The sequence below is a fragment of the Parabacteroides distasonis genome, assembly GCF_004793765.1.
Lineage (GTDB): Bacteria > Bacteroidota > Bacteroidia > Bacteroidales > Tannerellaceae > Parabacteroides > Parabacteroides distasonis_A.
Genome location: NZ_SRYM01000007.1, coordinates 1 through 115,343, shown reverse-complemented (window position 1 = coordinate 115,343; position 115,343 = coordinate 1). Strand labels below are relative to the sequence as shown.

Below are 115,343 nucleotides of genomic sequence, written 5' to 3'. Positions count from 1 at the left end.
CTGCACGGCCATGCTGTTCGACCCGGCCGATCCGCATCGTGCGCAACGAGAGCGGGAGGCCCGCGATCAGGCTAAAAAAGACTAAATGAACACGATAAAAAAACAACATAAAATAAAGAAACAATGAAGAAGAAAGTAGTAGTAGCGTTCAGTGGAGGTTTGGATACCTCATTCACGGTCATGTATCTGGCGAAGGAAAAAGGATACGAGGTATACGCCGCTTGCGCTAACACCGGTGGTTTCAGCGAGGAACAATTGAAACAAAACGAGGAGAACGCCTATAAGCTAGGCGCCACGAAATACGTGACAATCGACGTTACGAAAGAGTATTATGAGAAGAGCTTGAAGTACATGATTTTCGGAAACGTGCTGCGTAATGGTACGTATCCGATCTCCGTAAGTTCCGAGCGTATCTTCCAAGCCTTGGCGATCGCTCGCTACGCGAACGAGATTGGCGCCGACGCTATCGCCCATGGTTCTACCGGAGCGGGTAACGATCAGATCCGTTTCGATATGACTTTCTTGGTATTGGCTCCGAACGTGGAGATTATCACGTTGACCCGCGATATGGCCTTAAGCCGTGATTTTGAGATCAACTACTTGAAGGAACACGGTTTCGAGGCCGATTTCACGAAGTTGAAATACTCCTATAACGTAGGTCTCTGGGGAACCTCTATCTGCGGTGGCGAGATTCTTGACTCCGCACAAGGATTGCCCGAGAGCGCTTATCTGAAACAAGTGGAGAAGACCGGCAGCGAGCAATTGCGCATCGAGTTCAAGAACGGTGAGGTTCATGCCGTGAACGGTGAGGTGTTCGAGGATAAGATCGCCGCTATCCAGAAGATCGAGGAGATCGGGGCCGCTTACGGTATCGGCCGCGATATGCACGTGGGCGATACGATTATCGGTATCAAGGGACGTGTCGGTTTCGAGGCTGCCGCTCCAATGTTGATTATCGGGGCACACCGCTTCCTAGAGAAATATACGTTGAGCAAATGGCAACAATATTGGAAGGATCAGGTAGCGAACTGGTACGGCATGTTCTTACACGAGAGCCAATATCTGGAACCGGTGATGCGCGATATCGAGGCGATGTTGCAAGAGTCTCAGCGCAACGTGAACGGTACGGCTATTCTGGAGCTTCGTCCGTTGTCCTTCTCTACCGTTGGCGTAGAATCTGAGGACGACTTGGTAAAGACGAAATTCGGTGAGTACGGAGAGATGCAGAAAGGCTGGACCGCCGAAGACGCCAAAGGCTTCATCAAGGTTCTTTCCACTCCGTTGCGTGTTTATTATACGAACCATAAAGACGAAGAGATATGATTAAATGCGGAATTATAGGCGGAGCGGGTTACACGGCGGGTGAATTGATCCGCCTGCTCCTAAACCACCCTGATGCCGAGCTTACATTTATAAACAGTAGCAGTAACGCCGGTAACAAGATCACGGACGTGCATGGCGGTCTTTATGGCGAGACGGATTTGGTGTTCACCAGCGAGTTACCGCTGGATAGCATCGACCTTCTGTTCTTCTGTACCGCTCATGGCGATACGAAGAAGTTCATGGAGAGCCACACGGTTCCCGAGAATGTGAAGATTATCGACCTGAGCATGGACTACCGGATCGAAGGCCCGGAGCACGATTTCGTGTACGGCCTGCCGGAATTAAACCGCCGCCGGATTTGCAACGCCCGGCATATAGCGAACCCCGGTTGTTTCGCTACTTGCATCCAATTGGGCGTATTGCCGTTGGCGAAGCACTTGATGCTGAATTCCGACTTGCATGTCAATGCCATCACGGGTTCTACGGGAGCGGGCGTGAAGCCTTCTTCCACCTCTCACTTTAGCTGGCGCAACGACAACATATCGATCTATAAGCCTTTTACGCATCAGCACTTGGCCGAGATCAATCAGAGCTTGAGCCAGTTGCAGAAGAGCTATTCAAGCCGGATCAACTTCATCCCCGTACGCGGTAATTTCTCCCGTGGTATATTCGCCACGACATACATCGATTGCAAGATCGACTTGGTAGAGATCCGACGTATTTATGAGGAATATTATGATGATCACAGCTTCACGTTTATCACTGATAAGAACCCGGATTTGAAACAAGTGGTAAATACGAATAAATGCTTGATCCACTTACAGAAAATAGATGATAAGCTCCTTATCATCTCTATGATCGATAACTTATTGAAGGGCGCTAGCGGCCAAGCGGTACACAACATGAACTTATTGTTCGGGTTGGAGGAGACGGTTGGCTTACACTTAAAACCCTCTGCGTTTTAAAAAATACGACAAAGATGAATTTATTCGACGTATATCCATTATTTAATATAGAGATCGTACAAGGTAAAGGATGCCATGTATGGGATAGCGAGGGAAACGAGTACCTCGACTTATATGGCGGCCATGCCGTAATCTCGGTGGGTCACAGCCACCCTACTTACGTAAAGGCGATTACCAAGCAGGTAAATAAATTAGGCTTTTATTCGAACTCGGTTATCAATAGCTTGCAACAAAAATTAGCGGATAAGCTAGGAAAGGCTTCCGGCTACGAGGATTATTCGTTGTTCTTGATCAACTCCGGAGCGGAGGCGAACGAGAATGCGTTAAAGCTCGCCTCTTTCCATAATGGAAAGAAGCGGGTGATCGCATTCAAGCACGCCTTTCATGGCCGTACCTCCGCCGCCGTACGTGTGACGGATAACCCGAAGATCATCGCTCCGGTAAATGAGGATCTAGCGGTTACTTATCTTCCATTGAACGACGCTTCCGCCGTAGAGGAAGAGTTGAAGAAGGGGGATGTATCTTCCGTGATCATCGAAGGTATCCAAGGTGTAGGTGGCATCCAATTGCCAACGGATGATTTTATGCGTGAGTTACGCGACTTGTGTACGACTTATGATGCCTGTCTGATCTTGGATGAGATCCAATCCGGATATGGAAGAAGCGGTAAATTCTTCGCGCACCAATATACCGGTATCAAGCCGGACTTGATCTCGGTAGCGAAAGGCATCGCTAATGGCTTCCCGATGGGTGGATTATTGATCAGCCCGAAATTCAAGCCGGTTTATGGTATGCTCGGCACTACTTTCGGAGGTAACCATTTGGCTTGTGCGGCCGCTATCGCCGTTCTCGATATTATGGAAGACGAGCGTTTGACTGATAACGCCGCGAAAGTGGGTGCCTATTTATTGGAAGAGCTTCATAAACTTCCGGGTATCAAAGAAATTCGAGGCCGTGGCTTAATGATCGGTATCGAGTTCGAGGAATCTATCAAGGAAATGCGTAGCAAACTTCTCTTTGAGGAGAAAGTGTTCACGGGCGTAGCCGGAACCAATACGATCCGTCTGCTTCCTCCGCTTTGCTTGACGATGGATGAAGCCAAGGAATTTATCCGTCGCTTCAAGAAAGTCCTAAACGCTTAATTGTTCTTTATTTCATAAAAAGGGAGGATGTCTGAATCAGTGTTCTCCTTTTTTCATTCCTCCCCCAACGGCAAGGATGCTTCCATTCCGCACGGATCAATAAGAGCATAAAGCAAAGGTCGTCACTAAACGATGTACGGTGACGACCTTTACACAGTTCAGCGACGACCTTTACAAAACATAAGTCAACGTAAGCCAAGCTACCCGGGCATCACGATTGCGTTTCTGCGTCATTTCTAAGTTCGGGGCATCAATAATCGTTATTTCTTCCAAACTATCGAATAGATTGTTGATACTTAAGTTCGCACATAATTTACGATTGAGGAAATACTGAGAAAGACCGGCATTTACGCTATAACGGCCTTTGATCTTACCTTGAGGCGTAAGTTGGTCGGAAACGTAGAAGCCGTCTACCTGAAAATCCGTAGTCGGCGTAATACTTACGTTTACATTCCCCTTTACATCCCAACAAACCAAAGACTTCTTCTCGTCATAGCCTATCGTGCGCCCATCAATCTCGTCCCGATAGATATCTCCAGAGAAACCGACCGTCAAGATACGTACCGGCTTCCAGCTACCGGACAAGTCGGCTCCGACTGCTTGGCTATGTCCGATATTCTCTTTCTTCCAAACCGTCTCGTCATTTACTTGGCTAGCGGTTTCCATGATACGATTCGTACGATTCCGGTAATAAATAGCCGGAGTCAAACGGAGACGGGTAGCGTAGAACTGATATCCCAGTTCTACGTTATGGATAAACTCATCCTTCAAGTCCGGATTACCTTGAATGATGTGCGTAGCGTCACTACTATTGAGGGCAGAACATAGATAAGCTCCTGTCGGGCGAATCACACGCTGTTGATAACTCAGAATCAACTTATTATTTTTATTCACCTCATAAGTAAAGCGGACACGAGGATATAAATGAAAACGAGAATTCTCAATCTCCCCCCATTGATAAGCAGAACCACCCCAAGCCGGACTCGGATCATTCATTCGGGTATGGCTGAACTCCGCCTGTACCCCCAAATCAACATTCAGGTTTCCCCAGCTCTTTATTACCGTAGCATAAATCAAATTTAAGTACCGGTTGAAATCATAATTATAAGACTTCAATTCATTCAACACAAAACTCCCGTCTTTCTTGTCCGAAGCTGTTGTTATATAATCCTCTTTCCGGGCACGCCCGATGTAACCAACACTAAAGTCCCAACCTTCGATCTCCTGTTCATATCCAAATCCCCAGAAATAATTATGTTTCGTATGGTCGATAGATTGGTTATCCTCCGAGACTATATTTCCGTTTTGAGGATTCTCATTCTTGAAATCATTATCCTCATCATACGAGAAATTATTATAGTTGAATACGGTATAAAAACCTTGATTCTCTGCGATCTCATGGTTCCAATACGCTTCGGCGGCATAAGCTTCCTGACACTGATCGTTATACCGGTTACGGATCACATACTTCATTTGCTCCCCTTTTGGGTTGAATACCCGGTTGTTAATGCGTCCATACCGGCTATAATCCATCAAATGATACAGGCCATGCACGGTGATCCGGTCTTTTGCGGAAAGATCATAATCAACTTTCATATCCGCCACATGCACGTCCGGACGAGCCGTGGCGTTATTATTCATCTCCGTCCGGTTTTTAGCTGTCGCAGTTGATTTGCTGAAAGATCGTTCCCGGTATTCCCTTCTATAATTGTATTTCGCATTGATATGGAATTTTCCAGGATGCAAATTCAATACCGCTCCCGCATTATATCGCTCATTCCATCCCGCCCCAAACGTAACATATAGAGGGGAATCTCCCGTTCCATACATACGAGGCACCAGATTGAGTATGCCCGCATCACCATCCGGCACCGCATTAATCGGAGGAAATGCCCCTAATGAGATCTGGTTAAAGAACAGGGCGGGAAGTTGGATCAGCACGTCACCGCTATATTCTTCCAGCAAACCGTAAGGAACTCCATCGACAAGCATCCCGACATTACCGGAGCCCCTGTATGTAACGGCTCCTTCCATATCGGTTATGACAGAAGGCAATTGGCGAAAAGCATCTGCCGCCGTATTGGTAACGCTACTCAAGTTATTATCTACCCGCAAGATTTTCATCCCGCCCCTCTCGCTCAACCCAGCGAAACGGGTACCCTGAATCTCTATGTTCCGGATCGTAAGCGTCGTATCGGCAGGAGTCTGCGAGAATACCGGCATAGCCAATAGAGCGGCCAATGGAAGAAGTAAAATTTGTCTCATATCATTATCTATGGTTTATAAACAAAAAAAGTCTGTATGTTCAACGCATACAGACTGTCCTCAAAACTCGTTTACTGATTATTATTCAGCAGGAGCAGCTTCTACGGCAACAGAGTCAGTAACCTCAACAGCTACAGAATCAGTAGCGGCAGCATCCTCTTCTACTACAGGAGCTTTCTCAACTACAGTAGCCTCTTCTGTTTCAGCAACAGATTCGGTAGATTCAGCAGATTTGTTGCCACAAGATGCGAATGATACAACTGCGATAACAGCAGCAAATGCAACTAACTTTTTCATTTTGTTCTTAATTTAAACGGTCTATAATATCTTGTTGTAAAACGATGCAAATGTATGTATTAATCATATATGTTGTACAACATAAGATAGTTTTTTTTGAATTATTTTTCACTGCTTTTACAATATACTGAATATTAGTTGCTTTTGCTTTCTATTTCGATTTGAATAAGGACAAATATCCTTCAAAAAAGGATCTATATCATTTTTTCCTCTACAAGGTCAGATACGGATCCCTTATAAGGGGAAACTATTTCAAAAAAAGTGAAGACGTGCTACAAGATTATTCTCAGACTAACTTTATCAATAAATAATATCAACATAAATATCACCCGCACCTGTCCTGATTGAGTGCTTCTAAACTCCACTCGACAACCACGACCATCTCCACTAGGCGTAACCGTATTCGTTCCTGTCCCCACAGCAGACCAACGATATTCATAACCGGCCGCAGAGGGACCACTCAACGTATAATAAGCACTTCCAATTCCTCCTACACCTAATGAAACACTAGAATTTCCACCAATAAAAAAATACTCAATTTGAGCAATAGGCAAACTTGCATTCAAACCTGAAGCCCTACCAGCCTCAACACCAACCATTGCGAATGCTGTAAACAACACTAATTATAAAGTATCTTCAGCAACGTATTATCCAGTAGCGAAAACAATGGTAACGTGCGTTGCCTGGAGAATCCAGATCTCCCCGTAATCGGCTTCGTGGAGGTAGCCACCATCACCCGAAAATCAACCTATCTATACAACCGAGATCACGATTATTACGAGCCACGGTCGCAAGAGTGCCCCAAATACCCCTACATCTACCACCAAGACTTGCCTTGGCTGGATTATCTAAGCGAGATCAAGCTCGTATCGTACCCGGATTGCGTTGATTGCCGCAAGCTCTACAACGCAACCAAGACAAAACCGAGCTGGTGGCCCACGGATCATCTATAGGCATCGGATTCTCTTCACCGATTCCTCCTCTCGCTAGCACTCAATAATTGCTATACAAATAACGCTTAATACTTTTCTTCGGTGTTTTCTCGAATTCTGTCGGATACAATTGCACCTCAGAGATCGTCTCGTAAGGAGCCAGGAGCTTATTTAGCTCGATCCGGTTTTGCTCCATGATGACCGGGAGATCGGAGTGCGAGATCCCCGTGCTGTCCACCGTGTCGTAATCGGGATAGACCAAAGCGACCAGCTTGCCGTTCTTCTCCACCACCAGGCTCTCCATAATGAAAGGCAGGTTGTTCAGCTTGGACTCGATCTCCTCCGGATAGATGTTCTGCCCGCTGGGACCCAAGATCATCGTCTTGCTACGTCCACGTATAAAAATACGGTTGTCATGATCGATCGTACCCAAATCACCCGTTTTTAGCCAGCCATCTTTCGTAAAGACATTTTGGGTTGCCTCCTCATTCTTATAATAGCCTTTCATTACGTTCTCGCCCGATACCTGGATCTCGCCTACCTTATTATAAGGATCTTCCGAATCGATACGGACTTTCATGATCCCTTTCAAGATCTGTCCGCAAGAGCCAGGCACATACTCATCATTATGGTCATAACTGATCAACGGACCACATTCCGTCATGCCATAACCGATCGTGAACGGGAATTTGATCTTATACAAGAAATCCGTTACTTCTTGATTCATGGCGGCCCCCCCCACGATCACCTCGCGGAAACGCCCACCCAAGGCATCTACCAAATGTTTACGGATCTGGGCGTAGATGCGCGAGTCCAACAAGGGGATATTCAAGGCCAACTTCAAGGTTCGCTTACTCAACTGAGGAAGAATCATCTTCTTATAGATCTTCTCCAAGATCAGCGGAACCATCAAGATCAAGTTCGGCTTCACCTCCTCGAATGCCTTTAATAAGATTTTAGGAGACGGCACCTTACCTAACAAATAGACATGCACCCCGAATGCCATGGGTACTAATAAATTGAAAGCGCAACTATAGGCATGGGCCAAAGGCAGGAAACATAATTCCCTGTCACCTCTAAACAAAAGATCCAAGGTCCGGGCATACGTCACGTTACCGGCCAAATTATTCCCCGTTAACATAACCCCTTTGCTGAAGCCGGTCGTACCCGATGTATAGTTGATTTCTACCACCTTGTCATTATCCAGCTCCGCATATTTGATATCCTCTTTGGTAAAGCCATCCGGATATTTCTCGGTCATCTTCTCATCCAGCGATTTCATCAGTTTCTGGATATTCTCGCCATCCCGCTGATGTAAACAACGATAATCAGAAAGAGAAAATACACCGCGAACCTCCTCGATCTTATCCTCTTCCAAGGAATCCCAAATCCGGTCGCTAACGAACAAAAAGACCGATTCAGAATGGTTGATTATATGATGGACGTCATTCGGATTGAAGTCTTGAAGAATTGGTACGATAATCGCCCCATAAGTAACAGCCGCCATATAAGCGATACACCAACGGGAACTGTCTTTACCGATCAACGCAATCTTGTCTCCTCGGCGGACTTGGCATTCATGAAATAAAAGATGAATACGTGCGATCTCCGTTGCTACATCACCAAAAGTGAAGGTCTTACCTTTTCCGTAATCCGTTAATGCCGGCAAGGCCCAGTTTTCCTTGAAACTCTCCTCGTAAATCTTAATGAAATTCTCTTTGATCATAGCACTCTTTTGTGAAATTCGTGTAAAAGTAAAAACAAATCCTTACTTTTACCATGATATAACCTATAAATTTAAAATAAGAATGAAAAGAATCACTCTCGCATGGACATTGATCCTCTGTAATTTTATTACATTTATCGCCTATTCATCCTCAGATGCTGGAGAAAGAAGCGTAAGCATTATCCCCGCTCCGCCCCAAATGACAGTAGGCGAAGGCACATTCACGGTTCATCCTTTAGCTTGGCTACATAAATCACCAACTTTTAGCGTATACAACTTTCCGTTTTTGATAAAATGTATGCCGTATTGTCAAAATTCAAAGTGGACAGATAATATTCTTAAATGTTTGATTGGCTATTTAGAAAAAATGGCTAATCGGAAGTCGCATTTTGTGGATTTTCAACAGTGCAACCGACCGAGACATTCTCATATCCGTTATTCCAGTCATTAGGGATGCAGACTGAAAATCATTCAATCCGCTTTGTCAGAAATATAAATGATTCCACATTCCCATATTTAAGCTCTCTTTACATATTTGCTTACAAACATTGCGATCCAACCCAAAACAAGGTAGATTGCGGCATATATCAGGAACCAGACCTCCTTTATATCAAAAAACAACCATGTTCCAGCCAAAAACATGACTGTAGCAATCAACGGAAGATTCCACATCTGCCTGATGTTTCTTCCACAAATAGTTCCCAATACGATTAAATAAGCTGGATTGAGAACTAGAAATAATATCATACACAAGGCCATGCCGATGCACTCCGATACGAAATGAGCAATCGCGAATGGTAAAATGAACATTCCTGCAACTGTGATACATAACCAATAAATATATTCGTTATCACAACGGTTATTTCCTTTTGCTGAATTTCTCTTTTGCATATTCATAAGATTCAAGTATATATGGCTTCAATGATTCAAAAGTCGTTTCGGATGGGCTCAAAGCGCAAATCCAACCCATCCACGCATAGACCGGATGCGGCATCCGGTTTTCCATAGAAATCATCTTCCGGGCATGATGGAACAACCTCATTTATCATGATTGCCCGTATCGTATTCGGATTAATCTCTACATTGTTGAAACGCATATCGGTCTTTCTTTCTAAGAGTTGCTGTAGCAGTTCCTCGATATTCATAATACTATCCTTTATAGTTACGTTTTACTTCGTCAATCGACTTGCCGCTTATTCCAAATATAGAATCAGGTCGGCAAAGAAATCACTGTTATCAATTTGAAAATGCTTCTGTCGGGCAACAAAAGCAAAACCATTGCCCATTTCCACGGACTGTTTCATATACCAATAACTTACACCCAATGGAAGCGAACTGTTAAGCATAATCATATGGCTTGCCCAATTGGTTCTTGCAACAGGTGATGCTATTTATAATATTTTCAGATTACAAATATAGTTCAATAGCGATAATCTATGAAGCTAATTGATACAAACATGAAGGAGAAACAGCTAATACATTTATTAGGTCGTAAGCCTACAATTCTAACTGGCTAGGTTCTCCGATTAAGAGAGTTGCAGTCTGATTCAGCCTATAGTCATTAAAAACTAGTGTCAAAGTTGGTTCACTGCAACTCTTCTTTTCAAATATACACTTATATTTTTATTGGGATATTTAATACTGCAAATGTAAATGCGGCAAAACTAAAATGATCTCTCCGAAAAGTTACAGATTGTAACCACAGGACCTAAAAGAGTCGTATCAAGCTCTGTTTTGAGTAATGAGTATGGCTCTTCTTTTTGTTCAAGTTTCAAATCAAAAGCCCATCTAGGCTCAATTTGAGTTTTGACACAACCTCGCTATTTAAAAAACAGAGTGAATGGCTATTACTTTTATATCTGGGGATTTAAAAGTTTATTCCTAATAACAAGCAAACTATTTATAACGGTTTTTCTATTCCGCACTATTGCAGCTTTGCGTAAATGCCTGTATCTTCGCGTACTATAAAAAATAGATATGAGAAAGCGATCTGAGTATAAAGGAGGGGATAATCGACGTAAACCCTCTAAAGAACGACGGGTAATGGTGGGTGAAAGTAACACTTTGCTACCTTTCCTGTTCGAGTTATTAAAAGAACAAAGCCGCTCGTCCGTGAAAGGATTATTGAGCAGGGGACAGATCTCGGTAAACGGGAAAGTCACCCGGCAGTTCGATGCCCCGCTGAACCCTAACGATACGGTCGGGATCAACTATGGAAGAGGGAAGGTGGAATTCAACAATCCGTTACTTAGAATTGTTTGGGAAGATGATGACCTCATCGTGATCAACAAGCGGGAAGGTTTGCTATCCGTATCTACCGATCGTATCAAGGAGCGTACGGCCTACCGTATCCTGAGCGATTACTTGAAAGAATGCGACCCTCGCAACAAGATATTCGTTTTGCACCGTCTGGACCGAGACACATCGGGTATCATGATGTTCGCCAAGAACCAGAAGGTAAAAGAGCAACTACAGTCCAATTGGAGCGAGGCCGTCACGCAACGGACCTACGTGGCCGTGATAGAGGGACGACCGGAGAAAGACACGGATTTGATCGTATCCAACCTCGTGGAGAACAAGCATATGCAAGTGTACGTGACGCAAGATGGTGACGGGAAGGAAGCGATCACACGCTACCGACTCCTGCAAACGAACAATCGCTATTCGCTCGTGGAACTCGATCTGGAGACGGGACGCAAGAACCAAATCCGTGCGCAGATGCAATCCATCGGCCATCCGATAGCCGGAGACTCTAAATACGGGGCGGAGACAAATCCCGCCGGACGCTTGATGCTCCATGCCCGCAGGCTCTGTTTCATCCACCCGGTAACAGGCGAGGAGATGCGCTTCGAGACACGGATCCCGGAGAAATTCACATCGACAGCAAAGTAATCTATCAATAAAGGACAAAAAATGAAGAAGCTCATCAGTTCGATCATGCTGGCGCTAATAGCGCTGGTAGCGCAGGCACAAATACTTACGCCTGTCAAGTGGAAAATTAAACTAGACGACAAGGGCGGCGCACCCGAGAAAGAGATCGTCTTTACCGCCACGGCGGAGAAAGGTTGGCACCTGTATGACATGAACCTGCCGGAAGGAGGTCCTGTTTCTACATCTTTCACATTCGAGACATTGAATGGAGCTGAACTGATAGGCCAGCCGGTTCCTTCAGTAAAGCCAACCACGGTTTACGACGAGCAATTCGCCATGAATCTTCGTTGGTATCCGGGTACGGTATCGTTCACCCAAAAACTAAAGGTTACCGATCCCGCAAAATTCAAGGCGGAGGGCGAGGTGGAATTTATGGCTTGTAATGACGAGACTTGCCTTCCCCCGGATCAAATACCTTTCTCTTTCGATAAGAAAAGTATCCATGTAGATCCAGCTCTGGCAGCTAATAGCTCGACTACAGAGGTGGATAAAGATGACGTCACGACCGTACAGCCGGATACGCAGGTCGTAGCGGAAGATGCTAGCGAATTGAACACTCCGGACCCCGCCGCTAAAGAGACACCGGCTACGACATCTCCTAAAGCATCCGACAGCTTAACCGACAGCCCGAATCTTTGGTCTCCGGTTATCGACCAATTGAAATCGTTCGGCGACGCTACGGTATCGGCGGCGGATACGTCTTGGTTATTCATCTTCTTTGCGGGTTTCTTGGGAGGTTTGATCGCCTTATTGACTCCTTGCGTTTGGCCGATGATCCCTATGACGGTTAGCTTCTTCCTGAAACGTACGAAAGATCGTAAGAAAGCGATTCGCGACGCTATCACCTATGGATTATCTATTATCGTAATCTATTTGGTTATGGGCTTGTTGATTACCGGCATCTTCGGAGCGAGTGCATTGAATGATTTATCAACGAACGCGATCTTTAATATCCTGTTCTTCTTGCTGTTGGTAGTATTCGCAGTCTCCTTCTTCGGAGCCTTCGAGCTGGTATTACCTGCGTCATGGACTAGCAAATTGGATAGCAAGGCCGATTCAACGACCGGTATATTAAGTATTTTCTTTATGTCGTTTACGTTGGTATTGGTATCTTTCTCTTGTACGGGGCCGATTATCGGAACCTTGTTGGTACAGGCTGCTTCTATGGGTACGGCGGTAGGACCGGCTATCGGTATGTTTGGTTTCGCTTTGGCGTTATCCATCCCGTTCAGTGTCTTCGCCATCTTCCCGAATATGCTGCAAAGTATGCCGAAATCCGGCGGATGGTTGAATTCAGTGAAGGTCGTATTGGGCTTCTTGGAGTTGGCATTGGCTTTGAAGTTCCTTTCCGTAGCGGACTTAGCGTATGGCTGGCGTTTACTAGACCGTGAGGCTTTTATCGTGCTTTGGATCGTGATCTTCAGCTTATTGGGTGTTTATTTATTAGGAAAGATCAAGTTTAGCCATGATAGCGAAGTAAAATATGTATCTGTTCCTCGTCTGTTCATGGCGATTATCTCTTTCGCTTTCGCCATTTACATGGTTCCGGGACTTTGGGGCGCTCCGTTAAAGGCAATCAGCGCATTCGCTCCTCCGTTGTATACACAAGATTTCAATCTATACAAAAACGAGGTACACGCTGCGTTCGACGATTATGAATCCGGTATGGCTTATGCCAAGAAGGTAAATAAACCCGTCATGATCGACTTCTCCGGTTTCGGTTGCGTAAACTGCCGTAAGATGGAGGCTTCCGTTTGGACGGATCCTAAGGTGAAACAAATGCTAGAAAATGGTTACGTGTTAATCACTCTCATGGTAGACGATAAAACGAAACTCCCGCAACCCATCGAGATCCAAGAGAACGGAAAGACTCGTAAGCTGAAAACGATCGGTGATAAATGGAGTTATTTGCAACGAAGCAAGTTCGGTTCTAATGCCCAGCCATTCTACATCTTATTGAATGACGAGGGACAGCCGCTCGGACCTTCATACGCATTCAATGAGGATGTTTCCAAATACATCCAGTTCCTTCAAAACGGATTGAAAGAATTCAAGAAAGAACAACAATAAAACAAACAGAGGGCCGGGTTCTACCCTGCCCTCATTCTTTTTACAATCATTATAGAATAAGTAAATAATATGGCAACTAGAGAAGAGAAGCTGGAAGCCTTCGGGCAATTACTCGACATTCTGGATGAATTACGGGTAAAATGCCCTTGGGATCGTAAACAGACAAACGAGAGCCTCCGTACGAATACGATCGAGGAAACCTATGAATTATGCGAGGCCCTGATGCGTGAGGATAACACAAACATAAAAAAGGAATTAGGAGACCTGTTATTGCACATCGTCTTTTACTCCAAGATCGGCGAGGAAAAAGAAGCTTTCGATATCAAGGATGTCTGCGACAGCCTTTGCCAGAAACTGATTTACCGCCATCCACACGTATTCGGAGATACCTCCGCCGATACCGCCCAAAAGGTAGAGCAAAGCTGGGAGCAGCTTAAATTGAAAGAAAAGGGGGGTAACAAAACCGTGCTGGAAGGTGTTCCCGCTTCCCTCCCATCCGTAGTAAAAGCGCATCGTATCCAAGATAAGGCCCGTAACGTAGGTTTCGACTGGGAACAACGGGATCAAGTATGGGATAAGGTACAGGAGGAATTGAATGAGTTGAAAACCGAGATAGACAGGATGGACGCAGATAAGATGGAAGCTGAGTTCGGAGATCTCTTCTTTAGCTTGATCAACGCTGCCCGCCTATACAAAATAAATCCGGACAATGCATTGGAACGCACGAACCAGAAGTTTACCCGCCGTTTTAATTATCTGGAGGAACATACGATCCAAGAAGGTCGTTCCTTGAAAGATATGACATTGGAGGAAATGGACCAACTATGGAATGAGGCCAAGGCCAAAGGCTTATAAAGCAAGGATAAGGGCAAAACAAAAGGGGAACCGACATCACGTCGCCACCCCTCCCTTAACTTAAACGCCAAAACTAAATCTAAACAAAAAACACAAATAATGATAATATTTTACTTTTTCTGTTTTTCTTCCTTTTTATTGTCCCGACCACTCTTCATAAAATTCCGGACAAACTTATATTCCGCATTTCGGTATTTATAGACCTTTTCGGGAGAAAGTATCTTCTTGAATCTCTCAAAATACTCTTTTTCCAACTGTGCCTCTTTTATCTCAACATCCAGACATTCGTCTATCACTTTGTTATAATCAGCATCTGTCGGATTCTCCTTATGTCGAATTTCTTTTGATAACTTACGACATTCACGACCTACCTCAAATTTTTTCTGTCGCAACTCATTGCATAAAGGAATAAATTGTGCAGCTTCCTCAGGTGTAAGGCCAACTTCAGCCGTAATAAAAGCATTCCGCCTTGCTTCGAATGCTTCTCTATCAAAATGTCTTTGCTCTTTCTTCTCTTGTGCCGTAGCATTGAAAGAGAGTAGAACCGAAATCGCTACAAATGTAATGAAAAATATTTTATTCATACAAGTATTATTACAAAAATCTTCGATAAAATTACTATTTTAAACTTTATTCAGAATAGGAAAGTTCCTCATCTAAGAGATAATTGGCGTACTGAACTTCCAAATACTCCAAATACTCCTCATCTTCTTCCGCTTCAATAGCGTCTAAAGCCGTTGTCGGGACTTCCGTCCGGACCAGTAAAGAATCAGACGCAGTACTACCATCGGAACCGTTTATTCCCACGATAGCCTTGAAAAACAAACCAAGACCAGCGAATACCGCAGCCATGTACAACCACGGACGAACACGATCCATCAAGGAAATCCGTTTCGCCCTCTCCTCCGGCTTCTCGGGGAGCTGACTCATGATCCGCTCCGTAAGCCCTTCCATATACCCTTCCGGTACAGTGAAAGGATTAGTTCCTTTCAAGCGATCTAGGTTGTTTTCTTCTTTTTTCATACTTTTTCTCTTTTTATATTGCTTTGACAGCGATTCGGGCAAAAGGTTTAAACCTCTTTTGTTAAAAACTCCTCGATTTTTTTCACCGCATGATGATACGAGGCCTTCAAAGCCCCGACAGAGGTACCTAGTATCTCGGACATCTCCTCGTACTTCATCTCCTCGTTATACTTCATATTGAAAACCAAGCGTTGTTTCTCCGGCAAGGTAAGAATAGCGTTTTGCAATCTTACCTGTATCTCGTCACCATCGAAGTATTCATCCCCTTTCAAACGTTCCAGCAAAAAGGTATCCGCATCGTCAATAGATACGTTATTCATATTTCGCTGTTTATTTAGGAAAGTAATGCATTCGTTGATCGCGATCTTATAAAGCCATGTAGATAATTTAGCCTCGCCACGAAAAAGCTCGATGTTCGTCCAAGCTTTCAAAAATGTATTTTGGAGTAAGTCGTTCGCATCCTCATGATCCAGTACCATCTTTCGTATATGCCAATACAACTTCTCGCCATACAAGCTTACGACCTTGGCGAAGGCCTCACGTTGTCGGGCCGGGTCCCGGAGCTGTACTACAATTTCGTCTTCTGTATAGGATTGCATTTTTTCTATTTTGGGAAGTGCCCAGAACAGGACTCGAACCTGCACGATCGCAAAACCACTCGCACCTGAAACGAGCGCGTCTACCAATTCCGCCACCTGGGCTTTTTTTAATCATTCTGAAGCGCAACCTATCGGTATTGCGCATACAAAGGTAATCGTTTTTTCCAATTAGCAAGCAAATGAAAATAAAAAAAGCGACCGTCCCTTCCGGAACGGCCGCCCATATCATTAATCACGGGAGTCGATTACATCATACCGCCCATTCCGCCACCCATACCCGGGTTCATCGGAGGCATAGCCGGAGTCTCTTCTTTCTTCTCTGCGATCACACACTCTGTAGTCAAGAACATACCAGCGATAGAAGCTGCGTTCTCCAATGCTACGCGAGTTACCTTAGCCGGGTCGATTACACCAGCCTCGCACAAGTTCTCGAAGCAGTCCTTACGAGCGTTGTAACCGAAGTCGCCCTTGCCTTCCTTCACTTTCTGAACGATAACGGCACCTTCCTTACCTGCGTTAGCTACGATCTGGCGAAGCGGCTCCTCGATAGCACGCTTAACGATCTCGATACCTGTAGTCTCGTCCTCGTTGTCGCCCTTCATGCCTTCCAATGCATCGATAGCACGGATATAGGCTACACCACCACCGGGCACCGTACCTTCTTCGATAGCGGCACGAGTTGCGTGCAATGCGTCATCCACACGGTCTTTCTTCTCTTTCATCTCAACCTCAGAAGGAGCACCTACGTAAAGAACAGCTACACCGCCGGCCATCTTAGCCAAACGCTCTTGCAATTTCTCTTTATCGTAATCAGATGTCGTGTTCTCCATCTGGATCTTGATCTGGCCGATACGAGCTTGGATAGCCTCCTTGTCACCAGCACCATTTACAATGGTAGTGGTATCTTTGTCTACCGTGATCTTCTCAGCGGTACCCAGCATATCCATTGTAGCACCTTCCAATTTCAAACCTTTCTCCTCAGAGATAACCGTACCGCCTGTCAATACAGCGATATCTTCCAACATAGCCTTACGACGGTCGCCGAAGCCCGGAGCCTTAACAGCGCAGATCTTCAAGGAACCACGCAGACGGTTCACTACCAATGTAGCCAAAGCCTCGCTGTCGATATCCTCAGCGATGATCAAAAGAGGACGTCCGCTCTGTACGGTCGGCTCAAGGATAGGAAGAAGGTCTTTTAATACGGAGATCTTCTTGTCATAAATCAAGATATACGGATTCTCCATCTGGCACTCCATCTTCTCTGTATCCGTTACGAAGTACGGAGAGATATAACCGCGGTCAAACTGCATACCCTCAACTACGTCAACTGTAGTTTCAGTACCTTTAGCTTCCTCAACCGTGATAACACCTTCAGTCTTCACACGTTGCATAGCCTCCGCGATCAACTTACCGATAGCCTCGTCACCATTTGCGGAGATCTTCGCTACATGCTCGATCTTCTCGAACTTATCACCTACAGCCTCAGCTTGGTTAGCGATGCTCTCTACAACCTTAGCGACAGCCTTGTCGATACCACGTTTCAAATCCATCGGGTTCGCTCCGGCAGTAACGTTCTTTAAACCGACACCAATGATAGACTGAGCCAAAACCGTAGCTGTAGTCGTACCGTCACCGGCGTTATCGTTGGTCTTGGAAGCCACTTCCTTCACCAATTGAGCACCCATGTTCTCGAATGGGCAAGCCAACTCTACTTCTTTAGCGACCGTTACGCCATCCTTCGTGATGTGAGGTGCTCCGAATTTCTTCTCGATAATAACGTTGCGACCTTTCGGACCTAATGTTACTTTAACGGCATTCGCCAACTCATCCACGCCTTTCTTCAAAAGGTCGCGGGCATCCATATCATATTTAATCTCTTTTGCCATGATTGTTTTTCTTTATTTGTTACTGTTTATAAAATGAATTTAGATAATAGCCAAAACGTCTGACTGACGCATCATCAAGTACTTCTCGCCTTCAAACTCGATCTCAGTACCGGCATATTTACCATACAACACGTTATCGCCTACCTTTACAACCATCTCCTCATCTTTCGTTCCGTTACCTACAGCAACAATCTCGCCCTTTAAAGGTTTTTCCTTTGCTGAGTCAGGAATGATAATTCCACCTAGTGTTTTCTCTTCCGCAGCGGCCGGCTTAATAAGCACACGGTCTGCTAATGGTCTAATGTTCATTTTCTCGGTATTTTAAATGTTAATAATATTACTTTTTAGTTTGGAACTTTATGTTCACGCCTAAGTCTATGCGAATAGTGTGCCAAACGAATTCGCTTAGGCATGACTGACAATATTTCGGACGAAACAGACAAATACCCGAAACGGGAACTGACAACTTGTCTCTATACATATTCCCAAACGCCTTTTTACGTATGAGTCGCTATTAGCCGACATCAAGAGCTAACAGATAAATGCCAAAAGCGAACACCAACACCGCAAGAAGCAGCAAGATCAGCAAACATATCACGGACAAGAGAACGACACGCCAGAAACTTACCCACCAAGAAGAGCGACACAGCTGCTTGTAGTCCCAACAAAACAAATATGAGCCACCAAGGCAACTCATAATAATCATCCACTTGCGCCCGCTCATTAAAAGGCAACACCATGATAATCAGCAATAATATCTGACAAGCGATATAAGCCTGCACAAAAACATGCTCAACCGTATTATACTCCAACCGGATCTTGCCGAAACCGAGCACCCATCGCTCGGCAATTGCTAACAAAGGCAACACAAGTATGGTACGGAGCACCTTGTAAGGATGCCACCTCCGCTCGATCAAGCATTTGAGAGAATCCGGCAAGATCCGCCTTTTTCGCAGGATACCCATGCGGAGAACAAGAAAATCCAAAGGAAAAGAAAATCGCCCTCTCCATACATGTACTCCTCAACCGACAACCAAAACAAAAACGACAAAAGCAATATTTGCCAAGCGCTTATCCACCGTTTTTCCCGAGGAGAGACGGCGGAAGTATTCCGCCGAAATAGGGAAACGAGATTCCAACCTGGGAACAGACACCTCATCACGGTCTACCCGTTAAGCGGTCAATCAGCTCATCGGCAGTCACGAGACACTGCTCGCCCGTGAGCATATTCTTTAAGTTGATTTTATTCTCGGCTATCTCATTTTCTCCGACTATCGCAACGAACGGGATTTTCTTAGCATCCGCATATCCCATTTGCTTTTTCATCTTAGTAGACTCAGGATATAGTTCCGTACGAATACCTGCCTTACGAACCTTAGCGATCAGCGGCAATAAATGAATCTCCTCCTTCTGTCCGAAGTTCACGAATAGAAGCTGTGTAGTCTTCAAAGACCCTTCCGGATACAAATCCAATTGGTTCAATACATCAAAGATACGATCAGCGCCAAAAGAGAAGCCGACACCGGATACGCCTTCCATGCCAAACACCCCTGTCAGGTTGTCATAACGGCCACCGCCCGTAATACTTCCGATCTGTACATCCAAGGCTTTCACCTCGAAAATCGCACCTGTATAATAGTTTAAGCCGCGAGCCAATGTCAGATCAAGCTCTAATTCCGCACGAATTGGCGTATGAGAGATGCGCTCCAAGATAAAATCCAATTCGGCAACACCTTTCAAACCTGTCTCAGACGCAGATAATACCTCTTTCAAGGTAGCGATCTTTTCTTGATTTGAACCCTGCAACATAATGATTGGCTGCAAACGTTCGATCGCTTCTTCGGGCAACCCCTTAGAACGAAGCTCTTCATTCACATTGTCCAAGCCAATCTTATCCAATTTGTCAATAGCTACCGTAATATCTACGATCTTATCCGCCTCGCCTATGATTTCGGCAATACCGGAAAGGATCTTACGATTGTTCATCTTGATACACACACGAATGCCAAAACGATGGAACACCTCGTCCATAATCTGGATCAGTTCCACCTCATTGATCAAGGAATCAGAGCCAACAACATCGCCATCACATTGGTAAAACTCCCGGTAACGTCCCTTTTGCGGACGATCGGCACGCCAAACCGGTTGGATCTGGTAACGTTTGAACGGAAAACTAATCTCATTACGATGTTGTACCACGTAACGTGCGAACGGAACGGTCAAATCATAACGCAAACCTTTCTCACAAGCCTTAGCAGCAAATCTCAACGGGTTCTTTTCCATTAACTCCTCATCTGAGATACCAGCGAAACAATCACCGGAATTCAATATCTTGAAAAGAAGCTTATCCCCTTCCTCGCCATATTTACCCATCAATGTAGAAAGGTTCTCCATGGCAGGAGTCTCTATTTGTTGGAAGCCATACAAGTGAAATACTTCACGGATCGTGTTGAATATATAATTACGTTTCGCCATTTCCTCCGGCGAAAAGTCCCGAGTACCTTTGGGTATGGAAGGTTTTTGCATGATCTTATGTTTTAAATGATTATTCTGGCCGCAAAGGTAATGTTTTTTGCTCGAAATAAATAAGAAAATAACAATGCCCACTGTAAGGAGCTTACAATCGCAGTCATAAGCATCTTACAATGGGCATTCTAACATCCTTACAATGGGCATCCACGGAAAGCCTCTTCCGAGGCTTATCAATCCCGGCTTCTTCCCCCCAAGAATATCATTATATAATATAATAATGTAGCAAGCGAACCCAATGCGGCTACCACATACGTATAAGCGGCGGAACGTAAAGCATCCTCTGCCTTATCATGCGTATAAGCATTTGTTATACCGGCATTGCTCAACCACGCTAAAGCACGTTGGCTGGCATTGACCTCGACCGGAAGCGTGATAAAGCTAAATAGCGTAGTCGTAGCGAACAAGATTATACCGAATAACAATAACTGAGGAAACGTATGCAATAATAACATACCCCCCAACAACACCCATGTCATGATATTAGAGGCGAAACTAACAACCGGAACCAAAGCCGAACGCATCCGTAACGGAGCGTAAGCAGTAGCATGCTGCACAGCGTGACCGCACTCATGGGCGGCAACCGCAGCAGCGGCGATACTATTGCTATAATAAACCGACTCACTCAAATTCACCGTCTGGTTAGCGGGATTGTAATGGTCCGTCAAATGTCCGGGTGTAGAAATCACCTTTACATCATAGATACCATTGTCATGCAACATCTTCTCCGCAACATCTTTTCCTGTCATACCATTCGGCATAGGGATTTTCGAATACTTCTCAAACTTGCCCTGAAGACGGGATGACACCAGCCAACTCAATAGCGCAAATCCAATAAATATAATCCAATACATGCTCATAAATTTCTATCTTATTTAGTTTTATAAAACAACGACAAAAAGTTTGCCAAAGACAAAAATGGCAGGAGACACCCCTTGAGGAACGTGGTCTTCTGCCATTTTGTACGATTTATAACAAGTTTATTCTTCTGTATATCTGACAATCGTCTGCTCACGATCCGGCCCTACGGAAACGATCTTCACAGGTACACCCAGTTCTTCCTCCAAGAAAGAAAGGTAAGCGTTGAACTCCTCGGGGAACTCGTCCTCGCTCTGCATCTTCGTCATATCCGTCTTCCAACCCGGTAATTCCACGTATACAGGTTCGATCGTATCATCGATCTCATACGGGAACTCATTGGTCTCGACACCGTTCATCTTATAAGCCACGCAAGCCTTGATCGTATCGAAGGTATCCAACACATCACTCTTCATCATAATCAATTGGCTCACACCGTTGATCATCACGGCATATTTCAAGGCAACCAAGTCGATCCAGCCACAACGACGTTTACGTCCCGTAACCGCACCAAACTCATGGCCTAATTGACCGATCTTATCTCCCACCTCATCAAACAACTCGGTCGGGAACGGACCGCTACCTACACGTGTACAATAAGCCTTGAAGATTCCATATACCTCACCGATATTCCGGGGAGAAATACCCAGTCCCGTACAACATCCGGCACAGATCGTGTTAGAGGAAGTTACGAATGGATAAGAACCGAAGTCTATATCCAGCATCGTACCTTGGGCACCTTCCGCCAAGACAGACTTACCTTCCTTCAAATAGTTATTGATGACATGCTCGCTATCAATCAATTTGAATTGTTTGAGGTAGTTCAAGGCCTCCATCCATTGAGCCTCCATCTCGGTAATATCATATTCATAGTTCAATGAACGCAGGATCGCTTCATGTTTTGCTTTAGCGGCCGCATATTTCTCTTCGAAGTTATGCAACAAATCGCCCACACGAACACCATTACGGCTAATCTTATCCGTATAAGTCGGACCAATACCCTTTCCGGTCGTACCGATCTTTCCGGAACCTTTAGCGGCTTCGTAAGCGGCATCCAATATCCGGTGAGTAGGTAAAATCAGGTGAGCTTTCTTAGAGATATAAAGCTGCTTGGTGATATCGTGACCACTCGCAGCCAATGATTCCGCTTCCTGCTTGAACAATAACGGATCCAAAACGACACCGTTACCGATTACGTTTATCTTTCCACCTTGGAAAATACCGGAAGGAATCGAACGTAACACATACTTTTCCCCGTTAAACTCCAATGTATGTCCGGCATTGGGACCTCCTTGAAAACGAGTTACCACATCGTAATTCGGAGTCAGCACATCGACAACCTTGCCTTTGCCCTCGTCGCCCCATTGCAATCCTAACAAAACGTCTACTTTCATCTTTTCTATATTTATTATAGGCTATTAATATTCTTATTTACCCGACCTTTGCAACTTAAACTTGCATTTACTGCACAGGCCATAAACATACAAACAATAATACTCCGGCGTAAAACGAGAAACTTTCAAGTTTCTCATATCCGCTTTCAACGCACTGTTTCGCAACTCTCGAATACCCCCGCATCTCGTGCAAACCAAATGCAAATGCGTATCGGCATAAATCCTCAACTCATATTGCACTGGCTGGACGGTTATTTGATGACGCACTACCAAACCAGCATCAACCAGTACATCCAACGTATTATAGAGTGTCGCCTTACTGACATGGAAGTTGTCTTGCTCCAACCGATCCGAAAGCATACACACATCAAAATGACCGGGAAAAGCACATATCTCCTTGAATATAGCATATCTCTCCTCGGTTTTCCGCAGTTTCTTCTCCGTTAGATATTCAGTAAACAACGCACGTATTTCCGTATAAACTTTCGCTTCCATCTCCTAAAGACCGCACAAACGACAAAGTTAGCGCATTTATTTTAAACGCAAAGCCTTACCGATAATATTCAAACTCGAATTTTAATTCATTATAGATTTCTTGTAATTCCGGCTTGTTTCCCGCAGCCTCCTGAAATTCCTTGAAACCGTCTAGGATCCTTTCCGCATTCCCCTCGGATTGACGCCCATAAAACTTCATGGCTTGAATAGACGCTTGTTTCTCTTTCAGCGTAGACTTAAAACCCTTAGTCTCCGCTAAGCTGTTTAAGGTTTCTACCAAGAAAGATCCTAAAACCACAGAAGATAAGCTGCCACCTCGCTTGAAATTCTCGGCCCAAGTAAGAAAGGCGACCGTGCGAGCGAACTCATTTTTCTTATCAGCAACCAGATCAGACGTGAAGTCCTCCATATAAGGCAGATGAACGAACAAGTTCCGGCAACAATGCTCCGCGATCTCTAAATAAGGAATCTCCTTGACCCAACGTTTCGCTTCCTCCAAAGGCAACGTCTCGGCGGGTTGGAGAAATGTCGCCAAGATCTTAAACTCACGAATATCTTCTTTCCATAGAGCCGCCGCCAGTTCTCCATTCGGTTTATGCTTGCGGGCGATTTCTTTTATTTCGGGGTACGGAACCCCGAAATTTAACTTATATACGATACCTTTCTCACGCATACTCGTAGAAATCACCCCGTTCATCGCCAAACGAAGTTCCTTGCGGATCTCCCTTATCTCGTCTTGTAAACTTTCCATCTATTAATTATTATAAGTCGGCAAGAAAGAATAATCACGGCCATAACGAAGCATCTGATCTGTATAACCTTCCGTATAGTCCAAGACGATATCAGTAACCTCACCGTTAGAGTTCTTTACCTCTTTCATCACAGGATTGACAAAACCTTTATAGGGAGCCAAGTTTAACTTAGCATAGCGCTCCAAGACCTCCGCATGCAGCTCCGGATCTACTTTCACACCGTATCCTTCAACAAGATTCTTTCCGGCCGCATAGTCACCCTCACTCTTGATACGTTGAATCTCAGCAAGCAATGTCCCAAACAACTCACGTAACCTCGGATAGTCATTCACAACCACATAGGTCTTGCCATCCCGTTTTTTCAGTTCGATCACATTCGCTTCCTTCCCTTTCTCGTAAGCCCACTTAGCGATCAACTGGCGGTTACGCATATGCGCCTCTTCTACATTCTTGCCTAGCTCGATGCGAACCAACTGGGTCATCAAGCCATTCATTATATATTTATAGTATTCCGATTTATAAGCCTCGCCATCGGGAAGCAATCCCAGTTCCACCAGCTTCGGATCTGCCAAATAATACAGGCCAAACAAATCCGCACGGGTTTCCTCCAGTGTAGAGCTATAGGCTTTCAGCGCATCCGGGTCCGTGTTTTCCAGCAATTTACCGGAACCATGTCCCAGACACTCATGTAAATCCGTATGTAGATTATCCGTTAAGAAACCGTACTGCCTCATACCGTTCCGCTCCACGTCACTCCATACAAACTCTTCGCTAAAGCCATTTCCCTGAGATGCCTTATCATAAGCCTCCGTGATATTCTCTATCGTAACAGACTTCGAGCCATGATCTCGACGAATCCAATCCGCATTTGGCAAATTGATACCGATCGGGGTAGCCGGATAGCAATCACCTCCCAACATAGATACCGTGATTACCTTAGCGCTGACTCCTTTCACCTTCTCTTTCTTGAAACGCTTATCTACCGGAGAATGATCCTCAAACCATTGCGCATTATCACTGATGATTTTCGTACGCTTAGTCGCCTCCTTATTCATAAAATTCACGGTAGACTCCCAGCTTGCTTTCATTCCTAACGGATCCCCATAAGTCTCGATAAAGCCATTCACGAAATCCACCTCCGAAGCGGTATCCTCTACCCAAAGGATCGAATAAGCATCGAACGTCTTCAAATCGCCCGTTTGATAATATTCGATCAATTTCCCAATGATCGCTTTCTGCGTATCATTCTCGGCGAAAGGCAAGGCTTGTCGCAATTGATCTACGATTTTTTCTATTGCGGCGGAATAAAGCCCTCCTACTTTCCAAACCTTTTCAACGACCGTACCGTTCTCTTTTACCAAACGGCTATTCAACCCGTAAGAAATCGGGGAAATGGTATCCTTTCCCATTTTCATTTGCGCATAGAAGTCCTCTACCTCTTTTTGACTGATGCCTCCCCCGTAATAATTATTAGAAGAAGCTTTGATCAGATCACCGTCACCGCTTTGTACGCTACGCTTTGGCATAACGCCCGGATCAAAGATTACCGGAGCGATCTCGATCATGAACTGATCCACATTTTGATTCTCACGAAGAGGTAACTTCTTAGCGTCGATTTGGTGAATACAATCCATCAAGAACTCAGGAGAAAACCCCGGGGCAAACTTGTCCAACGCATAATGATGATGGATACCACTGGAGAACCACACCCGTTTCAAATAGGTTTCCAAAGCCTTGAATTGAGGGTCCTCCCGATCTCCCTTATAATTCGTATAAATAGCCTCCAGTGTCCTGCGGATCGCCAGATTATAGCGTCCATTCTGATCGAAGAATATATCACGTCCCATCAAGGCCGCTTCGGAAAGATGATATAATAGTTGCTTTTGTCGCAAGGACAGGGATTCGAAACCCGGAACTTTATAACGAAGAATCTCCAGATCAGCGAACTGATCCACTACATAATTGAACTCCTTATCGGAATTTTGAGATGCCGTATCCGACTGTTGGCCTGTACAAGCCGTCATAACCATAGCTGTCATAAGCGATAACATTATTTTTTTCATACTTACTACGATTTGCTTTTCCTATAATATATTACATCTAAAGTACATAGTTTGAAGGCCCGCATTCCAATAAGGGCCAACCGCAAAGATAGAGAATATACAGTCAATATCAAAGGTTTGAGATTTTTTCTCTACTTTTGTAAATTCAAAAGCAAAGACAAAAAAGAGAATGGAAATAGCGGCATTAGTTTCAGGAGGAGTAGACAGCTCTGTCGTAGTGCATCAACTCAAAGAGGCAGGATACGATCCGACCATCTTCTATATCCGTATCGGTATGGAAGACAAGGATGGCTATATCGATTGCCCGGCGGAAGAGGATATCGAGATCACCTCATATATCGCCCGCAAGTATGGATGCCGGTTCGAGATCGTCTCCTTACACGACGAGTATTGGGATCGGGTGGTAAGCTATACGATCGAATCTGTCAAACGCGGTCTTACCCCTAACCCGGATATGATGTGTAATAAATATATCAAGTTCGGTTGTTTCGAGGAAAAATGGGGCAAGGATTTCGATAAGATCGCTACCGGTCATTATGCCACGACCACGGAGATAGACGGCAAGACATGGCTTTCTACCGCCAAGGACCCGGTAAAAGATCAGACTGATTTCTTAGGGCAAATCACCCGCCTACAGATACAGAAACTCATGTTTCCGATCGGGCATTTAATGAAAAGCGAGGTACGTGCCATCGCCGAGGCCCAGAAACTGCCGAGCGCCAAGCGTAAGGATAGCCAAGGCATTTGCTTCTTAGGCAAGATTAACTACAACGACTTTATAGAGCGTTATTTAGGGAAACGCCCGGGAAAAATCGTGGAACTAGAGACGGGTAAGGTCTTGGGTAAACACAATGGATATTGGTTCCATACGATCGGCCAACGTAAGGGATTGGGATTAAGTGGCGGCCCTTGGTTCGTTATCAAAAAAGACATTAAGCGAAATATCATTTATGTCTCCAACGGCTACGACCCGGAAACGCAATATGGTAAGGTGATCAATATGCAAGGTTTCGATTTCATCACGGAAGATCCATGGGGAGAATTTGAGGGTGAGAAAGAAATCACTTTCAAGATCCGTCATACCCCGGAATTTACGCATGGCTACATCCGTCGTATCGGAGATCTATATCGTGTAGAATCCGACGAAAAGATTCAAGGTATCGCTCCCGGCCAATACTGTGTAATCTACGACAAAGACCATCATTTATGTCTGGGCAGCGGCATGATTATCGATGAGACCAAGTAACACATATTCAGATTTATTCTAAATAAAAAACGGTCGCCTCCAAAAGGAAGCGACCGTTTTTTTTTTCTATCTTATTCTATTAAATAGCATACAAAGAGCTGATAGACTCACCGCTACATACACGACGGATCGCCTCAGCGAACATGTCAGCGACAGACAATACCTTTACTTTCTCGCATTTCTTGGCGTAAGGAATGGAATCCGTAAAGATCATTTCCGTTAAAGCGGACTGATCTACACGAGTAGAAGCCGGATCAGACATCACAGCGTGGCTGGCGATAGCACGAACAGACTTCGCACCATTCTCCAACATCAAGTTTGCGGCTTTCGTAATTGTTCCAGCCGTATCCACCATGTCATCAACCAAAAGGACATCCAAGCCCGTCACATCACCGATAATACGCATCTCGGCCACCTCATTGGCACGCAAACGAGATTTGTGGCAAATGACCATCGGCAAGCCTAAATACTTAGAATAGCTGCTGGCACGTTTCGTACCACCAACATCCGGAGTCGCAATACACAAGTTATCCAAAGGCAAAGACGTCTTGATATAATCCAAAAATACGGAAGAAGCATATAAGTGATCCACCGGCACATTAAAGAATCCTTGGATCTGATCCGCATGAAGGTCCATCGTAATCAAACGATTGATACCTGCCGTACTCAACATATCAGCGATCAACTTAGCGCCAATAGAAACACGAGGCTTATCCTTTCTATCCTGACGAGCCCAACCGAAGTAAGGGACTACAGCGATGATTGAATGTGCGGAAGCACGTTTAGCCGCATCAATCATCAGAAGCAACTCCATCAGATTGTCTGAATTAGGGAATGTAGATTGTACTAAGAATACATCTCTACCGCGGATAGACTCTTCATAAGAAACAGAGAACTCACCATCGGCAAAGTGCTGGATATTCATCTGTCCCAGAGGACAACCTAAACTGTTGCAAATTTTCTCTGCAAGATACCGGGAGTTCGTTCCCGAAAACACCAAGAAAGGAGTTTGTGCACTCATTATTCCGAATATTTATCTTAAAGTGAATAGATTTGAATTGTGCCGCAAAAGTACAAAACTTATTTACAATAACCTCTTTATATTTGGAAAACTTTCGCAGTATGTAGAACTTAAATCAAAGAAAAAAGCCACCTAGCTTCATCGGGCAAGTAACTTAAGTGAAATGGCAAAGTAACTTAACATACTTGCCCGATGAAGCTAGGTGCCCCGTATCAACCACCTAACTCCACCAACGAATTACCTATACAGCACTCCTAAACTTTTCAAGAAAGCTCTTACTTATGGAGAAAAGAGAACTTTAGCATTTTACCGGAATAAGCAGGGAGTTTCACTTGATAAGGATAAGCGTCTGTTAGCGTACTGATAGTCGTTTCCCCGGTTAACAAGTCGGTCAATTCAGCCGGTTTGTTATCCTCAAAGTCAAGCGCCTTGAATGCCTCGACCGGGATATTTACCCATACACATTGGTCGGCACGGTCGAAATTCACGACAACCAGAAGTACCTCGTTCTTCCATTTACGCAAGAACGCATACTGACGATTCGGATTGAAATAAGGATTACCGGAGTTCGCGTACATCAAATCATAAAACGCTCCCTCGACAATAACCGGCTCAGATCGTACCACATTCAATAGCTTAACGTACATCTCACGCAACGAGCGTTCCGCAGGTGTCAGTTTAGCTCCGTCGAAGCGCCCGTTATTATTCCAGTTTCGTAAGCTCTCAACACTCCAATAATCAAAGATGGTCGTACGGCCATCACGTCCGCTGAAGCCTTCAGCGTCCATTCCTCTTTCGCCAAGTTCCTGACCGCTATAGATCATAACCGGATTCGTATTCATGGCAGCGGAGACAATCATGCCCGGAATACCCGGACGGGCATCCCCCGCGAAGAAATCAGAAGCGACACGCTGTTCATCGTGATTCTCCAAGAAATTCAACATATTTTTCTGGATTCCCTCCAACGATTGCCAACAATGCGATATATTACTAGCCGGAGCCTGTCCGCACATCACCGCACGAACCGTATCATAAAGACCAACCTTGTCATACAAATAATCAAAATGCCCTGTATAAATATAATTCCTATACTCATCCGGATTATACACCTCCGCTATAAAGATCACATCATGCTCCTTCTTCACCAGAGGAATCACCCAGTTCCAAAACTCGACCGGGACCATCTCAGCCATATCACAACGGAAACCGTCTACTCCCTTATCAGCCCAGAACAACAAGATCTCCAACATTTTCTCCCACGTATTGGGAATGATATTGAAATGGCCCCCCCCCCCGTGCATATAATCCACGCCATAGTTCAGCTTCACCGTCTCATACCAATCGTTCTGGCTTGGATAGGCATCGAAATGATTGTTACCAGTTACCTTCGCAGGAAACTCACTATAGGCAAAATCCTCCTCACGCTGCGGATCAAAACGAAGCGTTAAGGTCTGCCCCGGAAGATAATAAAAGTTATTATTCACATCAAAAGCCTTGGACACATTATCCGTTTGACCTAAGTCCTCCACGAAAGGTTCCCGTGCGTCCGAGAAATATTGACGTGCCACATGGTTGGGTACAAAATCGATAATAACCTTCATCCCAGCCTCATGCGTACGTTTCACCAAATCCTCGAACTCACTCATACGGTTCTGGATATTATCCGCCAAATCCGGATCTATATCATAGTAATCTTTTATAGCATATGGAGATCCGGCTTTACCTTTTACTACGACAGAATGGTCTTTCCGGATGCCAAACAGGGTATAATCGGTTTTTGTAGCGTGCTCTATCACCCCTGTATACCATACATGAGTAATACCTAGTTCTTTTATTTTTGATAAAGCCAAAGGAGTAAAAGCCGAAAACTTACCCACTCCATTCTCAGCTAAACTGCCATTCATTACTGGAGATGGTCGTAGATTCCCAAACCAACGCGGGAATACTTGATAAATTACCATCTTGTTTTTTTGTTCCATTGCGTTCATCTATACATAAAGTTTTTGTGGGAAAGCGCTTTGTCCAGACAGACGATTTGTCAAGGCATCAGGCCTTTCTTTCTTGCCGCAATCGCTTTCACCAAGGTTTCATATTTATTCTCGTTCAATACTTTCTCAAAACTTCGGGCAGCGGCATCGTAGCCAATATTACAAATCACTTCTACATTCTCAAGATCGAATGTCTTATATAAGCCAAACTCCTCCGCTTCAATTAAGACATCACACATCTCTCGATCCTCCAGCGTATTTGCCCGAAACATATAATGATAAGAGCGCTCGGCGATATGGAATAGGGTCTGCTTATATTTTTGCGGGATCAACGGGCTTACATTCACCCCGATAATACGCTCACATTCCTCACGGATGACGGAGACCGGAAAGTTGTGAAATAATCCTCCATCCACATAATGAACACCATTAATGACTACAGGGCTGAAAATAATCGGTATGCTACAAGAAGCCGTTACCGCCTCAACAATAGGACCACTCCTAAATTCATGGCTTTCGCCATTATCCAAATCAGTTGCGACAATCACCATCGGAATCTGCAAGTCCTCGATGTTCTTGGTCCGCAAGTGTCGCCTCAAGAAATAACGAAAGCGCTTACTATCGAACAAACCCGCCTTAGGAATCTGCAACTGGGCGAATTCAGAGAACTCACGTCCGGTAAAAAGCTCCTGGATCTCTGCCGCCGAATAGCCGTCGGCAAACAAGGTACCCATTAAGGATCCGACACTGGTACCGGCTATGATATCCGGCTTCAGCCCGCATTCCTCCATCATCCGGAATACTCCGATATGCGCAAAACCTTTCGCTCCGCCTCCGCTAAGCGCCAAGCCCAACCTATAGGGTTTATGGTTTGTCTCTTCTGCCATTTATTTCTTATCTCTTAATCAAGTGACAAATATGCTGTTTTTTTTATTAAAAACATTATTATTAGGAAAAAAGTTTCCATCCTCTTTTATTTTCGCTACATTTACACGGAAAGTAAAGGTGTTGTCACATTGTTTTCTTAAGTATAACATTAAATCTACCATGTTATGATTACGAGTATTTTTTGGATTATCCCGTTAGCGTCTGTCCTAGCGCTAACATTTGCCTGGTTCTTCTTCAGGCAAATGATGAAAGAGAGTGAAGGAACCGAGTTGATGATAAAGATCGCCTCCTTTGTGCGTGAAGGGGCGATGTCGTATCTGAAACAGCAATACAAAGTAGTCGCCTCGGTTTTCGTTGTCCTAGTAATCTTATTCTCTATTATGGCCTATGGCTTCCATGTTCAAAACGAATGGGTCCCGATCGCCTTCCTGACAGGAGGTTTCTTTTCCGGATTAGCGGGTTTCTTAGGCATGAAAACAGCGACTTATGCCTCGGCCCGTACGGCGAACGCAGCCCGCACTTCCTTGAACAAAGGCTTACAAGTCGCTTTTCGAAGCGGGGCAGTCATGGGCTTAGTAGTCGTAGGACTTGGATTGCTGGATATCTCATTCTGGTATATCCTGTTAAATGCTTTCATCCCAGACGAGGCTTTAGACCCGACCCATAAACTCACCATTATCACGACAACCATGCTTACATTCGGAATGGGTGCCTCCACGCAAGCCTTGTTCGCACGTGTGGGAGGAGGAATCTATACGAAAGCCGCCGATGTCGGAGCGGATTTAGTGGGTAAAGTAGAAGCTGGAATTCCGGAGGACGATCCTCGTAACCCGGCGACAATCGCCGATAACGTAGGCGACAATGTAGGTGATGTTGCCGGTATGGGAGCCGACCTATATGAATCTTATTGCGGTTCCATCCTAGCGACCGCCGCATTGGGAGCCGCCGCATTCGTTTCTTCCGGAAGCGTAGAATTACAATATAAGGCGGTTGTCGCCCCAATGCTTATCGCCGCTGTCGGTATCATTTTATCTATTATTGGTATTTTCGCCGTCCGTACGAATGAGAACGCGACGATCAAGCAACTATTGAAAGCCTTAGCCATAGGAACGAACTTGAGTTCCGTATTGATCGCTATCTCCACGTTCGGGATTCTTTATGTATTAGGCATGGAGAACTGGTTCTGGATCGGTTGTTCCGTGATCGTAGGTCTGCTAGTCGGAATCGTGATCGGGCAAGCGACGGAGTATTATACCTCCCAGTCCTATAAGCCGACCCAGTTCGTCTCCAAAGCGGGACTGACCGGCCCGGCAACGGTTATTATCTCCGGTCTCGGACTAGGGATGCTCTCTACGGCCATCCCGGTACTTGCCGTCGTGGTCGGTATTATTTGTTCCTTCTTGTTCGCCTCCGGATTCGACTTCACGAACGTGGGCATGGGATTATACGGAATCGGTATAGCGGCCGTAGGTATGCTATCGACCTTAGGCATTACATTGGCTACGGACGCTTACGGCCCTATAGCGGATAATGCCGGAGGCAACGCCGAGATGTGTAACCTAGGGAAAGAAGTCCGTAAGCGTACGGACGCATTGGATTCATTAGGAAATACGACAGCGGCTACGGGTAAAGGTTTCGCTATCGGTTCCGCCGCGTTAACCGGCTTGGCTCTATTGGCCTCTTATGTAGAAGAGATCAAGATCGGTTTGCTCCGCTTAGGAGAGACCGTCTTGAACTTTACCGATGGCAGGAGTATCGAAATATCTAAAGCCTCATTCTCGGACTTTATGGTATATTATGATGTTACCTTAATGAATCCGAAGGTGCTGGCCGGAATGTTCCTAGGTTCCATGATGGCATTCATGTTCTGTGGCCTTACGATGAACGCTGTAGGACGTGCGGCCGGGCACATGGTGGAGGAAGTTCGCCGTCAGTTCAAGGAAATCAAGGGTATTCTGACTGGAGAGGCACAACCGGATTATGCCCGTTGCGTTGAGATCTCGACGAAAGGAGCGCAACACGAAATGGTACTTCCCTCCGTTTTAGCTATTATCGCCCCCATCTTAACCGGACTCATATTTGGTGTGACAGGCGTTGTCGGACTATTGATCGGTGGATTAAGCACGGGCTTCGTTTTAGCCGTATTCATGGCGAACGCCGGAGGAGCATGGGATAACGCAAAGAAATTCATCGAGGAAGGAAACCACGGCGGTAAGGGTAGCGAGGCGCATAAGGCAACCGTTGTCGGCGATACGGTTGGCGATCCGTTCAAAGACACTTCCGGCCCGAGTTTGAATATCCTTATCAAGCTGATGAGCATGGTAGCGATCGTGATGGCGGGATTGACGGTGGCTTGGAGTTTGTTCTGAGATTTCACGCAGTACTACTGACTTTTCCGGAGAAGATATACTTACTTGGCAAAGTAATATATACTGTGTTGGCCAAGTAAGTATATCTTCTCTGAAAAGGCTTGATACTTCTCCTGAAAAACTTCACAGGGTTTGCGTTGGCCGCCCCTGCTCATTAGTTATTCATTTGATAAAAACTGTTGTTTATTTTTTTGTTTTTTATATTAATGCTTTTACTATATTTGCAAAAAGCCAAGTACAATGATACCTTACAATCGAAATACTGCGATTCTCCTTATCCTCTTCAACCGTCCAGATACCATTAGGAAGGTATTTGAGCGAATTCGGGAGGTGAAACCCAAAAAATTATATCTGGCTGCGGACGGTCCAAGAAACGAGAAGGAACGTGAGGAATGCGATGCGGCCAGAGCTATCGTTTCTTGCATAGATTGGGATTGCGATGCGATTAGACTGTACCAGGAGCGGAATCTGGGTTGTGACATACACTGTTACCAAGCGATTTCTTGGTTCTTTGAGCAAGAACCGGAAGGAATCATATTGGAAGATGATTGCGTGCCATCCTTATCCTTTTTCGGATTCTGCTCCACGCTATTGGAAAGATACAGAAATGATGAGCGTATCGGCCATATAGCCGGAAGCAACTATCAATTCGGCAAGAAGAGGGGCGATGGATCTTATTATTTCTCCAACTTGACCCATGTAGGAGGATGGGCCGGATGGAGAAGGGTATGGAAAAATGTTCGTTGTGATAAAAATTATCCACTTTTTGGACGGCTCAATTATCTATCCAGCTTGCCTTCGCATGCTCCATTCCAAACGCATTGGAACAAATATTTCGGCATGGCTAATCACAACCCAGATTTTTGCTGGGATTTCAGGTATGCCTACACCAACCTGGTCAATAACAGGTTATCAGTCATCCCAAACTATAATCTGATATCCAATATTGGCTGTTCGGACAAAGCGACTCATTATATCAAAGATTATCCATTCGCAGATATAAAAAATGAGGAGATCGATACCATCCTACATCCCTCCTTCATCTGCCCGGATGTAGAAGCCGATTTATATTCGCAGACCAAGGAATATAACTCATCCAGGGAATCTCTAATCAAGCAAGATGATGTTTTTTACTTGAAGGAGAGGCTTAACACCGTTACTGTAAACAATCATATAAAGCCGAAGATCCCTCGAATTATCCATCAAATCTATGAGGATATGTCAGGACCGACACCTTTATTACAGGGGATCTCCCAATCTTGGAAAGAGTTGAACCCGGATTGGGAATATCGTTTCTGGAATAAAAAGGATATTGACGCTTTTTTAGGAATGTATTACCCGGATCTTATACCGATCTATCAGGCTTTTCCCTACGATGTGCAGCGTTGGGACGCAGTCCGCTATTTGATTCTCTATAAGATAGGCGGACTCTATGTGGACATGGACTATGAATGCACGGAGAACATCTCTCCCCTATTGTGTGAGACGGAATGCGCGATGGGCATGGAGCCGAGAGGCAATGCGGTCTTACGGCGTATGCCTTACATCGTGGGCAACGCTTTTATGGCGACAGTCCCCGGGCATCCTTATTTCAAGGAATTGATAGATGCCGTATTCCATGATAATAAAGACAGGGGGGCTCTTTATCCGGAGCGATCTATTCTCGATACCACAGGCCCTTATATGACAACCAGAGTCTATGACAATAGCAAGTATAAGGAACAAGTCTCTTTAATACCTGCGGAGCTGGTCGCCCCATTAACCCGCGACGAGGTGTTGAAAGTGATGGACGATGAGATATCAGAAGGTTTAGCGAACAAGATCGAGAACTCATTCGCTATACATTACTTTCTAGGTAGTTGGTACGAACAAACAAAAAAGTAAGGATATGGCTATTCCAAGAATCATACATCAGGTCTGGGAAGGACGTACAGAGCCCAAGATGCCCACCCGCTTACAAATCTTGGCAAGAACTTGGCGAGAGCAGAACCCGGATTGGGAATATCACCTTTGGAACGGGGAAGAAATGGATGAGCTGGTGGAAAAACATTTTCCGGAGTATCTTTCCATATATAGAAGCTTTCCTTACAATGTACAACGTTGGGACACGATTCGTTACATGATATTATATATATATGGTGGCGTATATACGGATTTGGATACGGAGTGTTTTCGACCGATGACTCCCCTATTGGAAAATGTAACGATCGGGTTTGGAGAAGAGCCCCCCATTCCTGCCAAGCCCATACGTATAGGCAATGCTTTCTTGGTCTCTGAAAAAGGAAATCCGGGTTGGCTGACGATCTTGAATGAGATCTTGACTAATACGGAAGAAAAAGAGTCCGCGATCGAAACGGTCATGCATTCGACCGGTCCCAATAGGATCAATCGGTTGTTCAACCGCTTAAAAAAAGAGAACGGGGCTTATGGATTCCCCTATTCACAAGTAACACCCGTTTCTAAATATGATATGTACCGATACATCTTTCAAGGAGAAAAAGAGGTGTTCCTCGAGAAGATAAAACAGGCCTATTGCGCACATTACTTTTTTGGAAGTTGGGATACGAAGTTGGCTTTTTATTAAATAAGGTAAGATATGAGAGAATTGTTCATGAAGCATAAAGAGAACTTAAGAGACTTACTTCGTTTCGGGCTATTAAGAACGGAGGAACTGAAAAATCCCGGATTATACAATGGCAAACTGGGAATGATCATCCTGTTTTATGAATACAGCCGTTATAGCGAGGATATCCTGTATGAGCAATTCGCTGACGAGATGATGGATACTATCCTGGAATTACCGGATTCCCTACCTTTTCGATTTGCGGATGGCTTGACCGGTATCGGATGGGGCATCACCTATTTACTGCGAGAAAAGTTTATAGAAGGGGATATTGAGGAGATTCTCTCGGAGGTGGATGAAAAGCTATCAAATATAAAATCGTATAATGCGGCATATAAGGAGGACTATGGCCTTTATTCGGCCATGCGTATGAATTATAAAAAAGCTGTAGTTAAAAAGGATTTGGTACCTGATTCATCCTATGATGAAGGGAAAATACTAGGGCAGATCTGGAATAGTTGTCTTAGTCTGTCTAAATAATACATTGAATACATGAGAACGATAGGTAAATAACATGGAGATATATCGAATAAAAATAACAACACCTAAAAATAGTCTTAGACTATACCTGCCTAACGGTACATGGCAGGCTTTTTTAGGTAAAAATAGGTTTGTTTTAGATAGTTGCAACAAGAATAATTAAGAGGTCACACTTGTTGTAACTATAAATAATATTATTCTAGTTTGAATATAAGATGACACAAATATTTGTTTAACTGCTAAAACACTAAAAAAATGAAGCAAGTAAAGAAGCTAAAATTAAGCGAATTGTCTAAAAAAGAATTAAACGAAAGACAGTTGAAAGAGTTAAAGGGTGGGGATTATTGCAGGGATAAATGTGGTACATCATCTCCTACAATAGGAAGTGCCTATGGGGAATGGACGGCTTACTTCTAACCTCAATTAGAAATTGGCGATGTGTCAAATATAGTATTTACCGGTTCATAACAGATATTATTTTCACAATAAAATAAATCAGTGTACGGTAATATAATTTGACACATAGCCTTTCTAGTAATTATTTTCAAGATAGTTTATGAAAGCAAACATACATATATTCTTTTGGGTGTTTTTCTTGTTGGTAATCGGTATCAGTTGTAAACATCAAGCAGAGATTGGCAAAGACTTTATCATCGTGGATTTCGAGCGGTGCATGGATGAAGAACGTCTTATGAAAATATCCGAAATTGCCGATACGGTGGAATACTTAGAGCTGAAAACACCCAAGGATATCATCGTGACCCGGATCTCGGATGTATTGAAGGTGGATAATTATTGGATTGTCCGTTCATTGGCTGGCATCTGCCTGTTCACGGAAGAGGGAGAGTTTGTCCGGCTGATTGGCCGAAAAGGGCAAGGACCGGGAGAATATTTGGGAATCCGAGGGATTGATTATGACCCGAAAAGGAAAGAGATCCTTGTGGCGGATGCGCAACGAATCTTATTTTATGACCTGGAAGGGAACTATATCCGTAACGTGAAAATCACGGAGGATTTCTTTTACAACATCGGGATCTCCGATACGGTGTTATGGACTACGGCTTTGGGTATACACCAAGAGAAGCATTTGGTTTACGCATTCAATGAACAGGGAGATACGTTGCGCTTCATTCCCAATTCAAACTATGGGATGACGGTAAAGAATACGGACGGTGTCTATTTCGTTCATTCTCGTCACGAGAAGGAATTCTATCGGTATGACTCACAACTCTATTTGAAAAACAGGGCGGCGAACGATACGGTATTTCGCTTATCATCGTCCGATATATTCCCGCATATTGTTTTTGATATGGGCAAATATAAGTTGCCGATCCAATATGAGGCTTGGTTCTCCAATGTTGACTATGAGCAACATGCGAGTAACTATTGGGGCATTCCGAATGTCGTTGAGGGTGACCGCTTGCTCTTCTTGACATGCCAACGCAGGAATGGTGTAGGCAACAATCCTTATGAGCCGAATGAGGACGATTGGCGATACATGGTCTATGACAAAAAGATGGGATCGGGGTTTGTCGCCAAGGGACAGCTTCAAGACGACCTGCTTGGAGGGCCTGCCATTTGGCCTCGTTTCAGCACACAGGAGTATTACGTTGGCACAGTTGAGTGGTATGAGTTATATCCCGACGTGAAAGTGGGCGTTTACAACCTCTCGCCGGAATTAAAGAAACAATTCGACGGTTTCGGGCATAGTACCAATGAACTGTTAGTGATTTGTAAGAAAAAACAATAACTAAATACAAATGTCTCATGAAAAACAAACAAGTAAGAACAAGCCTGATTTTGAGAACAATCGTCCTTTTCGTATCGCTGGTTCTCTCATTCCCTGTTTTCGGTCATTCTAACGATGCCCAAGGAGATCCGTTACAACCGGAAGATAAAGTCTATAAGCGTGTCGATATCATGCCCTCCTATCCGGGTGGTACAGAGGCTATCCTGGCATTTATAGCGGAAAACATCCAATATCCTAAGGATGCGCTGGAAGCAGGCAAGCAAGGGACAGTGGTTTGCGAGTTCGTGATCAATAAGGACGGCAGTTTCTCGGATGTACGAGTCGTGCGAGGGCTTTCGCCTTCGTTAGATAAAGAGGCGATAAGAGTCATCAAGTCTTTCCCAAAATGGGAGCCGGGTAAGAACGAAGGCAAAGTTGTACGCGTTTTGTATACGCTTCCCATTAATTTTAGAATCCGGTGATCTATAAACGTAATCTTATTAGCTCGGGACAGGAAATCAATGGAACCCATTGTTAAATCCATTGATTTCTCGATCGAGCTCATTCAAATCGTTGTAATGAACAAGCAGACGGGAAAGTGTACGCTGTCTCCTTCTCTTCAGAAACAATTTGATGGTTGGGGAAAAGATACGAATCAGTTAATCATACTGTGTAAGAAAAAAAGTAAAACGAAAGCTATAATTATTTAAACAAAATGATAAACTATAGTTTAACTTATGCCGATAAGAATATTTCTGTTCAGATAGAAAAGGATTATAATCTACATGTAAAAAAGAAGGGCAAACAAATTTCAATCCAAAAAGAGAAGGGACAAGCTAAAGTAGCTAATATAAATAATGAGTGTGACTTTAATGACCCCTACTCTCTGAATGGACATATTTCAACATCTGATATTTTTATTGAATTGGCGAATATAAAGCATATCGGTTTTGAAATAACGGATTCTTGTAATCTTAAATGTACTTATTGTATATATGGTAAATTTTATGAGAATCATGATATCCGTCTAAATAAAAAGATGGATCCGTATAAGGCGAAGTTATTAATAGATTATCTTGTAGATAAACTGAACTCTCCAGCAAATACTTCTCCAATAAATGATGTGATCATTAGTTTTTATGGAGGTGAGCCTCTACTTAATGTAGAGTTTATCAAAGAAATAGTAAATTATACTCAGAAATTGCAGAATCATCATATCACATTCAAATATATGATGACGACAAATGCGATTTATTTAAAAAAGTATCTTGATTTAATTCTTAAATATAACTTTATTCTTACTGTTAGTCTAGATGGGACAGAAGAGAATGATGCACACCGGATTTTTCCTAATGGCAAAACCTCCTTTAAAATTGTTTATAATATATTAAAGTATATCCAGAACCATTATCCTGATTATTTCAGAGATTACATACGAATCAATTCCGTTATCCATAATTTGAATAATCAGCAAGAAATATTTTCTTTTATCTATCATGAATTTGGTAAAGTTCCTCATTTCTCTACCATAAATCGCACCGGTGTAAAATCAAGTATGAGAAAAGATTTTAACAATTTGGTTCAACCAAAACCTATAGATGAAAAGAATGGACTTACTAAAGAAATGAATGAAGTGCTAGATTTAGGTTCTGACGAAGCAAATATGTTACAGGCCTTCATTTTTCACTATAGTGGGAATGTATATGAAAGCTACAATGATTTATTGATCAAAAGCAGTGAGGTAGAGCACCTGCCTACGTCTACATGTATGCCTTTCTCTCGAAGAATTTTCATGACAGTCAACAATAAAATATTGCCTTGTGAACGAATAGGGCATCAATATGCGCTAGGAGAAATAAAAGGAAATGAAGTTGTGATTAATTGTGAAGATATCGCTAAAAAGTACAATGCATATTATGATTCATTGAGGAATTTATGTTCGCATTGCTTTTACAAGCGGCATTGCATATTATGTATGTTTGATATTGAGAATTTGGGAGAAAAACCTATTTGTAAGCAAATGGCTGATAGCCAAAAATTTGATGACTATTTGCGTCAGTGCATAAAGAAAATGGAGGATCAGCCTCTATTATATAAGCGAATTATGGAAGAGGTTATTCTTGTAAGATAATGGAAATGAACAATATAAATACACTTTGGCTTTACCTTCATCCTTATGTCATTATTAGTGAGGATCCAAATAACTATTTATTTTATAATGCAAGTACATTCAGATGTATATCTTTTGAAAAAAAGCCTATACTGTCTATTGTGGAACAATTGCAAGATATTGAACAATTATATAGTGTAAAGATTGATGTGAAAGATTTGGAGGATGAATCTCTATACAATTTTGTGAAAATTATCCAAGAACAAGGATATGGAGACATCATAGAAGGAGACTTGGAGAAACCTATCATTATGCCTCCTGTATTAAACCTACAATGGAGTGTAGAGCGGCTAACAGAAAATAATTCGCCAATTAGTAAAAATATCCTATCTTATTTGCATGAGGTAGAGATCTACATTAATGGCGAGTGTCCCTTTGATTGTCCCAATTGTCAAGCCCGGTATAAGCAATACCTTTGCTGCACGAAATCAACAAAGGTGCTTGATCCCACCTTGTTAAGAGACTTCTTATTCTCCATTTATTATACAGGAGCGGCGGTCACGCTCTCAGGCGGAAATATCTTTCAGTACAAAGAGTTGGAGGAGGTATTGGCCATTGTGGAAGGAATAGACGCTACGCATACATTGGTTTCAGACTGGCGCAACATACCGGAAGATCTAAGTGTCTTGAGCAAGCGAAAGAAAGAGGCGTTCCGTCTGAAAGTACTTGTGAACGAACCGGCAGATACGGCGGCAGTTATCGCTCTCGCTCAAAGAATCAAGGAGCTGCGAATCAAGCAATGCTGGGAAATCAGTATAACGTCCTTCCCGGAATATGAAAAAGCGGAAGCGTTAAGCGAATCTTTAAGTGAGTGGGCGGATGACGTGACCATCCGGCCGTTCTATACCAGAGAGAACATAGGCTTCTTTGAGGAATGTATCTTTATCGACCAAGAGGAACTGGATAACATTGAACTAGATAGGCAAGGAATATTCGCCCTTCAAGCGCTCAACACGAATCATTTCGGGAAAATAACCATCTTGTCTGATGGTAGCGTGTATGCGAATGTAAACGAAAAAACCTTGGGACATATTCAAGATTCGATCAAGGAAATGCTATGCGAAGAATTGGAAAAGGGAACATCTTGGCGACGTACACGCTACAATCTAAAGCCTTGTTCTCAATGCCGTTATAAACTAATTTGCCCGTCCCCCTCCAATTATGAGTTAGCGATCGGAAAAAACAATTTATGTCATATGAATCCTTTGTAAAAGTTGAACAAGCCCTTCCCTACATTCGGTTGTTTTGACAAGCAGCGTGTGTTTTTCGGCTAATATCATCAAAGAGATTACATTTAACAGATTGAATTTGTATGGAATTTTCGTGCTGTTTTTGCAGCAACAGCCATAAGGAAAAAACTTCTGCCCTTTTTATCCGGCTTTTCCTTTTTTACCGTACATTCGCGCCGTAAATACATAAAACAATTCAACAATGTCAATCTCACGCTTTAATGCTGTGGAGAAGGCATCCAACCGAAAGGCCGTGGAAGCCGTTACTCCCGAACACAAAGTATCTGAGTACTATGGCGAGAATGTCTTCAACCGGAAGGCGATGCAGAAATATCTCTCCAAGGAAACGTACAAAGCCTTGACCCACGCCATTGACAATGGTACACCTATCGACCGGGAAATCGCCAATCATGTGGCAGCCGGCATGCGTATGTGGGCACTGGAAAAAGGAGTCACTCATTACACCCACTGGTTTCAACCACTTACCGATGGCACCGCTGAGAAGCACGACGCCTTTGTAGAACACGATGGCAACGGCGGCATGATCGAGGAGTTCAGCGGCAAGTTGCTCGTCCAGCAAGAACCGGACGCCTCCAGTTTCCCGAACGGTGGACTTCGCAATACCTTCGAGGCCCGCGGCTACTCCGCTTGGGACCCTTCCTCTCCCGCTTTTATCGTAGATGACACACTTTGTATCCCAACCGTATTTATCGCTTATACCGGTGAAGCGCTGGATTATAAGACCCCGCTGATCCGCTCTATCGAAGTATTGGGGGAAGCCGCCAAGGACGTATATCGGTATTTCGATGAGGATGTCAATAAGATAATTACTTACCTAGGTTGGGAACAGGAATATTTTCTTGTTGACGAGGACTTGTATTCCGCCCGTCCGGACCTCTCACTCACCGAGCGTACCTTGCTCGGACATGAGAGCGCAAAGAACCAACAATTAGACGACCATTATTTTGGCGCTATCCCCTCTCGTGTACAAGAATTCATGAAAGACTTGGAAACCGAATGCTATAAACTAGGTATCCCGGTAAAGACCCGCCATAACGAGGTAGCCCCCAACCAATTCGAGCTAGCTCCTATTTACGAGGAATGTAATCTAGCCAACGACCATAACCAATTATTGATGTCGGTCATGAAACGTGTAGCCCGCCGTCATAATTTCCGTGTATTATTGCACGAGAAGCCATTTAACGGGGTAAACGGTTCCGGTAAACACTGTAACTGGTCTATGGGAACAGATAAGGGGGTAAATTTATTCTCTCCGGGTAAAGACCGTGAGGACAACCTGCGCTTCATCACCTTCGTGGTGAACACCATCATGGCCGTTTATAAATACAACGCTTTATTAAAAGCGAGTATCGCTTCCGCCACGAACGCACATCGCCTAGGCGCAAACGAGGCACCTCCCGCTATCATCTCCACTTTCCTTGGAACACAAATCAGCGATATCTTGGATAAGTTCGAGAATAGCTCTATCGAGGATGCGATCGAGGTAGACGATAAAAAGGGCTTGCATCTCGGATTCGGGCAGATCCCCGAACTGCTGTTGGACAATACAGATCGTAACCGTACCTCTCCTTTCGCTTTCACCGGAAACCGTTTTGAGTTCCGTGCCCCGGGTTCTTCCGTGAACTGCGGATCGGCCATGTTAGCGTTGAACTCCGCCGTAGCTTATCAATTGCAACAATTCAAGAAGGACGTAGAGGCTTTGCAAGCGGAAGGAAAAAGCAAGGAAGTAGCGATCTTCAAGGTGCTGAAAGCCTATATCAAGGAATCTAAGCCGATCCGTTTCGATGGAAACGGTTATTCGGACGAATGGAAAGAGGAAGCCGCCAAGCGAGGTCTGGATTGCCAAAATAGTGTTCCCTTGCAATATGACGCTTATCTTAAACCGGAGTCGATCGAGATGTTCACGTCTACCGGTGTACTTACCCAGAAAGAATTGGAAGCGCGTAATGAGGTAAAATGGGAAGTCTATATCAAAAAGGTACAGATCGAGGCTCGGGTATTAGGGGATTTATCCTTGAACCATATCATCCCGGTAGCCGTTCGCTACCAGAGCGTATTGCTGGATAATATAGCGAAGTTGAAAGAGACATTCGGCGACGACCCGGAATTCCGTGATATGTCGGAAGAGCCCCGTCGCTTGGTTCGTAAGATAGCCGGACATATCTGTGCCGTGACCAAGAAAGTGGATGAGATGGTAGAGGCTCGCAAGAAAGCGAACCGTTTGACCGATATGCGGGAAAAAGCGATCGCTTACCACGACTCGGTGGCCCCTTATTTGGATGAGATCCGTGACCATATCGATGATCTGGAGCTGATGGTGGACAACCAGATGTGGCCGTTGCCGAAGTATCGGGAACTCTTGTTTATCCGATAAAAAACACCGATACCGGCGTAGCCTTGCGCCAGTATCGGCATAGCCTCACACTGATATAGGCGCAGCCTTACACCGATACTGGCATAAGGCTACGCCTATACTCCCATTTACCACTTCACATAAGAAGCCTTCATCAAGAAGTCATAATCATGTTTCATCGCTTGCAGCGGTGTCATATTATAACGCTCTTGCTCAATGAAGTAATCCTCTAATCCGGCTTTCTCTGCCACGGCGAATAAGGACTTGAAGTCTACGATTCCGGCGCCCATCTCCGTGCTACCCTTTCCATCCGCATTTGCGTCTTTCAAGTGCCAGTTGGCGAAACGACCGGGATAACGGTTCACGTAATCATGACATTTAAAACCGCCATACACTAATTGAGCCGTATCGATCTGGAAAGTAACCAGCCCTTTGTCCGTATTCTCGATCATCACGTCGAACGGGATCTTCCCTTCCAACTCATGGAATTCATCCACATGGTTATGGAAAGCGAAACGCAACCCGTTCGCCTTTGCGATCTCACCACATTTATTAAATTGATCCGCTAAACGCTTCACGTCCGAAAGGCTCTTGATATCTTTGGAGGGATAACCCGCCTGAACAATCCATTTACAGCCTACCTCTGCCGTATCGGCGGCATTCTTTTTCCAGAAGTCCCATCCCTTGGTATCACCCTCCGCCAGCAAACCGCTTCCGGTATGGGAACCTACCATACGGGCACCCAGATCCGCCAGATATTTCTTCATCTCGGCCGGGGATTTCCCGTAGAATTTGCCATCCCGGTAACCGGCGGCTTCCATCCGTTTATAACCGATATCCACCAAAGCCTTCATCGTACCGTCAAAATCCGTCTTCAAGTCGTCCCGGACACTATACAACTGTACACCTATCGCTTTCTCTTTCTTAGCCAAGATAGAGGCAAAGCCGTTCGGTACTACACTCAGCGCAGCCACAGCGGCACCCGCTTTCAAAAAATTCCGTCTCGTTATCATCATACTATTCTTTAAGATTAACGTCGCTAAAGGTAGCAAAATTATTTCTACTTTTGCGCACATTTAAACAAACGATCATGCAAGGAACAAAAAATCTGACCGAAGGGGCCATCTCCCGGCAACTATTCAATCTGGCGATGCCGATCATGGGTACCTCATTTATCCAAATGGCCTATAGCATCACCGACATGGCTTGGGTAGGCCGATTGGGAAGCGAGGCCGTAGCCGCTATCGGCGCCGTTGGTATCCTTACTTGGATGACGAACTCGATCTCTTACTTGAATAAAGTAGGCTCGGAGGTGAGTGTCGGGCAAAGTATCGGAGCGCAAAACGTGGAAGATGCCCGAGGATTCGCCTCCCATAACCTAACGATCGCCTTGATCCTCTCGCTTTGTTGGGGATTCTTGCTATTCGTCCTCGCTCATCCGATTATCGGCTTCTACAAACTGGAGGAACCGATTGCGTTAAACGCCGTGGAATATTTGAGAATCGTCGCTTCCGCATTCCCATTTATCTTCCTCTCGGCGGCGTTTACCGGGATTCATAATGCCTCGGGATTGAGTAAGATTCCATTTTATATCAGCGGAACAGGTCTTTTACTGAATATGGTGCTAGATCCTTTATTTATACTCGGCTTCCATTTGGGTACGGCGGGCGCGGCTTGGGCTACGTGGATCTCCCAAGCGGTGGTTTGCGGACTATTCGTCTATCAGATAAAATGCCGCAATAAATTGTTCGGGGGATTCCCTTTCTTTGTCCGTTTAAAGGAACGCTACACCAAGCGGATCTTCCAATTGGGTCTACCGGTAGCGTTATTAAATACATTCTTCGCGATCATCAATCTTTTTATGGCTCGTACAGCTTCCACCTACGGAGGGCATATCGGTTTGATGACGCTTACGGCAGGCGGACAAATGGAGGCGATCGCATGGAACACCTCACAAGGCTTCATACGGCCCTCTCCGCTTTCACCGCCCAGAACTACGCCGCACGCAAGAAAGAACGTATCCTGACCGCTTATCATACGACGCTTAAAATGACTTCTATCATCGGTGTACTCTGCACGTTGTTATTCGTCTTTTACGGTAGCGAGGTCTTCTCGCTGATCGTGCCGGAGCAAGCCGCTTATGAGGCCGGTGGTATATTTCTCCGGATCGATGGCTATTCGATGATCTTCATGATGCTGGAGATTACCACGCAAGGCATGTTCTACGGTACCGGTCGAACGATTCCGCCGGCGATCATCAGCATCTCGTGCAACACCCTGCGCATACCTTTGGCCATCGGGCTAGCGGCAGCGGGACTGGGTATTACGGGTGTTTGGTGGGCGATCAGCCTTTCCAATATGCTGAAAGGTGTCGTCGCTTTCATCTGGTTCAGTATCTTACAGAAGAAGATCTTGTAAGCGGAACAATTCTTACCGATTTTCCGTACATTTGCGATTCAAATGACAATTAATTAAAAAACAACCGATATGGATAACAAATTCAAACCGGAAACCCTGTGCGTACAGGCCGGTTGGCAACCCAAGAAAGGAGAACCCCGTGTCCTCCCGATCTATCAAAGCACGACATTCAAGTATGAGACGAGCGAACAGATGGCTAAATTGTTCGATTTGGAGGAAAGCGGCTATTTCTATACCCGCCTGCAAAACCCGACAAACGAGGCTGTAGCAGCCAAGATCGCAGCATTGGAAGGTGGCGTGGCCGCCATGCTGACCTCATCCGGGCAGGCCGCTAGCTTTTTCGCTTTCTTCAATATTTGCGAGGCTGGCGACCATATCGTAAGCGCTACCAGCATTTATGGTGGTACTTACAATCTATTGGCCGTTACCTTGAAGAAACTGGGAGTCGAGTGTACATTCATCGATCAAGACGCAAGCGAGGAAGAGATCTCCAAGGCTTTCCGCCCGAATACGAAGGCGATGTTCGGCGAGATGATCTCCAATCCGGGCGTTATGGTATTGGACGTAGAGAAGTTTGCCCGCATCGCTCATAATCATGGCGTACCCTTGATCGTCGATAATACGTTCGCCACGCCGATCAATTGCCGTCCGTTCGAATGGGGAGCGGATATCGTTACGCACTCCACGACTAAATATATGGATGGCCATGCCACGAGCGTAGGCGGTTGTATCGTGGATAGCGGCAATTTCGACTGGGAGGCGCATGCCGAGAAGTTCCCGGGACTTTGCCAGCCGGACCCTTCTTACCACGGATTGACCTATACCAAGGCATTCGGGAAATTAGCGTTCATCACGAAAGCGACCAGCCAACTGATGCGTGACCTTGGAGCGATCCAATCCCCGCAAAACGCATTCCTATTGAATCTGGGATTGGAGACCTTGCATCTTCGTGTACCGCAGCATTGCAAAAACGCCTTGGCGGTAGCGCAGTGGCTACAGAAATGTGATAAGGTTGCTTGGGTTCATTATCCTGAATTGGAAAGCAATCCGTACCATGAACTCGCCAAGAAGTATCTACCGAATGGCTCTTGCGGCGTATTATCCTTCGGATTGAAAGGTGGACGTGAGGTGGCGATCAAGTTTATGGATAGCTTGAAACTCGCCGCTATCGTAACTCACGTAGCGGATGCCCGTACTTGCGTGCTTCACCCGGCCAGTCATACGCACCGCCAGTTGAGCGATGAACAATTGATAGAGGCTGGCGTGGCTCCGGACTTGATCCGCTTCTCTGTAGGTATCGAGAACGCCGATGATATTATTGCAGATATTGAGCAAGCGTTGAATAAATAAGACTTCAGTGCCACGCTGATGGCACACCCATGTCATCGGCATGGCACACCCGTGCCATCGGCGTGGCACACCTGTTCCATCAGCGTGGCACACCTGTTTCACCCAATGCCGGAAAACCGGATTCTCCACATGGCTTTCCGAAATGGATAATAACGCGTCCAGATCAAAACAATCAGCGACAACGCCTGCGCCAGACAAAGAGGCATCGTAAGCATTGCAAGCTTGCTCAATATGTGTAGGAACCATCAATACAGGTTTATTCAGATACATCGCCTCACATACGGATTCGAACCCGGCGGTCGTAGCATAAGCTTTCGCCCCCGACATATAACGTAGAAACAACGTATCATCCAGCTGATGGAAAGAAAGGCAATCGTCTATTATCACCTCGGCTCGCTGATCTTTCTTATCCCAAAAGAAATGCATCAGAACCGAAGGATGACGAGAATGCCAAGAACGGATCTCCTCACTAAACCCGCTATTCAACAAATAACCATGCAAATAACTGCCGCTTGATGAATATGGCCGCAAATAATCCTTTACGATCGATATATTGGAGAACTTAAAAGGAGCCAAGCTGTCGAGAAAATCATCATGGTTCCCCACGACATAGATAATCTCCGTACCCCTTTTCTCCATCATCTTCATCAATACCTTAAAGAAATCGGTATGCTTTTGTTTCCAGCGTTTACCGGATTTCTTCAATTGCCAGCCATCGATGATATCACCATTCAAAATCAATCGATCGCAATCTACGTGCTTGAGAAAACGGGTGACCTCCTCCGTCCGGAAATGTTCTGATCCCAATAACAAAAAGGCCAGCTCTTCACAAAGCCGGCCTTTTCTCGTTTAACTTTAAATATTAAAAAATTATGATGACATTTTACTTTACCTATTCTTCTGATTGGATAGCCTCGTAAGCCTTTAACAACTTCTCTTGTACATCGGCAGGAACTAACTCGTAACTAGCGAACTTCATCGTAAACGAAGCACGTCCGCCCGTAATGGAGCTTAATGAAGTAGAATAGTTAGACATTTCTTTCAAAGGAACTTTCGCCAATAGTTTCTCAAATCCCTTCTCGCTATTCATACCCATAATCAAGGCACGGCGTCCTTGCAAGTCACTCATCACATCCCCCAGATAATCGGCAGGAACGGAAACCTCGACATCGTAAACAGGCTCCAAGATCTTAGGACCCGCCTCTTTGAAAGCGGTACTGAACGCATTACGTCCGGCAAGCATGAAAGAGATCTCATTACTGTCTACGGGGTGCATCTTACCATCGTATACGCAAATACGCACGTCGCGAGCATACGAACCCGTCAACGGCCCTTGCTCCATACGAGCCATGATACCTTTCAGGATAGCCGGCAAGAAACGAGCGTCGATAGCACCACCAACGATACAGTTTACGAACACGACTTTACCACCCCAATCCAAATCGATTATCTGAGTATCACGAACATTCATCTTATATTCCTGTCCGCCGAAACGGTAGGTATCCGGAGTAGGCATACCCTCATAGTAAGGCTCGATAATCAAGTGGACCTCACCGAACTGGCCTGCGCCACCGGATTGTTTCTTATGACGGTAATCCGCACGGGCCGCTTTCGTGATTGTCTCACGATACGGGATCTTCGGCTCCAGATATTCGATCGGTAATTTATCATTATTCTCGATTCTCCATTTCAATGTACGAAGGTGGAACTCACCTTGGCCGGAAACGATTGTCTGTTTCAATTCCTTGGACTGTTCGATTACCCATGTCGGGTCTTCCTCACGCATACGTATCAAGATTTCCATCATCTTCTCGGCGTCAGCCTCATTCACAGGCTTGATAGCACGACGATATTTCGGATCCGGATATTTAATGAAGTCGAAACGATAATCACAACCCTTTCCGTTCAATGTATTACCACGACGAACATCCTTTAACTTAACAGTCGCTCCGATATCACCCGCCACCATTTCCGTAACCGGGATACGAGTTTGTCCGGCTACCGCAAATAACTGCGCAATACGCTCCTTGGAACCACGATCGGCATTCATCAAGTCGTCACCTTCTTTTACTTTTCCTGATATCACTTTAAAATAGGAAACCTGACCAATATGAGGTTCCACGGTAGTCTTGAAGAAGAACAAGCTAGCAGGACCATTCGAGTCCGGAGTCACCTCTACGCCTTCCGTAGTAATCAGACGAGGCATCTTGTCGGTACAAGGAACCACGTTACCCAAGAACTCCAACGTACGACGAACGCACATATCACGACCGGCACATACGCAGAATACCGGGAACATACCGCGAGTAACCAAGCCCGCACGGATACCGGCACGCATATCGTCCTCGCTCAACGCACCTTCCTCGAAGAATTTCTCCATTAACATATCGTCGTTCTCAGCAGCGGCTTCCACCAAGGCTTGATGTAACTCCATCGCCTTATCCATTTCCTCCTCAGGGATTTCCAATACATCAGGAACTCCACCTTCCGGCTTCCAACGATACATCTTCATTTTCAGTACATCCACCACAGCATTGAAAGAAGAGCCGCAGCTAATCGGATATTGGATCGGAACAATCTTACTGCCCCAACGGTCTTTCAACTGGGCGATGGTTCCCTCATAGTCGGCTTTATCATTATCAAGCTGATTGACAACGAAAATCACCGGTTTATGGAATTGTTCAGTATACCGGAACTGGTTAACGGTTCCAACCTCAACACCATACTGGGCATTCAATACCATCAGTGCCGTATCCGTGACATTCAGAGCGGAAACGGCTCCTCCCACGAAATCATCCGAACCCGGACAATCGATGAAATTCAGCTTCCGATCCTGCCATTCTACACTGAAAACGGTTGAGAACACTGAGTATCCATACTCTTTCTCAACCGGGAAATAGTCAGACACCGTATTTCCTGCTTCAACGGAGCCGCGACGTTTTATAACTCCACCCTCGTAAAGCATAGCTTCAGCGAGAGTGGTTTTCCCAGAGCCCGAACTTCCCAAGATAGAGATGTTCTTAATTTCATTTGTTTGGTATACTTTCATGATATCAGGATTTATTTGAGTTTAACAATACGTTTATTTGGCGTGAATCACTTTCACGAGGGCGCAAATTAGAGATTGTAAAGGAAAAAAGCAATTATCGCCCGGTGTTTGAGAACTATGTTGTGCAGCAGCAAGGCTTTTTGAAATTAAAATCATATCTTTGTGTAAAGATATAATTGTGTCCATACAGATGGCAGGCTTATACATACACGTTCCTTTTTGCGCCAAGCGGTGTTTATACTGTGACTTTTTTTCCAATACGGAGATGAAGTATAAAGAGCCGTATATAAACGCACTTATAAAAGAGATGGAATCGCGGAAGGGATATATAGGAAACGAAGCATTAGAAACCATTTATTTTGGGGGCGGCACCCCTTCCCAATTAGATGAGAAAGATTTCGGTAAGATATTCGAAGCTATCTATCGTCATTTTAATGTAGCTGAGCAAGCGGAGATTACCTTAGAGGCGAATCCTGATGACATGAAACGAGAATATGTATCGCTTCTCCGTAATTATCCTTTTAACCGGGTTAGCATGGGTGTACAGAGTTTTCATTCGGAAGATTTGCGTTTTCTGAATCGTCGTCATGACCGGGAACAAGCGATTAAAGCTGTAGAACTATGCAAGGAATATGGGATTACAAATATCAGTATCGATTTGATCTACGGACTCCCCAACCAAACGCAGCAAGCATGGGAAGAGAATTTGCAACAAGCGATCCGGTTGGATGTTCCCCATCTTTCCGCCTACCACCTCATTTACGAGGAAGGTACCGCACTTTACAAATTGCTGGAAGCGGGAAAAGTGCCCCCCATAAACGAGGAGTTAAGCGTCTCGTTCTTTTCCACATTAATAGATCGGTTGGCAGAAGCAGGCTATTTGCATTACGAGATATCTAATTTCGCCCGTCCCGGGTTCTTCTCCAAGCACAATAGCTCCTACTGGACCGGAAAGAAATATCTGGGGCTCGGTCCTTCCGCCCATTCTTATAACGAAATGGACCGGGAATGGAATCCATCTTCTCTACCTATATATATAGAAGGTATAGAAAATGGGCATCTGGCAATAGAATCCGAGAATTTAGACCTATACACCCGGTACAACGACTTCATCATTACCGGTCTTCGAACCATGTGGGGAGTCTCTTTCGCTGATATCCAAACAAAATTTGGCAGTAAGCTCCTTTCTTATTGTCAAAAGCAAGCTCAATCCCATATCAACCAAGGCCTCTTATTACAAACCGATGACAAATTGATTTTATCCAAGTCAGGAATCTTCGTTTCCGACGGCATCATGAGTGATCTACTTTGGGTATAAAAATTAACAAAACCACCACTTTCCCCAACAAACCTGTTAGTTAAAAGTACATTCCTTGCACATTTTTACGATTTTTGAGAAATAAAACGACGCATATTAAAAAACTATTACATATATTTGCAGCATCAAAAACAGCAAACAGTGCCATATTTGTATATAATATCAGGTTGCAACGGAGCAGGAAAAACAACAGCTTCCTTCACGATTTTACCAGAAATGCTAAAATGTAGGGAGTTTGTAAACTCAGACGAGATAGCCAAGGGACTTTCCCCTTTTAATGCAGACAGTATAGCCGTCGCCGTTGAAGCTAGTCGTATTATGTATAAGCGAATAAAGGAACTCATCAGTGCTGGTGAGACTTTTGCGATGGAAACTACGCTGGCCACCCGTTCAGTAGCAAACTTGATACGGGAAGCACAAAGGGAAGGTTATTATGTTACATTGCTTTACTTCTGGTTGAATACGCCAGATCTAGCCGTGGAACGTGTGAAAATGAGGGTAGCTGCTGGAGGTCACAATATTCCGGAAGCAACGATACGGCGTCGGTATGAGGCCGGTATCCACAATTTATTCGAGCTATACCTTCCTATTAGTGACTATTGGATGATAACAGATAATTCGATGTCTCCCATGGAAGTGATCGCCAAGGGATTCAAGAATGATAAAAGGGAAGTGTATAATCTAGATATTTTTACAAAACTTGAACATCATGAATGAGCAAGAAGTTAGAGAATTCGAAGAGAATATAGTAAAAGGTGCAAATATAGCTTTTCAGCGTTTGGTGAATCAAAAGAAGAAGGAAGACGGAGAGTTGGTATTCTCTCGTAATGGTCATATCTTCAGAGTCAAAGCTGCTGATCTTGATAAGATTTATTAAGTTATAGATATACATATACAAAAAGAGGAGACGTATCTTTCAGGGATATGTCTCCTCTTTTTGGCTTTATAGAAAAAGGAACTTAGGTTCATGGGCGAAGTATGTTAACATACTTCGCCCACGAAGTTAACTTACTTCTCTATCTTGAGAATTCCATCTCGTTCAATAGATAACCGGCTCCGGCATATTTATCGATTACGAATAGGACATAACGGATATCTACGATAATACTGCGTTGATAGTCGGGCAGATATTGGATATCTCCTCCTACTCCTTCCCAGTTACGGTCGAAATTGATACCTATTAACTCTCCTTGCCCATTCAATACCGGACTACCGGAGTTCCCTCCCGTTGTATGGGTCGTAGCACAGAAGGCAACCGGCATTTTACCGTTAGGCATCTTATAAGGGCCAAAGTCTCCTGCTTGATATAATTCCTTCAAACGAGCAGAAACCACAAATTCCCAATTCGTAGAATCCTCCTTCTCCATGACGCCGTCTAAAGTGGTTTGATGACCATAATAATCGCAATCACGAGGACTGTAACCTTTCACCTGCCCATAAGTCAGACGAAGCGTAGAGTTCGCGTCCGGAAAACTAGCCAAGTCTCCATACATCGCTAAAAGTCCTTTCACATACGCACGATGGGCGATCGCATATCCGGCATCAAAATCAGCCAAGGCCTTATCTAACGCCTTTTTCTCATCTTTTACGGATTGTGCGAACAGAATCATCGGATCTTCTCTCAATGCTTTGACAGAAGGATGCTCCTTAAACGCATTAAAGTTCTTCTCGCTACCATAGATCGATTTATCAAACAGATAATCAACGAATTTATCCACATCCCCCTTAAACTTGCTATCGATTACGGAGAAATAAGCCGGCTGTGACTTCGGAGCGACCAAGCGCCTATATTCCTTTAGCATGACTTTCGCTATCTTCTTATCAACCATCGGCGCATAATCCTTATTTGCGAAACGATGGAAAGCCCTCTCCAATTGAGTGACCTGTTTTTGCTGCTCGGCACGATCCTTCCCCTCCAAAGCCTCACAAACAGACTTGATATTGGTCGGTACTTTTGAGAACTCGATGCCACGGCTCAATGCCTCATCCAACATCCAACTACGGAAACGTAAATCTTTGCGGTCATGAACGATTTGCTCCAATGCCAGAAGCGCTTCCGGATAAGCAGGCTCACACATCTTCTTCGACCAAGCGATCAAACGATTCTGCTCATCGTTTTTCACCTGCTCAAAATTACGTTTGTTGATCGCCCAGTTACTACCGATCGCATTCTTATAAGCGTTCGTAGAACCCGCATACTTACTAGCGTATTGAATCCGGACTTGCGGATCTTTCAACATTTCTTCCAGCATCGCCTCTTGACGGAGATTACGGATATTAATACGTACCGCATTATCTATATCCCGACGTTCGGCTACCTCCCATGAGGTATAGTATTTATTGGTACGGCCGGGGAACCCCATGATCATGGCATAATCGTTCTCCTCCACACCTTTTATAGAAAGCTTTAACCAACGCTTCGGACGAAGCGGGACATTGGTTTCCGAATAAGGTGCCGGATTTCCGTTTGCATCGGCATATACACGGAAAAGAGAGAAGTCTCCGGTATGGCGAGGCCACATCCAGTTATCCGTATCCGCACCGAACTTACCGATAGAGGAAGGGGGAGCACCGACTAAACGGACATCCGAATAGATCTTCTTGGTAAACATATAGTATTTATTACCTCCATAAAAAGCCTTGATCTCGACTTCCGTACCGGGGTTATCCTGCAAGAACTTCTCACTCACTTTCGCTTTAGCGAGGCCGTTCAAGTACTTAGCGGACAAGAATTCCATGCTGTTCGGATCCGTTATCTTTTTCAGTTCCGCTATCACATAATCCGTCACGTCATCGATCTTATCGATAAAGGTAACCGTCAATCCCGGATTCGGAAGCTCCTTATCACGAGACATCGCCCAGAAGCCGTCCGTCAGATAATCATGTTCCAGGGTACTATGCCGTTGGATGCTACTATAACCACAATGATGATTCGTCAGCACCAACCCGTCCGGAGAGATTATCTCGCCCGTACAACCACCACCAAAACGAACCACGGCATCTTTCAAGGAAGGAGCCTCGGCGCTATACACTTCTTGATCGCTTAATCGCAGACCAAGGGCCTGCATCTCCGCAAACTTTTGTTGCTTCAATAAAGGAAGCAGCCACATGCCCTCATCGGCCAAGGCCGGAAACGCCAATATAGCGGCCGCTACAGATAAAAAGAGTTTCTTCATGTATTTGAACTATTAAATGGATGTTTTGTCAACATTGAATTATAATAACGGCGATCTCCACTCACCTCCTTACCCAGCCAAGCCGGTTTCTCGAAAGGCTCGTCTTCAGACGATAACTCGATCTCCGCAAGGATCAACCCTTCATTCGCCCCGTGGAAAACATCGACTTCCCACGTATGGCAACCTATGGGAACCAGATAACGAACCTTGTCGATCGCACCCGGCTCGCAAAGCTCCAACAACCGCTCGGCATCCACCAGAGGAATCTTTTGCTCAAACTCATAACGGCTCAAGCCTTTCTCATCCGAAGCGCCTTTGATCGTTAGGAATCCCTCCTCTCCCCGGATACGAATACGAACCGTACATCCGGGCTGTGAGCAAATATATCCCTGCACGATACGAGTGGAGCTAACAGCCTCCGATAAGAAATCACCGGAGACCAAGAATTTCCGTTCTATCTCGATGGCCATATATTCTGATATTTGGGCGTATGATTATTACTTAATCGTTACCATGGTCGCTCCAAAGCCATATTCACGGAAAGAAGCATCTTGATAATAATGTTGCTTATAGCGGGTCTTCAATTCTTTCTCGATCGCCTTGCGAAGTACGCCATCGCCTTTTCCGTGGATAAAGACAATCTTCTGTCCTTTCTTTGAAGCGTACTGAGCCAGCACCTCATGGAATTTCTCCAATTGGTAAGTTAGCATATCCGCATTACTCAATCCATTTGTATTATCCAGCAACTCGGTTATATGCAAATCTACCTCAAGGATAGCGCTATTCGTCGGCTTCTTTTTCACGATTTGTCGGGGAGTCCTACGTTCCTCGCGAACCTTTTGCTGCATAGCTTCCTTCAACTCCGCCGCAGAGACCAATAGCTCTCTCTCAGGCAAGTCGTTGCGGATAATCGGATAAATCAAGGCATCCTCCTCAAAGAAATCATTCTCCATAAAGCAGTGAAGCTTGTAGAACTTAACCGTATCCAAGCGCAACTCTACCGATACGGCGTTTTTCAACGAATAGGGTCTATCCTTCTTGAAAGCGATCAGTTGCACACAAATCCTTTCCAGATCATTCAACTCCGGCTTACCGAACTCCTCCAAGAATATTTTCGTATTCGGCTCAATAATCCCGTTATAACGGCTCGTCCAGCTATTATTCGTCCGGTTCATATAATTGAAGAACAAATAGTAATTACTATCATTCACGAAATACGTCTCATAGCCGCATTGCTGAAACGCCATCGGATCGACCGGGAGATAAGCCAGATACACATTCAGACGCTCTCCCTCCGGTGTCTCCTCGACCTTTTCCTCTTTGGGTTCAGGCTTCTTTGGGGAAGGAGTCTCTACCGGAGCCTGTACTTTCGGGCGATTCGAGCTATGCACTTGCATATCATTGCCCCCAACCACGACACATTCCTTGATCAAGGCAGGAACCTCAAACCCATCCTCATCCTCAACCAACACTTGGTCCTTTCCACGGAATCCGCGTACGACTCCACCTCCCACACTATTCAGGAAGCGAACTTTATCACCTACGTTCATTGTATATATCTCTATTTATTCGTTACAGCAGGCAAAGGTACGTAAGAGAGCTAGAATTACAAGATTTTCCGCACGGATTTTCAAGCTCTTTTGCTTGGAGTTTAAAACAAAAGGCACTATTTTTACGAGATCAAAAAATATAAATCTTCTTATAAATATGAAAAAACATTTTCTTTTATCCATGGTGCTATCAGGATGGCTTTGCATGTCTTGCGAAAGCCTAAATCATGAAGAGAATAACAGCACTTTCATGAACGAACAAGTAAGCGTGAATACAATCAGCGAACAAGAGGCAATCTCAAATGCCCTACAGTTCCTCGATGATCAGTCAACCGTTACGAAATCACAAACGGATAGTCTTATACCCGAAGTTCAAACGATTTTTCGTCCCATTTCAATCCAAGGCCAACAACAAGTTGCCTATTCAATCTCAAATGAAGGCTATGAGAATATTCCTGTTTATATCATTAACTTCAAGACAATAACTGGGGAAAAGAAAGGGTTCGTAGTTGAGGTTGGAGACAAAAGAGTATTAGGAAAAGTTTTAGCATTCTCAAGCATCGGTATGTGGGATATGTCTAACTTACCTGAATTTGAGCATATATTCTTTGAGCAAACAGATAAACTTATAAGCAAGTCGATCAATGAATATCAAACAAATTTCTCATCTGATGTTGACCCATGCGATACCGGTCTTTTTCAAGAAATCACAAAAACAACGACTAAAAAGTGTGCGATGAATCTTAATTGGGGACAAAGTCCATCTCCTTATAATGATAGTCTGCCAATATGCGTTAGTACATCACAAAAAGATCCAGCTGGATGTGTAGCTGTAGCCATCGCACAAATTATGGCACATCATCAAAAACCAACAAGTGGTAGTTATATACATCCTGTAAATATGAAATTGAGAAATACCACTTACAATTGGAGTGGAATGAAATCTGTTGCTGATGCAAAGAACCTAACAAATACCACATATAGGTCACAAGTAGCTAATTTATTAGCAGAAATAGGTGATAAATGCTCTATGTCATATGGATGTGATGGCAGTGGTTCCAACATATATTATGCTTATGACGCTTTCACCCTTATGGGATATAACATCAATATGTTAATAGGGTCTTATAATTTCTCAAAGGTGAAAGTAGATATAGACTCAAACCGACCTGTATATATGAGAGGCACACGCACAGGAGGCGTAGGACATACTTGGGTCGTAGAAGGATATCAGACAAAAGATTGGGCTGAAAAAATGGTCAGAGAATGCCCCAACAGCCCAATAGAAGAAAGTTATACAGGAGAAACGGGAACAAACTATTACCTTTATTTCAATCTAGGCTGGAACGGATCCAGTAACGGCTACTATTTAGTTACAACGACAAGCGCCTATACATCCGGATCATTCCTATATACATCAGATATGATGACAATAACTAACATTAAACCTAACTAATCATATAAGCCATGAGACAAGCATTCAATTTATTGCTAGTAATCTTCCTCGCCCAATTAATAGCTTGCGGCGACAAGGATGTAGACATAGTATCCGGCCATCCGGATCAAGAAGAACCCGGTCCTTCCAAAGAACCACAAGACACGTTGCCCGATATATTTGAGGTTGAGTGCGCAAATCATTCCCCACAACTGTATCTTTCGGTGGGCGACAAGGACGCAAACTCTATTTACGATTATGATTATAGCGACACTGGCATACTAAAAGAAGGGCATATCGCCATTCGAAAAGTGAATTTCACGGAAAACGGTATTGACCATGTCTTCACGCTCGCTGATAATGTGGACAAATCCTGTGTTTCGATCTATCCAGAGACGATCCATGCTTTTGAGGGTCAATTCAAAGAAACCGGCGATTCCATCCGATTTTACGGAAATCGCCCGATCAGCGGTATAGCAGATTCCGTAGTCATACCCGTCAAGGAGTTGTGGCTCCACCTCACCGTAGAATGGACAAATGCAGACATAGACACCTTCGCCCTATGTTATAGGAACACATGCGATATCCAGCTCACACAAGTCTGCCTGCATGGTGATAGTATCGGCTATAACAGTGCTACACTCGTAAAATCCCCGGTCAAATAATCCAGCTCCAATCCAAGGGGAGGTGTGTCAAAAGTCAGTATTACCGGACACAGACGAACTCAGACTTATTTTTTCTGATAACTAACAATATATACATTACACTGCGTTCGTCTGCGTCATTTGGTCAAGTCTCAGAATTCTGCGTCCGGCAAATACCCATCTTTGACCCATCTATACCCCCCGATACCTACATCCAAGTTTTTGCTTTAAGATAGATACCAATTCTAATAAAAGTTAAAGCCCAAAAATCCAGCAAAAAATCCAGCCTCGTTACCTATTTTTGTCTGCAAATTAGTTGCAAACAAGTAGCAAATGAACCCACGAGACATACGTATTGACCAATATGACTATTCACTCCCCAATGAGCGGATAGCCAAATTTCCACTGCCTAAAAGGGATGAGTCCAAACTTTTACTCTACCGTAACGGGGAAATAAGCGAAAGTATCTTTAAGCATATCACGGATTATCTTCCCCAGAACGCCTTGATGGTATTCAATAATACCCGGGTCATACAAGCCCGCCTACTTTTCCAGAAAGAGACCGGCGCACGCATCGAGATTTTCTGCTTGGAGCCTATCGAGCCTCATGATTACGCCTTGATTTTTCAAGAGACCCGACGCTGTAGCTGGACTTGCTTGGTTGGCAACCTTAAGAAATGGAAAGAAGGCACTTTATCCAAAACGATCTTCATTAAGGATGAACCGGTCGTGCTGACAGCGGATAAGAAAAAGTCTCATGATGACACACATTTGATCGAATTCACATGGGATAACGAGACTTATACATTCGCCGATATCTTGGATGCCGCCGGGGTCTTGCCAATTCCTCCTTATTTACACAGAGAAACAGAGAAGAGCGACCTACAGACCTATCAAACGGTTTATTCTAAGATAAAAGGCTCCGTCGCCGCACCGACCGCCGGACTTCATTTCACTCCGGAAGTACTTACCGATATAGATGCTCGGGGCATCGGGCGGGAAGAGGTCACCTTGCATGTCGGAGCGGGTACCTTTAAACCGGTAAAAAGCGACACGATCGAAGGGCACGAGATGCACACGGAATTTATCTCCGTCCGCCGCTGTTCCATCGAACGTATCAAAAGCAACCTTGGAAATATCATCGCCGTAGGAACGACTTCCGTACGGACCTTGGAAAGTCTCTATTACATGGGCGTGATCCTAGATAATAACCCGGAAGCGACTTCCGAAGATCTCGTCGTAAAACAATGGATGCCTTACGACACCAATAACAACCGGCTGACAGCGGAGCGATCCCTTCAAAACATCCTCGATTATCTGGATAAGCATGATGCGGATACGCTGGTAACGGCTACGCAAATCATCATCGCCCCGGGCTATGAGTTCAAGATCGTAAAAGGAATCGTCACCAATTTCCACCAGCCCAAAAGCACCTTGCTCTTGCTGATCTCCGCTTTCGTAAAAGGAAACTGGAAATCCATCTATGAGTATGCCTTAGAGCACGATTTCAGGTTCCTGAGTTATGGGGATAGTTCCTTGTTATTGTAACAGACATACAATAAGATCCCATACAATTCGTTATATTTGCACGAATATATTCCAGATTGAATGAAAGCGCATTTTACTATATATGTTTTATTTTTGCTTATCGTATCTTCCTTGTATTCCTGCAAATCGGCGAAGTTGAGCGATGCCGAGGAGAAGCAGCGTATCGGGGAATACTATGAGGCAGCCGCCATTTATCGTAAGGTTTACACGAAAACATCCCCGAAGAAAAGGGATTTGCGCGGCTATATCGCTTACCGTATGGCCGAATGTAACCGGTTGATCAATAATACGGCGAAAGCGACTAGCGCCTATATGAACGCCATCCGCTATGATTACCCCGATAGCACCGTCTACCTACGCATGGGACAGATGCTACAGAAGACCGGACGTTATCCGGAGGCGATCAAGAACTACGATATCTATATGGAGAACGATCCTAGCAATCCTTTAGCCATCAACGGCATACAAGGATGCGAGCTGGCTCCCGGATGGAAAAAGAACCCTACCCGCTACGAGGTAAGGCGTATGGATAAATTCAATTCCCGCCGAGGAGAATTCAGTCCGATGCTGGCCGGAGATAAATACGACCAACTATACTTCGCCTCCTCCCGCTCGAAAGACAAGGACGCGAAAGTCAGCGCCATCACCGGGCAAAACAACAATAACCTCTTCCTTGTCAAACAAGATGAGAAAGGGGCTTGGCTAGCCCCCGTAGAACTCGAAGACGAGGTGAATACGGAATACGACGAAGGAACCCCCTCTTTCTCCCCCGATGGAAACACGATGTATTATACCTATTGCGCCCAAGATCCGGAAGGTTCTCGTACCGCCGAGATTTACATATCTACCCGAAGCAGCGCCAAATGGGGAAAAGGAACCCGTGCGACGATCGTAAAAGACTCGGTTACCGCCCTCGGTCATCCTTCCATCTCGCCGGACGGCAAATACCTGTATTTCGTATCCGACGCCGTGGGCGGTTTCGGTGGCAAGGATATTTTCCGTGCCCGGGTAGCGGGAAACGATTTCGGCCCGATGGAGAACCTAGGAGAAGAGATCAACACCCCGGGAGACGAGATGTTCCCGTATGTCCGGGATTCCGTCACCCTTTATTTCGCGTCCAACGGACATCCGGGAATGGGCGGTCTCGATCTGTTCAAGGCCACGCAAGACAGTACAGGGAAGTGGAAGGTCGAGAACCTAGGCGCTCCCATCAACTCTATGGCAGACGATTTCGGTATCACCTTCGCCGGAAAAGAGGAACGGGGCTTCTTCTGCTCCAACCGCAACGACGCACGGGGCTATGACCATATATATTCCTTTGAACGGCCTACGATCACCATCTTCATCGAAGGAATCGTAAACGATGTGGATGAATATCCGATCGAGGACGCTACCGTACGCATCGTCGGAAAAGACGGACTGAACGTGAAAGTCCCGGTCAAGAAAGACGGAACCTATCGTGTCGAGTTGGAACGGGACATCCGTTATGTCATGATGGCCAGCGCCCGTGGTTACCTCAACCAGAATTACGAGTTGCATACCGGCCCCGAGGAGAAAAACGAGACGTATATCGTGGATTTCTTTCTCTCTCCGATCAGCAAGCCGGTTGTTATCGATAACATTTTCTACGATTTCGATAAAGCGACCCTTCGTCCAGAATCCAAGAAAGCTTTGGACGAGATGATCAAGATGCTGAACGATAACCCGAACGTAACGATCGAACTGGGTGCCCACACGGACCGGAAAGGTACGGACCAGTATAACGAGCGTTTGGCTCAACGCCGTGCACAATCGGTCGTGGATTACCTAATAGCGGGAGGTATCGAGGCGGCTCGCCTGGAAGCGAAAGGATATGGAGAAAGCGTTCCCAAGACGATCAATAAGAAGATGGCTAAACAATTCGATTTCTTGAAAGAAGGCGATGTGCTTACCGAGGAATTCATCCTTGCCCTGCCGCCGGAACAACAAGAGATCGCCGACCAGATCAACCGCAGGACGGAATTCAAGGTGTTGCGTACGAACTATAATTTGTTCTAGGTCGGCAGGCTGTCAATCAAAGAATCTTAAGTGTATCGGCTCACGAACGTAAGATACTTCGCCCATACACTTAAGATACTTCGCCCATACACTTAAGATACTTCGCCTACGAAGGTAAGATCATCTACTTAAGGAGAAAACGGATCAAGTCCGAAAAATGCAATATTTGAACTATTAGTTCTTAAATAGCTTGAGCCACAAAGTTCTATCTTAATGTTTTACAACGATATTCAATGTCTGCGCATCTTCATCCGCAGTCTTTACATGCAAAATATAAATACCGTTCAACAAAGAAGAGACATCAATATTCAAGTTAACGGCACTTTCTCCTTGGCCTTTCACTGTGTTTTGATAAACACAAGTTCCTGTACTACTATACAATCCAATACTATACGTCGAGGGTTTGCTCAATATGGGGCGCTGCTTCGTAACCTCCATAGCAAACGCACCGTCTTGTAAAGTTTGTGTTTCTGCATTTGGCGCAATCTGTACTTGCAATGTGGAGCTTACCGGATTCTGTAAAACAGAAAGGCTATAAGTGCTTGATGCATAAAGCCAGCCTATTACTTGCCATTCACCCCAACCGTAACTATTATGAGCACGAGCGGATAAATTGCAAGAACGAGGACTACTTGAACGATATACTTTCACACTGGACTTACTTGCATTTTGAGCTACAATAGACCAATCACTTGGATAATCACTCTTCCATTCATATTGATCAACATTGTAACGGGAATCACAAGACACAGCAGCGGTAAATGATTGATCATTATCTTTTCTGAAAGTTTTAACAGATGGTTTAGGAGGTACTGTATTATATGTAGGATCCGGATAAGTGTAATATTTTAATCCCGTATACGCAAAGGGACAATCTTCAGGTAAATGCTCAAAAAGTGGCAGATCTGCCCATTTGGAAATAAAATATCCATTACGAGAACTTGTTATAGCCGAATGATCACAACCTAAATAAGATACTTTACAATTTTCATCCGGTGTGTTAGTTAATACATAACTTCCATCATTCCAAAAGGTATCGTCTCCCGGGGTGTTAATCCAAACATAGCTATGCCCTTCCGAGCAATACCATGCATAGGCATGACAATTGTAAGCATAAGTAGCTTCTCCTTTAAATGTGATACGATTATTATAATAATTCAACCAATAGTTTTTTAATTCATTCTTCTCTGAACTATTATAATCCGTACCCACAAATTTTAAAGCCGAAACAGAAGTTCCTTTGGGTGTATAAATAGTTATCTGACTGTATCCCGATGTTTCACTTATCGCTAAAAATTGAGGTTTAATACTTGCTATTGATTGAAAAACAGTGTCTGCGCTCAAAAATAGATTTAACTCATCCAGCTTCTTTTCTAAAGGTTTCTTGGTTATCTTATTTACAAGATCCGACAACACAAAATAATCCTTAACGCAATATTCCGTTGAATTTCCTAATTTCAAATAATACTTTTTACGGATTTCTTTCAATAAATCAATAAGATTCGCCTCATCCATTTTATCGATAATTGCGTCTTGAGCTAATAACAATTCGAAATAAGACCTTTTAATTGACCAAAAAGATTGGTCTCTATGGCTTTATTTTTCAATGTCATCTTGAATGTGTCCATTTGTTTATAAATAGACAACAATTCATTTGGCGCATCCGTTCGCCTCATCAACTCTTGCAACCCGTTAAAATTGCGGATATTGATATCTATTCCTTCTTGCGGATCATTAAACGCAGTAAAATAGCCATAGGCTGGATAATTCATGCAAGTAATCAACAAGTCAATGGTACTCATGTGTTTTAATTGATCATCAGGAATCAGCATGGCAGAAAAACGATCTTTTTCTGTTCGTAACTTATCCCATTCCGTTGTACCGGGTCTTATCGGAAATTCGTAAACTTGTGCTTGAGATAAAACAGAAATCAAGAAAAAGGGTAAACAAAAAAACATTTCTCATGGCAATAAAATTTAATTATGCTTATAAACTGCGAACTCAATATCACCTTCTAAAAAAAATATAAATTTATCAAGATCCAACTTAGGGTAAGCCTTCCAAGTTATCGGATCACCCGAAAGACAAGATCGCAAATAAACAGAGTCTTTCTTGGTGGAATAATGATACGGAACTGTACATTCAGGATCAAAATTTTCATAAATCAAAAGACCGCTGTCTTTCCAAGATCTAGAATTGTAGAAATAGAGTTTTCCCTTAGGACCGACACCAACATCATCACTACAGCCGATGATACAAAAGATCGCCACTAGAGCGAACAATTTAACCAGTTTCTTTTCCATAAACTCTCTTTTTTAGGTTATTAATAATAGTAACAGTACTTCGATTAACGTCACGGAAATCTTTAATCAATAAAGAACTCTCCACTTAACTCATTCTCCCCATCCGTAATAGACAACAAAAACTCACCCTTTGTTTCCGGATCTAACTGAATATCCACAGATGTACTATTCGCACTCATATCACAAATAACAATCGCTATACTCACCGAAGACAAAGTTATTGAATTATTTTGCATGGCAGATGCTTTCTGCACGTTTTTTGATGCCATGATGGGAAATATACGCTGAGATCAGAAAAGAAAAAAGAGATGCACCTACATCGGCGCATCTCTTATCCTTATTTGTGTATAATCTTATAAATCCTTACTCCACCGTAAACTTATAAATACACTCACTCGTATATTTCTCGCCCGGACGAAGCACTACGCTCGGGAATGTCGGCTGGTTCGGGCTATCCGGGTAATGTTGAGTCTCCAGACATAGGGCGCCACGGTGTGGGTAAACCACACCCAACTTGCCTTTATCACCCGCTTTCGTCATTGAGTTACCGGCATAGAATTGAAGACCCGGCTCGTTGGTGTAAACTTCCATAACGATACCGCTTGTCGGAGATACAACTTTAGCGGCTACCTTATTGATATCGCCGGCGGCGTTCAAGATCCAGTTATGATCGTAACCACCACCATAAACCAATTGCGTAAACGGATTGTCGATATCAGCACCTACCACTACCAGTTTGCGGAGATCCATCGGCGTGCCTTCCACGGGTTCGATACCGGTCGGGATCAAAGTCTCATCCACCGGATTATACGTATCCGCATCGATCATGATCGTATGATCCGTGATTTGCGAGCCGGGAACACCGGAAAGGTTGAAATAACTATGATTAGTCAGGTTCACTATAGTAGCCTTATCGGTAGTCGCCTCGTACTTAATATCCACGGCGTTATCCTCCGTCAGCTTATAGATCACCTTGATATCCAAATTACCGGGGAAACCAGCCTCACCGTCCTTCGATAGATAGGTCAGCTCCAAGGTCTGGTCATCGATCTGTTTCGCGTCCCAAACTACCGCGTGATATCCCTTCGGACCTCCATGCAAGCAATGGCCGTTATTATTCTGCGGAAGTTGATACTCCGTTCCGTCCAACGTAAACTTACCATTCGCGATACGGTTGCCATAACGTCCGATCAAGGCACCATAATTCATGTCTGGGTTCGCCACGTATTGCGCGATATTATCGTAACCCAGCACCACGTCCGTCATCTTACCGTTCTTATCAGGCACCATCACGGAAACCAAGCGTCCGCCCCAATTCGTTACGCAAGCCTCAGCCCCTTTCTTATTCTTCAACACATACAAAGCAGTCGGCTTACCATCTACCTCAGATACAAAATCCGACTTCATCAAACCGGAGAGAGTAGCCTCTTCCGTAGCCGCCCCCTTCTCATTCTTACCTCCGCATGACAATAACATACACATTGCCATGACCGCAAAACAAAGTTTTTTCATCACTTTCCTTTAAAATTAATAAATGTTATTCTTCGGGCAAAGATACGCATTCTATCCACAAGAGGTCTAATATCCTTACGCATTTTCTCGGGAATCCTTACCGATTTCTACTCGAAGTACTACACCCTTCCTCTTGACATCTTAATCATCCACCAATTGGTAGATGATCATGCAACAGCCGTTGGAAGATCATGCAACAGCTGTTAGATGATCGTCCAACGATTGATAGACAAGCTAAATCTTTATACAAATCCCCTAATACCTCCCGAAGAAACCGCCAAGGATACATGAAGAAACCGTTTGAATCCTCAACCGATTTCATATTTTGACCCGTTATTCTAGTATAATACGATTCACTTTTGTACATTTGCACACTATTGTAATAAGTGAGTAATGAAACAATATTTAGAGCTGCTCAATAGAGTGCTTACCGAGGGAGTTAGAAAAGAAGACCGGACGGGTACGGGAACGATCAGCGTATTCGGTCATCAGATGCGGTTCAATCTGGAAGAGGGATTCCCGCTACTCACTACCAAGAAGCTGCATCTGAAGTCTATCATCTACGAATTGTTATGGTTCCTGAATGGAGATACCAACGTAAAATATCTGCAAGATCATGGCGTACGCATCTGGAACGAGTGGGCCGACGCGGATGGTAGCCTTGGGCATATATACGGTTACCAATGGCGGTCATGGCCGGATTATAAAGGAGGATCTATCGACCAGATCACCGAGGCCGTGGAGACGATCAAGCATAACCCGGATTCACGACGCATTATCGTAAGCGCATGGAACGTGGCGGACTTAGACAACATGAACCTGCCTCCTTGCCACGCTTTCTTCCAGTTTTACGTGGCGAACGGACGGTTGAGCCTACAATTGTATCAACGCAGCGCGGATATTTTCCTTGGCGTTCCGTTCAACATTGCCTCCTATGCCTTGTTATTACAAATGATGGCACAAGCTACCGGCCTTAAAGCGGGAGATTTTGTTCATACGTTGGGAGACGCCCATATCTACAGCAACCATTTGGAGCAAGTCAAATTACAATTGACACGTGAGCCACGCATGTTGCCCCGTATGGAGATCAACCCGGACGTAAAGAGCATCTTCGATTTTAAGTTCGAGGATTTCAATTTGACCGGATACGACCCTCATCCCCATATCAAGGGAGAAGTGGCCGTCTGAGAATTGGCAGTTGACGATGGACAGTTGACAGTTAATTCATAAATCATAAATTACAAATCATAAATCAATAAGTCTATGAGTACAATTTCTATCATCGCAGCAATCGCAGATAAAAGCGCGATCGGAAAGAATCAACAATTATTATGTCACATGCCTTCAGACATGAAGCGTTTCAAGGAATTAACCACGGGACATGCGGTAATCATGGGACGTAAGACATTCGAGTCTCTCCCTGTAGCGCCACTGCCCAATCGGAAGAATGTCGTATTGACGACTATGCCCGAGGCTGGTTTCGTGAATTGTTTCGCTTGCGAGTCTATGGGGGCCGCTCTGGATTTATGTGAGAAAGAGGACGAGATATTCATCATTGGCGGCGCGTTGGTCTACAGACAGGCTTTGAGAATAGCCGACAAAATGTATATTACCCGCATCCATCATGAGTTTCCCGACGCTACCTCGTTCTTCCCCGTCGTAAACTGGGACCTTTGGGAAGAGACTGAGCGTGAGGAACATCCCGCAGACGAGAAGAATCCTTACCCCTACACCTACATCACCTACGTGCGCAAAAAATAAACATTAACGTACGTTTTACAACTTTTTGCTCTTTCTTTGTATCTATATAGGAAAGGTTTATTGTTAAACTTATAAAACCCAAAAGATATGAAGATAAGAGCAATTATTTTATCTGCCCTGATACTTTGCGGCATCTCGGCGGTTATCATGTATAGCCGGGCCGCCCAGCCTCAACAAAAAAGTTCTGTTATCACGCAAGCTATAAACGATAAGAATACCCCTATGGTGATCAAGAATCTTATCCTTAAAATGAAAGAACAGATGGAGGTAAACGATGATCAGTTCCCGGAACTGATACGGAACGTGGAGAATTACACCAACAGCCTGGCCGACTCGGCTTCCGTGGCGGTATTACATTCCATGTTGGCGGAGATGTATCAGAACTACTACCAACGGAACCAGTGGACCATCAACCAACGCACCCAATTAAGCGGTTATATCCCGGAGGATATCCGGGAATGGACTTCCAACTTATTCACGGACAAGATCAAGGAAGAGATCGATTCATCCTTACGACCTACGGTCTTATTGCAAAATACGCCAGTCAGCAAGTTCAAGGATATTCTGGAGATCGGAAAGGACTCGCAAACCTTGCGTCCGACCCTCTATGAGTTCCTTGCTTTCCGGGCATTAGACATCCAACCGGCCGTACAGATCTATAAAGGCTTGATCGCCTTTCAAAATAAGGAGCCGAATATGAAATCGGTCCTCCTTACAGAATTGGATTACCTACGATTCCTTTACGGGGATAAAAGGGATAAAGAGTCTTTCGAGGCTTACATGAACACATTGGATGAGCTTTACAGGAACTTAGCTTCTCAAAACTATGCAGCCGAGATCTTGATCGCCAAACTGGATTTGGTTAGCGGCAGTATGTTTCGTTACGTCTCTACCCAATGGGACTCTATCAAAGCGGAAGAGGTGAAACTATGCGAGCAGGGTATCAAACGGTATTCCGGTTACCCTCGCACGGCTATCTTAAAGAATCGCTTGGCGCAATTGGAACAACCTACTTTATCCGTATCTACAAACAATACGGTTTATCCGGGACAGCAACTGGGGATCAAGCTGGAATATAAGAATGTACAAAAAGTCAGCGTACAAATCTATCGAAGCTCGAAAACACCTTTACAAGCGGCAGCCCATACATCCGCAAAAAAATCAAGTAGCAGCACCTTGGGACAACTCGTAAATGAGAAGACATTCTCTTTGCTACTGCCCAACAGCTATTCGCAGCAAGATACGACCTTACATATATTTATGGATCAACCGGGATTGTATGAATGTGTCGTAACCGTACCCGGACAACAGCTAAAGACGATCAATACGGTTAGCGTAACCCGATTGGCCGCGATCTATCGTAATCTTTCCGGTAATAAACAAGAGGTCATGGTTACCGACTATCTTAGCGGGAAGCCTGTTGATGGCGCTATCGTTACCTATTACGGCGGTCAGCGTCGTAGCCTGCAAGAACTGGGTACCGTCAAGACAGACCGGGAAGGCTTGGCCACGCTTCCGGCGAACAGTCAAGTATTGGCGTTCCAAGCCAGCAGACCGGGAGATACCAACGCTATGTTGACAAATATCTACCCGATGGGTTCCGGCCACAGACCGGAAAAGAACCCGGTAGAAGTCTCTATCTTTACGGATCGTGGGCTTTACCGTCCGGGACAAACCATTTTCTTCAAAGGCCTCGCCTATGTAAAAGATTCCAACGATCCGCATGCCGTGGCCGGACAGCCTTTTACAGTGGCCTTATACGACGCTAACGGGAAAGAGATAACCCAGAAGAAAGTCACGACCAATGAGTTCGGTTCTTTTAACGGAGAGTTCTCCCTCCCCAAACAGACCTTAAGCGGTGTCTTCCGGTTAAGTACCGGACAGATGAGCGTATATATTCATGTAGAGGAATACAAACGTCCGACTTTCCAAGCGTACTTCCTCCCGATCAAGGGCGATATCGCTTTTGGTGATTCCGTTACCATACAAGGCAAGGCGGCTACATTCTCCGGCGTGTCACTGCCCGGTGGCGATGTCACTTGGCGTATTACACGCAGGCCCTTCCTGTTGTGGAGGTATTTCCGTCCGAGCGCACCGACACAAGTTGCGGAAGGGAGTAGCACCCTTTCTGGCGATGGGGCATTCAGCGTATCTTTCCGTCCCCAAAAAGAGGAGGATACGAATCCATACGCTTCCGCATATCAGACCTACGAGGTATCGGCTACCGTGACCGATAGCAAAGGAGAGACCCAAGAGGCGAATTACACCTTCTCGGTAGGAGAATCCAGTATCGTCTTATTCACCAACCTACCGCCACAAATCGAGAAAGACTCGGTAAAAGCCGTAGTCGAAGCCCGGACGATCAATGGGGAGAAGGTTTCCACCTCCGGTACTTTCAAGATCGTAGAACTGATCGCAAACCGATCCGATAAGAATAGCGGAGAGAGCTATCAAGAAGGCAAGCAAGTAGCTTCCGGTAGCTTTACCAGTGGCAAGGAGATCAGTCCGGCTATTTTCAACCCATTGCCCTCCGGACGTTACCGCATTTTAGTAGAAGCCAAAGATAGCCAAGGGCGCCCCAGTAAAAACCAGTCCGATTTCATCCTATACGGAAAGAACGACAAGCGTCCTCCCGTATTTACCCATACTTGGCTGCTGAAAGAGAAGACAACTTGTTTACCCGGAGAGGAGGCGGAGATCGTATTCGGCACCTCCGACAAGGACGCCTATGTGCTCTATGAATGGTTTGCCGGAAATAACCGCATCCATCACGGGTTGATCAAGCTAAGCGACGCGAACCATCGGTTTAAGATCCCATTCAAGCCGGAATATGGAGACGGCATCATCGTATCCTTTACGTTCGTAAAAGAGGGTGAGCTATATATCACCCAAGTACCCGTAGAGCTTCAGCTACCCAACCGGCAGTTGACCATCAAGCCGATCACCTTCCGGGATCGTTTACTTCCGGGAAGTAAAGAGAGCTGGAAATTCCGTATCACCGACGCAGACTCCACGATCGTATCCGCCGAGGTACTGGCCAGCATGTACGACGCTTCGCTAGATAAAATCATACCTTTCAGTTGGTATTTCTCCCCGCAGCGAACAATCCTGCTACAAGCTCCCCGTTTCTCAACCGGAGCCGGGTTCCAGCGTAGTTATCAATATGACCAGACAGAGGCCAAGTATATAAAAGTACCTCAATATCAGTATGACCGTTTAAACTGGTTCGGTCTATTCCATACGAAGAATACCCGAAAAGGCGTTTTCTACAGCTTAGCTTCTGATGCGGGTGGTATCATGCTGAAATCCGCGGCAGCCCCAGTAGTGACGGAATCCATGAACATCATGGAAGACAGCGCCGTGTTAGAAGAGCCTAGTGTGGAATCTACGGAAGGGGAACCCGTGTTCAGCCTATCCGATCCTTTCGCCAAAGAGAGCAGCCAGCCGATAAGTCCGGAGCAAATCCGGCAGAACTTTGCGGAAACCGCCTTCTTCTACCCGACCTTGCAAACGAACGCGGAAGGAGACGTATTCGTGAATTTCACCCTGCCGGAAAGTAATACGACTTGGAAACTACAGCTATTGGCCAACACCCAAGACCTGAAATACGGTCTGCTAACGAAAGAGGTCATCAGCAGCAGGCCTTTGATGGTTTTACCGAATCTGCCTCGCTTCGTCCGCCAAGGGGATGAGGTCAGCATCAGCACGCAAGTCATCAACAATTCCAAGGAAGCGGTATCCGGCCGTGTACGCATTGAACTATTCGATCCCGCTACAGACCAACCGATTATCTGCTTGAGCAAGTCACAACGTCCGTTTGAGTTGCAACCGGATAGCATCGCTACTGTAAGCTGGATGATCCCGGTTCCCAAACAGATCAGCCTACTGGGCATACGTATCCTAGCCGACTCTGAAAAGGGAAGCGACGGGGAGCAGCAGATCGTACCGGTTCTTTCCAATCAATTGCTTATCACGGAAAGTACCTCGTTCTATTTGCTCAAGGAAGGAGAGAAACAAATCCGTATCTCCGGGAACTCGGAGGGAGCGACACCGTTCCGTCTCACGCTGGAGATGACCGGGAATCCGATTTGGTACGCGGTACAGGCATTACCAACGATCACACAGCCGAACAATGATAATATCTTATCTTGGTTTGCCGCTTATTACAGCAATACGTTGGCTTCCTATATCGCCCAAGCCCATCCCCGCATCCAGAAAGTGATCAACCAATGGACCGCCCAAGGAGGGAATGCCTCTACCCTCTATTCAAACTTGGAAAAGAACCAAGAGCTGAAGAACATACTCTTGGAAGAGACGCCTTGGGTACTGGCCGCCGATAACGAGACAGAGCAAAAACAACGCTTGTCTTTATTGTTCGACCTAAACCGTGCGGACGGATTACGGGAAGCGGCCTTGCAACAACTGATCCAACAACAGAACGAAGAGGGTGGATGGAGCTGGTTCAAAGGTTTCCCCGCAAGCCGTGCGATCACGCTTTCTATCCTGAAAGGTATGTCACAGCTTGTACAGCTAAACGCGATCCAATATGGGCAAGCGGAGAAAGAGATGCAAATGAAGGCCCTCAAGTTCTTGGACAAAAGTATGCAAACGGATTATGAGAACTTGCTGAAATACGATAAGAAATGGCAAAACGCATGGCCCTCGCCGGAGCAGGTAGAGTTCTTATTCGTCCGTAGTTCCTACCGGGATATCCCGGAACTGGAAGACGCCCGAGAAGCGATCCGTTTCTATACGAACCAAGCGGAGAAGCACTGGAATCAATATTCCTTAATCAGCAAGGGCGAAATCGCCTTGTTAATGCATCGAAACGGTAAAAAGGAGGTGACGACAGCGATCCTGACAGGACTAAAGAAGACCGCTACGATCTCCGAAGAGAAAGGTATGTATTGGGCAAACAACCGCAGGGGAAACGATTATTTCACCTCACCGATCGACACGCATTGCTTATTAATGTCCGTCTTTAACGAAATCGCACCGGATACCCAGAATACAAACCGGATGAAACAATGGTTGCTAAACCAGAAACGTACACAAAACTGGGAATCCGTACCCGCCACGGTAAACGCCATTTACGCCTTGCTACTCACGGGTAGTGATTGGCTGAACACGCAAAACACCTGTGTAGCGACATGGGACGGCAAGACCTATAGTACAGCGGAAGGGGAAATCGCTACCGGTTACCTCAAAACGATACTTCCGAACGAGCCGGCAAATAGTTCCGCCAACCCCGTGCTCTCGATCCGCAAGGAAGGAAACACGCCGGCATGGGGAGCTGTTTACGAGCAATACTTCCAAGAGATCGACAAGGTAAAAGGACAAAAAGGGGTGTTGAGTGTCGAGAAGAAATTATTCGTCGAGACCAATAACGGTACCAACCGCCAAATCCGTCCCGTAACACCGGAGCAGCCGCTCCGCATCGGAGATAAGGTAATCGTTCGGCTAACGATCCGGACAGACCGTGAAATGAATTACGTATTCTTGAAAGATCTACGTGCGAGCTGCTTCGAACCGGCCGATCAACTTTCCGGCCCGGAATCAAGAGACGGTATCTGGTATTACAGATCCCCGAAAGACGTATCCGAGAATTTCTTCATCAATCGTCTGCCGGAAGGTACGTTCGTCTTGGAATATCCGGTCTACGTATCCCGTAGCGGCGAATACGCCGGAGGTATCAGTACGATTCAATGTATGTACGCCCCGGAATTCGTGTCGCACACCGCCGGAGAAAGACTACAGGTAGAGCCTTAAATCCACCTTTTCTTACGATGGGCATTCTAAGTTCCTTATGATGCCCATCGTAAGCTCCTTTGAATGGGCATCATAAGGAGCTTAGAATGGGCATCAAGGTTTTATTCGCCCAGCACCTCTTTCACATAAGCGATCGCCTCCTCGTTAGAATAGAACACCTTATAGGGAAAATTCGGGCAAAGATTGGGAGAAAGTCCTTTGACTAAAGTATGCCGTAATCCAGACACATCGTGATATACCGGTCCAGCGAACTCACTTCGCATGACAAGTTCTTTATCTGAGATCTTCTCGACAAAATACAAATTTCCCTCCTTTTCCCCAACAAGGGATTGATTATCGGTAGAGAAACGGCCGGTGACTGAATCGTACTGATATTTCGATTTCACGAGCAATTCAAGTTCCTCCCCTCTCTCATGTAAATACCATCCCCATTTTGAGACCAGCTCATCCACTCCGGGAGCTTTCGTCGAAAGAACAGCCTGGGTAAGAACCGTATTTTCATCAAGGAACCAAAATGATCCAGTCATTACAGGTCCCAAACCATCAATTGTAATATCTAGCTCTTGAAACCCATTCTCTGTTTGCACAAGCCATACTCCTGTTTTTCCAACGAAATAGTTTCCTTTAACAATCGCTTGAAACTCCTCGCAACTAACAGGCTCATCCTCACTACAAGAAAAGGTGAACAAACTCAATAGAATTACACACGGCAATATTATAAAACGATATTTTCTCATCATATACAGCTAATTTATAGTTATTTCAAGAACTGTCTATTCGTATTGAATTTATAAGATGTATTCCACTCCGAATTATCTGACGCATTAAAATACACATTATCCCAGCTAGAAATACCCCATCCCCAATTCATTGTATAAGCATATGTAGATGTTTTATTCTCTCTATCATAAAAGAAAGAATAACCAACTATATTTCCGTTTTCATCATATTCATTTGAATCTTGACCTAAATTGTCTGTACCAACCCAACCAAAAGTACTTGTTGAAGACTCTGTAATAGATCTGTATCTATCAATGATAAATTGATGACCTCCTTCTCCACCTGTATTATCCGACCTTGCATATACCGCTCTGCCCGCAATCAGCTCACTTGTAATATAGCCATACTCCATAGAGCTAAGCTTATAATTATATCCATATCCATTTATAAAAGATATGATCTTCCCTATATTTACACCACTCTCGTATTCCCCATAACCCATACCGACACTATTTCCCACATAGCCTATCAATATTGCCGCATAATCAGTACCAGAATCGCTGGCAGTCTTAGCCATCTGATTCCAAATAGTAGAACTACTTCCTGTATAACTATATGTATTACTAGCGGATGAATAGGTTGCCGTGGTCACGGTACTCGCTGGTTTATTGTTTTTGTAACGCAAGTAATATAGATATTGTGCCGCCGCTACAGCAGCGCATCCAGCCAGACAATGTTTTGTCGCACTCCCGGCAACGAAGGGCACATAAACATTCCACGGATTTTCTTGCCCCCATCGGGTAGCAGTCAATCGATTTGAGATATGTGTACTCGTAACAGGCTTAGTCGTACTTATCAATTCCCAATATCCACTACCCGGTTGTGTACCAACCGCACGAGGAGTTATCTCTATTTTTCGCAAATCCACCTCATCATTTTGAATATATACGGCCTGCCAAAGCCCATACGTTTTTCCATCCTTTGTCCCTGACTGCTTTACTCGATATAATTCATCCGCAACACTATTTAGATAACTTTTAAAGGCAGGAGCCATCGAAGGATCATTTGGGTCAAAAGCACCTGTATCAGAAGACAGCATAACAAGAGGTGTCCGTTGATCGGCCGAGAAAAGATCCCAACCAGAAGCATAATTAGCGATGTACATCACTGTATCTCCTCTATATATGTATGGAGTAAGCGAGTAGGTTTGCAACGTACTTCTACGTGCGTTTATATTTCCGAATTTCAAATGTGAAATATAATCCTTTATACCTCGCTCTACCTTCGTTTCCTTATCACTTACTGACAGGGAAATAGGTTCATCACTCATGGCCAAAGCCATACTTTGTGTCTCTTCCAACTCATTGGAGCAGGATAGTAATCCGCAAATGAGGATTAGCAAATAAAACAGTCGCTTCATACTAGTAATAGTTTAGTTGTAAACACCTTGTATTATCGTTTGCAAATATAAGCAAAAAAGTTCTGAACTTTCAATGTCCCGCACTTTTTTCAACCGAAATCACTACTTTTGTGTTATCTCATTAAATACACAGGGTGATATGAACCAGATTATTTATCCCATCGGCATACAGAACTTCGAGAAGATCCGCAGAGACAGCTATCTTTATATTGACAAGACAGCCTTGATTTACCAAATGGCGAACACCGAGACCGACACGGACGTATTGAACAGCATCGCCTCCGCATCTATAACGGTGGATAGTGCATAACACTGCGGCCTATCATCATAAAAACAATTTGGAAGCACATTCCGGAAGCGGCCTTTTTGTCCCTTTGGAAATAATACATTACCTTTGTAATTTGAATTAAAACTAAACGATAAGATGAAACAAATAGTTTTTATTTTTATGGCGATCCTGTTAGCGACAGGAATGGCTTCGGCTCAGAAGAAAGCAGTTATTTCCGCAGAAACAACCAGTTTCGATTTTGGAACCATCAAGGAAGCAGACGGAAAAGTATCCCATACGTTTGAAGTATCCAATACGGGCGATATGCCTCTGGTCATTACACGTGTAATCGCGTCTTGCGGATGTACGACCCCGGAATGGCCGAAAGAACCGGTAGCTCCGGGTAAGAAAGCCCAGATCAAGGTTACTTTCGATCCGGCAGGACGTCCGGGTCCTTTCACGAAGACCATTTCCGTATACAGTAACGGGAAAACCGGAAGCTTCATCATGAACATCCGGGGAGAGGTTGAATAAAAAACACGTAAAAACCCCCAATTGGAATGCTGAATATAAAAAGGTTGATCCTTGCTCTTACAGCAATTATATCTATAACGACAGCTTGGGCACAACAAGGTGCCCAAATATTGTCGGATGAGTTGACTTATAATTTCGGGACAATAGCCGAGGCCGATGGATTCGCCAGTCATACTTTCACGATAAAGAATACGGGAGACGCCCCTTTGGTCATCACCCGTGTTACCGCCTCTTGCGGTTGTACACGGCCGGAATGGACCAAGTCGCCGATCGCTCCCGGTAAGTCCGGTGAAGTTAAGATAACGTATAATCCGAAAGGACGCCCCGGCCCATTTTATAAAACCATATCAATATTCAGCAATGGGAAGAAAGGGAGTTACAGCCTAGCCATTAAGGGAAATGTCACCTCGAAACCTTCGCAGCCGGTCTTTACGTATCCTTATTCGATCGGTGATCTGAAGCTGCATACGAAGACTGTTCTATTCAGCAGTATCCGTCCGGAGGAAACGTTGGGCGAGAAGATCAACATTAAGAACGAGGGAAAGACCTCGGCTACGATTCATTTGGGTAAAGTACCTCACTATCTCAACATACAGGTGAACCCGGCTACCCTTCAACCGGACGAGGTCGGTGCCATTACGATCCTTATGGATGCCAAGGTCTTGAAGCGGAAAGGACGAGTCTCTACGCTTTTGCCGGTCATGGTACAGAACGCCGGAAAGGAGGAAGTATCCGGAGAGATCCAGATCTCCGCCAACGTGATCGATAATTTCAGCAAACTATCCGCTGCGGATAAAACCCAAGCCCCGATAGCGGAATTATCCGGTACTTTATTGGAATTCGGCAAGCTACCGAACAAGAAAAGCATCGTTCCGTTGATCGGTGGTAAGGTATCGGGTACATTTGAGATTACGAATGCCGGAAAGACTCCGCTCACGATCTACAGCGTCACTTGTGATGATGAGCGTGTCGATTTGTCCGGCGGCAAGAAAGAACTTAAACCGGGAGCGACCGCGACTTTCAAAGTAACCTTGCGACCGAAAGAGATAAAGACAAAACTTGAAGCACTTATTAATGTCGTATGCAACGACCCGAACGGGCCTATTCGCTTGATCAAGGTCACCGCATATAAATAATGAATTATTAATATGGAACATCCAGAAAACGATGATCAGTACAAGGGATTGAAAGTGAATAAGGGCATTGCGGATGTCCCTACCGTAAATCCTTATATAAAAAAGCGTGCCCAACGCAAGGTATATACGCCTTCCGAATTCGTGGAAGGTATCTTAAAAGGGAATATCACGATACTCAGTCAAGCGGTTACCTTGGTGGAAAGCTCTAAGCATGAGCACCAACAGGTGGCGCAGGAGATTATCGAGAAATGTTTGCCTTTCGCCGGGAAATCGGTTCGTATCGGTATTACGGGTGTTCCCGGAGCAGGAAAGAGTACCTCTATCGACTCTTTCGGCATGCACTTGATCAACCAAGGACATAAGCTTGCGGTACTAGCGATCGACCCGAGTAGCGAACGCTCGAAAGGTAGTATCCTAGGAGATAAGACCCGTATGGAAGCTCTGTCGAGAGAGAAAAACGCCTTTATCCGTCCTTCACCATCCGCTGGCTCCTTAGGTGGTGTCGCTCGTAAGACCCGTGAGACCATCGTATTATGCGAGGCCGCCGGTTTCGATACCGTATTCGTAGAGACCGTGGGTGTCGGACAAAGCGAGACTGCCGTACATTCTATGGTGGACTTCTTCCTGTTGATTCAATTGGCTGGTACCGGAGATGAGTTGCAGGGTATCAAACGAGGTATCATGGAGATGGCGGACGGTATTATTATCAATAAGGCGGATGGAGACAATATCGAAAAGGCGAATCTCGCCGCCGCTCAGTTCCGAAACGCCTTACATCTTTTCCCACCCTCGGAGTCGGGCTGGTTTCCGAAAGTATTGACTTATTCCGGTTATTACAACCTAGGTATCAAGGAAATATGGAATATGGTCGGAGAGTACATGGAGTTCACCAAAAAGAACGGCTACTTCGACTACAAACGTAACGAACAAGCTAAATACTGGATGTACGAAAGCATCAACGACACGCTACGGGATAAGTTCTACCATAACCCGGCGGTAGAAGGCATGCTGGAACAAACGGAGAAGCAAGTCTTGAACAACGAGATCAGCTCGTTCGTAGCAGCCAAGCGGATGATCGATCTGTTCTTGGATAATATCGCTACGAAATAGATATAAAAGCATAAGAGTGTCGCACGATTGGATCATGCGACACTCTTTTTTACTTGAACCTTACATCGATTCCTTTACCCTCTTTCGCTTTCACGGCCAACGTACGCCCTTGTCTCTTTACCTCTCCTGTGATGAATTCAGGTATATTGTAAGATTTCATAAAGCGAAAATAAAAATCTATATCCTTCTGGGGTAACAGAAAAGGTTTGCAAGCCTGTCCTTTCTCATCAATATAAGCGATGAACGGCCTTGTATACAAACCATCCATCCGACGGCTGCTAAACACGATCCAACGACTATCGCTACTCCATGAATGATAGCTTTCCACATCGTCGCTATTCGCCGCCTCCAATGCATAACTTTGCCGGGTCGATAAATCAATCATGTACAAATCGGCATCCTTATGCCAAATAGAGAAATTCCCATAACCGGACAAGGTATAGAGCAAATACTTTCCATCCGGGGAAACCCGGGGAAAAGAAACGCTTTTATCGATCTCCGATGCCTTATACAAAGTATCGACTACCGTCCCGAAACAGCGTGTAGCGGGATCGAACGAGACTGAGCATAGATCGTATCTCACTTGATCGTATTCCTTGGGCATCGTACGGGCTTTAGCCGAACAAAAATAGAGCGTATTTCCATCCGGGGAAAATGTAGGGAAAGTCTCGAACGCTCCCTCTGAAGACAGCAGCGGAGAAGTCACGATCTCATGCTTTTGCGTATCATAGACGACCACATCCGAGGCTGAGTCGAATACCTCCACCCGATTCCTATCGTTCATATGAAACGCTTGCTTGGTTTTATTCACGGAAAAAGCGACATATTTTCCGGAAGGATGCCAAGAAGGATAGACAAGCGGAGAAAGGGTCTGATCGGTCTTCGTATTCAGCTTCTCCACTTTATCTCCATCGATCAATAAGGTACAAGAGTAGGTCTCACGCATATGGAAAAGCATTTTCTCCGGATTCTGCATACAGAAAGAATGGCAGTTCATACAGTTATTGCCGCTCATCTTATTTTCGATGATCGCGTTCTCCGTATAATTTTCCAAGTTACGTTGATAGATACCCATACGGTTCCACAACTCATAACCCGGCTCGATTAAACGGTAAGCCAGCCAACCATCGACCGGCTCCTTCGCCACCTTAATGGTGAATGGGGCATACGCGATCCATTCATCATTCACGAAGGCTTGTACGGTTACATTCAGATGATTCCCGGAAGCGGCACGCAGCAGCCTTTTCCAACCGGAGGCCGGGATCACGAAACAAGCGTCTTTCCCAGTCTTGATCTCTAATTTCTCCGGGCCACATTCGAGAATGGCACGGGCCTCAGCGCAAGCATCTTTCAACTTAAAATTCAAGGGAGCTATATTCGGCGGGATTGTCACATCCGCATAATCCGGGAAGATATCCGGCTTGACTTCCAAATTCTTCTGTATGCGTACCGGACCGGAACAAGCCATCAAGCCCAGAATCATCCACATAAATATGCCTCTTATATACATTCTTCTCATCTCTTATTTAAACATATAATAATACCAATAGGTATCGCCATAAGAGCGATACATCAAACCGGGCAGCACATTACTATTATTCCGCCCGGCGAGCACTTGCCTCTTATAATCGGCGAATCTCCCTACGATAGATTCTGAGACACCGAAACGTTTCCAGTAATCCGGATCTTTCTCCGATAGGATGATGACCGCCTCTTGAAAAGAGACCGGTAAAGAAGGGAGTAAATCCGTGCCGTAATAGGTTTCCACCAACGTCTTAAAACGCGTCACATCTTTTGCTAAAAGATAGAATACGCCGACATAGTGGAAAGCGGCTTTATTGGAAGGATTCTGCTCCGCCAAGCGAATCAAGTCCATGTCGAATCCATCTATCTGACTCAGATGATTCTCGGATAGCAGGTTCCTGCGCATATTCCCCAATAGAGGATCTGTCTCGACCGCCTCATCATTATACAGGAATTTCCGCTGCGCTTTGGCCCAATCCTTATAATAGAAAGTATTCTCCAAGACAGCGATATATTTCTCTGCGACCGGATAGGCTCCATAAATCAAGTTCGTTTGCACCAAACGTTGCGTCATGCGGGGATTTCCATCACATAAGGCACCGATATTACTCTCAAAAGCCATCTCTTGAGCCGCGGCGACATTTCCCATCGTAAAATAAACATCACTCAACAAGGCGGACAGGGTGGTTGATTTATTCCATGCCACCATTAATCCACGAGGCCCGTGCTGCGTGTACTTAAACGCCTCATCCGCCAGAATACCTTTCCGGGCCAAAGCCATATTTTGGTAACATAAATAGAGTTGATTAGTGGTCGGTTCCTTGCATGATACCAAGATCCGGTCCCATTGCTCTGTCCGGGTAAAATAGTCCATCATCTTCAAACGGTATGATTTCTGCTCACCATATAGATCGAAGCCTTTCCAAAAGATAAGTCCTAAGATAACAAATTGGGAGATTCCCTGCGCCAAAGGCTTTTTACCAGCCCATGATTCCTTGTTTTTGCAAAGGCAGGTTACAACCAACGCCGCATAGAAAGCGATCCATGAGAAATAAATTACCTTACCCGGCACCAAACGGAAATAATAATAACCATCCGGTAAAAAGACAAAACGGTATTCTCCAATCACCGAGTAACGCACACATACCCCACCCAAGATCAACACGATCATCGGTAAAATCACAGCATAATACCAACGGAGTGTCCGGCTCATCGCCTCGTATCCCATCATGGACAAGGCAAACAACAAAGAGACCGGCCCGGCCAACCCAAAGAGTAACAGGGAAGCAAACAGACTTGCTATCAAACGAGATATGAAATTCCTTATCCCTAAAACGAGATATAAAGCAAACAACATCATACCAAAGGCAACCGTCCCTTGGAACATATAATTAAAATCCCATTGCACAAACAACAAAGATAGGACAGGAAGCCAGACCCATAAAATGCCATGGCTCCGTGGATCAATCCGTCTCAAGATCGCCCCAAGCAGGCCCCCCAGGCTTGTCAACAGGGCCGCCGTTATCATAGCTCCCACATTCGGGAGAATGAAGAACTGTACCAAACAGCCGGAAAGAACCATCGATAAACCTCCCGGTTGTATCAGCTTATCGATAATAAAAGAGGGAGTTAACTGGAATAACTGGTTCTGCTCAACACAATAAAAGTGGTACTCACTGAATATCCTCAAGAAGATAAACAGAAAAACAAATACGATTACATACAAGGCCACGCCGCTATACTTCTTCATGATATCAGGTTCTTCACATAAAAACCCGGATGTATACGATCGCTACATCCGGGTTTCTATTCATATTAAATATATCGCCTTATTTAGATGGAAGAAACACGGAGCGTGTTCAACAAATCCCGGTTAATGGGCTTATCATTCTTGATCGCTTTAGAGAACGGTACATAGACGATCTGGTCGTTCTGGATACCCATCATCACGTTACGCTGATCATCCAACAAGGCGTCGATCGCAGCCACGCCCATGCGCGTCGCCAAGATCCGATCTTGTGCCGTAGGAGAACCACCGCGCTGCAAGTGACCTAAGATAGAGACACGCACGTCGAACTGCGGATATTCCTTCTTCACACGCTCAGCGACCCCCATAGCACCACCGGTTACCTCACTCTCGGCAACTAATACGATACTACTGTTCTTGGACTTACGGAATCCATTCTCGATCATCTCAGCCAATTGATCTTTCTCCAAGGAGATTTCCGGGATAATAGCGGCTTCGGCACCAGAAGCGATCGCTCCGTTCAACGCCAAGAAACCGGCGTCGCGCCCCATAACCTCCACAAAGAACAGACGATCATGCGAGGTAGCCGTATCACGGATCTTATCCACGCATTCCATGATCGTGTTCAAGGCTGTATCATAGCCGATCGTCGTATCCGTGCCATACAAGTCATTATCAATCGTACCCGGCAATCCTACGACCGGGAAATTAAACTCCTGAGCGAAAATACGCGCTCCCGTCAACGTTCCGTCACCACCGATAGCGATCAAAGCATCGATCCCATGCTCTTGCAACTTATCATAGGCCTGTTTTCGTCCCTCGGGAGTCTTGAACTCCACGCAACGGGCGGTCTTAAGAATTGTTCCACCGCGTTGAATTATATTACTGACATTTTGTGTCTTAAACTCTTCAATCTCATCTAGGATCAACCCTTTGTAACCACGGTAAATACCTTTCACTCTCATTCCGTTATAAATAGCGGAACGTGTTACCGCACGAATAGCGGCGTTCATTCCCGGGGCATCACCTCCGGACGTTAAAATACCAACACACTTTACTATAGACATAGCGTCATTGATTTTAATGTTCTTCGGCAAAAGTAGTAAATATTTAGTTATTCTCCTGTCTTTCTCCCTGAAAGTTCACATAATCTTAATCAAAATATCATTCAGAAGCATTCAGTTCCTTGATCCGGACCGCCACTTCCTCCATCAACCATTTAGGAGTGGATGTAGCGCCGCAAACCCCAACCCGGCGCACGCCCTCGGGCAAAGGCTCGGTAATCTCCGATACCTCGGAAATAAAAAGCGTATTCGGGTTCGCTTTGCGGCACTCCTCGAACAGCATCTTTCCGTTGGAACTTTTACGACCGGCCACAAAATAGACCCAATCGTGGCTGGAGGCGAACGCTTTTATATTCGGAAGACGATTCGCCACCTGACGGCAAATCGTATCGTAATAGTTGAACTCCACCCCTTCCGCCATCCGCTGCTTGATCTCCGCCACTACTGCCTTGAATCCATCCAAGGACTTCGTGGTTTGGGAAAACAGGCTGATCGCACGGGTAAAGTCCAGGCGATCGAGGTCTTCTATTTTCTCGATAACAATCGCCGTACCTTCCGTCTGGCCCACCAAGCCATTCACCTCCGCATGGCCTTTCTTCCCATAGATAACCAACTGGGTGTTATTCGCCCGGGTCTCTTGATAACATTTATGGATCTTACGCTGCAAACGCAAGACGACCGGGCAAGTAGCGTCTATAATCGTGATATTGTTTCGCTTCGCCAAAGCATAGGTAGAAGGCGGCTCACCATGTGCCCGGAGCAACACCTTCCGGTCTCTCAACCTTGAAAGTCCCTCATGATCGATCGTATGCAGCCCCATATGCTCCAACCGCTCCACCTCTAAACTGTTATGAACGATATCGCCTAGGCAATACAGCGTATCCGTATTATCCAGCTCCCGCTCAGCGCTTTCTATGGCAGTGACAACCCCAAAACAGAATCCGGAATCTTTATCTATCTTGACTTCTATCATATCTATAATATCATTAATAAACAAGCACTTACAGTTTTCTCATTTTTCAATCACAAGAAACTAAAGTTTCTTCATAGCAAAACTTGAGTTTTCTGTAGGGGAAACTCAAGTTTTCCAGTAACGAAACTACAGTTTTCATCCGAAGAGACAAAAGTTTCCTTTATAAGATACTCCAAATACTTGTTTATGAACCGATCGCTTTATGATATTGTTGCAGCAACCAAGCCTTTTGCTCTTCCAAGGTCATATGGGAATTATCCAGCACCAAGGCATCATCCGCTTGTCTCAAAGGACTTTCCTCCCGGGTTGAATCTATATAATCCCGTTTCTTCACATTCTCCAGCACTTCCTCGTAAGAGGCGGGAATCCCTTTCGCCTCCAGCTCATCCATCCGGCGCTTGGCACGTACCTCCGGCGAGGCCGTCACGAAAAGCTTCAATTCCGCTTCCGGGAATACGACCGTACCGATATCACGACCATCCATCACGATACCTTTCGCCTTCCCCATCTCTTGTTGCTTAGCGACCAACGCACGGCGCACAAAACCCAGCGCAGCCACCGGGCTCACCTTATCCGCCACTTCCATACCACGGATCTCTTTCTCTACATTCACGCCGTTCAAATAAGTATCCGGCCGGCCGGTCTCCGCATTCAAACGAAATGAGAGATCGATATGATCAATCGCAGCTTTCAATTCGTCTTCCTTGATCTTCTCCCCCTCAAAAAATCCATGCTGAATGCAATACAAAGTCACGGCCCGATACATGGCACCCGTATCGATATACGTATATCCGATCTCCTTGGCAAGATCTTTAGCCATGGTACTTTTGCCACTGGAAGAGTGGCCGTCTATAGCGATAACTATTTTCTTCATATATATATATATTTAATGTATAAGTTTATTCTGTCACTTTCTTGAAATCGGCCAAAGTCGTAGATACGCTAACCATCATCGACATGGCAGACGGATGATATTTCGCCAGCGAGAAGCCCACGTCAAACATCTTGATCCTTACGCCTGCGCCAGCCGAGAAGCCAGAGAAACTTCCCCCACCTTTCAACTTCATATCCATATTAACCTTCGGATTGAATCCTACGCCCACCCAGAAGTTATCGGACGGGATAAAATCCACACCAATGATAAAATGCTTCGCTAACGTCTTAACGAAAGAATCCCCGCCATACTCTTTATCCGTATTATCGATATAATCAAACTTCCAACGGTTCAAGTACTGGGCCGTCAAAGAAAAACGAATCGGCGCATGCGCCATCTTCTGCGTGATACCCATCTGGATATCCCAAGGCATCTTTTGTCGCTCATCTTCATAAGCTTTCAGTTGCGCGCCGATATTCTTCAAGGCGAAACCAAAAGAAAAACCCTTATCCGAATTATAATAACTCAATCCCGCATCCACGCACAAGCCGATCGAGGTATAATCCGCCAGCCCCGAATACAAGAACTTCAGCGATAATCCACCTCGCCAACGCTCGTTCAAGTCACGAGAGTAGAAACCATTCACACTGATATCTTTCGCCGAAAGACTCGCTCCGGTCACTACATTATCCGGCAACACCTCCTTGATATCGCCATAGCTTATAAACGTAGCGCCTACACCCCAAGCTCCTTTCTCACCATGCGCTTTCGTGAACAAGGCACTTCCTACGTTGATATCCGAGAAGTAATTCATATAATTCAAATTGATCATCCCATCCATCTCCGCACCCAGCAACGCCGGATTATGGAAAATAAGCGAAGGGTCTCTTTCTACCAACGCCACGGTATGCCCACCCAAGGCGTTAGCCCGAACCGAGGTCGGAAAACGTAAGAAAGTGTACGCCTCGCTCCCGTTTTGCGCTGAGACAGACAGTGTAACAACGAATAAAATCAGTATAAATAGTTTATTTCTCATATTTTCATGCAAAAAATCGTTCAAAGATACATTAATTCGGAAAAATGTTTTTACTTTACGCCCGTAAATCTCAGAAATACAAATTTCGCATTAACAAAAACGGGAAAAATGCCAAAAAGGTATATTATCGCTCTCATTTTTGTTTGATATATGAAATAATTTGTATTTTTGCAGAAGTGAAAAACACTTATAAATTATTATAAACGTATGGAAATTAAAAAATCACCGAAAGCGGACCTTGAGAGAGGTAAGACCCTAAGCATCCTTATGGGATTTGTAGTGGGCTTAGCTGTCTTGTTCGTAGGCTTCGAATGGAGTACCCGCGATGTAATGGTCGTTCAGGCCAGCGAGGGTGTAGCAGACATCATCGCCGAGGAAGAAGTGGAAATCACGAGACCGGAGAACACGCCTCCTCCACCTCCCCCACCTCCAGCACCAGTTGTAACCGAGGTTTTGAACGTTGTTGAAGATGACGTTGAATTGGAACAGCAAGATATCTTATCATCAGAGGATGACCAAACCTCAGCGCAGGAGGCTGTTTATACTCCCCCCGCAGTTGTAGAAGAGGAAGAAGAGTCTGCACAACAGATTTTTACGGTTGTAGAGGAAATGCCGAAGTTCCCTGGTGGAGATGCAGAATTGCTGAAGTTTATCGCTAAATCAATCAAATATCCGGTAATCGCACAGGAAAACGGTATCCAAGGTCGTGTAATCTGCGCATTCGTGGTTAACCGAGACGGATCAGTAGTAGACGCTGAGGTATTACGTGGCGTAGACCCATCATTGGATAAAGAAGCTCTTCGTGTGATCGGTACCATGCCTAAATGGACCCCGGGTAAGCAGAGAGGTAAACCAGTACGTGTTAAGTATACTGTGCCTATCACGTTCAGATTGCAATAGTATAACATTAAACATATCAAAAAGGCTGCTTCATTCTCGCAGCCTTTTTTTATTTCATAACTCCATTAATTGATACAGCTATGTTAACATTCGAGAATATACTTCAAAGAATAGAAAGCGAGATCTCTCAACTACAATTCACAAATCCTCCCAAAAGTTTATACGAGCCGATAGAGTACATCTTGTCCCTCGGAGGAAAAAGAATACGTCCGGCGTTAACGTTGATGGCATGTAATATATATAATAATAATATAGAGAATGCAATCAAGCCAGCTTTAGGTCTGGAAGTTTTCCATAACTTCACCTTGCTACACGACGACCTAATGGATGAAGCTAATAAAAGAAGGAACAAACCTACCGTACACAAGGTATGGAATGCCAATACGGCAATTCTTTCCGGAGACGCGATGTTAATAGCGGCTTATCAATTAATCGGATCAACGGCCTCCAACTACCTCAAACAAGTGTTGGATTTATTTACACAAACAGCGGCGGAAATATGTGGCGGCCAACAATTCGACATGGAATTCGAGTCTCGCATGAATGTGAGTGAGGAAGAATACATCGAGATGATCCGGCTAAAGACAGCCGTATTACTGGCCTGCGCCCTTAAGATAGGTGCTTTACTTGGAGGTGCCTCACAAGAAGACGCAGACAATCTATATGCGTTTGGTATTAATATCGGTCTAGCGTTTCAACTGCAAGATGATTTACTAGATGTATATGGTGACACCGCCACTTTCGGGAAAAACATTGGTGGTGATATCCTTTGCAACAAGAAAACATTCTTATTGATCAACGCTCTCAGACTGGCCAATAAAGAACAAGCGGAAACTCTCCGTAGCTGGATGGATAAAAAAGCATTCGATCCGGCTCAAAAAATACAGGCATTCACCTCTATCTACAACGAATTACAGCTAAAACAATTAACAGAAAATAAAATCCAAACCTATTACGACGCATCCGTAGAGAACTTAAACGCTTTACAAGTCGCCCCCGAAAAATTAACGATCCTAAAAAAGGTTTGTGATCATTTAATGCATAGACAATCCTAATCCATGAGGTTAATAGACACACATTGCCATTTATATCTGGAGGATTTCGACCCAGAACAAGACGAACTGGCTCAAAAAGCAAAAGACTCTGGTATCGACACCCTGCTTCTGCCAAACGTAGACCTGACTACGATTGACAGAATGCACGATTTATGCGACCGATACCCAGAGTTTGTTTTCCCCATGATGGGATTGCACCCGACCAGTGTGGATAGTAATTATATCGATATCCTAAAACAAACGGAATCCTACCTATCGAAACGCACCTATTGCGGGATTGGTGAAATCGGGATCGATCTATATTGGGATAAGACCTATTTGAAGGAGCAGCAAATCGTTTTCGAGGAACAACTGCGTTGGAGCATTGATCTGAACTTACCCGTAGCCATACATACCCGTGACGCATATCCGGAAGTTTTGGAATGCATACATAAAGTCGGAGCGGAAAGACTTAAAGGCGTATTTCATAGTTTTACCGGCACAACGGAAGAACTGGAAGAAATAAAGAAACTGCCCACCTTCAAGATTGGGATAAACGGAGTTGTTACCTTTAAAAATTCAAAACTCTCCGAAGTCATCCGGCAAACGGATATTGAAAAGATACTATTGGAAACAGATGCTCCCTATCTTTCACCAGTCCCCTACAGAGGTAGACGGAATGAACCTACTTACATATGGAAGACGGCAGAGAAAGTGGCGAAAACTTTCGGTCTCACATTAGAGGAAACCGTAAACGCTACTCGAAAAAACACATTAGAATTGTTTAAAAGCGTAAATAAACCCATATAGACACTTTTTTTCGAATGAAGTCAAAATTTATTTCGTGGATATTGTGTATATGTCAAGCAAAAACTATAGATTTGTGCACTGAAAAGATTGCATATGGGAATTTTTTCGTATTTTGCGGTCGTTTTAGAAGAAGTTAGGCGAATAATTGGAGAGATGCTCGAGTGGTTGAAGAGGCACGCCTGGAAAGCGTGTAAACCCCTAAAGGGTTTCGCGGGTTCGAATCCCGCTCTCTCCGCAGTGGAGAATACCATGAATTAATTAACAATAAAATAAAAACAAATAAGAGAATTATTAATCTTAAAAATTAAACACACAATGAAAAAGTTATTTGCAAAAGCATTCTTGGGCTTATGTGCCCTTGGAACTTCTACCGTAGCATTCGCACAGGATGCGGCTCCAGCAATTGAAGGAGGTATGTATCAAGCATTAAAGACAAAGTTTATCGAAGGTGGTGCCGACTTCATGAGTTTGGTTGCGATCGCTTTGATTTTCGGTTTGGCTTTCTGCTTAGAGAGAATTATCTACTTGAACTTAGCTGAAACAAATTCCAGCAAATTATTGAAGGGTATCGAAGATGCTTTAGACAAAGGTGATGTTGAAGGTGCTAAAGCTATCGCTCGTGACACAAGAGGCCCTATCGCTTCTATCGCTTACCAAGGATTAATGAGAATTGACCAAGGTATTGACGTTGTAGAAAAATCTATCGTTTCTTACGGTGGTGTTCAAGGAGGTCTTTTGGAAAAGAATATGTCTTGGATCACATTGTTTATCGCAATGGCTCCGTCTTTAGGATTCTTGGGTACTGTAGTAGGTATGATCATGGCGTTCGATAAAATCGAGCAAGTTGGTGATATCAGCCCGACGGTTGTAGCAGGTGGTATGAAAGTGGCCTTGATTACTACAGTAGGTGGTTTGATCGTTGCTTTGATCCTTCAGGTATTCTATAATTATTTGTTAAGCAAATTAGAGGCAATCTTGAATCAAATGGAGGATGCTTCTATCACATTGCTTGATTTGGTTATCAAATACAACGTCAAATTCAAAAAATAAGAACGAATTATGGCAGTTACTAAAATAAGAAAAATATCCAGCTGGACATTATTGATAAGCGCAATTATCAGTATTGTCATCTTGGGTATGTTTTTCGCAGGTGGAGTCGTAGATCCCGCCGCAGAAATGAAAGAGCCGATTTACACAGGGCTCCTGATTAATTGGACATCAGCATTGTTCTTCGCAACAATCATCAGTACGGTCTTGTTTGCGATCTGGCAATTTATCGGTTTATTGAAAACAGACACGAAGTCGGCGATCACCTCCCTGATTACGTTAGTATGTTTCGCAGCTCTTTTGTTCATCACTTATACAATGGGTGATGCCACTCCATTGGAAGGTTTAAACGCAGACTCTCAAGAATACAATACGGCTGGTTGGTTGAAAATATCCGATATGTGGATTATGTCAACATTCGCCTTGATTGTAATGATTATCGCTTGTATCTTTTGGGGATCTATCAAGAGAATCTTAGGGAAATAATAGTAATAACGAACTGATAAAACAAGAAAGAAATGGGTAAGAAAAGAAAGACACCGGGTATTAATGGTTCTTCTTCGGCCGATATCGCTTTCATGTTGCTTATCTTCTTCCTTATTACTACATCAATGGATACAGATAAAGGTTTGGCAAGACGTTTGCCGCCTCCTGTACCTAAAGATCAGAAGAACGATACCGATGTTGACATCAAAAAGAGAAACTTGCTGGTTGTATTGATCAACAGTAACAACCAGATTCTTTGTGGTGATCAATTTGTCGATATCAAGCAATTGAAAGAAAGAATCAAAGAGTTCATTGATAATCCTTATAATGACGAGCATAAGCCTGAACGTGTTGAGGCTGATGTTCCATTCTTCGGAAAAATGATGGTAACGAAAAATCATGTGATTTCTTTACAGAATGACCGTGGTACCGAATACCAAGCATATATCGATGTACAAAACGAAATCGCAGCCGCTTATAATGAGTTGAGAAATAAAGTTTCTATGTCTAAGTTTGGAAAAAATTTCGCAGATTTGGACGATGAACAACAAAAAGCCGTGCAGCAGATTTATCCGCAAAAGATATCAGAAGCTGAACCTAAAAATTATGGAGGTAAATAGTAATGGGAAAGTTTAGTAAAGCGGGTGGTCGCGAAATGCCCGAATTGAATACATCATCATTACCTGACTTGGTGTTCGCTTTCTTGTTCTTCATCATGATGGTAACATCTATGCGTGAGGTAACATTGAAAGTAGAGTTCCATGCTCCACAAGCTACAGAGCTTCAAAAATTGGAGAAGAAATCTTTGGTTACATTTATCTATGTAGGTAAGCCAACTAGAGATTTGAGAGCGAAGATGGGTTCTGAGACTCGTATCCAGTTGAATGACGCTTTTGCAGAGACTTCGGAAATTCAGGATTATATCGCACAGGAAAAGTCCAGTATGAAAGAAGAGGATCAGCCGTTTATGACAGTTTCTATCAAGGCAGATAAAGAAACCAAGATGGGAACGATCACTGATATCAAGCAGGCTCTTCGTGAGGCATACGCATTGAAAATTAGTTATTCCGCAGCACAACGTGTAGAGTAATAATTATTCAGATGTAACGTTATAAAAAGGGTGGGATTTATTTCCCGCCCTTTTTTATTCCATTCCATAAACGTTTTGGTGAATAATAGTCTTAATTCGTTCAAAAGATCGCTCAAGATCAAGTTTCCCATGAGCCATCAAACGCATTTCTAAAAATACATCTCCCTTACGATAGGGAGGTTGGAAATATACATGATAATCCAAAACAAACCCTAGACGTTCATAAAAGCCGATTCTACGCTTACTCATCTTCTCTATCGGCATCTCTACCTCTAAGACAACCGGATCTTTGTGGAGGGCTAAAAAACTTGTCATTGCTTTCGCTCCGATTCCTCCGTTACGAACAGACTCGTCAATCGCAAAATGTTCCACATAAACAAAGCTCTCAAATTGCCATCCCGTAATGAAACCCACATAAATACCATCCCGTAGCAACGCATACATCTCGAAACGGCGATCTTCCTCCAAAAGCTTACGTACCAAAGAGAAATCACGACGTTCTTCTTTGGGGAAAGAACTAGTATATGTTTTCTCTACTAGATCCAATAAAGAATCGGTTATCTCCCGGACAGGCTTACTAATTATCACATGATCTGCGCTCATAAAATAAATACTTAATAATTGAATAAAGAATGCTTACAAAATCAAAATAATCTACCATAACCTTTAGGTGATTATAAGATTATCATTATATTTGTATTAAATTGAAAGATATAATCTAACAGTAATACAAATATAATGAATATATGGCACATCATCAACTAGATGAACTGGACGAGAAGATACTTAAACTAATCATCGGCAATGCGCGTATGCCATTTTTGGAAGTAGCTAGAGAATGTAATGTCTCTGGAGCAGCTATCCACCAACGCATACAAAAGTTGACTAATTTAGGGGTTATCAAAGGTTCAGAATTCATCGTGGATAACACAAAGGTTGGATATGAAACTTGCGCATATATGGGGCTATTCCTAAAGTCTCCCGGACAATTTCCAAGCGTTACCGAAGCGTTGTTGCAGATACCGGAAGTCGTGGAATGCCATTATACGACGGGACAATACGACCTGTTTATAAAAATATACGCCAAGAACAATCAACATTTGCTAAGCATTATCCACAACAAGCTTCAACCATTGGGCTTGGCTCGCACCGAATCGCTTATATCCTTTAAGGAGGCATTCAAAAGGCAAATTCCTATTGATCTAGACAACGATTAAACAAAGGAAGTTATATAAGAAAAGAGTCCGTAATCTGGTTTCAACCAATCACGGACTCTTTTTATCATGATCACTAAGCACTATTAGAACTCAGCGTTATTCGGTGTACGCGGGAAAGGTATCACATCACGTATATTTGCCATGCCTGTAACGAACAGCAAAAGACGCTCAAAGCCCAAACCGAAACCAGAGTGAGGTACCGTACCAAAACGGCGAGTATCTAAGTACCACCACATATCCTTCATCGGGATGCTCAATTCTTCAATACGAGTCATTAGCTTATCATAGTCAGCCTCACGCTCGGAACCACCGATAATCTCTCCTATCTTCGGGAATAATACGTCCATGGCACGTACCGTCTTTCCATCCTCGTTTTGCTTCATATAGAAAGCCTTGATCTCTTTCGGGTAATCCGTTAAAATTACTGGACGTTTGAAATGATCTTCCACCAAGAAACGTTCATGCTCGGAAGCCAAGTCTACACCCCAATAAACGGGGAACTCAAATTTATGTCCTTTAGCGACAGCCTCTTCCAATATCTTGATACCTTCAGTGTACGGCAAGCGAACAAATGAATCTTTCAAGACCCCTTCCAGACGAGCGATCAATTCCTTATCAAACATATCGTTCAAGAACTTGATATCTTCCATACAGTTATCCAACGCCCATTGTACGCAATATTTAATGAACTCCTCGGCCAACTCCATATTGTCCGTGATATCATTGAAAGCGACTTCCGGCTCAATCATCCAGAATTCTGCCAAATGACGAGGCGTATTTGAGTTCTCCGCACGGAACGTGGGACCAAACGTATAAATCTGTCCCAACGCTGTAGCTGCCAACTCACCCTCCAACTGTCCAGAAACCGTCAAGCTAGCCTGCTTGCCAAAGAAATCGTCCTCGTAAATGATAGAGCCGTTCTCATCCTTTTTCAAGTCGTACAAATTCTTGGTAGTAACTTGGAACATCTGTCCGGCACCCTCACAATCGGAAGCCGTGATGATCGGCGTATGGAAATAGAAAAAGCCTCTATCATGGAAAAACTTATGGATAGCGTAAGCCATATTGTGACGAATACGGAATACCGCACCAAATGTATTCGTACGGGGACGCAAATGAGCGATCTCACGTAAAAACTCCATGGAGTGTCCCTTTTTCTGCAATGGATAAGTAACTGGATCAGCCGTACCAAAGATCTCAATCTCGGTAGCCTGTATCTCCACATTTTGTCCCTTACCTTGGGATTGTGTCAAGATACCATTTACGCTGATACTAGCTCCCGTTGTAATCGGTTTCAAGAACTCATCACCCAATTTATCTACATCTACAACGATCTGAACATTATTGATTGTAGAACCGTCATTCAAGGCAATAAAACTCACCTGTTTGCTGCCACGACGGGTACGAACCCATCCTTTCACATTCACGGTAGTACCAAAAGCATCGCTTTTCAGCACATCTACAATTTTTGTTCGTTTAATTGTTTCCATCTGTATCGTTTTTTGTTATTCGAAAGCTCCCATCCTAAGAGCGTTCACTTCCCTTTCATTTAAGTAACGCCATTTACCGCGGCCCAAGTTCTTCTTTGTCAAACCTGCGAAATAAACACGGTCCAATTTCGTCACATGATATCCCAACGATTCGAAGATACGGCGCACGATACGGTTACGGCCGGAATGGATCTCGATACCCACTTGACTCTTATCGTCCTCGCTAGCATAGCTGATAGCGTCCGCATGGATCTCTCCATCCTCAAGCTCAAGTCCATTAGCAATTTTCTCCATATCCTCGATAGCCACGTTCTTATCCAACCACACGTGGTAGATCTTCTTCTTCTTGAAAGACGGATGAGTCAATTTAGAGGCTAGATCACCATCGTTCGTCAATAACAAGACACCTGTCGTATTACGGTCCAAACGGCCTACCGGATAGATACGTTCTTGGCAAGCGTTCTTCACCAAATCCATCACCGTCAGGCGTTCTTGAGGATCATCAGAAGTCGTTACGCAATTCTTCGGCTTGTTTAATACAATATACACCTTGCTCTCGATCTGAACTGGCTTCTCGTTAAATGTAACAATATCTTGACGAGTAATCTTAGTACCCAATTCCGTTACCACTACATCATTTACCTTAACAGCCCCTTTCTGGATAAACTCATCCGCCTCACGACGAGAGCAAACACCAGCGTTAGATAAGAATTTGTTCAAACGAATCGGTTCGTTTGGGTCTGCCAAGACTTCCTTATACTTGATTTGTTTCGGACGTACATTGTACCCCTGCGATCTTTGGAAACCACCACCTCCACCTGGACGGCGATTACTATTGTAAGAAGGACGGCGATTATTTCCATATCCACCACCTCCTTGACGATTACCACCATAGGAGTTATCGTTACCATATGAACGTCTGGGCGCATAACCGTTCCCTGCACCTGAACGCGACTCATTGTAATCCACACGGGTATCACCTACACGTGGTCTCCTTTTCTTCATTCCATCACCAGACATCCTCTCTCCGGAAAGAGAAGCGGAATAAGCCTTCGCCGGTCCATCATAATTCGGGCGAGACGGACGATTGTACTGTCCTCCGCCATTCCCGTATGACGGGCGATTATTTCCATAAGACGGACGGCCACTATTATAGCCCCCCACACGATTGTTAGCATAACCTCCACGATTGTTGTTACCATAAGACGAACGACTGTTGCCATATCCACCTTCACGGCTACTATAACCACCTTCGCGATTGTTATTATACCCACCTTCACGATTGTTATCGAAAGAGCGCGGACGGCTCGGACGATCCCCGTAGGAAGGGTGGTTATTATCTCCATAAGACCGGTACGGTCTACGTTCATAGCTACCCTCAGGTTTATTATAACCCTGATTGTAAGGTCTTCTTTCACCTTCTTGGTCTGTGTTTTCCCGTCTGATACTTGGTATCACTTTTTTTGGACGCAGTTGAGATTCATCTCTTTCTTCTGTACTCATTTGTTATAAATTAAACAATGGTTAAAAACTTGGTAGCCTCACGGCTACCCGTATTATCACTAAATTCCTGTATAATTATGAGGCGTTATCGCCCTTAATTCATCTTTAATCCGATCGTTCACATCCAAGGTCTCGATAAATTCCTTGATAGACTGCTCCGTAACTGTCTGGTTCGTACGAGTCAGGGCTTTCAGAGCCTCGTAAGGCCTCGGATATCCCTCACGACGCAATACCGTCTGAATACCTTCGGCAACCACAGCCCAGCAATTATCCAAATCCCGGGATAAGGCACTCTCGTTCAATAACAATTTACCCAATCCTTTTGTTAAGCTCTTGAGCGCAATTTCTATATGCGCCAAAGGCACACCCACGTTTCTCAACACGGTAGAATCCGTCAAATCTCTTTGCAAACGGGATACTGGCAACTTAGTCGCCAAATGCTCCAATATAGCGTTCGCAATACCTAGATTACCCTCTGCGTTCTCGAAGTCGATCGGGTTCACCTTATGTGGCATTGCCGACGAACCAATCTCTCCCGCCTTGATCTTCTGCTTGAAATACTCCATAGAAATATACTGCCAAAAATCACGGTTCAAGTCGATCAAGATTGTATTGATACGCTTCAAGCCATCAAAGATAGCGGCCAAATTATCATAGTTCGATATCTGTGTGGTCCACTCCTCGCGCTTCAGCCCCAAGACCTCGCTGACAAACTTATTACCGAAAGCCCGCCAGTCATATTCCGGATAAGCCACATGATGCGCATTGAAATTACCCGTAGCTCCACCAAACTTGGCGGAGATCGGAGTAGCCTTTAATAAAGACAATTGCTGCTCCAGACGATAAACAAATACCATCACCTCCTTACCAAGACGAGTAGGGGAAGCCGGCTGCCCATGTGTTTTAGCCAACATCGGGATATCCATCCATTCCTCGGCGTATTTCTTCAAGGAGCCGATCACCTCTTCCAAGCTGGGAAAATATACTTCCCGCAAAGCGTCTTTGATAGACAAGGGAACGGACGTATTATTGATATCCTGCGAGGTCAATCCGAAATGAATAAACTCGTGGTATTTCTCCGCAAGAAAATGATTTGTTTTTTCCTTTATAAAATATTCCACCGCTTTCACATCGTGGTTCGTCACGCTCTCGATCTCCTTTACTCGCAGAGCGTCCTCTTCCGTGAACTCCTGATAAATCCTACGGAGTCCCTCTTTCACTTCCGCTGTATTTAACTCGCCCAATTGCGGAAGAAACTCAGACAGAGTAATAAAATACTCGATCTCAACTCGCACTCTATACTTGATAAGTGCGTACTCTGAAAAATAAGCGGCCAGATTCTCAGCCTTATTCCTGTATCGCCCATCCACGGGCGAAATAGCAGTCAGTGTCGATAATACCATATACGTTAATTAATATAGAGCTACAAAGTTAAACCTTTTCCATTGAATAATAAGGTAGACAATCGTTATTTTTAACTAAATGCCCCTTTTTTAGGACAATCATCCTTCTTCTCAATTTCATCTGAGAGACTCTCTTTGAATTTTGGCTAACCAATTACCATCTATAGTAATTAGATTTTCTATCAATAAAAATCGTATTTCCTATGGATAGCAACTCCCGCAATATGATCAGCATGGGGTAGCGGCTAACGTAAACTTATTATTTTTTTCGCATTTTATTGTCAAAATATTTGGAGGTAATAAAAAAAGCCGTATCTTTGCAACGCTTTAGAGAGATAAAGCGAATGAAAAAGAAGCAAATTTAAGGGCGTTTAGCTCAGCTGGTTCAGAGCATCTGCCTTACAAGCAGAGGGTCGGCGGTTCGAATCCGTCAACGCCCACTTTTAAATTTATTCTTTTTACCGAAAGAATTTCGGGCGTTTAGCTCAGCTGGTTCAGAGCATCTGCCTTACAAGCAGAGGGTCGGCGGTTCGAATCCGTCAACGCCCACTTTTAAATTTATTCTTTTTACCGAAAGAATTTCGGGCGTTTAGCTCAGCTGGTTCAGAGCATCTGCCTTACAAGCAGAGGGTCGGCGGTTCGAATCCGTCAACGCCCACTTTTAAATTTATTCTTTTTACCGAAAGAATTTCGGGCGTTTAGCTCAGCTGGTTCAGAGCATCTGCCTTACAAGCAGAGGGTCGGCGGTTCGAATCCGTCAACGCCCACGAAACCTAACTTCTCTTGAAGACTTTTCCACAATATATTATTATGTAGCTAACTTACAAAATTCATTGTAAAATTATCAGTATCTAATGCAATCTAAGATGTTGAAAAAATGCGATAATCGTACTATTCAAGTTCTATTGCTGATGTTGGCGAACTTAATATCACATAGTACCGGATTAATAACATCCATAGTATTCAGTCATCTTATGCCACAAAATGAATATGGTACATACCGCCAAGTTATTTATGTTTATTCGATTTTACTTATTGTCTTTTCCCTTGGATTGCCCAAAGCTTATTCCTATTTCCTTGCTCGTGTCCCAATAGAGGAAGGTTTAAATATTATAAAAAGATTAAACTTGCTATTCCTTGGAATATCTGCTATCGTTTCTTGTATTTTACTGTTTGGCGCTTATCAAATAGCGGATTTATTAAAAAATCCGTCGCTAACTTACAACCTTATGTATTTCTCAATAACTCCCATGTTACTAATGCCAGTTATGGGGGTAGAGAGTATTCTTACAGTATATGGTATGTCAAGAATCGTAATTATATATGTTGCCATCAGCCGTACATTTATGATTGTATGTACCATACTACCCATTATACTTATAAACGCCAACGCATCTAGCGCCATTATAGGCTTTGTCATATCAGCTATTATCACTTGCCTAACCGGGCTTATATTAATTACCATACCGTTCAGAGGCGTTAAGCCAAGAAAGTCTCAAATACCTATGAATGAAATATTTAGATTTATAAAACCTATATCCTCCGCTAATCTATATGGCTTTATAATCAGTTCCGCCAGCCTGTTTTTCATAAGCAGATATTTCGGGGTAAAAGACTTCGCTGCATTTAGCAACGGATACCGCGAATTACCATTTGCAGGAATGCTCATTAGCGCTACAGCGACTATCCTGCTTCCGGAATTCTCAAAGATGTCGAACCACGGTATCAACAAGCATGAATTTATAAAGTTATGGAAATCCGTAACCTACAAATCCTCAGCAATTATTTACCCATTATCAATATTTTGTTTCATTTTCGCAGAAGAGATCATAAACCTCTTATATGGAGAAAAATACCTGCAATCGATAACTTTATTCAGAATCGCTACCATTATTAATTTAATACGCATCGTCCCTTATTCTCCTATCATGCTAGCACTGGGAAAAAGCAAAGCATTTTCTGACACACATTTGATCACCGCAATACTGCTTGTCAGCTTAAATCTATTGTGTGTAAACTTTTTCCCTTCCACGATAGGTATCGCAATTATTACTACCTTCAGCACTCTTTTTTGCTTAATAATTCTTATCCTAATTATAGCCCGTTCGCTAGAAACTACAATCGTTAAATTCATGCCTTGGGTAAAGACGCTCAAAATGCTATTCGCTGCCATCTTCTCATGTATCGCAACAAAAATAGCTATTTCTTCAATAAACATGACACATATTTATACTCTTTTGGCTCTTGAATTCGGCATATATCTTCCGCTTTACATATTCATTTCCAATTTATTGGGTATTAATTATCAAAAGATATTAAAACCGATAATATCAAGAACCAAGAAAAAAGAACAATTCTGATAAACATCTATCGATAAATATTTATCAATCAGAGACATTATATATTCCTGCTTCATTAGCAAGATAATCAAGAAGTATCTTACATTGATTCTTCCGTGTATATCGACGAATCTTTTCCCAATCGCGTGGCAATACCTCCTTGTTTTTCCAGATAGAATAACATCGCAGTATCATTTTCTTTATACCCTCAATATCAGCATTGTCCACCGTAAAACCAGCTTTAGTCTCATTCAGTAACCGACCTACTACATCTTCGGGATCACAAAGTGCCAATATCGGTTTATTAGTAGCAAGATAATCAAACAGTTTGCCCGTATACACTCCTTTTCTTCCTGTAGAATGAATCACGACAAGCGTATCCACATCCAACGACATCTGAATGGCTTCTGAATGAGCCACGGATTCTATCTGCAAGACATTAGGAACGATATCCTCGGGAACATCCAGTTTCAAAAGATTTCCAATGATTTTTATCTGACAATCTGAAGGTAACTTTTCTTCATTTATAAGTTCAGAGAAAGCCTTAAACCAATTATCGGGACTTGCCCCTCCGTAAAAGCGACCGATAAATGCCATGGTAAATTGAGATTGGAAACGAACATCGTGTATCTCTTCATAATCATAACCATTCTTGATCTCCAAGAAATGATCATGATTACAATAACATTTAAAATCGCTAAGCAAAGGTTGGGATACCGATAATACCAAATTCGATGAATTCACGATCTTACGCTCATAGGCTATAAGAAGCCTAGCCTGATTACGGGGTATATAAATATGCTTTGACATCTCGTCACGCATATCAGCTATCCAATAAAACCTGTACCCGTTTCTTCGCAATCTAAATGCGATCATGTGAGGAGCCAATGGACCAAATGAGCTTAAGACCACATCAAAAGAGTTTGACTCACACAATGAAGCTGCTTTGTTATAAGCTTTAAAACGCCACATAAACTTACTATCAGCAGTAATACGACACAACAAACCATTCACAATTCGTCTCGGCACCCACCTCTTTCCCGCTTTTACACAACGGGCCATATAAGAATCTGTAATCAAAGGATTCTTGACATAATTAATCTCACAACCATGCCATAATTTAGTCTCGTCAACTTCTCCCTCTGTCACTACCGTAACCGAATGTCCTGCCAACTGAAAGTATTTAGCGAAAGCTTCTATTCGAAACGCCGCTATTACGTTATTTGGATAAAACCAATTACTAATAATAAGCACTCTCATTATTACAATATATTTAATAAAGTTCCCCCAGGACTACGTGTTTTTGTAACCATTCTTGTTATTACGTCACAAAAATACACAATTTTTTTTCACGTTCATTGCTGGAGATCAAGGTAAGCACACGAAAATTGTGTGGTTTGGCTGTTACAGATCTCTTTGTAGTCAGTTAAGGATGACAAGGTTAATGAATATAGCTGTTTTAGTTCTTACAAATGGACACACTTTTGAGAAAACGCAACCTAAAAATACGTAGTCCTGGGGGAACTTTATTAAACATATTGCATTATAATACAGAATAAAAAAGAGTCCTACTTCACTAACCAAGTGACAAAAACGGTGATCAGACAATCTAACGAGAACTTACCAGGTCTTACTATATATTAAGATAAAAACGACCAAGTAAACGAATGCCAACTCTTTCAAAGAAAACGGGTCATTCCCGTGAATCACGAAGAAAGCCATTCCCATGGCAAAAATCATCGGGATCATTGCCAACCGATAGAACACACCAAAAATAAAGCCAATCGAACAAAAAACTCCCAAAAAATGGCCAAACCGAGCGAAACAGAATGCCCAACTCCCAGTGGGTCCGGCAATGCGGCAGACATGCTCTCAAAATTCGTCCACTTCCGTATTCCATGCGAAAGCAAACCCACCGAATAACAAACGAAGCGCCAACAACAGCAACGATATAGCTATACCATCCGGCTTCATTGGAAAAAGAAATTTGTAAAATGCTGACATAACTCCTCTATTTTTTATCTTATCAATTCATCTTTCTGGTAATAAAACAAAAACGGAATAAGGTTAGTTCTGCAAAAGCGCCGGAAATCAGGTACCACACCGCAAGCACCAAACAGAATCCGTAAACGTATTTTTTAACTTGAGTTCCGAACTTTGAATGTAAAAGTTCCGAACCGTGCGGCTTCAAATAGTACTTACAATTATGATTAGAAAAATTAAAGTAATGGATTATACACGTTTGATGGAAATCTAGGAAAGTGTAGTATTGAATACACATGATTTTCTTAAAGAGGAAGATTTTCTATACTATAAGGAACAACTTCCAGTATATTTTCAACATGTCACTCTATTCGGATTTGAACAAGAGGGAATCTTAGCCGGATTTATGGGAATCGCGAAAGAAAATCTTGAAATGTTATTCATTGACAATAATTATCGAGGTATAGGAATAGGAAAAAAATTAATCACTTATGCCATAGATAATTTGCAAGTAACAAAAGTCGATGTAAATGAGCAAAATAGTCAAGCTGTCGGTTTTTATGAACATATAGGCTTTAACACATACAAAAGGTCAGATTTGGACTGAGAAGGTAAAGAATATCCTATTTTACACATGTAGTTATAGTTTTTAGGGCAAACAAGAACGAGTAGAGCAAGAATATATCCAGATGATAGCTTACCTTAAAATCACATAAACAAAAAATCCTCAATAATCTAGTGATTACCAAGGACTTTTTGTGACCCGGGTGGGACTCAAACCCACGACCTTCAGAACCGGAATCTGACGCTCTATTCAACTAAGCTACCGAGCCAAAAACTATGCAAAAGTACATATAATATCTTAGTTTAGCAAATACAGGAGAGAAATATTTTATTTTTGATATTTTGCATATAAGTATTCCGCTTATTCTGCCATTTTGCAAATAAAAGCGATCACATTCTTGTTATTTTGCCATTAATCATTATCTTTGCCGCACATATTTTACAAATACAAAGCACAACAAGTATATGAGCTATCTTATTAAACCCGCAGGATATAAAGCCTTACTTAACTTATCCCAGACTGAAATGGGAATCAAGAAGATCAAGGACTTTTTCCAGCAAAACCTCTCATCCGAGCTGCGCCTAAGACGCATAACCGCACCTTTATTCGTGCTTAAGGGCATGGGTATCAATGATGATCTTAACGGAACCGAGCGAGCCGTCACTTTTCCGATCAAGGATTTAAACGACTCTAAAGCAGAGATCGTACACTCACTCGCCAAATGGAAACGACTGACTCTCGCCGATTACCACATTGAAGAAGGTTACGGTATTTATACCGATATGAACGCTATCCGATCAGACGAGGAACTAGGTAATTTACACTCTTTATATGTGGATCAATGGGACTGGGAACGTGTGATGAGCGAAAGCGAACGTAATATCGATTTCCTTAAGGAAATCGTTCGCCGCATATATGCCGCTATGGTCCGTACCGAATATTTAGTTTACGAGATGTTTCCTCAAATCCGCCCGACGCTCCCCCAACAGATTCATTTCATCCATTCCGAGGATTTGTTACAAAAATATCCTACCTTTACACCGAAAGAGCGGGAAGACGCTATTACCAAGGAATACGGGGCCGTATTCATTATCGGTATCGGATGCTCGCTAAGCAATGGAGAGAAACATGACGGACGTGCTCCGGACTACGATGATTGGTCTACGATCGCCGAGAATGGACAAACCGGATTGAACGGGGATTTATTGGTTTGGGATGATATACTAAACCGTTCTTTGGAACTATCCTCTATGGGTATCCGCGTCAATAAAGAAGCCTTGTTACGCCAATTGGATATTTGCAAAGCCGAGGAGAAAAAGGAACTCTATTTCCACAAACGCCTCTTGAACAGTGAACTTCCGCAAAGTATCGGTGGAGGTATCGGACAAAGCCGGTTGTGTATGTTCTATCTTCGTAAGGCTCATATCGGAGAGATACAGGCAAGTATTTGGCCGGAGGAGATGCGCAAGGAAGCACGTGCGGCTGGAATGATACTTATTTAGTTAACAGCCAATTATTATATTATGGATGTAAAGATTGAAGAAAGCTGGAAAAAACGGTTAGCCGACGAGTTTGAAAAAGATTATTTCAAGCAATTGACCGATTTCGTTAAACAAGAATACCGCCAAGGTACTGTTTATCCTCCCGGTCCTTATATGTTCAACGCTTTTGAGCACTGCCCATTCGATAAAGTGAAGGTCGTTATCCTCGGCCAAGATCCTTATCACGAGCCGGGACAGGCGCATGGACTTTGTTTCTCCGTGCTGGATGGGGTACCTTTCCCCCCTTCCCTCATCAATATATTCAAAGAAATACAAGATGATCTAGGGCATTCAGTTCCAACAACTGGCAATTTGATTCGTTGGGCCGATCAAGGCGTATTATTACTGAACGCCACGCTCACGGTACGAGCGCATCAAGCCGGTTCCCATCAAAATAGAGGTTGGGAGACCTTTACCGATGCTGTTATTCATCGTCTGGCGGCTGAAAGAAACCATATCGTTTACATATTATGGGGTTCTTACGCACAAAAGAAAGGTGCTTTCATCGATCCATCCCGTAATCTGATTCTTAAATCAGCCCATCCGTCCCCACTTTCCGCTTACCGGGGATTCTTCGGAAACAAGCATTTCAGCAAAGCCAATGATTATTTAATCGCGACCGGGCAAACTCCCATCGAATGGTAATTGAGAATTAAAAATTGAGAATTGAAAATTATTGGATTGTATAACTTTAATTTTCAATTCTCAATTATCAATTTTCAATTATCAATACCATTGCTGTCCATCCCTATAATTACTTCTCTTATCATACTTCAAGTCTTTCAATAAAGCAGAGCTTACAGCGATACTGAATGTATAGGATTTATAAGGACCGACCGGAACGAAACTAGCCGTCATTTGCCAACAGTGCAAGTTACGAGTTACGTTACAAGTCATATAAGAAATCTTCTTAGCGTCAAAATCATAAGTAGCGTTAAAGTTAAAACGCCAGTTCTTTGTTGGCTGGATATTTCCGTTAAAGCTCAAAGAGTGGGTCAAGGCGTAATCATACTCCAGTTTAGAACGATTAAAATCACCATACCGTAAGCTCAAACCATAACTAAACGAGAGGCTCCAAGGAATCTTAGAAATCAGATAGCCATCGGAATCCGTCTCGCCGGTCTCTTTCTTTTTGCCCAACAGACGGCCACCACTTTCCTTATTCTCACCATCCCCTTCCCCATCCGGGTTCAAGCCATCCGGATCTGCGTTCGGATCCGTGGAAGCCGATTGATTCCCGGATTTATCCGATGAACCATCCCCTCCTCCAAACAACTTCTTAAACGTATCATTATTAAATGTATAAGAAAAACTGGTGCTAGTCCCTCGCAAACGACCAATACCCTTTCCTGCTTTCCAACGGGGAATATCGACACGCCGCCCATTCTCATCGTACGTATAGGTATCGAACTGACCATTCAAGTTCAACGTATAGCTCTTGGATAATTTCAAACGTAAACCTACACTCAAGTCACTCCACTTAAATGAATCCGCCGCCATATTATAGCTCATGCCTAACGATAACTTATCAATCAGACTAATCTTCTTAAATCCGGTAGAGTCCTTATCCGAACGCACCTTCATCTCAATATTGTTATTTACGTCAAAACTGATATTTCCTTGCTTTCCCGTTCCCGGAACGCCATACATATTATGAGCGAACGGAGAATACGTATATTCACGATCCTCACCATTCGCGTCTTGATATACATAAGTCTCATAAAAACCAAAACGAGAGGAAGCGAAGTCCGGCTGGGCGCTTACCGTAATAGACGGCTCGAAGCGGTGACGGATCATCTCAACCTTATTACCTAAGAATGGCAACGGTTTATAAAAACCATACAAGGTAGTAGACGCAGAGATAGAAGCGTTAAAATCGTAAATACGATAAAAACCATACGTAGTGTCGCGGGCTACCAAAGCCTGTTTCTGCGTATCATATTCCTGTTCGATCTTGTTGGTGTACCAACGTTCCTTATAATTGAAAGAGGGAGAAATATTCAAGTACTTGAGCACGGAGAATGTAGCGCTTACCGGAATCGAGTGCTGCATAGCATTCTGCCAATCTTTGATCAAATTCGATTTGAATAATAAGTTTTCTTTTGTCGTTATACTATTACTAAACGTACCGGAATAACTCATGGAGATCTTCTCGTACCAACGCTCCTTCCCGACCGGATGTTTCCGCTTGAAAGGGAAGATACGACTCATCGTAACCGTCATGCTAGGCAAGGTCACGGCAATAGAAGAATCACGGGTCGTCTGGTTTATACTCATCGTACCAGAGATCGTGAACGGGTTATTCGGGAAACGTTTCGTTACGTTAATGGATGAACTCTTCGTATTCTGGTTCACGTCGGCATACCCATTCGCATTCGGGTATAAACTGTTCTGATTATTGCGGTCATACGAAGAGGTCGAGAAGTTTACGCTCGCCGAGAAAGACAGATAAGGATTCGCCTTAGGGTCTTGCGTATGTGTCCAGTTAACCTTGAAGTCCTTGGATAAATTATAGTCTGGCAAGCCCTTATCTCCCAATTTCGTCACCAAATAAGAAGCATTAAAACTGCCCGAGAATTTATAACGTTTGCGGTAAGCCGACTTGGCCGACAATCCCCAAGATCCTTTCGTATAAATCTCTCCCAATAAAGCCAAGTCCATATAATCGCTCAAGGCGAAATAATATCCACCATCACGCAAGAAGAAACCTCTGGTAGACTCGTCTCCGAAAGTCGGCATAATAATACCGGATGAATATGTACTCGAGAACGGGAAGAAACAGAAAGGTAACCCGATCGGATACAACGGCACGTCCTCCAAGACCAGATAGACCGGACCCGTTACGATATTCTTTTTCGGGCGCACCTTCGCTTTCGTCATCTGGATGTAAAAGTGAGGATGCTCATGCTCATCGCAAGTCGTGTACTTACCACCCACCATGTTCAAGATATCCCCTTCCATCTTTTTCGTTCGCCCGGCGGTAACATACCCTTCGCCCTGCTGGGTAATCACGTCCGTGATATATCCTTTCTTGGTACCAAAATTATACCGCATCGTCTTCGACTCATACTGCTGATCGCCCTCCTTAAACAACGGATAGCCAAACTCCTGCCCGATAGAGTCGAGTCCAAACTTAGCGAACACGATGCTACTATCCATATTCATCTCAATCAATTCGGACTGCAGCTCGATATTCTGGTATTTGACATCGCCTTCCCCGTAAAGATATGCCCAGTTGCCAGCCGTCATCACGATAGAATCGGTCGCTTGATAACTGACCGGAGCATCTAGCCCGGTCTGCTTTTCTGGAATCGAATCTCCCGCTAACGTTGTACTATCCGTAGGAGCCACCAAGAGAGAATCAGTCTGCGCCAAGCTATCGGCAGGAGCGACAATCTCCTGCGCTTGCACGCCCAAGCCTCCCAAGAGGAAAACGAATAGAATGATTAGGACTCTATATATCAAAAACATTACTTCGTTCTTTGCAGTGTGTTACAGCGTGCAAATGTATAATAAATAAACGAGCCCTTATGCTTTTATTCCCCTAAAAAGAGTTTACACCAGTGTTCAAACTGCCCAACTGTCTCATTTCCATACTTGGATAAGCTCTGTTTTATCTTATCAGCCGGTTTCTCTTTCGTCAATTTAGTCTTACTAAAGAATTTATCGGCGAAACAGATCAATTGTTCTTCCAATGACACGGGACGCATATCCCGATATGGAACAGGCAGGTTCCGCTCCTCGATCATGGCAAGCGAAAGCCCCGTTCCCGTATGCCTCTCGCAAACTAAGGCGTGGCGAGGATACCCCTCTTTCCGCATTAAATCGGCTCCCAGATAGCCATGGCAGATATAATCGGCCTCCCCATGGCAATCGATATCCGGAGCGTTACACAAAAAGATCCCTATGTCATGCAACATCGCCGCTTCCTCAATAAAAGTCAGATCCAGATTCATCTCCGGATGCAAACGGGCCAATGCTAATGCCTTATCCGCCACGCTGCGGCTATGAGTCACCAAAATCCGGTAGGCATCCGAACTTTCCGGATAATATTTCTTTATTATATCAAGAGGTTTCATCCTATTTATTTTTTTGCGAGACAAAAATAAACAATCTCTCTCACATATACTACTTCTCATCACTGATACCCCTGAAACCAATTGCCCAGTTTCAAATCTTTTATATCCACACCTGTTTCCCGTTCGCCTCTCAAATACTCAGAGAAGTAATCGACCATCCGCCAGTAATAATACTCATTATAGTCATCAAAATGATGACGTTTTCCCGGTACGATCAACATATCAAAGCGCTTGCCCGCCTTGATCAACTCGTCCACGACAACAATGGTATTCGCCGGATGCACATTATTATCGATATCGCCATGGATTAATAACAGATGGCCTTTCAAGTTCCTCGCCAATTCCTGATTGGTCGGGATGCGAATATCGAACGAGATATTTCCCATATCATCCGTGATCTCCTTTACCCCATGATGTTTCTCTCCCCACCACCGGTTATAAATGTTATTGTCATGATTGCCGGCACAAGATACCGCCACCTTAAAGAAATCCGGATAAAGCAGCATAGCCGCTGTAGACATGAAACCGCCACCGGAGTGTCCGTGTATGCCGACCCGGTTGATATCCATGAATTTATAACGAGCGCACAACTGCTCGATAGCTACTTTATGATCCGCCATCGGATAATCACGCAAATTTCCATATCCATAATTATGATACCACTTGGAGCGACTGGGATGCCCTCCCCTGTGTCCCATGCAAACCACGACAAATCCGGCTTGCGCCAAACGATCCGTACGAGGATTCATCGGGATGTAGCGAAAGAAAGTTCCCTCCTGTTGCGGTCCGGGGTATACATAGTTAATGACCGGATATACTTTCGTGGAATCAAAATCAAAAGGCTTATACATGACACCATACAAATCGGTCACCCCGTCGGCCGCCTTTACCGAAAAAGGCTCAGGGAATTTATAACCTGCCATGAATAATTGGGAGAAGTCACTCTCCTCCAAGGTCATCAATCGGTTACCTTGGTTATCATACAATGCCGTAGCCGGGATCGTATTGACACGAGAATAGTTATCCACGATATATCGCATGGATTTATCCATAGAGACCAGATGGAAATAATCGCCCGGAGTAATCAGCTTTAAGCCCGAACCATCCAGATTCACCCGGTACAAATGCTCGTAATAAGGAGTCGTATCTCCCTTTTCCCGGGCATTCGCCTTAAAGTAAACGACACGATTCTTACTGTCCACGTCTACGATGGCGTCCACATGCCAAGGCCCTTTGGTGATACGGTTTTTCAAATTTCCTTGTGCGTCATATAGATACAAATGCGCCCAACCATCCCGTTCGCTCCAATGGATCAAGTCCTTACCATTATCGGTCATCGCTAGCGGGCGGGTTTCTATAGAGGTATTCAGACGTTCCTCAATGATCGCTTTTACCGAATCCTCCCCGATCGTATACGAACAGATATCCACCCGTTTCATATCCCGGCTGACACGGGTCAAATAGAAGGTCTGGTTATCTCCCAACCAGATCGAGTTCCGAGTGAGTCCCGTACGCTCCTTATCCGGTTTGGAGGCTAGATTGATTGTTTGATCTTTAAAACAATCCACCCGGATTTCTTTCCGCTTTCCGGCATTTTCCAAATCAAAGAGATATAAATGAACGATTGGAGAACCCGCCTCTCCCGGCATCTGATATTTATAGGTCTCAAGTGTAGGACGAGGTTTGGCGATCGAGTTAATCACCCATAAATCTTGTACCTCACGTTGATCCGACAAAGTCGCGGCGAAATAACGACCATCGGGAGACCAGTTCCCCATTACATATTTCCGCTTATGGTCACATAAAGTATCGGTATTCAAGAAGGTCCGGGGCATACCAAAGCCAAAATCTTTTTCGCCATCCGTAGTCAAGGCGATCTCGGATATCGTCTTATCCTCCGGGTCCTTCACGGCCTTCTCATAATCCTCATAACTCATGACATACAGGTTCAAATCTTTCGCAAAGACGACCCGCTTTTTATCCGGCGATACATTCGCCCAACGGATTTTAGCAGGAATCCCGTCTTTCGTAATCCGAGTCAACCGGGACGACGGATAATCATACGAGAAAAAATAGTTCCCGTTCGTACCCTTTATCGAGAAAGTAAACGTGCGATCATCTTCCTTTAAGCGTAAATCCTCGATAGGAAGTTGTTGTCCGGTAAAAGGCTCTCTCACGATCTCGCTTATCTGTGCCGCCAACTCATCCCGATCGAATAATAATCGTTTATTTCTCGAATCGGGGTCCACCAGATACCAGTTTGTCCCCTCACTCGTCTTATACTCATACCAGAACTTGTCACTATTATTAAAATAATTGGGGGTAAGGGTATAAGAGAAAAGTAGCTGTTCCGCATTCGACGGGGCGAAGCGGCGTGCTTGCGTATATTCCGGTAGGACATCTTGCGCATAGGTAAAAGGCACCCATGATAAACTCAAGAAGGCTACCGCATAAAAAAGTGTTTTTACATTCATAGATTCTTAGTATTGTCTGTTATTCGCCTCAAAAGTATAAACTTTCCGCAAGATACCAAGCAGATAGCGATCATTAGTTATGTGTAAGATACTTCTTCTACAAGCTACTAGAAAGATAAATAACAACTTTATTAGTAACAACTTTATTACAAACCTAATATTGATTATCTTTGCGATAGAATAATAGTTGAAAAATCATGGAGAATAAGCCTTTTATATTCGGAGTCGCGACATCGGGCGATAATTTTACCGATCGCGAGAAAGAGACAGAGCGTCTATTGTTGAACTTTCAGCATGGTGTAAATACGGTACTGATTTCACCTCGTCGTTGGGGCAAGACTTCTTTAGTGCAGAAAGCATGTCACTTGGCGCAATCCGACAAATTGAAAGTCGTGTATCTTGATATATTCTCATGCCGTAGCGACAGGGATTTTTATGATGCGTTCGCTGCAGCCATTCTCAAACAAACTTCCTCAAAGTTAGATGAATGGCTGGAGAATACCAAGCTATTCCTCTCACGTATCAGCCCTAAAATATCCATAGGCACCGATCCCATGACAGATTTTTCCATATCACTTGAGATGAATCCTCAAAGTAATGATGTTGATGAGATATTACAACTTCCCGAAAAAATAGCGCAAAAGAAGGGATATAATATTGTCGTATGTATCGATGAATTTCAACAGATTGCCGAATTTAAGGATTCGAAGACATTCCAAAAGCGATTACGTTCCGTGTGGCAATTACAAAAGTCGGTGTCTTATTGCTTGTTCGGTAGCAAGAAGCATTTGATGAATGAACTATTTGAAAAAAAGAGTCTTCCCTTTTATAAATTCGGCGATGCTATTTATCTGCCAAAAATCGGGACTTCTGATTGGATCAATTATATATGTGGTCGTTTTGAGGCTACAGGTAAGCAGATTTCAAAAGAACTGGCTGAAAAAATATGCCAAAGGGTAGACAATCATTCATCCTATGTGCAGCAATTAGCATGGTTGGTATGGATTCATACAGATAAGGTCGCTACGGAGCAGAACTTTGAGGAGGCATATCAGGATATCATCGATCAAAACACTCCGCTATTCGAGAAACAGACCGAAAGTCTGACGACTTATCAAATGAATTTTTTACGCGCCATCCTAGATGGAGTACATAGCGAGTTTACCACGCAAGAGATTCTACAGAAATATAAACTTGGCTCATCGGCAAATGTCAGTATCGTAAAGAGGGCATTAGTTAAAAAAGAGTTGATTGAAATAGAGAAACGCAAGGTCATCATTCCAGATCCGGTGATGAAAGTGTGGCTAAAAAAGGAATTGGGAGGCGTTTAAGACAACGCCCCCTAGCCTTCTGATATGAAAAAGGCTAGGGGGGGCATTTTCTATTCATCATTCATAGGTTCTATTAACTGCCAACCTGAAACAATTATCCATGATTCGTAATTCCTATCGTAATTTTAGAGAGCAATTTTTATATTTTCACTTCCGATACGTATAAAGTAAATGCCTTTATTTGGCAACTCTATCTTTTCTTCATTATTTTGAACCTCAGAACGGAATATCAAACGACCGCTTGTCTCATAAACATGAATTAAAGAGCCAACTTTAAATCCTTGTAGGATTAATTGATTCGAACCTATACTGTAAATATATCTATCTGCATTTACAGAGTCTATAGAGGTTACATCCTTTTTCTTAAACTTAACTGAGATGGAAGTATTTTCCAACAGATACGGTATTACAAATCCATTGTTGTCATTTAGCGACTCCGTAATATTTTCACCATTTAAGTAAACAGATTCGATAGAATACCCTTCCGAAGGACTGACAAAAAACTCAATACGAGAAGCCGAATCAAATGTCCCATAATAAGAAGAATTAAAATCTTGCCAATATTCATCCTTATTGACTCTGAACTTCATACTTCCCCCCTCTGAAAGAAAGATCTCCACAGGGTAAGTACTCGCTTGGCCTATAGGTTCTATAACAGAGAATTTTCCCCAGACAGGATGATTTTTATAGAAAGGTAAATAGTCCGCAGGTACAGCTAATTTCGTTAACTGATAATTCAAATCAGAGAAGCTATTGTTAAAAACTTCTGGTGTTTTGCTTACCGGGATATACAAATAATACAAAGAATTACAATCGCTAAAAGCATTTTCCGCTATATACTCTATATTTTCGCTCATATATACATAAGCCAAGGATGTGCAGCCTTCAAATATTCCTACAGGAATTTGCTTGACATTCTGAGGCAAAGTAATAGAAGTCAATTTAGAACAACCTTCAAAGCTAGGGAGTTCATTCAAATTCATATATGCCTTAAAATTGAAAGATTCATTTTGGCAACCCTTCAAAGCATTTTTCCCAATATATGATAATTGAGGATTTTCAAAGTAATAGCCATTATCATTTACCTCATGTACATTTTCAAAGGCATAATCGCCTATTCTCTCCAAACTACCATCCAAATAGAATGTTAGATTCTTACAATTTCTAAATGCAGACTCTTTTATTTCTATCACATTTTGAGAACTCATTTGTTTCAAATTTGAACAATTTTCGAATGTCCCCTTTTCTATCACCTTTATATCGTCACAATAATACATATCTGTCAAATATTTACAGTCCTTAAAAGCTTCCTCTCCTATTGATTTTAATTGCATACCAATACCAGTAGATGTAAATTCATTTAGAACAGATCCATAAAAAGCCTGAGCTCCTACCGACTCAATAGAAGCAGGAATAGCTATAGAACGAATTGTCTTATTATTATAAAAAGCTTTTTTGGGAATCTCATTTGCTGGATAATCTATATATTTATTTACAGTTGCAGTAATATCCAAATCCGATAATGATTCCATTTGATTCATAACCACAAAATCTCGCTGGTCAATATTTCCTTGCAGATGAAGATTTGTTACTAACTTTATATCTTCTTCAGACAAATAAGAAGACAAAGTCCCCGGTTCTTTCACATCTAAAGTCAGACTTCTTTCTTCTTCCAACTTTAATATGACAGTCAGTTCTTTATCCTTATCCATATCCATACTTATTATTTTCGCATAATAGATAGCATGTTCCGGATCTGCCTCATATACAGATTCTCCATCTAATAGCACCTTCAAGATTGAATAAAATTTATTTGAATAAATTGTTAATGGGAAACCTTTTCTTGCCGCTACTTGTATATTTTTTTGGACAGGCAATTCATCCCATTCAAGATATATTTTTTCTATATTTTGAATATCTGTTAATGACAATATATACTGCTTTGATTTCCACTTAAAATTTAACTTTGTATCAGATTCTATAGATTCTATTTTCAAAAATCCATTATTAATTTTGCTTGTAATATTTTTCTCATTCAAGAGAACCTCATCTATTTCAGAGTACTTACTATCCAAAATTTGAATAATAGTTGAACTTCCATCTTCCATATATGAATAATAATTAGACAGAACTATTTCATTGTCAATCTTTATCAATCCGGCTCCCCCTTCTATTTGAAAACTAAAAAATGGTATCTGCTCGAACTCTACATCTAATCTCAAATCAGATGTAGAAGAAAGAAGAGTGTAGCGATTATTCTTAATTTGTTCTGTTATATCTTGGTAAGAGACTTCCATAACTTGATAATATAATATTGCTTTCTTTAAGCGATACCCTTCGGCTGGAAGAAATATAAACTCTGTAGAAGATGCAGAAATTGGGATACCTTGACCATGTGAAGCCTCAACACCATTAACCTTTACAGTTCCAGCACGATCTTTATAAAAAATTGTAAGGAAATAGCTTGTTGGTACATCTTTCTCAAAAGCAACAGAGACCTCTAAATTTTCAGATATTGAATAAAAAAACAACTGATTTTCCTTCACTTCATTTGTTTTATCTACACTACCTACCATTATTTGCTTCAAATGATAGCCCTTATCTGGCACAACAGATAATTGGACGTCTGCAGGAACAGTAACAGTCGTGATGGTACCATTATCTACAAAGTTATTATTTACTTTTATCTTACCACCTTCATTATAAGAGACCTTTACAGTGTAGTTTATAGAAGCATCTTTCTCAAATAGTATAGAAATCTCCTGATTTTTTGATATGGAAGTAATCGTTAACTGGTTATTCCTCACTTCACTCGTTTTGTCTACACCTCCAACTGTCACACTCTTCAAATGATAACCTGAATTAGGGACTATGGATAATTGAACATTCGTAGAAGCGGTCACGGTAGTACTCGTACCATTATCGACTTTGTTATTGTTTACTTTTACCGTTCCACCTTCATTATATGAAACTTTCACTATATAACTAACTGGAGCATCTTTCTCAAACAGTATAGAAATCTCCTGATTTTTTGATATGGAAGTAATCGTTAACTGGTTGTTACTCACTTCACTCGTTTTGTCTACACCTCCAACTGTCACACTCTTCAAATGATAACCTGAATTAGGGACTATGGATAATTGAACATTCGTAGAAGCGGTCACGGTAGTACTCGTACCATTATCGACTTTGTTATTGTTTACTTTTACCGTTCCACCTTCATTATATGAAACTTTCACTATATAACTAACTGGAGCATCTTTCTCAAACAGTATAGAAATCTCCTGATTTTTTGATATGGAAGTAATCGTTAACTGGTTGTTACTCACTTCACTCGTTTTGTCTACACCTCCAACTGTCACACTCTTCAAATGATAACCTGAATTAGGGACTATGGATAATTGAACATTCGTAGAAGCGGTCACGGTAGTACTCGTACCATTATCGACTTTGTTATTGTTTACTTTTACTGTTCCTCCTTCATTATATGAAACTTTCCACTAGTGTCCCATAAAAATGGGAGCTAGTTAAAAATTAAATAAATTTGGTCCAC

At 43.8% G+C, this 115,343-nt stretch carries 94 protein-coding genes, 7 tRNA genes and 8 pseudogenes (1 of these 109 running past the window's edge); 53 read left to right on the top strand and 56 right to left on the bottom strand.

All coding sequences use genetic code 11. The annotated features are described in order from the left end of the window. The 4 genes in view from E5342_RS04205 to E5342_RS04190 are tightly spaced (at most 38 nt apart) and all read left to right on the top strand, a layout consistent with a single transcriptional unit that may run on beyond the window. Nucleotides 1-85, top strand: partial view of a GNAT family N-acetyltransferase gene (locus tag E5342_RS04205; protein ID WP_121734825.1) — the 3' end only. 509 nt of this gene lie to the left of the window's left edge; only the last 85 of its 594 coding nucleotides appear in the window; its start codon lies beyond the left edge, outside the window; its stop codon occupies nucleotides 83-85. Between the two features lie 38 nt (nucleotides 86-123). Continuing rightward, the gene (locus E5342_RS04200; RefSeq protein WP_005865601.1) at nucleotides 124-1,323 is read left to right on the top strand and encodes an argininosuccinate synthase; all 1,200 of its coding nucleotides are present in this window, start codon (nucleotides 124-126) and stop codon (nucleotides 1,321-1,323) included. After that, on the top strand, nucleotides 1,320-2,288 hold the full coding sequence (gene argC, locus E5342_RS04195; protein ID WP_005855221.1) for an N-acetyl-gamma-glutamyl-phosphate reductase: 969 nt from the start codon (nucleotides 1,320-1,322) through the stop codon (nucleotides 2,286-2,288). The genes E5342_RS04200 and argC overlap by 4 nt, the downstream gene beginning before the upstream one ends. A gap of 14 nt (nucleotides 2,289-2,302) precedes the next feature. Beyond that, nucleotides 2,303-3,430: an aspartate aminotransferase family protein gene (locus tag E5342_RS04190; protein ID WP_135958881.1), complete on the top strand. Its 1,128-nt coding sequence runs from the start codon at nucleotides 2,303-2,305 to the stop codon at nucleotides 3,428-3,430. A 171-nt stretch (nucleotides 3,431-3,601) separates the two neighbouring features. On the opposite strand, the gene E5342_RS04185 is transcribed toward E5342_RS04190, so the two are convergent. The 3 genes from E5342_RS04185 to E5342_RS04175 form a co-directional block, all read right to left on the bottom strand. Further along, a complete protein-coding gene (locus E5342_RS04185) occupies nucleotides 3,602-5,695 on the bottom strand; it encodes an outer membrane beta-barrel family protein (RefSeq protein ID WP_121734827.1) in 2,094 nt (697 codons plus the stop codon). Between the two features lie 81 nt (nucleotides 5,696-5,776). Further along, nucleotides 5,777-5,992, bottom strand: a complete 216-nt coding sequence (locus E5342_RS04180) for a PG1828 family lipoprotein (protein ID WP_121734828.1) — start codon at nucleotides 5,990-5,992, stop codon at nucleotides 5,777-5,779. 272 nt (nucleotides 5,993-6,264) lie between these two features. Further along, nucleotides 6,265-6,591 carry a hypothetical protein gene (locus E5342_RS04175; protein ID WP_135958880.1) on the bottom strand — a complete coding sequence of 109 codons (327 nt, stop codon included), beginning with the start codon at nucleotides 6,589-6,591 and terminating at the stop codon, nucleotides 6,265-6,267. Nucleotides 6,592-6,666: 75 nt separating this feature from the next. Between E5342_RS04175 and E5342_RS04170 the strand changes: the two genes are divergently transcribed. Next, a complete protein-coding gene (locus E5342_RS04170) occupies nucleotides 6,667-6,945 on the top strand; it encodes a hypothetical protein (protein ID WP_135958879.1) in 279 nt (92 codons plus the stop codon). A 40-nt stretch (nucleotides 6,946-6,985) separates the two neighbouring features. On the opposite strand, the gene E5342_RS04165 is transcribed toward E5342_RS04170, so the two are convergent. The 5 genes and pseudogenes from E5342_RS04165 to E5342_RS04145 all read right to left on the bottom strand — a co-directional run. Beyond that, a complete protein-coding gene (locus E5342_RS04165; protein WP_135958878.1) occupies nucleotides 6,986-8,650 on the bottom strand; it encodes an AMP-binding protein in 1,665 nt (554 codons plus the stop codon). A gap of 516 nt (nucleotides 8,651-9,166) precedes the next feature. After that, on the bottom strand, nucleotides 9,167-9,547 hold the full coding sequence (locus E5342_RS04155) for a hypothetical protein (protein ID WP_246867057.1): 381 nt from the start codon (nucleotides 9,545-9,547) through the stop codon (nucleotides 9,167-9,169). Then, entirely contained in the window at nucleotides 9,510-9,620 is a 111-nt protein-coding gene (locus E5342_RS19590) for a DUF6194 family protein (RefSeq protein ID WP_236651390.1), read from the bottom strand. Before E5342_RS19590 ends, E5342_RS04155 begins: the two co-directional genes overlap by 38 nt. Then, nucleotides 9,577-9,795 (bottom strand): hypothetical protein, encoded by a 219-nt coding sequence (locus E5342_RS19280; protein ID WP_147442487.1) that lies wholly within the window; start codon nucleotides 9,793-9,795, stop codon nucleotides 9,577-9,579. The genes E5342_RS19590 and E5342_RS19280 overlap by 44 nt, the downstream gene beginning before the upstream one ends. 57 nt (nucleotides 9,796-9,852) lie before the next feature. Continuing rightward, nucleotides 9,853-10,041: pseudogene (locus tag E5342_RS04145) on the bottom strand (PDDEXK nuclease domain-containing protein); the annotation flags it as partial. Between the two features lie 586 nt (nucleotides 10,042-10,627). On the opposite strand from E5342_RS04145, the gene E5342_RS04140 reads away from it, so the two are divergent. From E5342_RS04140 to mazG, 3 genes are all read left to right on the top strand, one after another. Then, nucleotides 10,628-11,542 carry an RluA family pseudouridine synthase gene (locus E5342_RS04140; RefSeq protein ID WP_121734833.1) on the top strand — a complete coding sequence of 305 codons (915 nt, stop codon included), beginning with the start codon at nucleotides 10,628-10,630 and terminating at the stop codon, nucleotides 11,540-11,542. Between the two features lie 21 nt (nucleotides 11,543-11,563). Then, nucleotides 11,564-13,651, top strand: coding sequence for a protein-disulfide reductase DsbD family protein (locus E5342_RS04135; RefSeq protein ID WP_121734834.1), 2,088 nt, complete (start codon nucleotides 11,564-11,566; stop codon nucleotides 13,649-13,651). Nucleotides 13,652-13,720: 69 nt separating this feature from the next. After that, the gene (gene mazG, locus E5342_RS04130) at nucleotides 13,721-14,506 is read left to right on the top strand and encodes a nucleoside triphosphate pyrophosphohydrolase (RefSeq protein ID WP_121734835.1); all 786 of its coding nucleotides are present in this window, start codon (nucleotides 13,721-13,723) and stop codon (nucleotides 14,504-14,506) included. A gap of 110 nt (nucleotides 14,507-14,616) precedes the next feature. On the opposite strand, the gene E5342_RS04125 is transcribed toward mazG, so the two are convergent. The 13 genes from E5342_RS04125 to E5342_RS04065 form a co-directional block, all read right to left on the bottom strand. Continuing rightward, a complete protein-coding gene (locus E5342_RS04125) occupies nucleotides 14,617-15,090 on the bottom strand; it encodes a hypothetical protein (RefSeq protein WP_005858783.1) in 474 nt (157 codons plus the stop codon). Between the two features lie 46 nt (nucleotides 15,091-15,136). After that, the gene (locus E5342_RS04120) at nucleotides 15,137-15,529 is read right to left on the bottom strand and encodes a hypothetical protein (RefSeq protein ID WP_036632978.1); all 393 of its coding nucleotides are present in this window, start codon (nucleotides 15,527-15,529) and stop codon (nucleotides 15,137-15,139) included. Nucleotides 15,530-15,576: 47 nt separating this feature from the next. Next, on the bottom strand, nucleotides 15,577-16,128 hold the full coding sequence (locus tag E5342_RS04115; protein WP_008772592.1) for an RNA polymerase sigma factor: 552 nt from the start codon (nucleotides 16,126-16,128) through the stop codon (nucleotides 15,577-15,579). Between the two features lie 18 nt (nucleotides 16,129-16,146). Further along, nucleotides 16,147-16,230 (bottom strand) — tRNA-Leu (locus tag E5342_RS04110). Between the two features lie 143 nt (nucleotides 16,231-16,373). Further along, on the bottom strand, nucleotides 16,374-18,014 hold the full coding sequence (groL, locus tag E5342_RS04105) for a chaperonin GroEL (RefSeq protein WP_121734836.1): 1,641 nt from the start codon (nucleotides 18,012-18,014) through the stop codon (nucleotides 16,374-16,376). Between the two features lie 39 nt (nucleotides 18,015-18,053). After that, complete coding sequence (locus E5342_RS04100) at nucleotides 18,054-18,323, bottom strand: co-chaperone GroES (protein WP_121734837.1); 270 nt, start codon at nucleotides 18,321-18,323, stop codon at nucleotides 18,054-18,056. A 215-nt stretch (nucleotides 18,324-18,538) separates the two neighbouring features. Then, the gene (locus E5342_RS04095) at nucleotides 18,539-19,000 is read right to left on the bottom strand and encodes a hypothetical protein (protein WP_135958877.1); all 462 of its coding nucleotides are present in this window, start codon (nucleotides 18,998-19,000) and stop codon (nucleotides 18,539-18,541) included. Between the two features lie 172 nt (nucleotides 19,001-19,172). Next, nucleotides 19,173-20,540, bottom strand: coding sequence for a histidine--tRNA ligase (hisS, locus tag E5342_RS04090; protein ID WP_121734839.1), 1,368 nt, complete (start codon nucleotides 20,538-20,540; stop codon nucleotides 19,173-19,175). A 176-nt stretch (nucleotides 20,541-20,716) separates the two neighbouring features. Continuing rightward, nucleotides 20,717-21,403: a zinc metallopeptidase gene (locus E5342_RS04085; protein WP_135958876.1), complete on the bottom strand. Its 687-nt coding sequence runs from the start codon at nucleotides 21,401-21,403 to the stop codon at nucleotides 20,717-20,719. 120 nt (nucleotides 21,404-21,523) lie between these two features. Continuing rightward, nucleotides 21,524-22,795 carry an adenylosuccinate synthase gene (locus E5342_RS04080; RefSeq protein ID WP_121734840.1) on the bottom strand — a complete coding sequence of 424 codons (1,272 nt, stop codon included), beginning with the start codon at nucleotides 22,793-22,795 and terminating at the stop codon, nucleotides 21,524-21,526. A gap of 33 nt (nucleotides 22,796-22,828) precedes the next feature. After that, complete coding sequence (locus E5342_RS04075; protein WP_121734841.1) at nucleotides 22,829-23,290, bottom strand: Fur family transcriptional regulator; 462 nt, start codon at nucleotides 23,288-23,290, stop codon at nucleotides 22,829-22,831. 55 nt (nucleotides 23,291-23,345) lie between these two features. Then, nucleotides 23,346-24,041, bottom strand: a complete 696-nt coding sequence (locus E5342_RS04070; RefSeq protein ID WP_121734842.1) for a DNA alkylation repair protein — start codon at nucleotides 24,039-24,041, stop codon at nucleotides 23,346-23,348. Between the two features lie 3 nt (nucleotides 24,042-24,044). After that, entirely contained in the window at nucleotides 24,045-26,105 is a 2,061-nt protein-coding gene (locus tag E5342_RS04065; RefSeq protein ID WP_168354447.1) for a dipeptidyl-peptidase 3 family protein, read from the bottom strand. 169 nt (nucleotides 26,106-26,274) lie between these two features. On the opposite strand from E5342_RS04065, the gene mnmA reads away from it, so the two are divergent. Beyond that, nucleotides 26,275-27,351, top strand: coding sequence for a tRNA 2-thiouridine(34) synthase MnmA (gene mnmA / locus E5342_RS04060; protein WP_121734843.1), 1,077 nt, complete (start codon nucleotides 26,275-26,277; stop codon nucleotides 27,349-27,351). A gap of 79 nt (nucleotides 27,352-27,430) precedes the next feature. Here the strand turns inward: mnmA and E5342_RS04055 are convergent, their stop codons facing one another. The 3 genes from E5342_RS04055 to E5342_RS04045 all read right to left on the bottom strand — a co-directional run bounded on the left by E5342_RS04055 (nucleotide 27,431) and on the right by E5342_RS04045 (nucleotide 31,247). Next, complete coding sequence (locus tag E5342_RS04055) at nucleotides 27,431-28,372, bottom strand: ribose-phosphate pyrophosphokinase (protein WP_008772599.1); 942 nt, start codon at nucleotides 28,370-28,372, stop codon at nucleotides 27,431-27,433. A gap of 275 nt (nucleotides 28,373-28,647) precedes the next feature. Further along, a complete protein-coding gene (locus E5342_RS04050) occupies nucleotides 28,648-30,351 on the bottom strand; it encodes an alpha-amylase family glycosyl hydrolase (protein ID WP_210434957.1) in 1,704 nt (567 codons plus the stop codon). Nucleotides 30,352-30,410: 59 nt separating this feature from the next. Then, nucleotides 30,411-31,247: a patatin-like phospholipase family protein gene (locus E5342_RS04045; RefSeq protein ID WP_121734845.1), complete on the bottom strand. Its 837-nt coding sequence runs from the start codon at nucleotides 31,245-31,247 to the stop codon at nucleotides 30,411-30,413. 165 nt (nucleotides 31,248-31,412) lie between these two features. On the opposite strand from E5342_RS04045, the gene E5342_RS04040 reads away from it, so the two are divergent. The 10 genes from E5342_RS04040 (at nucleotide 31,413) to E5342_RS03995 (ending at nucleotide 44,243) form a co-directional block, all read left to right on the top strand. After that, the gene (locus tag E5342_RS04040) at nucleotides 31,413-33,617 is read left to right on the top strand and encodes a sodium-translocating pyrophosphatase (protein WP_121734846.1); all 2,205 of its coding nucleotides are present in this window, start codon (nucleotides 31,413-31,415) and stop codon (nucleotides 33,615-33,617) included. Between the two features lie 240 nt (nucleotides 33,618-33,857). Beyond that, nucleotides 33,858-35,501 carry a glycosyltransferase family 32 protein gene (locus E5342_RS04035; protein ID WP_121734847.1) on the top strand — a complete coding sequence of 548 codons (1,644 nt, stop codon included), beginning with the start codon at nucleotides 33,858-33,860 and terminating at the stop codon, nucleotides 35,499-35,501. A gap of 4 nt (nucleotides 35,502-35,505) precedes the next feature. Then, complete coding sequence (locus tag E5342_RS04030; RefSeq protein WP_121734848.1) at nucleotides 35,506-36,201, top strand: glycosyltransferase family 32 protein; 696 nt, start codon at nucleotides 35,506-35,508, stop codon at nucleotides 36,199-36,201. A 12-nt stretch (nucleotides 36,202-36,213) separates the two neighbouring features. Continuing rightward, nucleotides 36,214-36,720, top strand: coding sequence for a hypothetical protein (locus E5342_RS04025; protein ID WP_121734849.1), 507 nt, complete (start codon nucleotides 36,214-36,216; stop codon nucleotides 36,718-36,720). A 255-nt stretch (nucleotides 36,721-36,975) separates the two neighbouring features. Then, nucleotides 36,976-37,137, top strand: coding sequence for a TIGR04149 family rSAM-modified RiPP (locus E5342_RS04020; protein WP_121734850.1), 162 nt, complete (start codon nucleotides 36,976-36,978; stop codon nucleotides 37,135-37,137). A gap of 139 nt (nucleotides 37,138-37,276) precedes the next feature. Next, nucleotides 37,277-38,470, top strand: coding sequence for a 6-bladed beta-propeller (locus E5342_RS04015; RefSeq protein WP_121734851.1), 1,194 nt, complete (start codon nucleotides 37,277-37,279; stop codon nucleotides 38,468-38,470). A gap of 17 nt (nucleotides 38,471-38,487) precedes the next feature. After that, nucleotides 38,488-38,931 (top strand): energy transducer TonB, encoded by a 444-nt coding sequence (locus E5342_RS04010; RefSeq protein WP_121734852.1) that lies wholly within the window; start codon nucleotides 38,488-38,490, stop codon nucleotides 38,929-38,931. A 233-nt stretch (nucleotides 38,932-39,164) separates the two neighbouring features. Continuing rightward, complete coding sequence (locus E5342_RS04005; protein WP_121734854.1) at nucleotides 39,165-40,580, top strand: radical SAM peptide maturase; 1,416 nt, start codon at nucleotides 39,165-39,167, stop codon at nucleotides 40,578-40,580. Next, nucleotides 40,580-41,830: a TIGR04150 pseudo-rSAM protein gene (locus E5342_RS04000; protein WP_135958874.1), complete on the top strand. Its 1,251-nt coding sequence runs from the start codon at nucleotides 40,580-40,582 to the stop codon at nucleotides 41,828-41,830. Before E5342_RS04005 ends, E5342_RS04000 begins: the two co-directional genes overlap by 1 nt. Before the next feature lie 220 nt (nucleotides 41,831-42,050). After that, complete coding sequence (locus E5342_RS03995) at nucleotides 42,051-44,243, top strand: glutamine synthetase III (RefSeq protein ID WP_135958873.1); 2,193 nt, start codon at nucleotides 42,051-42,053, stop codon at nucleotides 44,241-44,243. 107 nt (nucleotides 44,244-44,350) lie between these two features. Here E5342_RS03995 and E5342_RS03990 read toward each other — a convergent pair whose 3' ends face one another. After that, on the bottom strand, nucleotides 44,351-45,238 hold the full coding sequence (locus E5342_RS03990) for a TIM barrel protein (RefSeq protein ID WP_246867054.1): 888 nt from the start codon (nucleotides 45,236-45,238) through the stop codon (nucleotides 44,351-44,353). A 74-nt stretch (nucleotides 45,239-45,312) separates the two neighbouring features. Between E5342_RS03990 and E5342_RS03985 the strand changes: the two are divergent. Further along, nucleotides 45,313-46,640: pseudogene (locus tag E5342_RS03985) on the top strand (MATE family efflux transporter). Between the two features lie 69 nt (nucleotides 46,641-46,709). After that, a complete protein-coding gene (locus E5342_RS03980; protein WP_135958872.1) occupies nucleotides 46,710-47,990 on the top strand; it encodes an O-acetylhomoserine aminocarboxypropyltransferase/cysteine synthase family protein in 1,281 nt (426 codons plus the stop codon). Nucleotides 47,991-48,083: 93 nt separating this feature from the next. Here E5342_RS03980 and E5342_RS20280 read toward each other — a convergent pair. From E5342_RS20280 to E5342_RS03970, 3 genes and pseudogenes are all read right to left on the bottom strand, one after another. Next, nucleotides 48,084-48,506 (bottom strand): annotated as a pseudogene (locus tag E5342_RS20280) (glycosyltransferase family protein); the annotation flags it as partial. Then, a pseudogene (locus E5342_RS20110) lies at nucleotides 48,498-48,812 on the bottom strand (metallophosphoesterase); the annotation flags it as partial. The pseudogenes E5342_RS20280 and E5342_RS20110, both read right to left, overlap by 9 nt. A gap of 70 nt (nucleotides 48,813-48,882) precedes the next feature. After that, nucleotides 48,883-51,039, bottom strand: coding sequence for an elongation factor G (locus tag E5342_RS03970; RefSeq protein ID WP_121734859.1), 2,157 nt, complete (start codon nucleotides 51,037-51,039; stop codon nucleotides 48,883-48,885). Nucleotides 51,040-51,229: 190 nt separating this feature from the next. Here E5342_RS03970 and hemW point away from each other — a divergent pair, with 190 nt between their 5' ends. The 3 genes from hemW to E5342_RS19275 all read left to right on the top strand — a co-directional run bounded on the left by hemW (nucleotide 51,230) and on the right by E5342_RS19275 (nucleotide 53,234). After that, nucleotides 51,230-52,357, top strand: a complete 1,128-nt coding sequence (hemW, locus tag E5342_RS03965) for a radical SAM family heme chaperone HemW (protein WP_135958871.1) — start codon at nucleotides 51,230-51,232, stop codon at nucleotides 52,355-52,357. Nucleotides 52,358-52,474: 117 nt separating this feature from the next. After that, on the top strand, nucleotides 52,475-53,074 hold the full coding sequence (locus tag E5342_RS03960) for a zeta toxin family protein (protein WP_121734861.1): 600 nt from the start codon (nucleotides 52,475-52,477) through the stop codon (nucleotides 53,072-53,074). Then, nucleotides 53,067-53,234 carry a hypothetical protein gene (locus E5342_RS19275; RefSeq protein WP_168354445.1) on the top strand — a complete coding sequence of 56 codons (168 nt, stop codon included), beginning with the start codon at nucleotides 53,067-53,069 and terminating at the stop codon, nucleotides 53,232-53,234. Before E5342_RS03960 ends, E5342_RS19275 begins: the two co-directional genes overlap by 8 nt. A gap of 139 nt (nucleotides 53,235-53,373) precedes the next feature. Here E5342_RS19275 and E5342_RS03955 read toward each other — a convergent pair whose 3' ends face one another. Genes E5342_RS03955 through E5342_RS03945 form a run of 3 tightly spaced genes read right to left on the bottom strand, consistent with a single transcriptional unit; the run spans nucleotide 53,374 to nucleotide 57,083 of the window. After that, the gene (locus E5342_RS03955; RefSeq protein WP_135958870.1) at nucleotides 53,374-55,533 is read right to left on the bottom strand and encodes a S46 family peptidase; all 2,160 of its coding nucleotides are present in this window, start codon (nucleotides 55,531-55,533) and stop codon (nucleotides 53,374-53,376) included. Next, nucleotides 55,530-56,003, bottom strand: coding sequence for a CYTH domain-containing protein (locus tag E5342_RS03950; RefSeq protein ID WP_121734863.1), 474 nt, complete (start codon nucleotides 56,001-56,003; stop codon nucleotides 55,530-55,532). Before E5342_RS03950 ends, E5342_RS03955 begins: the two co-directional genes overlap by 4 nt. A 27-nt stretch (nucleotides 56,004-56,030) precedes the next feature. Further along, on the bottom strand, nucleotides 56,031-57,083 hold the full coding sequence (locus E5342_RS03945) for a DUF2027 domain-containing protein (RefSeq protein WP_121734864.1): 1,053 nt from the start codon (nucleotides 57,081-57,083) through the stop codon (nucleotides 56,031-56,033). Between the two features lie 157 nt (nucleotides 57,084-57,240). Here E5342_RS03945 and E5342_RS03940 point away from each other — a divergent pair, with 157 nt between their 5' ends. The 4 genes from E5342_RS03940 to E5342_RS03925 all read left to right on the top strand — a co-directional run bounded on the left by E5342_RS03940 (nucleotide 57,241) and on the right by E5342_RS03925 (nucleotide 62,747). After that, complete coding sequence (locus E5342_RS03940) at nucleotides 57,241-58,539, top strand: C10 family peptidase (RefSeq protein ID WP_135958869.1); 1,299 nt, start codon at nucleotides 57,241-57,243, stop codon at nucleotides 58,537-58,539. Nucleotides 58,540-58,550: 11 nt separating this feature from the next. Further along, nucleotides 58,551-59,183 carry a hypothetical protein gene (locus E5342_RS03935; RefSeq protein WP_121734866.1) on the top strand — a complete coding sequence of 211 codons (633 nt, stop codon included), beginning with the start codon at nucleotides 58,551-58,553 and terminating at the stop codon, nucleotides 59,181-59,183. A 312-nt stretch (nucleotides 59,184-59,495) separates the two neighbouring features. Then, a complete protein-coding gene (locus E5342_RS03930) occupies nucleotides 59,496-60,710 on the top strand; it encodes an S-adenosylmethionine:tRNA ribosyltransferase-isomerase (protein ID WP_135958868.1) in 1,215 nt (404 codons plus the stop codon). Between the two features lie 60 nt (nucleotides 60,711-60,770). After that, entirely contained in the window at nucleotides 60,771-62,747 is a 1,977-nt protein-coding gene (locus E5342_RS03925; protein ID WP_135958867.1) for an OmpA family protein, read from the top strand. 210 nt (nucleotides 62,748-62,957) lie between these two features. On the opposite strand, the gene E5342_RS03920 is transcribed toward E5342_RS03925, so the two are convergent. From E5342_RS03920 to E5342_RS03900, 5 genes are all read right to left on the bottom strand, one after another. Continuing rightward, the gene (locus E5342_RS03920) at nucleotides 62,958-64,262 is read right to left on the bottom strand and encodes a T9SS type A sorting domain-containing protein (RefSeq protein ID WP_135958866.1); all 1,305 of its coding nucleotides are present in this window, start codon (nucleotides 64,260-64,262) and stop codon (nucleotides 62,958-62,960) included. A gap of 23 nt (nucleotides 64,263-64,285) precedes the next feature. Beyond that, nucleotides 64,286-64,705 (bottom strand): hypothetical protein, encoded by a 420-nt coding sequence (locus E5342_RS03915; RefSeq protein WP_135958865.1) that lies wholly within the window; start codon nucleotides 64,703-64,705, stop codon nucleotides 64,286-64,288. 18 nt (nucleotides 64,706-64,723) lie between these two features. Next, nucleotides 64,724-65,050: a hypothetical protein gene (locus tag E5342_RS03910; RefSeq protein ID WP_121734871.1), complete on the bottom strand. Its 327-nt coding sequence runs from the start codon at nucleotides 65,048-65,050 to the stop codon at nucleotides 64,724-64,726. 62 nt (nucleotides 65,051-65,112) lie between these two features. Continuing rightward, nucleotides 65,113-65,319: a hypothetical protein gene (locus E5342_RS03905; protein WP_135958864.1), complete on the bottom strand. Its 207-nt coding sequence runs from the start codon at nucleotides 65,317-65,319 to the stop codon at nucleotides 65,113-65,115. Nucleotides 65,320-65,413: 94 nt separating this feature from the next. After that, on the bottom strand, nucleotides 65,414-66,562 hold the full coding sequence (locus tag E5342_RS03900) for an aldose epimerase family protein (RefSeq protein ID WP_121734872.1): 1,149 nt from the start codon (nucleotides 66,560-66,562) through the stop codon (nucleotides 65,414-65,416). A gap of 393 nt (nucleotides 66,563-66,955) precedes the next feature. On the opposite strand from E5342_RS03900, the gene E5342_RS03895 reads away from it, so the two are divergent. From E5342_RS03895 to E5342_RS03885, 3 genes are all read left to right on the top strand, one after another. Then, a complete protein-coding gene (locus tag E5342_RS03895; protein ID WP_121734873.1) occupies nucleotides 66,956-67,750 on the top strand; it encodes a thymidylate synthase in 795 nt (264 codons plus the stop codon). Between the two features lie 75 nt (nucleotides 67,751-67,825). After that, entirely contained in the window at nucleotides 67,826-68,323 is a 498-nt protein-coding gene (locus tag E5342_RS03890; RefSeq protein ID WP_057326591.1) for a dihydrofolate reductase, read from the top strand. Nucleotides 68,324-68,410: 87 nt separating this feature from the next. Beyond that, a complete protein-coding gene (locus E5342_RS03885) occupies nucleotides 68,411-74,092 on the top strand; it encodes an alpha-2-macroglobulin family protein (RefSeq protein ID WP_135958863.1) in 5,682 nt (1,893 codons plus the stop codon). A 101-nt stretch (nucleotides 74,093-74,193) separates the two neighbouring features. On the opposite strand, the gene E5342_RS03880 is transcribed toward E5342_RS03885, so the two are convergent. Then, the gene (locus E5342_RS03880; RefSeq protein ID WP_121734875.1) at nucleotides 74,194-74,832 is read right to left on the bottom strand and encodes a hypothetical protein; all 639 of its coding nucleotides are present in this window, start codon (nucleotides 74,830-74,832) and stop codon (nucleotides 74,194-74,196) included. A 17-nt stretch (nucleotides 74,833-74,849) separates the two neighbouring features. Continuing rightward, on the bottom strand, nucleotides 74,850-76,232 hold the full coding sequence (locus tag E5342_RS03875; RefSeq protein WP_135958862.1) for a C10 family peptidase: 1,383 nt from the start codon (nucleotides 76,230-76,232) through the stop codon (nucleotides 74,850-74,852). A gap of 139 nt (nucleotides 76,233-76,371) precedes the next feature. Between E5342_RS03875 and E5342_RS03870 the strand changes: the two are divergent. The 4 genes and pseudogenes from E5342_RS03870 to meaB all read left to right on the top strand — a co-directional run. After that, nucleotides 76,372-76,479: pseudogene (locus tag E5342_RS03870) on the top strand (AAA family ATPase); the annotation flags it as partial. 177 nt (nucleotides 76,480-76,656) lie between these two features. Next, a complete protein-coding gene (locus E5342_RS03865) occupies nucleotides 76,657-77,034 on the top strand; it encodes a DUF1573 domain-containing protein (RefSeq protein WP_005858893.1) in 378 nt (125 codons plus the stop codon). A 26-nt stretch (nucleotides 77,035-77,060) separates the two neighbouring features. Beyond that, nucleotides 77,061-78,170 carry a DUF1573 domain-containing protein gene (locus E5342_RS03860; RefSeq protein ID WP_121734877.1) on the top strand — a complete coding sequence of 370 codons (1,110 nt, stop codon included), beginning with the start codon at nucleotides 77,061-77,063 and terminating at the stop codon, nucleotides 78,168-78,170. Between the two features lie 12 nt (nucleotides 78,171-78,182). Continuing rightward, nucleotides 78,183-79,280 carry a methylmalonyl Co-A mutase-associated GTPase MeaB gene (meaB, locus tag E5342_RS03855; protein ID WP_121734878.1) on the top strand — a complete coding sequence of 366 codons (1,098 nt, stop codon included), beginning with the start codon at nucleotides 78,183-78,185 and terminating at the stop codon, nucleotides 79,278-79,280. A 49-nt stretch (nucleotides 79,281-79,329) separates the two neighbouring features. Here meaB and E5342_RS03850 read toward each other — a convergent pair whose 3' ends face one another. The 6 genes from E5342_RS03850 to porQ all read right to left on the bottom strand — a co-directional run bounded on the left by E5342_RS03850 (nucleotide 79,330) and on the right by porQ (nucleotide 86,498). Continuing rightward, on the bottom strand, nucleotides 79,330-80,799 hold the full coding sequence (locus tag E5342_RS03850) for a TolB family protein (RefSeq protein ID WP_135958861.1): 1,470 nt from the start codon (nucleotides 80,797-80,799) through the stop codon (nucleotides 79,330-79,332). A 3-nt stretch (nucleotides 80,800-80,802) separates the two neighbouring features. Beyond that, nucleotides 80,803-82,554 carry a DUF6057 family protein gene (locus E5342_RS03845; protein ID WP_121734880.1) on the bottom strand — a complete coding sequence of 584 codons (1,752 nt, stop codon included), beginning with the start codon at nucleotides 82,552-82,554 and terminating at the stop codon, nucleotides 80,803-80,805. A gap of 83 nt (nucleotides 82,555-82,637) precedes the next feature. After that, entirely contained in the window at nucleotides 82,638-83,618 is a 981-nt protein-coding gene (gene pfkA / locus E5342_RS03840; protein ID WP_121734881.1) for a 6-phosphofructokinase, read from the bottom strand. A gap of 97 nt (nucleotides 83,619-83,715) precedes the next feature. Then, on the bottom strand, nucleotides 83,716-84,588 hold the full coding sequence (locus E5342_RS03835) for a 4-hydroxy-3-methylbut-2-enyl diphosphate reductase (RefSeq protein ID WP_121734882.1): 873 nt from the start codon (nucleotides 84,586-84,588) through the stop codon (nucleotides 83,716-83,718). 184 nt (nucleotides 84,589-84,772) lie between these two features. Further along, entirely contained in the window at nucleotides 84,773-85,462 is a 690-nt protein-coding gene (gene cmk, locus E5342_RS03830) for a (d)CMP kinase (RefSeq protein WP_135958860.1), read from the bottom strand. Between the two features lie 25 nt (nucleotides 85,463-85,487). After that, the gene (gene porQ, locus E5342_RS03825; protein WP_121734898.1) at nucleotides 85,488-86,498 is read right to left on the bottom strand and encodes a type IX secretion system protein PorQ; all 1,011 of its coding nucleotides are present in this window, start codon (nucleotides 86,496-86,498) and stop codon (nucleotides 85,488-85,490) included. A gap of 207 nt (nucleotides 86,499-86,705) precedes the next feature. On the opposite strand from porQ, the gene E5342_RS03820 reads away from it, so the two are divergent. From E5342_RS03820 to E5342_RS03785, 8 genes are all read left to right on the top strand, one after another. Further along, on the top strand, nucleotides 86,706-87,398 hold the full coding sequence (locus E5342_RS03820; protein ID WP_121734884.1) for an energy transducer TonB: 693 nt from the start codon (nucleotides 86,706-86,708) through the stop codon (nucleotides 87,396-87,398). 80 nt (nucleotides 87,399-87,478) lie between these two features. Continuing rightward, nucleotides 87,479-88,453, top strand: coding sequence for a polyprenyl synthetase family protein (locus E5342_RS03815; RefSeq protein ID WP_135958859.1), 975 nt, complete (start codon nucleotides 87,479-87,481; stop codon nucleotides 88,451-88,453). A 3-nt stretch (nucleotides 88,454-88,456) separates the two neighbouring features. Beyond that, nucleotides 88,457-89,242, top strand: coding sequence for a TatD family hydrolase (locus E5342_RS03810; protein ID WP_121734886.1), 786 nt, complete (start codon nucleotides 88,457-88,459; stop codon nucleotides 89,240-89,242). Between the two features lie 147 nt (nucleotides 89,243-89,389). Further along, nucleotides 89,390-89,477, top strand: a tRNA-Ser gene (locus tag E5342_RS03805). An 80-nt stretch (nucleotides 89,478-89,557) separates the two neighbouring features. Continuing rightward, nucleotides 89,558-90,292 (top strand): MotA/TolQ/ExbB proton channel family protein, encoded by a 735-nt coding sequence (locus E5342_RS03800; protein WP_121734887.1) that lies wholly within the window; start codon nucleotides 89,558-89,560, stop codon nucleotides 90,290-90,292. Between the two features lie 9 nt (nucleotides 90,293-90,301). Beyond that, a complete protein-coding gene (locus E5342_RS03795; RefSeq protein ID WP_121734888.1) occupies nucleotides 90,302-90,775 on the top strand; it encodes a hypothetical protein in 474 nt (157 codons plus the stop codon). 32 nt (nucleotides 90,776-90,807) lie between these two features. Then, entirely contained in the window at nucleotides 90,808-91,395 is a 588-nt protein-coding gene (locus E5342_RS03790) for an ExbD/TolR family protein (protein WP_121734889.1), read from the top strand. 2 nt (nucleotides 91,396-91,397) lie between these two features. After that, nucleotides 91,398-91,865, top strand: a complete 468-nt coding sequence (locus E5342_RS03785; protein ID WP_005867927.1) for an ExbD/TolR family protein — start codon at nucleotides 91,398-91,400, stop codon at nucleotides 91,863-91,865. Nucleotides 91,866-91,919: 54 nt separating this feature from the next. On the opposite strand, the gene E5342_RS03780 is transcribed toward E5342_RS03785, so the two are convergent. Continuing rightward, a complete protein-coding gene (locus tag E5342_RS03780; protein WP_121734890.1) occupies nucleotides 91,920-92,468 on the bottom strand; it encodes a GNAT family N-acetyltransferase in 549 nt (182 codons plus the stop codon). A 143-nt stretch (nucleotides 92,469-92,611) separates the two neighbouring features. Here E5342_RS03780 and E5342_RS03775 point away from each other — a divergent pair, with 143 nt between their 5' ends. Then, on the top strand, nucleotides 92,612-93,082 hold the full coding sequence (locus E5342_RS03775) for an Lrp/AsnC family transcriptional regulator (protein WP_121734891.1): 471 nt from the start codon (nucleotides 92,612-92,614) through the stop codon (nucleotides 93,080-93,082). Between the two features lie 83 nt (nucleotides 93,083-93,165). Here the strand turns inward: E5342_RS03775 and asnS are convergent, their stop codons facing one another. From asnS to purB, 3 genes are read right to left on the bottom strand one after another with little or no spacing between them, the layout of a single operon-like run. Next, on the bottom strand, nucleotides 93,166-94,572 hold the full coding sequence (asnS, locus tag E5342_RS03770) for an asparagine--tRNA ligase (protein ID WP_121734892.1): 1,407 nt from the start codon (nucleotides 94,570-94,572) through the stop codon (nucleotides 93,166-93,168). A 15-nt stretch (nucleotides 94,573-94,587) separates the two neighbouring features. Further along, the gene (locus E5342_RS03765; protein WP_135958858.1) at nucleotides 94,588-96,075 is read right to left on the bottom strand and encodes a pseudouridine synthase; all 1,488 of its coding nucleotides are present in this window, start codon (nucleotides 96,073-96,075) and stop codon (nucleotides 94,588-94,590) included. Between the two features lie 59 nt (nucleotides 96,076-96,134). Next, the gene (gene purB / locus E5342_RS03760; protein ID WP_135958857.1) at nucleotides 96,135-97,478 is read right to left on the bottom strand and encodes an adenylosuccinate lyase; all 1,344 of its coding nucleotides are present in this window, start codon (nucleotides 97,476-97,478) and stop codon (nucleotides 96,135-96,137) included. Between the two features lie 365 nt (nucleotides 97,479-97,843). Between purB and E5342_RS03755 the strand changes: the two genes are divergently transcribed. From E5342_RS03755 to E5342_RS03735, 5 genes are all read left to right on the top strand, one after another. Continuing rightward, nucleotides 97,844-97,918, top strand: a tRNA-Val gene (locus E5342_RS03755). A 34-nt stretch (nucleotides 97,919-97,952) separates the two neighbouring features. Continuing rightward, a tRNA-Val gene (locus E5342_RS03750) sits at nucleotides 97,953-98,027 on the top strand. A gap of 34 nt (nucleotides 98,028-98,061) precedes the next feature. After that, nucleotides 98,062-98,136: transfer RNA gene (locus tag E5342_RS03745), tRNA-Val, on the top strand. A gap of 34 nt (nucleotides 98,137-98,170) precedes the next feature. Then, a tRNA-Val gene (locus E5342_RS03740) sits at nucleotides 98,171-98,245 on the top strand. A gap of 87 nt (nucleotides 98,246-98,332) precedes the next feature. Continuing rightward, nucleotides 98,333-99,838, top strand: coding sequence for a lipopolysaccharide biosynthesis protein (locus tag E5342_RS03735; protein ID WP_135958856.1), 1,506 nt, complete (start codon nucleotides 98,333-98,335; stop codon nucleotides 99,836-99,838). A gap of 24 nt (nucleotides 99,839-99,862) precedes the next feature. Here the strand turns inward: E5342_RS03735 and E5342_RS03730 are convergent, their stop codons facing one another. After that, on the bottom strand, nucleotides 99,863-101,077 hold the full coding sequence (locus tag E5342_RS03730; RefSeq protein ID WP_121734900.1) for a glycosyl transferase: 1,215 nt from the start codon (nucleotides 101,075-101,077) through the stop codon (nucleotides 99,863-99,865). A gap of 308 nt (nucleotides 101,078-101,385) precedes the next feature. Then, nucleotides 101,386-101,821: pseudogene (locus E5342_RS03725) on the bottom strand (DoxX family protein). Between the two features lie 202 nt (nucleotides 101,822-102,023). Here E5342_RS03725 and E5342_RS03720 point away from each other — a divergent pair. Beyond that, a pseudogene (locus tag E5342_RS03720) lies at nucleotides 102,024-102,407 on the top strand (GNAT family N-acetyltransferase). A 152-nt stretch (nucleotides 102,408-102,559) separates the two neighbouring features. Here the strand turns inward: E5342_RS03720 and E5342_RS03715 are convergent. Beyond that, nucleotides 102,560-102,633 (bottom strand) — tRNA-Arg (locus E5342_RS03715). Nucleotides 102,634-102,829: 196 nt separating this feature from the next. On the opposite strand from E5342_RS03715, the gene asnA reads away from it, so the two are divergent. After that, on the top strand, nucleotides 102,830-103,867 hold the full coding sequence (asnA, locus tag E5342_RS03710; RefSeq protein ID WP_121734901.1) for an aspartate--ammonia ligase: 1,038 nt from the start codon (nucleotides 102,830-102,832) through the stop codon (nucleotides 103,865-103,867). A 21-nt stretch (nucleotides 103,868-103,888) separates the two neighbouring features. Continuing rightward, the gene (ung, locus tag E5342_RS03705; RefSeq protein ID WP_121734902.1) at nucleotides 103,889-104,551 is read left to right on the top strand and encodes a uracil-DNA glycosylase; all 663 of its coding nucleotides are present in this window, start codon (nucleotides 103,889-103,891) and stop codon (nucleotides 104,549-104,551) included. A gap of 81 nt (nucleotides 104,552-104,632) precedes the next feature. On the opposite strand, the gene E5342_RS03700 is transcribed toward ung, so the two are convergent. The 3 genes from E5342_RS03700 to E5342_RS03690 form a co-directional block, all read right to left on the bottom strand. Then, the gene (locus E5342_RS03700) at nucleotides 104,633-107,377 is read right to left on the bottom strand and encodes a putative LPS assembly protein LptD (protein WP_121734903.1); all 2,745 of its coding nucleotides are present in this window, start codon (nucleotides 107,375-107,377) and stop codon (nucleotides 104,633-104,635) included. Nucleotides 107,378-107,442: 65 nt separating this feature from the next. After that, nucleotides 107,443-107,985, bottom strand: a complete 543-nt coding sequence (locus E5342_RS03695; protein ID WP_121734904.1) for an HDIG domain-containing metalloprotein — start codon at nucleotides 107,983-107,985, stop codon at nucleotides 107,443-107,445. A gap of 59 nt (nucleotides 107,986-108,044) precedes the next feature. Continuing rightward, nucleotides 108,045-110,459 (bottom strand): S9 family peptidase, encoded by a 2,415-nt coding sequence (locus tag E5342_RS03690; protein WP_135958855.1) that lies wholly within the window; start codon nucleotides 110,457-110,459, stop codon nucleotides 108,045-108,047. Between the two features lie 197 nt (nucleotides 110,460-110,656). On the opposite strand from E5342_RS03690, the gene E5342_RS03685 reads away from it, so the two are divergent. Further along, nucleotides 110,657-111,790 (top strand): AAA family ATPase, encoded by a 1,134-nt coding sequence (locus tag E5342_RS03685; RefSeq protein WP_135958854.1) that lies wholly within the window; start codon nucleotides 110,657-110,659, stop codon nucleotides 111,788-111,790. 125 nt (nucleotides 111,791-111,915) lie between these two features. Here the strand turns inward: E5342_RS03685 and E5342_RS03680 are convergent, their stop codons facing one another. Continuing rightward, nucleotides 111,916-114,768: a leucine-rich repeat protein gene (locus E5342_RS03680; protein WP_349237377.1), complete on the bottom strand. Its 2,853-nt coding sequence runs from the start codon at nucleotides 114,766-114,768 to the stop codon at nucleotides 111,916-111,918. A gap of 33 nt (nucleotides 114,769-114,801) precedes the next feature. Continuing rightward, a pseudogene (locus E5342_RS20105) lies at nucleotides 114,802-115,269 on the bottom strand (InlB B-repeat-containing protein); the annotation flags it as partial. Nucleotides 115,270-115,343 lie beyond the last annotated feature (74 nt).

What these genes read in the sequence shown, in the direction of transcription:
- E5342_RS03775 (WP_121734891.1), top strand. Translation starts at nt 92,612, where the DNA reads ATGGCACATCATCAACTAGATGAACTGGACGAGAAGATACTTAAACTA.
- E5342_RS03685 (WP_135958854.1), top strand. Translation starts at nt 110,657, where the DNA reads ATGGAGAATAAGCCTTTTATATTCGGAGTCGCGACATCGGGCGATAAT.
- E5342_RS03955 (WP_135958870.1), bottom strand. Translation starts at nt 55,533, where the DNA reads ATGAAGAAACTCTTTTTATCTGTAGCGGCCGCTATATTGGCGTTTCCG.
- E5342_RS03860 (WP_121734877.1), top strand. Translation starts at nt 77,061, where the DNA reads ATGCTGAATATAAAAAGGTTGATCCTTGCTCTTACAGCAATTATATCT.
- E5342_RS03795 (WP_121734888.1), top strand. Translation starts at nt 90,302, where the DNA reads ATGGCAGTTACTAAAATAAGAAAAATATCCAGCTGGACATTATTGATA.
- E5342_RS03925 (WP_135958867.1), top strand. Translation starts at nt 60,771, where the DNA reads ATGAAAGCGCATTTTACTATATATGTTTTATTTTTGCTTATCGTATCT.
- E5342_RS03800 (WP_121734887.1), top strand. Translation starts at nt 89,558, where the DNA reads ATGAAAAAGTTATTTGCAAAAGCATTCTTGGGCTTATGTGCCCTTGGA.
- porQ (WP_121734898.1), bottom strand. Translation starts at nt 86,498, where the DNA reads ATGAGAAATAAACTATTTATACTGATTTTATTCGTTGTTACACTGTCT.
- E5342_RS04175 (WP_135958880.1), bottom strand. Translation starts at nt 6,591, where the DNA reads ATGGTTGGTGTTGAGGCTGGTAGGGCTTCAGGTTTGAATGCAAGTTTG.
- E5342_RS04005 (WP_121734854.1), top strand. Translation starts at nt 39,165, where the DNA reads ATGATAAACTATAGTTTAACTTATGCCGATAAGAATATTTCTGTTCAG.
- E5342_RS04000 (WP_135958874.1), top strand. Translation starts at nt 40,580, where the DNA reads ATGGAAATGAACAATATAAATACACTTTGGCTTTACCTTCATCCTTAT.
- E5342_RS03885 (WP_135958863.1), top strand. Translation starts at nt 68,411, where the DNA reads ATGAAGATAAGAGCAATTATTTTATCTGCCCTGATACTTTGCGGCATC.
- purB (WP_135958857.1), bottom strand. Translation starts at nt 97,478, where the DNA reads ATGGTATTATCGACACTGACTGCTATTTCGCCCGTGGATGGGCGATAC.
- E5342_RS03815 (WP_135958859.1), top strand. Translation starts at nt 87,479, where the DNA reads ATGTTAACATTCGAGAATATACTTCAAAGAATAGAAAGCGAGATCTCT.
- hisS (WP_121734839.1), bottom strand. Translation starts at nt 20,540, where the DNA reads ATGCAAAAACCTTCCATACCCAAAGGTACTCGGGACTTTTCGCCGGAG.
- asnS (WP_121734892.1), bottom strand. Translation starts at nt 94,572, where the DNA reads ATGGAAACAATTAAACGAACAAAAATTGTAGATGTGCTGAAAAGCGAT.
- E5342_RS04065 (WP_168354447.1), bottom strand. Translation starts at nt 26,105, where the DNA reads ATGAAAAAAATAATGTTATCGCTTATGACAGCTATGGTTATGACGGCT.
- E5342_RS04085 (WP_135958876.1), bottom strand. Translation starts at nt 21,403, where the DNA reads ATGAGCATGTATTGGATTATATTTATTGGATTTGCGCTATTGAGTTGG.
- E5342_RS04135 (WP_121734834.1), top strand. Translation starts at nt 11,564, where the DNA reads ATGAAGAAGCTCATCAGTTCGATCATGCTGGCGCTAATAGCGCTGGTA.
- groL (WP_121734836.1), bottom strand. Translation starts at nt 18,014, where the DNA reads ATGGCAAAAGAGATTAAATATGATATGGATGCCCGCGACCTTTTGAAG.
- E5342_RS03995 (WP_135958873.1), top strand. Translation starts at nt 42,051, where the DNA reads ATGTCAATCTCACGCTTTAATGCTGTGGAGAAGGCATCCAACCGAAAG.
- E5342_RS03700 (WP_121734903.1), bottom strand. Translation starts at nt 107,377, where the DNA reads ATGTTTTTGATATATAGAGTCCTAATCATTCTATTCGTTTTCCTCTTG.
- E5342_RS03915 (WP_135958865.1), bottom strand. Translation starts at nt 64,705, where the DNA reads ATGTTTTTTTGTTTACCCTTTTTCTTGATTTCTGTTTTATCTCAAGCA.
- E5342_RS19280 (WP_147442487.1), bottom strand. Translation starts at nt 9,795, where the DNA reads ATGAATATCGAGGAACTGCTACAGCAACTCTTAGAAAGAAAGACCGAT.
- E5342_RS04080 (WP_121734840.1), bottom strand. Translation starts at nt 22,795, where the DNA reads ATGAAAGTAGACGTTTTGTTAGGATTGCAATGGGGCGACGAGGGCAAA.
- mnmA (WP_121734843.1), top strand. Translation starts at nt 26,275, where the DNA reads ATGGAAATAGCGGCATTAGTTTCAGGAGGAGTAGACAGCTCTGTCGTA.
- E5342_RS04140 (WP_121734833.1), top strand. Translation starts at nt 10,628, where the DNA reads ATGAGAAAGCGATCTGAGTATAAAGGAGGGGATAATCGACGTAAACCC.
- E5342_RS03730 (WP_121734900.1), bottom strand. Translation starts at nt 101,077, where the DNA reads ATGAGAGTGCTTATTATTAGTAATTGGTTTTATCCAAATAACGTAATA.
- E5342_RS03890 (WP_057326591.1), top strand. Translation starts at nt 67,826, where the DNA reads ATGAGTACAATTTCTATCATCGCAGCAATCGCAGATAAAAGCGCGATC.
- E5342_RS03785 (WP_005867927.1), top strand. Translation starts at nt 91,398, where the DNA reads ATGGGAAAGTTTAGTAAAGCGGGTGGTCGCGAAATGCCCGAATTGAAT.
- E5342_RS04120 (WP_036632978.1), bottom strand. Translation starts at nt 15,529, where the DNA reads ATGAAAAAAGAAGAAAACAACCTAGATCGCTTGAAAGGAACTAATCCT.
- E5342_RS03780 (WP_121734890.1), bottom strand. Translation starts at nt 92,468, where the DNA reads ATGAGCGCAGATCATGTGATAATTAGTAAGCCTGTCCGGGAGATAACC.
- E5342_RS03850 (WP_135958861.1), bottom strand. Translation starts at nt 80,799, where the DNA reads ATGAGAAGAATGTATATAAGAGGCATATTTATGTGGATGATTCTGGGC.
- E5342_RS19590 (WP_236651390.1), bottom strand. Translation starts at nt 9,620, where the DNA reads ATGGGTTGGATTTGCGCTTTGAGCCCATCCGAAACGACTTTTGAATCA.
- E5342_RS03765 (WP_135958858.1), bottom strand. Translation starts at nt 96,075, where the DNA reads ATGAGTACAGAAGAAAGAGATGAATCTCAACTGCGTCCAAAAAAAGTG.
- E5342_RS03950 (WP_121734863.1), bottom strand. Translation starts at nt 56,003, where the DNA reads ATGGCCATCGAGATAGAACGGAAATTCTTGGTCTCCGGTGATTTCTTA.
- E5342_RS04035 (WP_121734847.1), top strand. Translation starts at nt 33,858, where the DNA reads ATGATACCTTACAATCGAAATACTGCGATTCTCCTTATCCTCTTCAAC.
- E5342_RS03920 (WP_135958866.1), bottom strand. Translation starts at nt 64,262, where the DNA reads ATGGATGAGGCGAATCTTATTGATTTATTGAAAGAAATCCGTAAAAAG.
- E5342_RS04190 (WP_135958881.1), top strand. Translation starts at nt 2,303, where the DNA reads ATGAATTTATTCGACGTATATCCATTATTTAATATAGAGATCGTACAA.
- E5342_RS03905 (WP_135958864.1), bottom strand. Translation starts at nt 65,319, where the DNA reads ATGGCATCAAAAAACGTGCAGAAAGCATCTGCCATGCAAAATAATTCA.
- hemW (WP_135958871.1), top strand. Translation starts at nt 51,230, where the DNA reads ATGGCAGGCTTATACATACACGTTCCTTTTTGCGCCAAGCGGTGTTTA.
- E5342_RS03990 (WP_246867054.1), bottom strand. Translation starts at nt 45,238, where the DNA reads ATGATGATAACGAGACGGAATTTTTTGAAAGCGGGTGCCGCTGTGGCT.
- E5342_RS03790 (WP_121734889.1), top strand. Translation starts at nt 90,808, where the DNA reads ATGGGTAAGAAAAGAAAGACACCGGGTATTAATGGTTCTTCTTCGGCC.
- E5342_RS03930 (WP_135958868.1), top strand. Translation starts at nt 59,496, where the DNA reads ATGAACCCACGAGACATACGTATTGACCAATATGACTATTCACTCCCC.
- E5342_RS04015 (WP_121734851.1), top strand. Translation starts at nt 37,277, where the DNA reads ATGAAAGCAAACATACATATATTCTTTTGGGTGTTTTTCTTGTTGGTA.
- ung (WP_121734902.1), top strand. Translation starts at nt 103,889, where the DNA reads ATGGATGTAAAGATTGAAGAAAGCTGGAAAAAACGGTTAGCCGACGAG.
- E5342_RS03980 (WP_135958872.1), top strand. Translation starts at nt 46,710, where the DNA reads ATGGATAACAAATTCAAACCGGAAACCCTGTGCGTACAGGCCGGTTGG.
- E5342_RS03695 (WP_121734904.1), bottom strand. Translation starts at nt 107,985, where the DNA reads ATGAAACCTCTTGATATAATAAAGAAATATTATCCGGAAAGTTCGGAT.
- E5342_RS04030 (WP_121734848.1), top strand. Translation starts at nt 35,506, where the DNA reads ATGGCTATTCCAAGAATCATACATCAGGTCTGGGAAGGACGTACAGAG.
- E5342_RS03845 (WP_121734880.1), bottom strand. Translation starts at nt 82,554, where the DNA reads ATGAAGAAGTATAGCGGCGTGGCCTTGTATGTAATCGTATTTGTTTTT.
- cmk (WP_135958860.1), bottom strand. Translation starts at nt 85,462, where the DNA reads ATGAAGAAAATAGTTATCGCTATAGACGGCCACTCTTCCAGTGGCAAA.
- E5342_RS03865 (WP_005858893.1), top strand. Translation starts at nt 76,657, where the DNA reads ATGAAACAAATAGTTTTTATTTTTATGGCGATCCTGTTAGCGACAGGA.
- E5342_RS04075 (WP_121734841.1), bottom strand. Translation starts at nt 23,290, where the DNA reads ATGGAAGCGAAAGTTTATACGGAAATACGTGCGTTGTTTACTGAATAT.
- E5342_RS03810 (WP_121734886.1), top strand. Translation starts at nt 88,457, where the DNA reads ATGAGGTTAATAGACACACATTGCCATTTATATCTGGAGGATTTCGAC.
- E5342_RS04025 (WP_121734849.1), top strand. Translation starts at nt 36,214, where the DNA reads ATGAGAGAATTGTTCATGAAGCATAAAGAGAACTTAAGAGACTTACTT.
- E5342_RS04040 (WP_121734846.1), top strand. Translation starts at nt 31,413, where the DNA reads ATGATTACGAGTATTTTTTGGATTATCCCGTTAGCGTCTGTCCTAGCG.
- pfkA (WP_121734881.1), bottom strand. Translation starts at nt 83,618, where the DNA reads ATGTCTATAGTAAAGTGTGTTGGTATTTTAACGTCCGGAGGTGATGCC.
- E5342_RS04010 (WP_121734852.1), top strand. Translation starts at nt 38,488, where the DNA reads ATGAAAAACAAACAAGTAAGAACAAGCCTGATTTTGAGAACAATCGTC.
- E5342_RS04155 (WP_246867057.1), bottom strand. Translation starts at nt 9,547, where the DNA reads ATGAATATGCAAAAGAGAAATTCAGCAAAAGGAAATAACCGTTGTGAT.
- mazG (WP_121734835.1), top strand. Translation starts at nt 13,721, where the DNA reads ATGGCAACTAGAGAAGAGAAGCTGGAAGCCTTCGGGCAATTACTCGAC.
- asnA (WP_121734901.1), top strand. Translation starts at nt 102,830, where the DNA reads ATGAGCTATCTTATTAAACCCGCAGGATATAAAGCCTTACTTAACTTA.
- argC (WP_005855221.1), top strand. Translation starts at nt 1,320, where the DNA reads ATGATTAAATGCGGAATTATAGGCGGAGCGGGTTACACGGCGGGTGAA.
- E5342_RS03900 (WP_121734872.1), bottom strand. Translation starts at nt 66,562, where the DNA reads ATGAAAAAACTTTGTTTTGCGGTCATGGCAATGTGTATGTTATTGTCA.
- E5342_RS03690 (WP_135958855.1), bottom strand. Translation starts at nt 110,459, where the DNA reads ATGAATGTAAAAACACTTTTTTATGCGGTAGCCTTCTTGAGTTTATCA.
- E5342_RS03880 (WP_121734875.1), bottom strand. Translation starts at nt 74,832, where the DNA reads ATGATGAGAAAATATCGTTTTATAATATTGCCGTGTGTAATTCTATTG.
- E5342_RS04165 (WP_135958878.1), bottom strand. Translation starts at nt 8,650, where the DNA reads ATGATCAAAGAGAATTTCATTAAGATTTACGAGGAGAGTTTCAAGGAA.
- E5342_RS04185 (WP_121734827.1), bottom strand. Translation starts at nt 5,695, where the DNA reads ATGAGACAAATTTTACTTCTTCCATTGGCCGCTCTATTGGCTATGCCG.
- E5342_RS03970 (WP_121734859.1), bottom strand. Translation starts at nt 51,039, where the DNA reads ATGAAAGTATACCAAACAAATGAAATTAAGAACATCTCTATCTTGGGA.
- E5342_RS04200 (WP_005865601.1), top strand. Translation starts at nt 124, where the DNA reads ATGAAGAAGAAAGTAGTAGTAGCGTTCAGTGGAGGTTTGGATACCTCA.
- E5342_RS04055 (WP_008772599.1), bottom strand. Translation starts at nt 28,372, where the DNA reads ATGAGTGCACAAACTCCTTTCTTGGTGTTTTCGGGAACGAACTCCCGG.
- E5342_RS04180 (WP_121734828.1), bottom strand. Translation starts at nt 5,992, where the DNA reads ATGAAAAAGTTAGTTGCATTTGCTGCTGTTATCGCAGTTGTATCATTC.
- E5342_RS04020 (WP_121734850.1), top strand. Translation starts at nt 36,976, where the DNA reads ATGAAGCAAGTAAAGAAGCTAAAATTAAGCGAATTGTCTAAAAAAGAA.
- E5342_RS04050 (WP_210434957.1), bottom strand. Translation starts at nt 30,351, where the DNA reads ATGGAACAAAAAAACAAGATGGTAATTTATCAAGTATTCCCGCGTTGG.
- E5342_RS03820 (WP_121734884.1), top strand. Translation starts at nt 86,706, where the DNA reads ATGGAAATTAAAAAATCACCGAAAGCGGACCTTGAGAGAGGTAAGACC.
- E5342_RS04100 (WP_121734837.1), bottom strand. Translation starts at nt 18,323, where the DNA reads ATGAACATTAGACCATTAGCAGACCGTGTGCTTATTAAGCCGGCCGCT.
- E5342_RS03940 (WP_135958869.1), top strand. Translation starts at nt 57,241, where the DNA reads ATGAAAAAACATTTTCTTTTATCCATGGTGCTATCAGGATGGCTTTGC.
- E5342_RS03875 (WP_135958862.1), bottom strand. Translation starts at nt 76,232, where the DNA reads ATGAAGCGACTGTTTTATTTGCTAATCCTCATTTGCGGATTACTATCC.
- E5342_RS03735 (WP_135958856.1), top strand. Translation starts at nt 98,333, where the DNA reads ATGCAATCTAAGATGTTGAAAAAATGCGATAATCGTACTATTCAAGTT.
- E5342_RS04125 (WP_005858783.1), bottom strand. Translation starts at nt 15,090, where the DNA reads ATGAATAAAATATTTTTCATTACATTTGTAGCGATTTCGGTTCTACTC.
- meaB (WP_121734878.1), top strand. Translation starts at nt 78,183, where the DNA reads ATGGAACATCCAGAAAACGATGATCAGTACAAGGGATTGAAAGTGAAT.
- E5342_RS19275 (WP_168354445.1), top strand. Translation starts at nt 53,067, where the DNA reads ATGAATGAGCAAGAAGTTAGAGAATTCGAAGAGAATATAGTAAAAGGT.
- E5342_RS03935 (WP_121734866.1), top strand. Translation starts at nt 58,551, where the DNA reads ATGAGACAAGCATTCAATTTATTGCTAGTAATCTTCCTCGCCCAATTA.
- E5342_RS04070 (WP_121734842.1), bottom strand. Translation starts at nt 24,041, where the DNA reads ATGGAAAGTTTACAAGACGAGATAAGGGAGATCCGCAAGGAACTTCGT.
- E5342_RS03945 (WP_121734864.1), bottom strand. Translation starts at nt 57,083, where the DNA reads ATGAACGTAGGTGATAAAGTTCGCTTCCTGAATAGTGTGGGAGGTGGA.
- E5342_RS03895 (WP_121734873.1), top strand. Translation starts at nt 66,956, where the DNA reads ATGAAACAATATTTAGAGCTGCTCAATAGAGTGCTTACCGAGGGAGTT.
- E5342_RS04045 (WP_121734845.1), bottom strand. Translation starts at nt 31,247, where the DNA reads ATGGCAGAAGAGACAAACCATAAACCCTATAGGTTGGGCTTGGCGCTT.
- E5342_RS04115 (WP_008772592.1), bottom strand. Translation starts at nt 16,128, where the DNA reads ATGCAATCCTATACAGAAGACGAAATTGTAGTACAGCTCCGGGACCCG.
- E5342_RS03910 (WP_121734871.1), bottom strand. Translation starts at nt 65,050, where the DNA reads ATGGAAAAGAAACTGGTTAAATTGTTCGCTCTAGTGGCGATCTTTTGT.
- E5342_RS03835 (WP_121734882.1), bottom strand. Translation starts at nt 84,588, where the DNA reads ATGATAGAAGTCAAGATAGATAAAGATTCCGGATTCTGTTTTGGGGTT.